Origin of the sequence: Pseudomonas sp. R2-37-08W, assembly GCF_003851705.1 — a bacterium.
In the GTDB taxonomy this organism is placed as follows: domain Bacteria; phylum Pseudomonadota; class Gammaproteobacteria; order Pseudomonadales; family Pseudomonadaceae; genus Aquipseudomonas.
Map to the genome: position 1 here is coordinate 4244478 of NZ_CP027728.1, position 113690 is coordinate 4358167.

The following is a 113690-nucleotide window of genomic DNA, read 5'->3' on the forward strand; positions in this document are numbered from 1 at the left end:
ATCACCTGCAGTTTCGCCTGCGCCGCCTCGATACCGGCGAGCAACTGCCGCGCCTGCCGCTGAATCTGAAAGTCTGCGGCCCCGCGTTCGAGATCACCCTGCTCTCCCCCCCTGGCTTGAGTGCAATGGTGCGTCACCTGTTGCAGGCCAGCCCACTGATCGTCGGAGGTTGAACATGTCCGTGCATACCATGGAAACCCTGGCGCTGTTCGACAGCGCACCTTATCAAAACGCCTTCAGCGCCCGGGTGATTGCGGTCAGCGAGCATGGCGTCGCCCTGGAGCACACGCTGTTCTACCCCACCGGCGGTGGGCAACCGGGTGACACCGGCCACCTCACCCTGGCCGATGGCACCCGCGTGGCAGTCACTGGCACGGTGCGCGACCCGGTGCTGCGTTCGATCATCTGGCACCAGGTGGAACAGTGCCCCGCGCACCTGACCGCTGGCGTCCAGGTGGACGCCGGCCTGGATTGGGAGCGGCGCTACCAGCATATGAAGATGCATACCTGCGTGCACTTGCTGTGTTCCATCATCGATGCGCCCGTAACGGGCTGCAGCATCAGCGCGGACAAGGGACGCCTGGATTTCGACCTGCCGGAAATGACCCTGGATAAAGACACCATTACCCGCGACCTTAACGCCTTGATCGAACAGGCCCACGCGGTGAAAACCCTGTCGATGCCTGCCTCCGAGTACTCGACTCTGCTGCAGATCACCCGCACCCAGGCGGTAGCACCGCCGGTGATCCAAGGCTCGGTACGCGTGATTGAAATTCCCGGCATCGACATCCAGCCGTGCGGTGGCACCCATGTGCTCAACACCGAGGAAATCGGCCGGGTGTTCTGCGAGAAAATCGAGAAGAAGAGCAAGCACAACCGTCGGGTGATCCTCAGGTTCGAGTCATAACTGAGCCTGACTCGACAGTTGCAACAATGCGAAAACAATGTGGGAGGTCCCACTAAGTCTTCGACGTAGCGCTGTCGCGCATCAAACTGGTTCATCGTAAGGTTGAAGAACGCGTGCGGGGCAAAGGCCGTAGCCAACACTGGTGTGACAGCACCCGAGTGGGAGAGTGGCCTGCACGGTATCGGCGTGGAGTCAATGTCGGCACAGCAAAGCTGTGACCACGTATAAGAGAGTGAATCCGCTCGCCACCGTGTACCCCGCCCGCGTCGTTCAATCCTGCGAGGAATTGTCATGACGCGCAAGAACCAAAAGCGTTTTGAGGTTATCCATCCGGACTGCGCTGCCGTTGATGTGGGCGGCAGTGAGCATTTGGCCGCTGTTGATCCGACCAAATGCGATGATCCGGTTAAGCGGTTTTCAACCTTCACCGATGATTTGCATGCCATGGCCGATTGGTTTGAATCCATGGGCGTCAAGGTGGTGGCGATGGAGGCGACTGGAGTTTATTGGATCCCGCTCTTTGAAATACTCGATAGACGAGGGTTTGAAGTCTATCTCGTGAATTCCCGTGCGACTCGGCAAATAACCGGTCGCAAGTCCGACGTACTGGATTGTCAGTGGATCCTTCAGCTCATGACGCACGGTCTGCTGCGAGGCGCTTTTCGACCCTCGGACGATGTGTGTTCATTGCGCTCATTGGTCCGTCAGCGTGGCAATAAGGTCCGTGACCAAGCCAAGGCCCTTAACCGGATGCAAAAGGCTTTGGTCCAGATGAACATCCAACTGGCTCAAGTCATCAGCAACATTGCCGGGGTGACAGGCATGAGTATTTTGCGGGCAATCGTTGATGGAGAACGTGACCCCGAAGTACTTGCCATGCTCAGAGACAAGCGCGTCAAAGCCGACCAGGCCACTGTCGCCCGAAGTTTGCGGGGTAACTGGCGAGCTGAGCATTTGCATGCACTGAGTCAGGAACTGGCGGCTTACGACTTCCTTGAAAAACAGATTGGTGAATGCGATCAAGCTATTGCTTTTGCGCTTGAGCGGTTGCCTGCTCTTCAAGACGATGTCGTGCTCCCAGCTAAAACGCTGCGCAACCCACACCGCTCCACTGAGCAGCAATTGACCCTGCACCGAGCGCTGAATAAGGTGATGGGGGTGGATTTAACCGCAATTCCTACCATCGGCATCGATACGGCTTTGGTTTTGGCCAGCGAATTGGGATCGGACTTGTCACGGTTTCCGACCTCACAGCACTTCTGTTCCTGGCTGGGCCTCGCGCCGCCAACGCGAATTTCGGGAGGAAAACCCTTGCCCGGGAAATCTCTAAAAGTGATTAACCGAGCTGCACAGGCTTTAAAGCAAGCCGCTTCTATCGCACGCAATGATAAAAGCTTTATCGGAGCAAGCCATCGGGCGCGCCTAACCCGAATGGATACCTGCTGCGCAATCAAGGCGACAGCGCATCAACTGGCCCGGCTGATTTACGCGATGCTGACTAAAGGTCAACCGTACGTTGAAAAAGGAATCGAGGAGTTTGAAGAAAAAAGCCGTGACCGGCAGATGCGCGCCTTGGAGCGCAAGGCGCGTAAGTTGGGAATGCAGCTGGTTAAAGCGGCTTGAAATTAAGAGCAAAAACAATGAGTTATTTTTTGTTTGATAAGAGGGGGCTTGCTCCCGATAGCAGAGTGTCAGTCAACAGGTTCATTGGCTGATCCACCGCTATCGGGAGCAAGCCCCCTCCCACATTGGGTTGTGTGGTGTTTTTCAGATCATGAACAGGTCCATGAAGCGGTTGACTGGGGTAGCCTCAAGCCGTGCCTGGTCCTTGCACAACGCAAAAATCTCGGCGCTGCGCTGCGCGGTAAACCGCGTCGCCAGGTTGGCCTTGAACTTGTCTTCCAGCAGCGGGATTCCATCCTCCCGCCGACGACGATGGCCAATCGGATATTCCACCGCCACCTGCTCGGTGCAGGTGCCATCGATGAAGAACACCTGCAGCGCATTGGCGATGGAGCGCTTGTCGGCCTGCAGATATTCGCGGCTGTAACGGGGGTCTTCGACGATCACCATTTTCCCGCGCAGCTCATCGATGATCGGGTGGGCGGCATGGAATTGATCCTCATAGTGCTCGGCCACCAAGTCGCCGAAGGCCAACGGCACGGCGCTCATGTATTGCAGGCAATGGTCGCGGTCCGCCGCGTTGGCCAAAGGGCCGACTTTGGAAATGATGCGAATCGCCGACTCGTGGGTGGTGATCACGATGCGCTCGATTGCATGCAGGCGGTTCTTCACCAATGGGTGCAAAGTCACTGCCGCTTCGCAGGCCGTCTGCGCATGGAATTCAGCGGGAAAGCTGATCTTGAACAGCACGTTTTCCATCACGTAGGTGCCGTAGGGCTGGGACAGGCTGAACCTGCGTTGCTCTTCAGGTTTGAGGGCCAGATCCTTGTTGGTATGGCTGAACAATACGTCGTAGAACCCCCACTGTGGCGCGCTCAGCACGCCGGGGATACCCATCTCGCCGCGCAGCGCGATGTCGGCCAGCCGCACCCCGCGACTCGACGCATCGCCCGCCGCCCAGGATTTGCGCGAACCGGCGTTCGGCGCATGGCGGTAAGTGCGCAACGCCTGCCCATCGACGAACGCATGGGATAACGCCGCGAGCAATTGCTCACGGTTGGCGCCCATCAGCTTGGCGGTGACCGCCGTTGAGGCGACTTTCACCAGCAGCACATGGTCGAGGCCGACGCGATTGAAGGCGTTTTCCAGGGCAATCACGCCCTGGATTTCGTGGGCCATGATCATGGCTTCCAGCACCGCGCGCACGGTCAGCGGTGCGTCGCCATGGGCCACGCGTTTTTGCGACAAATGATCGGCCACGGCGAGGATGCCACCCAGGTTGTCCGAAGGGTGGCCCCATTCAGCCGCGAGCCAGGTGTCGTTGTAGTCGAGCCAGCGCACGATGCAGCCGATGTCCCAGGCGGCCTTGACCGGGTCCAACCGCAACGAAGTGCCCGGCACTCGTGCCCCAAACGGCACCACGGTGCCCTCGACGAGCGGCCCCAGGTGCTTGGTGCACTCAGGGAAGCGCAAGGCCAGCAGGCCGCAACCGAGAGTGTCCATCAGGCAGTTGCGGGCGGTGTCCAGTGCGGCCTCGGACTCGATCCGGTAGGTGAGGACATAGTCGGCAATGTCCTGCAGGACCTGATCGTAGTCGGGGCGATTGTTCTGGTCGACGTTGGCGCTCATGGCAGTTCTCCAAAAAGGGGTTGGGGTCAGTCCTCGGCTTACGGTTATTGAAGACAGATCTTGGATGCCTGCCTTGGAATAGAGATCCCTTGTGGGAGGGGGCTTGCTCCCGATAGCGGTGTATCAGTTGATGAATATGTCGACTGGCACTCAGCCATCGGGAGCAAGCCCCCTCCCACATAAAGCTCAGTGCCGAGTTTTAGAATGAGTCACCGGGAATACGCACAACCCCCTCCATCAACACCCGCGCACTGCGGCTCATGATGGCTTTCTTCACCACCCATTCACCGTTCACTTGCGTCGCCTCGGCACCCACGCGCAAGGTGCCCGACGGATGCCCGAAGCGCACGGCATTGCGTTCCACGCCACCTGCCGCCTGGTTGACCAGGGTGCCGGAAATCGCCGCCGCCGTGCCGATCGCCACCGCCGCCGTGCCCATCATTGCGTGGTGCAATTTGCCCATGGACAAGGCCCGCACCAGCAAATCCACATCACCGGCCTTGATCGCCTTGCCACTGGACGCCACGTAATCCGCAGGCTTGGCCACAAACGCCAGCTTCGGCGTGTGCTGGCGCAGGGCTGCTTCGTCCAGGTGCTTGATCAGGCCCATGCGCAACGCGCCATAGGCACGCACGGTCTCGAACATCGCCAGCGCTTTCGGGTCGCCGTTGACCGCGCCTTGCAACTCAGTGCCGGTGTAGCCTAAATCTTGAGCATTGATAAAAATCGTCGGGATGCCGGCGTTGATCAGGGTGGCCTTGAAGGTGCCGACGCCGGGCACTTCCAGCTCATCGATCAGGTTGCCGGTGGGGAACATCGAGCCACCACCGCCCTCTTCTTCCGCCGCTGGGTCGATGAATTCCAGCTGCACTTCGGCGGCTGGAAAGGTCACGCCGTCCAGCTCGAAATCGCCGGTTTCCTGCACGGCGCCGTCAGTGATCGGCACATGGGCGATGATGGTCTTGCCGATATTGGCTTGCCATATGCGCACCACGGCCACGCCGTTGTGGGGCACGCGGCCTGGGTCGACCAGGCCGGCGCTGATCGCGAACGAACCGACCGCCGCCGATAGGTTGCCGCAGTTGCCACTCCAATCGACAAACGGCTTGTCGATGGACACCTGGCCGAACAGGTAATCCACATCGTGCCCGGCACGCGTGCTCTTGGCCAGGATCACGGTTTTGCTGGTGCTGGACGTGGCGCCGCCCATGCCATCGATTTGCTTGTCATAGGGGTCGGGGCTGCCGATCACCCGCAACAGCAAGGCGTCGCGGGCAGCGCCCGGTACTTGCGCCGAGGGCGGCAGGTCCTCGAGGCTGAAGAAAACCCCCTTGCTGGTGCCGCCACGCATATAGGTGGCGGGGATCTTGATTTGCGCTACGTGTGCCATGGTTAACCCCTCAGGCCGTCGCCGCCGATTCCAGGAAGTCCTGGGCAAAACGTTGCAACACGCCGCCCGCCTCGTAGATCGACACTTCTTCAGCGGTGTCCAGACGGCAGGTCACCGGCACTTCGACACGCTCGCCATTCCTGCGGTTGATCACCAGGGTCAATTGCGCGCGCGGCGTGCGTTCGCCGACCACATCATAGGTTTCGCTGCCGTCGATCTTGAGAGTGTGGCGATCGGTGCCCGGCAAGAATTCCAGGGGCAACACGCCCATGCCGACCAGGTTGGTGCGGTGGATGCGCTCGAAACCTTCGGCGGCGATCGCTTCCACACCGGCCAGGCGTACGCCCTTGGCGGCCCAATCGCGGGACGAACCCTGGCCGTAGTCGGCGCCCGCGATAATGATCAGCGGCTGCTTGCGTTCCATGTAGGTTTCGATGGCTTCCCACATACGCGTGACCGTGCCTTCCGGCTCGATACGCGCCAGGGAGCCCTGCTTGACCTTGCCGTTTTCCTGCACCATTTCGTTGAACAGTTTCGGGTTGGCGAAGGTGGCGCGCTGTGCGGTCAGGTGGTCGCCCCTGTGGGTCGCGTAGGAGTTGAAGTCAACTTCCGGCAAGCCCATTTTCGCCAGGTACTCGCCGGCGGCGCTGTCGAGCATGATCGCGTTGGAGGGCGACAGGTGGTCGGTGGTGATGTTGTCCGGCAGCACGGCCAGCGGGCGCATGCCCTTGAGCGGACGTGCGCCGGCCAAGGCGCCTTCCCAATACGGCGGGCGGCGAATATAGGTGCTTTGCGGGCGCCAGTCGTACAGCGGGGTGACTTTGGGGCCGGTGTCTTCGTGAATCGCGAACATCGGGATATACACGGCGCGAAACTGTTCCGGCTTGACCGAGGCCTTGACCACTGCGTCGATTTCTTCGTCGCTCGGCCAGATGTCCTGCAGGCGGATTTCCTTGCCGTCGACGTCGAGCCCGAGCACGTCTTTCTCGATATCGAAACGAATGGTGCCGGCAATCGCATAGGCCACTACCAGCGGCGGCGAAGCGAGGAAGGCCTGCTTGGCGTACGGATGAATACGCCCGTCGAAGTTGCGGTTACCTGACAGCACAGCGGTGGCGTAGAGGTCGCGGTCGATGATTTCCTGCTGGATCACCGGGTCGAGCGCGCCGGACATGCCGTTGCAGGTCGTGCACGCGAAGGCCACCACGCCGAAACCGAGTTTTTCCAGCTCATGCCCCAGGCCGGCTTCTTCCAGGTACATGGCCACGGTTTTCGAGCCCGGCGCCAGGGACGACTTGACCCACGGCTTGCGCGTCAGCCCGAGCCGGTTGGCGTTGCGCGCCAGCAGGCCGGCGGCGATCACGTTGCGCGGGTTGCTGGTGTTGGTGCAACTGGTGATGGCGGCAATGATCACGGCGCCGTCGGGCATTTGCCCCGGTACGTCGTCCCACTGGCCGCTGATGCCTTTGGCCGCCAGGTCACGGGTGGCGACACGGGCGTGAGGGTTGCTCGGGCCCGCCATGTTGCGCACCACGCTGGACAGGTCGAACCTCAGGCCGCGCTCGTATTGCGCGCCTTTCAGCTCGTCAGCCCACAGCCCGGTGTGGCGTGCGTACTGTTCCACCAGAGCGACCTGTTCCTCTTCGCGACCGGTGAGCTTCAGGTAGGCGATCGTCTGCTGGTCAATGTAGAACATCGCTGCGGTGGCGCCGTATTCCGGGGCCATGTTGGAGATGGTCGCGCGGTCGCCCAAGGTCAGGGCCGAAGCGCCTTCACCGAAGAACTCCAACCACGCACCGACGACTTTCTGTTGGCGCAGGAACTCGGTCAGCGCCAGCACCATATCGGTGGCGGTGATGCCCGGCTGCAGCTTGCCGGTCAGCTCCACCCCGACAATTTCCGGCAGACGCATCCATGAGGCACGCCCGAGCATCACGCTTTCGGCTTCAAGGCCGCCGACCCCGATGGCGATCACGCCCAGGGCATCCACATGCGGAGTGTGGCTGTCGGTGCCGACGCAGGTGTCCGGGAAGGCCACGCCGTCGCGAACCTGAATCACCGGTGACATTTTCTCCAGGTTGATCTGGTGCATGATGCCGTTGCCGGGCGGGATCACGTCGACGTTCTTGAAGGCCTTTTTGGTCCACTCGATAAAGTGGAAGCGATCTTCGTTGCGGCGGTCTTCGATGGCGCGGTTCTTTTCGAACGCCTGCGGGTCGGCACCACCGGCTTCGACGGCCAGGGAGTGGTCGACGATCAACTGGGTCGGCACCACCGGGTTGACCTGCGCCGGATCGCCGCCTTGCAGGGCGATGGCGTCGCGCAGGCCGGCGAGGTCTACCAGGGCGGTCTGGCCGAGGATGTCATGGCACACCACGCGGGCCGGGAACCATGGGAAATCGAGGTCACGCTTGCGCTCGATCAACTGGCTCAGGGAAGCATTGAGGCTGGCCGGGTCGCAACGACGCACCAGGTTTTCCGCGAGTACGCGGGAGGTATACGGCAAGGTGGCGTAGGCGCCGGGAGTGATTGCCTCGACAGCCGCGCGGGCGTCGAAGTAATCCAGGCGGCTGCCGGGAAGCGGTTTGCGAAATTCAGTGTTCATCGTCAGGACTCGGTCACGGTGATTACAAAGGAAGACCTGCGCCGATCCAGAATGGAATGCGATCAAAGTGTGGGAGGGGGCTTGCCCCCGATAGCGGTGGTTCAGTGCCGGCTGTATCAACTGACAGATTGCTATCGGGGGCAAGCCCCCTCCCATATTTGATTCGGTTACCACTGCAGGATCGTCGATCTTCAGCGACGTTCGATTGGCACGAACTTGCGCTGCTCAACGCCGGTGTACTCGGCGCTTGGACGGATGATGCGGTTATTGGCGCGTTGCTCGAACACGTGCGCCGCCCAGCCGGTGAGCCGCGAACAAACGAAGATCGGCGTGAACAGCTTGGTCGGGATGCCCATGAAGTGGTACGCCGAGGCATGGTAGAAATCGGCGTTGGGGAACAGCTTCTTCTGCTCCCACATGGTCTTGTCGATGGCTTCGGAAACCGCAAACAGCACCGTGTCGCCCACTTCGTCAGCGAGTTTTTTCGACCAACCCTTGATCACTTCATTACGCGGGTCGTTGTCTTTGTAGATGGCGTGGCCAAAGCCCATGATCTTGTCCTTGCGCGCCAGCATGCCGAGGGTGCCTTCGACGGCCTCTTCGGCCGAACCGAAACGCTCGATCATCTCCATCGCCGCTTCGTTGGCGCCGCCGTGCAGCGGGCCGCGCAGGGAACCGATGGCGGCGGTGACGCAGGAATACAGGTCGGACAAGGTCGACGCGCACACCCGGGCAGTGAAGGTCGAGGCGTTGAATTCGTGTTCGGCATAGAGGATCAGCGACACGTTCATCACTTTGACGTGCAGATCGCTCGGCTTCTTGCCATGCAGCAGGTGCAGGAAGTGCCCGCCGATGCTGGGCTCGTCGGTGACGCAGTCGATGCGCTTGCCGTCGTGGCTGAAGCGGTACCAGTAGCACATGATCGCCGGGAACGCGGCGAGCAGGCGGTCGGTGACGTCACGCTGCACGCTGAAGTCTTTTTCCGGCTCGATATTGCCCAGGAATGAGCAACCGGTGCGCATCACATCCATCGGGTGGGCGTCGGCGGGGATGCGTTCCAGCACTTCTTTCAACGCTTGCGGCAAGTCGCGCAGCTGGCTCAGCCTGGCGCTGTAGGCCGCCAGTTCGGCGCTGGTCGGCAGTTCGCCGTACAGCAGCAGGTAGGCGACTTCTTCAAATTGCGCATCAGCGGCCAGTTCACGCACGTCATAGCCGCGATAGGTCAAGCCGGCGCCGGCCTGGCCGACGGTCGACAGTGCGGTCTGCCCGGCCACCTGGCCACGCAGGCCGGCACCACTCAATACTTTTGCTTCAGCCATGGTTCTTCTCCAATTTTGTCGTTATTCAAGGAGGCGCGCTTGCTACTTCTTCGCGGCAAACAGCGCGTCGAGCTTCTGCTCGAAGGTGTGGTAGTCGATACGATCGTAAAGCTCCATGCGGGTTTGCATGGTGTCGATCACGTTCTGTTGCGTACCGTCGCGGCGGATCGCGGTGTAGACGTTTTCGGCTGCCTTGTTCATGGCGCGGAAGGCCGAGAGCGGGTACAGCACGATGGAAACATCGGCAGACTTCAACTGTTCGGTGGTGAACAGCGGGGTCGCGCCGAATTCGGTGATGTTGGCCAGGATCGGCGCTTTCACCCGCGAGGCGAACAGCTTGTACATCTCAAGTTCAGTGATGGCTTCCGGGAACACCATGTCGGCACCGGCCTCGATGCACGCGGCGGCACGCTCCAGGGCGGATTCCAAACCTTCCACGGCCAGGGCGTCGGTGCGGGCCATGATCACGAAGCTGTCATCGGTGCGTGCGTCCACGGCGGCCTTGATGCGGTCGACCATTTCCTGCAGGGACACGATCTCTTTGTTGGGCCGATGGCCGCAGCGCTTGGCGCCGACCTGGTCTTCGATGTGGATGGCCGCCGCGCCGAACTTGATCATCGACTTGACGGTGCGCGCGACGTTGAACGCCGAGGAACCGAAACCGGTGTCCACGTCCACCAGCAGCGGCAGGTCGCATACGTCAGTGATGCGGCGTACGTCGGTCAGCACGTCATCCAGGCCGGTGATGCCCAGGTCCGGAACACCCAGGGAGCCTGCAGCCACGCCGCCACCGGACAGGTAAATCGCCTTGAAGCCGGCGCGTTTGGCCAGCAAGGCGTGGTTGGCGTTGATTGCGCCGACCACCTGCAACGGCTGTTCACTGGCGACCGCGTCACGAAAACGCTGGCCTGGGGTGCTGTTGTGCGTGGAACTCATGACTCACCTCTTTTATTGGGGAGCGCCGTCCGGAAAGTGACGGGCGATGTTGCGTTTGGAAGCGCCGATATGCCGACGCATCAACAGTTCGGCCAGTTCACCATCGCGATCGGCAATCGCGTCAAGAATGCGGTGATGCTCGGCAAAGGCCTGGCGTGGACGATTGGGGGTGGCGGAAAACTGGATGCGGTACATGCGCACCAATTGGTACAGCTCGCCGCAGAGCATCTGGGTCAGGGTGCGGTTGCCGGCGCCCTGGATGATCCGGTAGTGAAAATCGAAGTCGCCTTCCTGCTGGTAATAGCCGACACCGGCCTGAAACGCGGCATCCCGTTCATGGGTGTGCAATACCTGGCGCAATTCCTCGATTTCCGCGTCGGTCATGCGCTCGGCCGCCAGCCGGCACGCCATGCCTTCCAATGACTCGCGGATTTCATAAAGCTCGATCAGCTCGGCATGACTCAACGACACCACACGGGCGCCGACGTGGGGCACCCGCACCAGCAGGCGCTGGCCTTCCAGGCGGTGAATCGCCTCGCGCAGCGGGCCACGGCTGATGCCATAGGTGCGCGCCAGCTCCGGTTCGGAAATCTTGGAGCCCGGGGCGATCTCGCCCTTGACGATGGCGGCCTGGATTCGCCGGAAGACGTTTTCCGACATAGTTTGGGATTCGTCCGACAGCGCCGGCGGAGATTCCGTTTGATCCAGCATATTGTCGACACCTTTAAAAGCAATGCTGCAAAAACTAGTCAATTACCCCCACTTAGTCAAAGAATAAATCAACATTGTCGACAATCGTCTAATAACCTCCGGCGTGGATCCAAGAGCATGGCCGCCTGCCAGCGCTGGCGCCAAAAAAGCATCATGTTAGAATGCCCGCCGCATTTGCCTGACATCGCTAGATGAAATGGCGCACGAGGGAGCTTGCGCAGTAATGCCAGTCGCCTTGAATTTCGCACTGCATCGCCTCAGGAATTATGAGACTCAAGCCCTTCCCCCTACTGTTATGCCTACTGTCCCTACCGTGCCTTGGCGTTGCCGCCGAGAAGACCGTGTATGGCCTGAATGAATATGCCAAGCTGGCGGGCCTCGACCTGGAAGTCGCGGCCAAGCTCGACACGGGCGCCAAGACCGCCTCGCTGAGTGCGCGCGATATCAAACGCTTCAAGCGCAACGGGGAGTCCTGGGTACGCTTCTACCTGGCCATCGATGCCGCCCATTCCCATCCCATCGAACGTCCACTGGCCCGCGTCAGCAAGATCAAGCGCCGCGCCGGTGATTACGATCCTGAGGAGGACAAGCAGTACACCGCTCGTCCGGTGATTGCCCTGGATATCTGCATGGGCAGCGCTTTACGCAGCATCGAAGTGAACTTGACTGACCGCAGCACCTTCCAATACCCGCTGCTGATCGGCTCCGAAGCGCTCAAGCGCTTTGATGCGCTGATCGACCCCAGCCTTAAATATGCAGCAGGCAAACCTGCCTGCGCCGCCGACGCTCATACCGCCGAGTAAACCGAATGCGCTCTCTGACCCTGCACCTGAAAATCCTGATCACCATTTTGGTGGTGCTGGGTATTTCGGTCACCGCCTACCAGATCTTCGTGCTGGGCATCCCTGTCACCGAGGACGCCACCGATGACTTGTGGAACATCGACGCGAAGGTCGAGTTCGTCGCCAACCCCAAGGACCCGGTGAAGGTTTCGATGTTCGTGCCGCCGTTGAGCCGCGACTTCGTCAGCCTCAATGAGAGCTTTATTTCGAACAACTACGGGGTGAGCGTCAATCGCGCCGATGGCAACCGCAAGGTCACCTGGTCGGCGCGCCGCGCCAAGGGCAACCAGACCCTGTATTACCGCCTGGTGCTGACCAAGCGCTACAGCGGTGAAAAGGTCAAGATCAAGGGCCCGACGTTCCGCGACAGCATCGCCGTGGAAGGCCCGGAAAAAATCGCCGCCGAAGCCTTGCTCGCACCGATTCGCCAGCACTCGGCAGACGTCGAGACCTTTATTACCGAAGCCATCAAGCGCACCAACAACCTCAACGACGACAATGTGAAACTGCTGCTGGCGGGCGACCCGTCGACGTCGCACAAGGCCAAGATCGTTGAATTGCTGCTGTCCATCGCCCACGTACCGGTGGAAAAAGTCCACACCATTCGTCTCGTCGCCGACCAGCCGCAATCTCCGGAACTGTGGCTGCGCAGCTTCAACGGGAATGACTGGCTGTACTTCAACCCGGAAACCGGTGAACAAGGCCTGCCCGCCGACCGCCTGCTGTGGTGGACCGGCGATGAAAACCTGATCACGGTCGATGGCGGCAAGAAAGCCATGGTGACCTTCAGCCTGAACAACAGCGAAATGAACGCGATTCGCCTGGCCAAGCTGACCGACGAAAATACCGACGCCAATTTCCTCGAATACTCGCTGTACGGCCTGCCGCTGCAAACCCAGCAGACGTTCATGATCATGGTGATGATCCCGATTGGCGTGCTGGTGATCCTGATCCTGCGCAACCTGATCGGCCTGCAGACCCTCGGCACCTTTACCCCGGTGCTGATTGCCCTGGCCTTCCGCGAGACGCAACTGGGTTTCGGGATTGTGCTGTTTACAATCATCACCGCGCTGGGGCTGTCGCTCAGGTCCTACCTTGAGCACTTGAAACTGCAGATGCTGCCGAGGCTGTCGGTGGTGCTGACCTTCGTGGTGGTGCTGATTGCCGCCATCAGCCTGTTCAGCCACAAGCTGGGCCTGGAGCGGGGCCTGTCGGTAGCGCTGTTCCCGATGGTGATCCTGACCATGACCATCGAACGCCTGTCGATCACCTGGGAAGAGCGCGGCGCCAACCATGCGCTGAAAGTGGCGATCGGCACGCTGTTCGCGGCATCCCTGGCGCACATCATCATGAGCGTGCCGGAGCTGATCTACTTCGTGTTCACCTTCCCGGCGATCCTGCTGATCCTGGTGGGCTTCATGCTGGCCATGGGCCGTTATCGCGGCTACCGCCTGACCGAACTGGTACGTTTCAAGGCATTCCTGAAGGCTGACTCCTAATGTTCGGCTTCTGGAAGACCTGGAAGGCCCTGGAAGCGCGCGGGATCATGGGCATCAACCGGCGTAACGCCGACTACGTGCTCAAGTACAACAAGCGCAGCCTGTACCCGATCGTGGATGACAAGATCATCACCAAGGAACGGGCCATGGCGGCCGGCATCCATGTACCTGAAATGTATGGGGTAATCTCCACCGAGAAAGAAATCGACAAGCTCGACGAAATCATCGGTGGGCGCAGCGACTTCGTGATCAAGCCCGCCCAGGGCGCCGGCGGCGACGGCATCCTGGTGGTGGCGGACCGCTTTGAGGGACGCTATCGCACAGTGTCCGGCAAGATCATCAGCCATGAAGAAATCGAGCACCAGATTTCCAGCATTCTCACGGGCCTGTACTCCCTCGGTGGCCACCGCGATCGCGCCTTGATCGAATACCGCGTGGTACCCGACCAGATCTTCAAGAGCATCAGCTACGAAGGCGTGCCGGACATCCGCATCATCGTGCTGATGGGCTATCCGGTGATGGCGATGCTGCGCTTGCCGACGCGCCAGTCCGGTGGCAAGGCCAACCTGCACCAAGGCGCGATTGGCGTGGGCGTCGACCTCGCCACCGGCCTGACCTTGCGTGGCACCTGGCTGAACAACATCATCACCAAGCACCCCGATACCACCAACGCGGTGGACGGCGTACAACTGCCCAACTGGGACGGTTTCATGAAGCTGGCGGCCGGCTGTTATGAGCTGTGCGGCCTGGGCTATATCGGTGTGGACATGGTGCTGGACCAGGAAAAAGGCCCGCTGATCCTGGAATTGAACGCGCGGCCTGGGCTGAATATCCAGATTGCCAACGACTGCGGCCTGACTCTGCGCACCCATGCGGTGGAGGCGCGGCTGGAAGAACTGAAAGCCGCTGGCGTGAGCGAAACCCCGGAAGAACGGGTGAAGTTCGTGCAAGAGATGTTTGGCCATATACCGCCCGTGGAAGGCTGATCCGGCCTTCGAACTGTCTATCCCCGACATCCCCTCTAGGAGCAAATCCTACAGGGGACTACAATCCCCTCCCCCGCGCCACTGGCTGATCCACCCCCGCATGCCGACCTGTTCCGTTTACCCGTTGCCCTATCGAGCCAACCCCGCCGAGTATTTTGCGGCGATTCGCCATGCGCCCGGTGCGGTGCTGCTCGACAGCGGCCGCCCGGCGGCCGAGCGTGGCCGTTATGACCTGCTCAGCGCCTGGCCTGAGGCGACCTTGGCGGTTGAGCCTGACGAAAGCGGCGACGATTTCCTGCAACGCTTGCGCAAAAGCCTGACGCACTTGGGCGAAGCAGCATTGCCTGCCGGCCTGGAGCTGCCGTTTGCCGGAGGCTTGATCGGCTATCTGAGTTACGATTTCGGCCGACACCTGGAACAGATGCCGCACCTGGCGGTAGATGACTTGCACCTGCCCGACGCGCGCTTCGGACTGTATGCCTGGGCGCTGATCAGCGATCACGCTGCGCAGTCCAGCCAACTGGTGTTCCACCCAAATCTTGCAGACAGCGAGCGGCAACGCCTGATCAGCCTGTTCAGCGCCGGCGTCGTCGACAGGTCTGCGGCGTTCAAGTTGCAAGGTCCCATGGCACCGGACCTGGCGGCCGAGGCCTATCGGCAGGCCATCGTGCGTATTCAGGACTATATCGAGGCCGGCGACTGCTACCAGGTCAACTTCGCCCAGCGCTTTCGCGCGCCCTGCATCGGTGATCCATGGTCCGCCTATTGCGCGCTGCGCAAGGCCTGCCCGACGCCGTTTTCCGGGTTCCAGAGCCTGCCGGAAGGTGGCGCGGTGCTGAGCCTGTCGCCGGAACGCTTCGTCAAGGTCAGCCAGCGCCAGGTTGAAACCCGCCCGATCAAAGGCACCCGCCCCCGTGGCCCCACGCCGCACGAAGATGCGGCACACGCCGCCGAACTCTTGGCCAGTCCCAAGGATCGCGCAGAAAACCTGATGATCGTCGACCTGCTGCGCAACGACCTCGGCCGCAGTTGCCGTATCGGCTCGGTAAAAGTACCCGAATTGTTCAGCCTGGAAAGCTACCCCAACGTGCACCATCTGGTGAGCAGCGTCACCGGCACATTGGCCGACGATAAAGATGCCCTCGACCTCATCGCCGGCAGCTTCCCAGGCGGTTCTATCACTGGTGCGCCGAAGATCCGCGCGATGCAGATCATCGACGAACTGGAACAGACCCGACGCGGCCTGTACTGCGGTTCGCTGATGTACCTGGACGTGCGCGGCGAAATGGACAGCTCTATCGCCATCCGCAGTTTGCTGGTCAAGGACGCGCAGGTGTGCTGCTGGGGCGGCGGCGGGATCGTAGCGGACTCGCAGTGGGAGGCGGAATATCAGGAGTCGCTGACCAAGGTACAGGTGTTGTTACACACGTTGGAAGGCCTCTAGCACCCAAGCCACTCCTGCCGCTGAGGGCAGCGAGTTCGGCACGAAAAAACCTGAATCAGAACGGTAATGGACCAACAGTGAGCGGCGCGATAGCGTCCGACTTCCGCCGCCCACCGCCGTCTGTGAAGGATCACATATGCCACTCAATCGTCAGAGCTTGTTTCTGGGATTGCACGCTCATCTACTCGGCCCTAATATCTCCCAATATGGGAGGAAAGAGCGATGCATCCGCTTCGTCGGCACCCACGCGCAGTACGACACCATCAATGCGGAGACCGTGTAATGAACATCAAACCTATTCACTCTCAGGAAGACCTGGCCGCTGCGCTCGCGCGCGTCGAGCAGATTTGGGGAGCGGCCATCGGCAGTGCCGAAGGTGACGAGCTGGAAATCCTCGCTGTTCTGATTGAGAAGTACGAGGCGGAACACTTTCCGATGCCGCCTTCGGACCCAGTGGAAGCGATCAAATTCCGCATGGAACAAATGGGCTTGACTGCCCGCGATTTGGAGCCATTCATCGGCCCCAGCGGGCGAGTTTCAGAAGTGTTGAACGGCAAGCGCAAGCTGAGCCTGGCGATGATCAAACGCCTGCATGAGGGATTGTGTATCCCATATGAACGGTTACTGGCGGGCATTTAGGCGCAGCTGGGAGGGCCATGTGGAGAGGGCTTGCTCCCGATGAGGCCATCAGCCGCGCCAGATAATTTACAGGCTCAACTGTCGGCTGGACGCCTTGATAAACTCCCGCTTCAAATCCTCAAACGTATGCACCGCCGGAAACTGCGGGAACTCGCGAATCACATTCTCCGGCGCGTGGAATAGAATCCCTCGGTCTGCCTCGCCCAGCATGGTGGTGTCGTTATAGGAATCCCCCGCCGCAATCACTCGGTAGTACAGCGTCTTGAACGCCAATACCGACTGGCGCTTGGGGTCTTTCTGACGCAGTTGGTAGCTGACCACCCGGTCGTTTTCATCCGTGATCAGGCGATGGCAAAGCAAGGTCGGAAAGCCCAGCTGACGCATCAGCGGCTGGGAGAATTCGTAGAACGTGTCGGAGAGGATCACCACCTGGAAGCGCTCGCGCAGCCAGTTGACGAACTCGATGGCGCCGTCCAGTGGCTTGAGGGTGGCGATCACTGCCTGGATATCGGCAAGCTTGAGCCCGTGCTCATCGAGGATACGCAGGCGCTGCTGCATCAACACGTCGTAGTCGGGAATGTCACGGGTGGTGGCGCGCAGGGATTGGATACCGGTTTTTTCGGCGAAGGCGATCCAGATTTCCGGAACCAGTACCCCTTCCAGGTCGAGACAGGCAATTTCCACAGGACACTCCGTTCGTATTATTCAAGTTGAGCGAGCAAAAGGACTGCCGAACTCTAGCGACTCAAGCACGCCGCCGCAACGCAGGGTAGATTTTGATACCATCGCCCCCTATAGAGCGCTCAGCGCCACTGACCTGTAGGAACCGTCCTGATGAACCAAGCCTTCGACGTCGTTGAACTCGCCACGACCTATGCCAACAAGTCCGCTCAGGACATCCTCAAGCTGGCGTTCAGCCAGTTCGGTGACGACCTGTGGATTTCCTTCAGCGGCGCCGAGGATGTGGTGCTGGTGGACATGGCCTGGAAGCTGAACAAGAACGTCAAGGTGTTCAGCCTCGACACCGGCCGCCTGCACCCGGAAACCTACCGGTTCATCGAACAGGTGCGTGAGTTCTACAAGATCGACATCGAACTGATCTCGCCGGACCAGAGCAAGCTGGAACCCTTCGTCAAAGAGAAGGGCCTGTTCAGCTTCTATAAGGACGGTCATGGCGAGTGCTGTGGCATACGCAAGATCGAACCGCTGCGCCGCAAGCTCGCAGGCGTGCGTGCCTGGGCCACCGGCCAGCGCCGCGACCAGAGCCCGGGCACCCGCAGCCAGGTGGCCGCGCTGGAAATCGATACGGCGTTTTCTACCCCGGAACGTACCTTGTACAAATTCAATCCGCTGGCGCAAATGACCAGCGAGGATATCTGGGGTTATATCCGCATGCTGGAGCTGCCCTATAACAGCCTGCATGAACGCGGTTTTATCAGCATCGGCTGCGAGCCCTGCACTCGACCGGTATTGCCGAACCAGCATGAGCGCGAAGGTCGTTGGTGGTGGGAGGAAGCCACGCAGAAGGAATGCGGGCTGCATGCCGGGAATATCATCAGCAAGACAAAAGCCTGACACCGTTAACCTGTGGGAGGGGGCTTGCCCCCGATGGCGTAGTGTCAGGCACTGTATGGGGTGACTGACCCAGCGCTATCGGGGGCAAGCCCCTCCCACATTTGTTTTGTGTTCGCGACGAAAATGTACACATAGTTGTAACCATCGGTGCCATTTATGTGTGCAATCCAATATAAATCGCACCAAAACGTAACACTTCTTTCCTCTCTATTTTTGCCCTCCTGAGTCTGCCCCCTTCCCCATAAAAATAAATAGCTGTTCGAACGGTCAATTTATATCGCTTTCAATTCAGCCAGTTATTTCAATAAGCGATAAAAACGAAATTAACCGTAGTTTTGATCGCTGCAAAACTGGCACGCATGTGGCTTAAGGTGAAATACGCTTTGTATACAATAAATACAAAACCTACATACACTTTGCCATCTGCCGCTTTGCTGCGGATGCGCTGGAGCCTGCCGGAATGCGTACAAGCCTCTCGAATGACATCGCACTGGATCTGCCCTCCTCCGCCCTGAATCCCGACGCGGCAAGCCCCGGCCCGCTGGTACTCAGCTCACGCCTGCACAACAAGGACCTCGCCCCGACCAAGATCGAAGGCCGTCGCTGGGGGCGCTACAGCATCTTTGCGCTGTGGACCAATGACGTGCACAACATCGCCAACTATTCATTTGCCATCGGTTTGTATGCATTGGGCCTGGGCGGCTGGCAGATCCTGTTGTCCCTGGGGATCGGTGCGGCACTGGTGTACTTTTTCATGAATTTGTCGGGGTACATGGGCCAGAAGACCGGCGTGCCGTTTCCCGTGATCAGCCGTATCAGCTTCGGTATTCATGGAGCACAGATTCCGGCGTTGATCCGCGCCGTGATTGCGATTGCCTGGTTCGGTATCCAGACCTACCTGGCTTCGGTGGTTTTCCGTGTGTTGTTGACGGCGGTTCATCCAGGGTTTGCCGACTATGATCACAACGCGATCCTCGGCCTGTCATCGCTCGGCTGGGCGTGTTTCGTGGCGATCTGGCTGGTGCAATTGGTGATCCTGGCCTATGGCATGGAAATGGTACGTCGCTATGAAGGGTTTGCCGGACCGGTGATTCTGCTCACCGTGGCCTCGCTGGCCGGCTGGATGTACTTCCAGGCAGGCGGCAACATTGCCTGGTCGATCCGCGAACCGCTGAGCGGCGGCGAGATGTGGCGCAATATCTTTGCCGGAGGTGCGCTGTGGTTGGCGATCTACGGCACGCTGATCCTTAACTTCTGCGACTTCGCCCGCTCCTCGCCCTGCCGCAGGACGATCCTGGTGGGTAATTTCTGGGGCCTGCCGGTGAATATCCTGGTGTTCGCCGCCATCACCGTGCTGCTGTGCGGCGGGCAGTTCCAGCTCAATGGCCGGGTGATCGAAAGCCCGACTGAAATCATCGCCGCCATTCCCAATACCTTCTTTCTCGTGCTCGGCTGCCTGGCCTTCCTGATCGTCACCGTGGCGGTGAATATCATGGCCAACTTCGTCGCACCGGCGTTTGTGCTGAGCAACCTGGCGCCCAAGTACCTGAACTTCCGGCGCGCGGGCCTGATCAGCGCCACCGTGGCGGTGCTGATCCTGCCGTGGAACCTCTACAACAGCCCGCTGGTGATCGTGTATTTCCTTTCCGGACTGGGCGCGCTGCTGGGGCCGTTGTATGGGGTGATCATGGTCGACTACTGGCTGATCCGCAAAAGCCAGGTGGATGTGCCGCAGCTGTATAGCGAAGACGCGCAGGGCGTTTATTACTACAGCCGCGGCGTGAATCTGCGCGCGGTGGCGGCGTTCGTTCCGGCAGCGGTGATCGCCATCCTGTTGGCATTGTTGCCTGGGTTTGCCAGCGTCTCGCCGTTCTCCTGGCTGTTTGGCGCCGGTATTGCAGGGTTGCTGTACCTGCTGATCGCCAAGCGCCAGCCGTTCTACGCCGATGTCAGCGGCGAAAGCATTGCAGTCGATAACGCCAGTCATTAAACAAGGAGCTTTCATGCGCATCCTCGTGGTCAACGTCAACACCACTGAATCCATCACACAAACCATCGCTCAGCAGGCGCGCAGCGTGGCCTCGCCGGGCACCGAGATTGTCGGGCTCACGCCCTACTTCGGCGCCGAGTCGGTGGAGGGCAACTTTGAAAGCTACCTGGCCGCCATCGCGGTAATGGATCGCGTAATGGCCTACGACCAGCCATTCGATGCGGTGATCCAGGCCGGCTACGGCGAGCATGGCCGCGAAGGCCTGCAGGAATTGCTCAACGTGCCGGTGGTGGATATCACCGAGGCCGCGGCCAGCATGGCGATGTTCCTGGGCCACGCCTATTCGGTGGTGACCACCCTGGACCGCACAGTGCCGTTGATCGAAGACCGGCTGAAACTCGCCGGCCTGTACCAGCGCTGCGCCTCAGTGCGCGCCAGTGGCATGGCGGTGCTGGAGCTGGAAGCAGACCCACTGGCCGCCATGCAAGCCATCGTGCGTCAGGCGGAACTGGCCATCCTTGAGGACAAGGCAGAAGTGATCTGCCTGGGATGCGGCGGCATGGCCGGGCTGGACGAGCAGATTCGCCAGCGCACCGGGGTGCCGGTGGTGGATGGGGTGACGGCGGCGGTGACCATCGCCGAGTCGCTGGTGCGGTTGGGCTTGTCGACGTCAAAGATCAGGACCTATGCAACGCCCAGGTCAAAGAAAGTCATCGGTTGGCCCGGCAAGTTCGGGCACTGAGGATCAACTGTGGGAGGGGGGCTTGCTCCCGATTGCGGTGTATCAGCCAGCTTATCTATAGCTGACCCACCGCTATCGGGAGCAAGCCCCCTCCCACATTTTGTTCACTGCACGGCAGTTAGATCGCACTGAATCGCTGCCCCAACCGTCGCTCAACAAACTGCTCGATCACAAAATCCACAAACGCCCGGGTCTTGCCCGGCAGCAGTTTGTGCTCGGCGTAGTAGATGGAAATATTGCCGTCGTCCACATACCAGTCCGGCAACACCCGCACCACCGCGCCGCTGTCAAGGAACGGCACAGCCATCGGCATGCTGACCAACGCAATGCCCAGCCCTTGGGCGCTGGCGCAGCAGGCGGCTTCAGAATCGCTCATGGTCATTGCGGGTTTGAGCACCAGCGGGCTGTGCTCGCGCTCGCGATGGGTCAGTTGCCATGAGCGCACCCGGCCGGTTTGCGGTGAGCGGATCAGGATGCCATGGCAGCGCGACAAATCCTCGGGCGCACGTACCGCAGGGCGTTGCGCCAGGTAAGCCGGTGAAGCCACCAGCACCCGGTGCGCCGGTGTCAACTTGCGCGCCACCACGCCCTGGGGCAGTTCAAAGCCGCCGCCAATCGCGGCGTCAAAGCCCTGGCCGATCAAGTCGACCTGACGGTTATCGAAATGCCAATCCGGGCTGATAGCCGGGAAGCGTCGCATGAACTCACCTAGCAACGGCACCACATACCGATTACCAAATACGGTGCCCATGCTGACCTTCAGCGTGCCCACTGGCCGCCCTTCAGCGCTGGCCAGGTTGGCCACGGCGTTTTGAATCGTGGTGAGGCTGCCGCTGACTTCGTCAAGGAACAGCTTGCCGGCTTCGGTCAAGGCCAGGCGGCGGGTGCTGCGCTGAAACAGCCTGACGCCCAGGCGCGCTTCCAGCTTGGCCACGCTTTTGCCGACCGCTGCCGGCGTCAGGCTCAGGTGCCGCGCAGCCTCCGCGAAGCTACCGCCTTCGGCGCTGCGCACAAAGCATTCGATACTGCCAAAGCTTTCCATATCGCCCACTCTAAACTTTTGGTTTACACAGACTATATCAATCATGCTCTACCGGTATCGGTGGGCGAGGTCGATACTCGGCTCATCAACTACTTGGAGATCGACATGACCCCATCTACCCTCACTGGCAAAGTCGCCTTGGTTCAAGGCGGTTCCCGCGGCATCGGCGCAGCCATCGTCAAGCGCCTCGCCGCGCAAGGCGCCGCCGTTGCCTTTACCTACATCAACTCGGCCGCCAAGGCTGAAGCCTTGCAGAACAGCGTGATCAGCGCAGGCGGCAAAGCCCTGGCGATTCAGGCCGACAGCGCCGATGCCACGGCGATTCGCAACGCAGTCAATGTCACAGTCGACGCCTTCGGGCGCCTGGATATTTTGGTGAACAATGCAGGAGTGCTGGCCATCGCGCCGCTGGAAGCGTTCAAGCTGGAAGACTTCGATCAGACCCTGGCAATCAACGTGCGCAGCGTCTTTATCGCCACTCAGGAGGCCGCCAGGCACATGGGCGAAGGCGGCCGGGTGATCAATATCGGCAGCACCAACGCCGAGCGCATGCCGTTTGGCGGTGGTGGTCCGTACGCGATGAGCAAGGCGGCGTTGGTCGGTTTGACCAAAGGCCTGGCGCGCGACCTGGGGCCACGGGGTATCACCATCAATAACGTGCAGCCAGGGCCGGTGGATACCGACATGAACCCGGCGAACAGTGATTTTGCCGAGAGCTTGATTGGGCTGATGGCGGTGGGTCGGTATGGGCATGTGGAGGAAATTGCCAGCTTCGTGGCGTACCTTGCCGGGCCGGAAGCCGGGTACATCACAGGCGCCAGCTTGACCATCGACGGCGGTTTCAGCGCCTGAGATTTAGCAACACGGCACAACCCATGTGGGAGGGGGCTTGCCCCCGATTGAGGTGGGTCAGCAAGCGATAAGTCGGCTGATTCACCGCTATCGGGGGCAAGCCCCGTCCCACATTTTTCCGGGTTGCATCAAGTCATGGGCGGCAGGCCGTAAGCAGCCAAGTCGAAATCCGCAAGTTTGCGGATGATCTGGTCGGCATGCTGATACTTGCTGTCGGCCATGGCCTCATCGGGCACGGCGATGGCGGTCATGTGCGCCGCTTTCGCCGCCGTCACGCCGAACGGCGAGTCCTCGAACACCAGGCAATCTTCCGGCGCCACACCCAGGCGGCGCGCGGCAGTGAGAAAGATGTCCGGCGCAGGCTTGGCGGCACCGACTTCCGGGTCGTCGGCGGTCACGATGGTGTCGAACAGGCCAAACCACTCGCGGTGCAAGGTGGTCTTGTGGCCGAACGAGTTGCGCGACGAACTGGTGCCCACCGCAATCGGGATGTTATGCGCCTTCAAATGCCGCACCAACGCCTCGGCGCCGGGCATGCCCAGGGCCTTGGGGAAACGCTCGCTCATCAGCGGTTCGCGAATCTCTAGAAACTCAGCCGGCGTGATCGGCAAGTCCAGCGCCTTGACCACATAGTCCGCCAAGTCCTGGGCACCGCGCCCAATGATGTGCTGCTTGATGCTCCAGTCATAGGTGCGGCCATAGCGTTCGGCGATGATCTGCGTAACTTCGGTGTAGATGCCTTCGGTGTCCAGCAACAACCCGTCCATATCGAAAATCACAGCCTTGATCGGGACAGCGGTACGCGGTGCGTTCATCACAACAGAACCCTGGAGGAAGGACTAAAAGGATTCAGCACAATAACGGCCCTGGTTGCTTGCAGGCAACCTTCCTGAAGCCAGGATCGGGTATTCATACCAGGCAACAGTTTTATCAACCGGCGCGCGCGGCGCACGTCTAGGGTTTGTGTGTGGGAGCGACCAGCCTTTGACCAGGGCCCGAAAATACACCTTGCAAACCTTATAAAAGACTTATTAACCTCCAATGAATTCGATCCACTGGACTCGTAAATCCGTCAAACAGCTACTTCGGCTGCATACCTATCATCAGCAACAGGTACGCGATGCGGTGTCGGCGCTTGAGCGCATGCCCGACGCAGTCAATGTCAAGAAGCTGGTTAATTACCCTCACGGCTATCGGCTTCGGGTAGGTCATTACCGCGTAGTGTTCGACTGGGACGGGGACATTCATGTGGTCAGCATTCAAGAGGTCAAGAAACGTGACGAGCGAACCTACTGCCGTACAGATCATCCACAATACCGAGGGCAAGCCAGCCTTCGTGGTGATTCCCTATGAACACTATGTGGCCCAGCAAAACGACCCGAATCTTATTCCTCATGCTGTCGTCAGTCGCTTGGTGGATGGAGCTACGCCTATACGTGCCTGGCGCGAGCACCTGAACCTCACCCAGGAAGAAGTCGCCAAGCGACTGGGCATTTCACAATCTGCATTCGCCCAGCAAGAAGCGGTAAACAAACCGCGTCGGACCACGCGGGAAAAGATTGCCAAGGCATTTGGTATAAACGCCTGTCAACTTGAGCTATGACCTCGTGCTGTACATGCACTTGATCCGACGTTATCGACAGGCTTGAGACAGCCGCATTGGTGAAGAATCAAGCTCCCTCTGCTCCTTCATAGACGCCGCCATGTCCGAAGCCTTCGAAGTCCCCAGCCCCCACGAAAAACACCTCGAACACACCACCGAACATGCCCACGGCCGTGGCGACACCTTCGCCAGCCGCATCGCGGTGATGACCGCGATCATGGCCACCGTTGGCGCCATGCTCAGCTACCAGGCCGGCTCCAGCGAAAGCGAGGCGGCGATGGACAAAAACAACGCCGCTATCATCAAGACCGAAGCCGCCAACCAATGGAATTACTATCAGGCCAAATCCAGTCGCCAAAACCTGGCGGAACTGGCCGCGCATATTCCCGGCGTAGATGCCGCCCACTACAACGACGAAATCCAGCGCTATAAAAGCCAGAAGGAAGATGTGCGCAAACAGGCCGAAACGCTTGAAGCCAGCTCACGGGAATGGGACCGCAAATCCGAAGAAGCGCTGCACCAGCATCATCGCTGGGCCCAGGCCATGACGGCGATTCAGATCGCGATCTCACTGGCGGCGATCACCTTGCTCACGCGCAAGGAATGGCTCAAGTGCATGGCGTATTCGGCCGGCGGTGTGGCCGTGGTGCTGGGTAGCCTGGCCTGGCTGCATCTCTGACCAAACGCGGGCAACTGTGGGAGGCGGCCTGACTGTTGCCACATTAAATGAAACCTTGGCGCGCTGATTTCAATCCGCCCTCTGAGCGATTAAAGTGTCGCGCCTCGAGAATTGAATCTCGAGATTCAGCCCATGGAGTTACGCGTGAAGTACATCAGTAAAGTAGTTGCAGCAGCCGTTCTTGGTTTCACCCTGGCAGGTTGCACCGGCACCGCCATGAAAACCCAGCAATACGACGCCAGCCAATACACCGTGCTCGGCCACAGCGAAGCCAGCGCCACCGGCATTATGCTGCTGGGCATTATCCCGATCGGCCAGAACAGCCGCTTCGTCCGCGCCCAGGATGCAGCCATCAAGGCCAAAGGCGGCGACGCCATGATCAACACCCAAGTGCAGGAAAAATGGTTCTGGGCCTGGGTACTGAACGGCTACACCACCAAGATTTCCGGTGATGTGGTCAAGTTGAAAACCGCGCAATAAGTAAGTTGCCGGGCGCAGAGCCTGGCAAGCGACGTTTCATGGGCCTGACTTCAGGGGATGGCCCATGAACCTCAGTAGTATTTACGTAATCGTGGCTGTCCTATTACTTAACAGTACTGGCCTGCCAAGTTGCGTGCTTGACCAAGTTGAAAACGCGGATACACCGATAGTCTAAGGTTCACATTCTTCCGTTATCACACGCCCCCTTATGTGCCCTTCAATTGTCAGCTTCCACTCACGATAACTGGCGGGCATGCATCGAAAGCAGGGGCGATAGCCTGCCAATCGTGCGGTCTGTTCATCGATAAAAAACACACGATCCTTCACATACCCGCCTTTGCTCAATGCCCGCAGTGCAGCCAGGCAGTCCAGGAGCCCGTAGATCTTGCTTCCTTTATGCCCGCCAAACTGACCCGGCTTGGAACTGAGGGCAGGCTTGCCGTGGGAATCCATGACTTTCCATCGCCTCATTACGCACCCTCCCCCATCCGGTGCAGTCATCCGACAACGTGTGCAGCGTGCATGCTTTTCTCGCGCTCGATCAACTTGCGCTTACGCTCCACTCCCCAACGGTAGCCAGACAAGGATCCATCACTGCGCACCACGCGATGGCATGGAATCGCCACCGCGAGTTTATTGGCCCCGCATGCGTTAGCCACTGCACGGGTGGCATTGGGCATACCTATCCGCGCGGCGACCTGGGCGTATGTCTCGGTCGTTCCTGCAGGAATATCCCTCAGCGCCTGCCAAACCCGTTCCTGAAATACGGTGCCACGGATGTCCAACGGCAGCGCAAAACCGGTGCCCGGCGATTCGACAAAGCCGACGACAGTGGCCACCAGCGCCTCGAACTCGGCGTCGCCGCCAATCAGGTTGGCGTTGGGGAACTGGTCCTGAAAGCTCTCCACCAGCACATTAGGGTCATCGCCCAATAAAATCGCGCAAATGCCGCGCGCGCTTCTGGCCACCAGGATCGAGCCCAGCGCGCTTTCACCCAGCGCGAATTTAATATCCACATTGGCCCCCCCTGCGCGGTACTCGGTGGGTTTCATGCCGAGGATATTTTGCGACGCCTCATAGAATCGGCTGTTGGAGTTATAGCCTGCCTCATAAAGAGCGTCGGTGATGGTGCCACTGAGCGAAAGCTGGTCTCTGACGCGCGAACGCAACGAAGCGACGCTGTAGGCTTTAGGCGTGAGGCCCGTGAGTTTCTTGAAGACTCGATGGAAGTGGAAGCTGCTCATGCCCACCTGTTCGGCCAGATCACCCAGGTTGGGAACCACGTCCGATGCATCGATAAGCCGGCAGGCTTCGGCAACAGCCGCCGCATGCTTCTGGGCGACGGCCGCTGAGTTGCTGCTGTCGCGCTTGGAGGGGCGAAAACCCGCCCTTTCGGCTTCAGCTGCGGTGTCAAAAAACACGATATTTTCCGGCCGAGGCAGCTTGGTCGGACTGAAGGGTTTGCAGTAAACCCCGGTGGTCAGCACACCGTAGACGAAATCGAGGTTTGCATCAGCCTGGCGGCTGACGAGAATATTCCAGCGCGGATCGTCCTCGGCCCTCAGCACGGGCTGGGTGGTGTGGTCTTTAACGCATTCCATGGCAATGCCCCCATCTTCGCAATTTGCACAAGCCTATCGCTATTGAGCCGCGTTAAAACTCCGAGTCTTGCTTTCAAATTCGAACGCTTGGCCGTTCCATCACTGCGCATCATGGAATATTACGCCAAGGGTAAACCGCTCCCCCGCTCTGACCTCGCTCACGCCGTGGCGCGTAAATACGGAGTAGAAGCCCCGCGCGCCCTTCACGGGCCTGCGGTTGACGGCAAAAATCACTGCATCGCCCCTGCGCAGCGGCACTACGTTGACCCTGGACTGCATTCTTGGCCGCTGTTCGGTAAGCACGAATTCGCCGCCGCTAAAGTCGTCATTGGGCTCAGACAGGAGGATAGCCATCTGCACGGGAAACAGAATGTCTCCATACAGGTCGCGGTGCAGGCAATTGTAGTCTCCTGCACCGTAGCGCAGCAGCAGCGGTGTGGGGCGCTCTTGCCGGGCGTCGTGGCACTGGCTTAGAAAGTCTTCGTGACGTTCGGGATAGGGAGGTTCGAGGCCAAGTTTAGTGTTCCAATAGTTGGCCAGTGGGACCATCTGCGGGTAAACACAGGATCTCAATGTGGCGATAATCGGCGGCAGCGGGTAGGCAAAATATTTATATTGGCCTGAACCGAAGCCGTGCCTGCTCATATTGATACACGACCTGAAGATGTCCGGCTCGTAGTAACTATCGATAAGACGCTGGCAGACGTCTGGGTCGAGCAGGTTCTCGATGACGGTAAAGCCGCTGGCGTTTACGCGATGTAGATGCTCACTCCAGTTTTCGCAAGCGAGCCTTGTTTCCAATGCCCTATCGACCATTGCCATTCCCTTGTGGATTGCATGATTGTCAACATACCGCAGGCAATCCACGGGAGCCTCCGGTTTGTTGCTATCAAATTAATCCAGTGAACCGGCATGGGTTTCTAGGAGGCTTCAACGTTTGAGAGAATGGAGCCAGCTATGTCAATGAGCAACGCTCTCGCAACATGGACAGTCGATTAAAGTATCAGCGTGCACTCAAGCTCTCGTCCCAATGTCTCATGTTTCCAAGACGTCCTCTGACTGGTGTTCTACCCGATTGCGCCCTCTTTTCTTCGCGCCATAAAGAAAACCATCAGCCTTTGCTAGCAAATCAGTCGCTGTATTCACACCACGCTGATGGTTGGAACTTACACCTGCGCTGATGGTGACAAAGCCAACCGGACTCCCCTGATGTGCAATTTTTTCGGCCTCTATAGCTGAACGCACTTCTTCAGCAATCTTGACTGCTCCTGAAAGCTCTGTTTCTGGAAGCAGTATTACAAACTCTTCCCCACCATATCGCGCAGCGAGGTCGGCTGGACGGTTTATGTTTGTACCTATTAGTTCTGCAATTCGCCGCAGGCATTCGTCACCGACAACGTGACCATAATAGTCGTTGTACTGCTTGAACCAATCAATATCGATAAGTATGAGCGCTACGCTATTCCCAGTGCGACATGCTCTTGACCATTCTTTTTCGAGTGTAGAGTCGAAGCACCTACGGTTAGGTAAACCGGTAAGGCTATCAGTCTTAGCAATATGTTCTAAATCGCAATGCGCAAGACGCAGTTCTTCCTCTGCCACCAACACGCGTTGAATTTGCCGGTAAAAAAGGAACCCCAGGCTAGTCAGCACAAAAATTATAAGCACCACCATAACCGATGCTTGATAGACGTACGTCCACCAGGTGGCGAATACTGAATCTAACGATAAACCGGCTGCAGTGACCAGGGGTAGGCCTTGTATACGGCTGTAGGCATAGACTCGCTCAACCCCGTCCACGACAGAGGTGAGGGTCGCTGTGCCCTCGTCGTTGTGTATCAAATACCGACTAAACAGGTCTCCCTTTGAGATATTAGTTGTCATTAACGCGTCAATCATTGGTCGGCGCGCAAGCAAGTCGCCATTACTGAGTGCGAGAAGTATTACTCCCCGTTTGTCGACATCCAACCGGTTAAAAAAACTCTGGAAATATGCAACTGGCAACGTTGCCAAAACGACGCCGCTGAAGCTGCCATCACTGTGCTCGGTGCGCCGGCTTACAGGAATGATCATATCGCCCGTGGTTCGGCTCAAAATCACCTCGCCTATACGGACGGCCGTGCCAGGATGATTCTTGTGGTAGATAAAATAAGATCGATCACTATTGTTCTTGGCGACCGGCTTTGAAGAAAAGGAATTCGCTACCCAGTCCCCATGTTCGTCGTATATGAACAACCCTTGAATTCCGTCGGTTGCTTGAACATTGCTGGCCATCACTTTGGATAAGCGGGCCATGTGTTCGGCGTCAAGCCCGTCGTTTTCAAACCGCTCAACAAGGTTATCGAGTATGTTTTCAGCCTGACGTATGGTGTCTTGAGCTTGCTGCTCGGAAGCGCGAACAATGTTATGCGCAGCAATCTTCGCATTTGCCAGTCGTTCGTCCGCCGATTGTTTTAACTGCCAAGCAATTGCGGTCACTAGCATGACACAGGCCAGGAAAATAAACGCTATCAAGCCCACAGAGAGGGCTTTAGGTGTTAATCGACCGGACACGAGCGTTATCGTTTTCATTGAGCTCATCTTAGCTTGGAGTGCTGAATCTTCCTGTGAATTTTCCATAACTCATAAATCTAGGTGGAGTCTACCCACAGCAATCAGATCCCGAGTCCATGGACTCGACAAGCGTCGGCCCTATCAGCGCCGCCGACCAGATTAGACTTCACTCCTCGTAGCAGGCCAACCAGCCACCATTTACGCACCCAAAAAGCGCACCAGTCCCATGGCGGTCCCATAGGCCCATTTTTCGGGTGCCAAAAACCACAAACCCCCGACTTTCTCTAGGAAAATCAGGGGTTTGCGATTTAAGAATATGGCGGTGAAGGAGAGATTCGAACTCTCGATACAATTTCTTGTATACACACTTTCCAGGCGTGCTCCTTAAGCCACTCGGACACTTCACCGTATCTCGTCAAACCAGTTCAGTCTGTCGAGGCGCGCTAATGTAGTCGAAAGCCTTTCTGATGGCAAAGGTTTTTTTCAGAATTTTCATGCGGTTAGACGGGTATGCCGGAACACGGCCTGTGCGCGGTGGTGATTGTGCCAATCTCGGGCATGGCTCGGGATGGTCTACGCTGGCTGTGGTGCCCTGCCCCAGGCGCTCTGCTGTCGGGTGTGGAGCGAAAGCCTGACTGGGCAGTCAGTCACGGCGCTTTACCCGCGCGGGCGTGGTGGGTAACGTCTGCTGCATCTTCTATAACAAGTCCTACAAGGAACCGCGTCATGAGTGAGTTGATTGCCTACCACCTCGAAGACGGTATCGCGACCCTGACCCTGAGCAACGGCAAGGTAAATGCCATTTCTCCCGCAGTGGTCAGTGCGTTCAATGCGGCGCTGGACCAGGCGGAGAAGGATCGGGCGGTGGTGGTGATCACGGGCACGCCGGGGATTCTGTCGGCGGGTTATGATTTGAAGGTGATGACGGCCGGCCCTAAAGAGGCCATCGGCCTGGTCACGTCGGGCTCGACGCTGGCGCGTCGGCTGTTGGCGCATCCGTTCCCGGTGATTGTGGCGTGCCCTGGGCATGCGGTGGCCAAGGGTGCGTTCCTGCTGCTGTCGGCGGATTACCGGATTGGTGTGGAAGGCCCGTTCAGCATTGGCCTGAATGAAGTGGCGATTGGCATGACCATGCACCACGCCGGTATCGAGCTGGCGCGGGATCGTCTGCGCAAGTCGGCGTTTCATCGGTCGGTGATCAACGCCGAGATGTTTGACCCGCAAGGCGCTCTGCAAGCGGGCTTCCTCGACAAGGTGGTAGCGCCGGAAGAGTTGCACGCGGCGGCACTGGAAGCGGCGCGGCAGTTGAAGAAGATCAATATGAACGCGCACAAACACACCAAGTTGAAAGTGCGCAAGGCACTGCTGGATGCGTTGGATGATGCAATCATCCAGGACCAAGGCCATAACCTGATTTAACGTCCCACACTTGCGGTACCGAAGCCCGACCTTGAGTCGGGCTTTTTCTTACAATCCAAACCGAAATAACCCGGGCCGCTCTAGACAAGCGTTATCGGCGCACGTCGAAACATGCGCTTAAACATCGCCTATCTCCTACCTCTGCTGGCGCAATTGCCGAATACAGTGCACATCCGTACACTGCGCCACCTTTTGTCCCGGTGAGCCGCGTCGATGCTTTTTCTGTTACGTATGTTGTTGATGGGCCTGCACTTTATAGTCGCCGGTGTACTGGGCGTGCTGTTGGGGATCTGCCGGCCGTTCAATCCGGACAACAGCCGCCTGTGTGCACGCCTTTACGCGCTGCCAGCGATGTGGATCCTGCGCCTGAACGTGAAAGCCGATGTCGACTCCCTGCGTAACAAGCCCGGCACTTGCGTGGTGATCGCCAACCACCAGTCCAACTACGATCTGTTTGTGCTCGGCACCGTGGTGCCCCACCGCACGGTATGCATCGCCAAGAAGAGCCTGAAATGGGTGCCGTTGTTCGGCCAGTTGTTCTGGCTGGCCGGCAATGTGTTGATCGACCGCGGCAATGCGCACAAGGCGCGCCGGGCCATGCTCACCGTTACCCGCACCTTGCAACACGAAGACACGTCTATCTGGGTGTTTCCAGAAGGCACGCGCAACCTGGGCAAAGGTTTGTTGCCGTTCAAAAAAGGCGCGTTCCATATGGCGATTGCGGCCGGTGTGCCGATCGTGCAGGTCTGTGTCAGTCATTACGTCACGCATATGCGACTTAATCGCTGGAACAGTGGGGATGTGCTCATACGCTCGTTGGCGCCGATTGCTACTACCGGAATGACTGCGGATGACGTTCCGGCGTTGATGCAAGCGTGTCAGGCGCAGATGGATGAGTGCATTGCACAGATGGATCGCGAGCTGCAAAGCGCTTGAACGCCTGCAGCGTGGTCTGAGGAGCGCGCAGGGCGACGCGGAGCGTCACGGGGGGCATTCCCACGCAGAGCGTGGGAACGATCACTCTACGGAACGCCATTCAGGCTAAGCTGCCCAACATTTGTCCTCTTGATAAGAAGTGATCAGCACCATGGGTAGAGTCGTTGCGGCCGCCGTCTACAGCGCCGGAAAGAAAGTCACTGATATCACCCTCGACGAAGGCGCGGCCTGGGCCGCCAAACCCGGCCACTTTGTGTGGATCGGCCTGGAAGAGCCCAGTGCCCAGGAGCTGAACAACCTGCAACGCCAGTTCAACCTGCACGAACTGGCGATCGAAGACGCCATGGAAAAGCACAGCCGCCCGAAGCTGGAAACCTTCGGCGACGCGCTGTTTATCGTCACCTATTCACCGGTGCGCGAGAACGGCAAGCTGGAGTTTATCGAAACCCATATCTTCGCCGGCAATGGCTACATCATCACCGCCCGTAATGGACACTCAGCTTCCTACGGTTTTGTACGCCAGCGCTGTGAGGCGCGTCCGCTGTTGCTGGAGCATGGCGAAGATTTCGTACTCTATGCCTTGCTGGATTTCGTCACCGAAAACTACCAGCCAGTCAGCGAGGCGATCCACGCCGAGATCGATGAACTGGAGCGCAACGTGCTGTGCAGCTCCCTGAGCGAGCGCGACATCCAGAACCTTCACGGCCTGCGCCGCGACGTGTTGCGGCTCAAGCGCTATGTGGCGCCGATGGTGGAGATCAGCCAGGAACTGCAGAAGTTGAGCTTCCCGTTTATCGACAAGAACATGCGCCCGTATTTCCGTGACGTGCAGATCCACGTCACGCGGCAGATGGAAGACCTGACGACCCTGCGCGATATCGCCAGCCAGACCATCGAGATCGGCGTGTTGCTGGAGGCCTCGCGCCAGAGCGTGGTGCAGCGCAAGTTCGCCGCTTGGGCGGCGATCCTCGCGTTCCCCACGGCGGTCGCGGGGATTTATGGGATGAATTTCCAGAACATGCCCGAGCTGCAATGGCACTACGGCTATTTTGCAGTGCTCGGGTTGATTGCGGTGGGCTGCACCAGCCTGTGGGCGAGCTTCAAACGGTCGGGTTGGCTTTAGCGTTGTGCGCTACAAAGCGCATCATCCATTCCGCCACGGTCGCGCCGTGGTGGTCACGCTCCAGGCTGGCCACGCCGTTGGTGTAGACCTTTTCGCCCAGGGTTGTCTGAAGAATCTCGAGCAGTTCGCGGGAATAGTCATGAACAAATTCCGGATGGCCCTGGAAGCACAGCACCTGGTCACCGATGTGATACGCCGCGATGGGGCAAAACTCGCTCGAGGCAATGACCGTGGCATTTTCCGGCAGGGTCGTGACCTGGTCCTGGTGGCTGATCAATAGCGTCAGTTCCGGCACTTGCGGGCTCATCCAGGGTGCCTTGGCATCGATGGTGTAGTCATGAATGCCCATGCCCCAGCCTTGGCTGGCGCGCTCGGTCTTGCCGCCGAGCAGCAACGCCAGCAACTGGTGGCCGAAGCAGATACCCAATAACTTGTCGCCGCGCTCGTAGCGCTGGAGCACGTAGGTCTTGAGGGTCTGGATCCACGGGTCGGTGCCGAACGAGTCGGCTTTGCTGCCGGTGATCAGGTACGCGTCAAAGGCTTCGTCATCCGGCGGGTATTCACCCTGCACCACGTTGTAAACCACAAACTCTGCGGCAATCGGCTGCTTGGCAAACAGGCGCTTGAACATCTGCCCGTAACCTTGGTACTGATCGATCAGGCCTGGACGCAGGATATCGGTTTCCAGGATGCAGACGCGTAGCGACATAAAAAATACCTGACACGGCGATGGGAATATTGAACACCCAGAGCGTGCCTTGAAACACCTGTTCAAAGCAAGCCCTCCACCACCTGATCAGCGGAACGTTTCACCCTGTACGGCTTTCTCCAGCAGCAGCGCCGGCGGCGCAAACCGCTCGCCATACGCGTCGGCCAGGTAGCGCGCCCGGGCGATGAAGTCGTTCAGGCCGTACTGGTTGATGAACTGCAACGCGCCGCCACTCCAGGCGGCAAAGCCAATGCCGAAGATCGAACCGATATTGGCGTCAGCCGTGGACATCAACACGCCCTCCTCCACGCAACGCACGGTTTCGATGGCTTGAATAAACAGCAAGCGGTCGCGCACGTCCTGGGGCGAAATCTGTTTACCGGGCTGTTCGAACCGCGCCTTGAGTTCTGGCCACAGGTGCTTCCGGGCGCCTGCTGGATAGTCATAAAAACCGCCACCGGCGGCCTTGCCCGTGCGCTTGTATTCGTTGACCAGCAGATCGATCAGCGCCGTCGCCGGGTGGGCCTTCGGCACCTCGCCTTGGGCTTGCAGGTCCTTGGCGGTTTGCTGTCGGATATGGCTCATGAGGCTCAGGGATACTTCATCCGACACCGCCAGTGGCCCGACCGGCATACCGGCCTTGCGCGCTTCGGTCTCGATCATCGGCGCGGCCACGCCTTCGCCGAGCATGGCGATGCCTTCATTGGTGAACGTGGCGAACACCCGCGAGGTGAAGAAACCGCGGCTGTCGTTGACCACAATCGGGGTTTTCTTGATTTGCAGTACGAAGTCAAAACCCCGCGCCAGGGTTTCGTCGCTGGTGTGAGCGCCCTTGATGATCTCCACCAGGGGCATCTTGTCCACCGGGCTGAAGAAATGCAGGCCGATGAATTTGCCCGGGTCCGGCACCGCAGTCGCCAAACCGCTGATGGGCAAGGTCGAGGTATTGGAAGCGATCACGGCGTCCGCCCCGACTACGCGTTGCGCGGCGGACGCTACCCTGGCCTTGAGTTCGCGGTCTTCGAACACCGCTTCGATCACCAGGTCACAGCCGGCCAGGTCGGCGTCATCCTGTGTAGGGCGAATCCGTGCCAAGGTGGCTTCGCGCTGCTCGGCGGTCAATTGCCCACGGTTGACGTTCTTTTCGAGCAACGCGGCTGAATGGGCCTTGCCCTTTTCGGCCGCCGCGAGGGTGACGTCCTTGAGCACCACGTCGATCCCTGCACAGGCGCTGGCATACGCAATGCCCGCCCCCATCATGCCGGCGCCGAGCACACCGAGCTTGCGCGTCACAAAAGGTGCAAAACCCTGTGGTCGCGAACGGCCGGCGTTGATTTCATTGAGCTGAAACCAGAATGTGCCGATCATGTTTTTCGCCACCTGCCCGGTCACCAGCTCGGTGAAATAGCGGGTTTCGATCAAGTGTGCAGTGTCGAAATCCACTTGAGCGCCTTCCACGGCAGCGCAGAGGATTTTCTCCGGCGCAGGGAAACAGCCCTGGGTCTTGCTGCGCAGAATCGACGGTGCGATGGCGAGCATCTGCGCGACTTTCGGGTTCGACGGCGTGCCCCCGGGAATCTGATAGCCCTTATGGTCCCAAGGTTGCCGGGCCTCGGGATGGGCGAGAATCCAGGCGCGGGATTTGGCCAGCAGCTCATCGCGGTCTGCCGCCACGTCGTCGATCAAGCCCGCCTGCAATGCCTGCACCGGCCGCACTTTCTTGCCTTCCAGCAGATACGGCAGGGCTTTTTCCAGGCCCAGCAGGCGCACCATGCGCACCACCCCGCCGCCGCCCGGCAACAGGCCCAGGGTGACTTCGGGCAGGCCAAGCTGCACCGACTTGTCGTCCAGCGCGATCCGGTGATGGCAGGCCAGGCAAATCTCCCAGCCACCGCCAAGGGCCGCACCGTTGATCGCGGCCACCACCGGTTTGCCGAGGGTTTCCAGGCTGCGCAGTTGCGCCTTGAGCACGCCGACGTCGTCATAGAATTGCTTGGCGTGGGCAGTGTCGACCTGGATCAGCTCATTGAGGTCACCGCCGGCAAAAAACGTGTTCTTGGCCGAGGTAATGATCACCCCGGCCAGGTCGGCTTTTTCTGCCTCCAGGCGCGCAATGGTGGCCGCCATGGCCGCACGGTACGCGGCGTTCATGGTGTTGGCGCTTTGGCCGGGCATGTCGAGGGTCAGCACCACGATCTGGTCCTGGCCTTTTTCGTAACGAATGGCGTCGGTCATGACAGTATCCCTAAGGCTCAGAGGCGTTCGATGATAGTGGCGATGCCCATGCCACCGCCGACACACAGGGTGGCCAGGCCGTAGCGCTGCTGACGCACTTCCAGCTCATCGAGCAAGGTGCCGAGGATCGCGCAGCCGGTGGCGCCCAACGGGTGGCCCAGAGCGATGGAGCCGCCATTGACATTGACCCGGGCGGCGTCGATGCCCATGTCCTTGATGAATTTGAGCACGACCGAAGCGAACGCCTCATTGACCTCGAACAGGTCGATGTCCTCGACACGCAGGCCGGCCTTGGCCAACGCCTTGCGCGTGGCCGGTGCAGGACCGGTGAGCATGATGGTGGGATCGGTGCTGGTCACCGCCGTGGCGACAATCCGCGCGCGCGGCTGCAAGCCGAGCTCGCGCCCTTTGGCCTCGGAGCCAATCAACATCAAGGCAGCGCCGTCGACAATGCCGGAGCTGTTGCCCGGTGTGTGCACATGCTGGATGCGTTCCACTTGGCTGTAGACCCGTAACGCGGTGGCATCGAAGCCCATCTGGCCGATCATTTCGAAACTCGGCTTGAGCTTGCCGAGGCCTTCGAGGGAGGAGTCGCCACGGATAAATTCGTCATGGTCGAGCAGCACAATGCCGTTCTGGTCCTGCACCGCGATCAGCGACTTGTTGAAGGATCCGTCTGCTCGTGCCCTGGCGGCTTTCTGCTGGGACTGTAGGGCAAAGGTGTCCACGTCCTGGCGAGTGAAGCCTTCCAGGGTAGCGATCAGGTCGGCCCCAATGCCCTGCGGCGTGAAGTGGCTGTGCAGGTTGGTTTGCGGGTCGAGTATCCAGGCGCCACCGTCGCTGCCCATTGGCACGCGGGACATGGACTCGACGCCGCCGACCACCAACAGGTCCTCAAAGCCGGAGCGCACTTTCATCGCCCCGAGGTTGACGGCCTCCAGGCCCGAGGCGCAGAAGCGGTTGACCTGCACGCCGGCAACGCTGATGTCCCAGTCCGCTACCAGTGCGGCGGTCTTGGCGATATCGGCGCCCTGGTCGCCCACTGGGGTGACGCACCCGAGCACGATGTCATCCACCTGCCGGGTGTCGAGGTCGCTGCGTTGCGCCAGCGCCCTGAGCAAACCGGCGACCAGGTTGACCGGCTTGACGCTGTACAGGGCACCGTCAACCTTGCCTTTGCCTCGGGGCGTGCGTATCGCATCAAAGATCAAAGCTTGGGTCATGATGGCCTCGAACCACAGTGGGTGTAGGCCCCTACCTTAAGCCCGATTGACACGGTTTCAATGACGGATGCGCTCATTGCTTTTGACCCCCTCGCTCGGACGAACGGTAGGCAACTACGAGAAACCCCGGGTTAATCGTTTTAGCTGTCTAGCCTCGGGGTTGGCGCCAAGATGGCACTACGCCTCATGCCGTTTTAAGCGGATAAAGTGCTTAGCTGATATGAAATGGATCTATGCGCCGAAGAACGACGGCTCTAAGGTTGAATCTGTAAGAAGCTGCTGCCGGGTTTTGCTGGAGCGGTTGTAAGAAAAGTTTCACGCCAGGTCGCGATACTGGATCAACCGGTACGCATTTGACGTTCAGGAATAACAACAAAAGGCAGTCAGCCATGTTCAAACATTCGAAAGTACGTCAGGCGGGACTTATTTTGTTCGCCACCACACTGATTCTGATCTTGCCCAATTTAACCAAGGTTATCGGGTGACGACTCGACCTATTTATTCCGTGCGCACACAGCATAGGGATTACAGCGTTTGGCAGCACCTGCCGGGGCATTGCGTATAGCCGTCCTGTTGCAGGGGCTGTCTTTTTGCGCGCAGATTTGCGCTATCGTAGTTCTCCCGTCACCTCGAAACGGCCTGCCCTTTGAAATCGATCCTCGCCTTGCTCGCGCTGTTGCTGACCCTGCCCGCTTCGGCGGCGCAACTGACCATCGAACTGGACCACGCCAGCAAGACTTGGCAGACGGCGGAGCTACTCAAGCACCCGGATGCGCGGATGGTGCAGATCGTCGATGACGTTTCCTACAAGCGCACCATGACCTACCGGGCCGTGCCCTTGGCGAGTCTCCTACCGGGCCTGAAACCTGCGAGCCATGTGCAAGCAGTGGCCCTCGACGGTTTTGCCGCCGAACTCGCCGTCGCGCCACTGTTGGAAAACACCGGCGCGCGCGCCTGGCTGGCGGTGGAAGACCCGGCCCATCCGTGGCCTGCGCTGGGAGATGGCAAACCAAGCGCGGGGCCGTTCTACTTGGTGTGGACCGATCCGCAGGCCGGGCATATCAGCCCGGAACAGTGGCCGTTTCAGATATCCAGCATCAAGCAGCTGCAGACGGTCGCCGAGCGTTTTCCGGCGCTGCTGCCTGATCCGCAGTTGGCGGCCAACGATCCGATCAACCAAGGCTTCGCGGTGTTCCAGAAGAATTGCCTGGCCTGCCACCGCCTCAATGGGGCGGGCGATGCGCAGATGGGGCCGGACTTGAATGTCCCCTACAACCCCACCGAGTATTTCAGCGGTGATTTTCTCAAGCGTTACATTCGTGACCCGCAGAGCCTGCGACGTTGGCCGCAGGCGAAGATGCCGGCGTTCTCGGCCAGTGTGTTGCCGGACAATGAGCTGGATTTGCTGGTGGGATATTTGCAGCATATGGCGGGGCGCAAACAGCAGCCCTGAGGCTCGCGCAGATCAGAAGTGGGAGGGGGCTTGCTCCCGATAGCAGTGTGTCAGTCAGCTTATCGGTAACTGACACACCGCCATCGGGAGCAAGCCCCCTCCCACATTTTGGATTGAGTACAGTTAGTCGGCCCGGCGCACGGCCATGCCGCATTGCAAAACCTCCTGAAACAACACAGCCTGCCTCCCACACTGGGTGTGAGTTGTAGTTAAGATTATTGCTGCTGCACGGAAACCACCGGCGTCGGTGCGACAAACACCTTGGCATGCATCTGCTCATGCCCTCCCCCACGGCGCATGCCCCGCACCGGGCAGGCGTCCAGGTAGTCCAGGCCCACGGCGAGTTTCAGGTGCCGCTCCGGCCGGGCCAATTGGTTGGTCACGTCAAAACTGTACCAGGCGTTATCCAGCCAGGCTTCGGCCCAGGCATGGCTGGCCAGGTGCGTGCTGTCTTCGGTGTACAGATACCCTGAGACGTATCGCGCCGGAATCCCCAGGCTGCGCGCACAGGCCAGGAACGCATGGGTATGGTCCTGGCACACGCCCGCGCGGCCGGCGAAGGCCTCGGCAGCGCAGGTGTCGACGTCCGTGGCGCCCGGCGTGTAGACCATCGATTGGTTCAGGGCATGCATCAGGTCGATCAGCGCGGTGCGGTCGCGACGCTGGTGGCAGTGTTGCTGGGCAAAACCGCGCAGAGCTTCGTCGGGCTCGGTCAGGCGCGTGCCGCGCAGGAACGGAAAGGCCGACTGGCTCTCGTGTTCAGCCTCACTCAATTCGTCGATATCCACCTGGCCACGGGCGCCGATGATGATGGCGTCGTGAGGTTCGTCCAGGGTCAGCACATGCAGGATGTTGCCGAATGGGTCCACTTGCGCCCGTACGGGGCGCGGCAGATCAAGCTGCCAGCTCAGCACACGCTGGCGTTCACTGTCGTGGGGCGTCAGGCGCAGATATTGGATGCTGGCGCGCACCTGGTCTTGGTAGTGGTAGGTGGTTTCGTGGCTGATGGAGAGTCTCATGCCGCCTCCAGGTAGGAGCTGTAGATGGCGTCGCCCAACTGGCGGACCAAGGGGATAAAGTCGGTCAGCCAGGCGTGCAGGCCTTCCTCGAGGATTTCATCGATGGCGGTAAAGCGCAGGCGCGCGTCCATCTCGGCAGCCAGGCGCTGGGCCGGGCGACCGTTGAGGCCCGGCAGGCTGGCAAGGATCTGGTCGATCTCTTCGCTGCAAGCCCGCAGCGAGCGCGGAACATCAGCGCGCAGGAGCAACAGTTCGGCGACTTGCCGGGCGCCCGGCGCATCCCGATAGATCTCGGTATAGGCCTCGAACGACGACAATGCCCGCAGCAACGCACTCCATTGATAGTAGGCGTGCGCCGTGCCATCGCTGACCGTTTCAGCCTGGTCGCCGGCCATTTCGTAACGCGCGTCCAGCAGGCGCAGGGTGTTGTCGGCGCGCTCGATGAAGGTGCCCAGGCGGATAAAGCGAAACGCATCGTTACGCATGATGGTGCCGTAGGTGGCGCCGCGGAACAGGTGCGAGCGCTCCTTGACCCATTCGCAAAACCGGCTCATGCCGTAACGGCTCAAGCCTTGTTGGGCTATATCGCGAATATCCAGCCAGGTAGCGTTGATGTTTTCCCACATGTCGGCGGTAATTCGCCCACGTACTGCATGGGCGCTGGCCCGGGCGGCGCCAAGGCAGCTGTAGATGCTGGCCGGGTTGGCAGCGTCCAGGGCGAAAAAGTGCAGCAGGCGTTCGGCATGCAGTTCACCGTGGCGCTCGTGGTAGTCCTCCAGGGTGCCGGTGATCAACAGCGGCATGGCCAATTCGTGCAGGCCGTCGCCGCGCCCGTCCTGAGGCATCAGCGACAGCGAATAACTGACATCGAGCATGCGCGCGAGGTTTTCCGCGCGTTCCAGGTAGCGCGACATCCAATACAAATCCGAGGCAGTTCTACTCAACATGTGTCAATCCTCGACCACCCAGGTGTCTTTGGTGCCGCCGCCCTGGGACGAGTTGACCACCAGCGAACCTTCGCGCAGCGCCACCCGGGTCAGGCCACCGGGTACCACGCGGGTTTCCTTGCCCGACAGCACGAACGGGCGCAGGTCGATATGCCGTGGGGCGATGCCGTTTTCGACGAACGTCGGGCAGGTGGACAAACACAGGGTTGGCTGGGCGATGTAGGCGTGGGGCTTGGCCTTGATGCGTGCGCGGAAGGCTTCGATTTCCGCCGCCGTGGACGCCGGACCCACCAGCATGCCGTAGCCGCCGGAGCCTTGGGTTTCCTTGACCACCAAATCGGGCAGGTTGGCCAGTACGTGGGACAATTCATCGGGCTTACGGCATTGAAACGTCGGAACGTTCTGCAGGATCGGTTCTTCATCCAGGTAAAAACGGATCATCTCGGTAACGAATGGGTACACAGACTTGTCATCCGCCACCCCGGTGCCGATGGCATTGGCCAGCACCACGTTGCCCGAGCGGTAGGCGGCAAGCAGGCCCGGTACGCCGAGCATGGACGCCGGATTGAAAGCCAGCGGGTCGAGAAACGCGTCGTCAAGACGCCGGTAAATCACGTCCACCGCTTTGGGCCCGTCGGTGGTGCGCATGAATACGCGGTCATCACGCACGAACAAATCGGCGCCTTCCACCAACTCCACGCCCATTTCCCGGGCGAGGAAGGCATGTTCAAAGAACGCACTGTTGAAACGCCCAGGGGTCAGCACTACCACGCTGGGGTTATCCAGGGGGCTGGAACTCTTCAGGGTGTCGAGCAACAGGTTGGGGTAATGGTCAATCGGCGCGATACGCTGGGCCGCGAACAGCTCGGGAAACAGGCGCATCATCATCTTGCGGTCTTCAAGCATGTAGCTGACGCCGCTCGGCGTACGCAAGTTGTCCTCCAGCACGTAGTAAGTGCCGTCGCCATCGCGTACGAGGTCTACCCCGGAAACGTGGGAATACAGGTCACGGTGCAGGTCCAGGCCCTGCATTGCCAACTGGTATTGCTCGTTGGCCAGTACCTGTTCGGCGGGGATGATCCCGGCCTTGATGATGCGTTGTTCGTGGTAAAGGTCGGCGAGGAACATGTTCAACGCCTTGACCCGCTGGGTGCAGCCGCGCTCGACCATGCGCCATTCGCTCGCCGGGATGCTGCGGGGGATGGTGTCGAAGGGGATCAAGCGCTCAGTCCCTTGCTCGTCGCCATACAGCGTGAAGGTGATCCCGGCACGGTGGAACAACAAGTCGGCCTCGCGTCGACGCTGGGCCAGCAGTTCGGCAGGGGTGTCGGCCAGCCAACGGGCGAACTCGCGGTAATGGGGACGAACCTGCCCTGCCCCATCGTACATTTCATCGTAATAAGTGCGGATCATGCCGTACTCCTTGTCACCCGGACGACAGACCCTTCGCAAGGCCCGTGCCAGCGGCATAAACACTTTCAAATCAAAGGATTGGATAAACCCCGAATTCCCCTCGCACCGTCCTGGTGCGCGAAATGACAGCAGCCCTGCCACACGCCTCATCGCAATGCGGCGTTGGACTATCAACAGCATAGTCAGCGTTGATTTCATTGCCCGCGCACTTCTGCGGATAATCGCGCTCATCAGCTGAACAGGACATGTCTTACAGCTAAACCCTTTGCACAACCAGTAACGTGCCAGCTCGTGTGATCGGCTCCTCGATCTTCCCCTTCAGCCACCCTTTCGGGTGGCTTTTTTTTGCGTGCAGGAAAGTGCACGTTCCGAACATGTTTGCCGAGCCCAAACAAAATCGGCCGACCCAAAAGGTCAGCCGATACGCTGTGTTGCTCATAAACGCTACATGGGTAACCCACGCACCTCCTGCTTGACGCCCCAGCCTTCGATAATTCCGCCCAACGGCTCTACCACCGCCTCAAAGTCCTGCTCGAAGTCTCCTATGCCGTCGTACGTTGCAGACATGATTTTGCTCAGCTCCAGGTACCAGGCTCCATCGTCGCGGGCGCTGACCTGGGCGTTCAGGGATTCTCCGCGAAATCGACCCGCAGCCCTGCGCGCCCGTTCTTCATCCGGGAAAATCGCGTAGAACTCGATGGGGTGAAAACGTGAAAAGTCAAAGCCGCCTTCTTTCATGCGGCGCAGAACGTTGGTGCTGATGTCTTCTTGATAGGCTGTGCTCATGAAACGTCCTCCTCAGACTGATGGATAGACTTTCCGTGCTTCCTGAAACCCGCGCGCTGCTGGCGCGGGCACCACGGCAATAACGACACCGCAGGAAAACAAGCATGTAGCTGACAAGACCAGACCTTAGCGATTCATTCGCTGATCTCGATTGCAGAGTAACGCGAAGCTATCACCTCTACCAGAGGTGCATGGATCGCTTACAGGGAATATTCAGGCGCAGGGTTCGACCTTGAGGTCTTTGATACCATTTTGATCGTGCAAGCTCTTGACCGTGGGATCAGGGACACGATCGGCAAGATCGTTGAGGTCCAACTTTTCCAATACCGGCGACACACGCACGCGCACCAGCTGTGCAGCTTCTTCCAGCGTCGGCTCATGATCGCAGTCAAACTGCTCGACTACCGGTTCGCCACGGTCATTGATGAAAGAAATGTTCCACTTCGGCATCGGTGCCTCCTCGATAAAACCCATGTGTGGGCTCACATCTATCTGGACCTTGAGGCTTCACCAAACGTTCCACTCAAGGCAGGAGGCACCGGATCAGGCGCGTTTACTTCTCGGCGTGTTCCTTCAGCGCTTTGAGCGTCTTGAACGGTGCTTCTACCACGAACTTGTTGGCCAACCACGACGGCACGCTGCCGCCGGGCTCGGTGTGCACCTGGTAGGTCACTTCGGTCTCGTTGGCGCCTTTGGGCACCAGCTTCCAGAAACCTTCCACCTGGGCGACCCGGACATAGCCTTTTGCTTCAGGCTTGTACGTCGGCACACCCTGCAACGTGCGGGTAACGCTGCCGTCAGCGGCCTTGGTGGTGGTGACGTGGATATACGAGTCGCGGTCCGTCACAGGGAACGGTGCCTTGAACTGGGTGTAGGTCCAGGCCTCATCGCCTTTCTTGTCGACCAGTTTCTGGGATTTGCACTCATGGATCCACGAGCAGGCGCCGGCGACATCTTCCTGCAGGGCCTGGATCTTCGCCACGGGCGCCTTGATCACCGTCACACCACGATAGGCCTTGTACTTGGAGCCGGCCACTTCGCTCAGGGACACCTTGATGCCGTCCTCGTTCTTGGCGTCTTGCCAATCCTCAGCCTGGGCAGCGCCAGCGAACATCATCGTAAAACCGCATACCACAGCCATTCGTTTCAGCGAACCCATCGTTGTATTCCTTGTTGTTGAAGTTCCGATAGTAAAGCCCATCAAGCCGCCGTCATCTGCTCCCACCAACCGATCAGACGGATCGCGTCGGCCTGGTCGTTGCCGCAGACCTCGATATCTGCCTTGAAATCACTGCACACCGCTGGCCGCTCCGGTTGGCCGAACAGTTGGCATAGCTGTTCGACCGACAAGTGCAGGCAGCGTTCGCCCGCAGGTTTGCCATGGGGCATTCCCGGTAGGGGCGAACTGATGGAGGGGGCGATGCAGCAAGCGCCACAGCCTTCACGGCATTTCATGACCAACAGGTCCTCGACGACTCAATGGGATGGCCGGGCTAGAGTACGCCCTTAAACAGCCGTTTTAAAATGGTCCAACAGGGGTTTTTCGTACAAAACTGAAGTGACCGACCAGTCTACGACCGGTGGTCAGTGGCGCGGCTCACGGATGATCGTGGGTTTATTGCTTGAATTCAAAATCCAGCGCGGCACCTTCCACGTCACGTCGTTCTTCGTTGCGCAACTGCAGCTTCATCTCGTTGCTGAGCAAGCGGCCGTTGATCTGGAACGCGCTGTTGTCGGACGGTTTTTCACTGAACATCGGCGGCAATAACGGCACGCTCTTGGGTTTGGGCATGGTGCCGATGGGTTGCAAAAGCCTGACCATGTCCGAGGGCAGGGACAGGTCCAACTGTGCCGGTGGCAGCTTGGTCTGGGCGACTTCGTGGGCAGACTTGGACTTGCTCGCAATCGGTGCGCGCTTCTTTACCTTGGCGGCTTTTTTCTTCGCCTGCGCTGCCGGCTTTTTCGCAGCGGTCTTTTGTTCGGTGCTTGCAGCAGGCTTGGTGTCTGTCACAGGCGCAGCCGCCAGCGCAGTGCCGACGTTGCAAAGACTTAACCAGCCAACCATCCACACAGCGCAAAAAATAGAGGTCATATCGCCAACAGCATTAACGGCAGAAGGCCATATGCTCGCTTGTTGTGCGTGGCATGACAAGCACGGAGATCAATCTTGTCCCCCTTTATGCCCCTCAAAGGCCCGCCGCCGTCTCCTGGCATAACTGACTGGCAAGCATCCCCAGGGTCATCAGCGCACGCTCTGCCTCGCGGTTCCACGGGGTGCCGCAATTGAGACGGATACAGTGGTTGAACTGTTCCGTATTACTGAAGATCAGCCCCGGCGCGATACTGATGCCCTGTTGCAGGGCACGCACATGCAGTTCCTGGGTATTGACCCGTCCCGGCAAACTGACCCACAAAATGAAGCCGCCGGTCGGACGGGTCATCTGGGTGCCTTCGGGGAAATATTGCTGCACCGCCAGCTGGAAAGCGCTGAGGTTCTTGCGGTATTCCTGGCGAATGTAACGCAGGTGCCGGTCGTAACCGCCGTTCTCCAGGTACGCCGCAACGCCCATCTGTGTGACGCTGCACGCGGAGTGGGTGCTGAACATCTGCAAACGCTGGATTTCCTGCTGGTACTTACCGGCGATCATCCAGCCGATGCGCACGCCGGGGGATAAGGTCTTGGAAAAACTCGAGCAATAGATGACCCGGTCAAGACGGTCATAGGCTTTCAAAGCCTTGGTGCGACCCAGTTCGAACATCAGCTCGCCGTAGATATCATCCTCGACAATTTGAATATCGAAATCCGAGGCCAGGCGCAGCAACTGTTTCTGCCGCTCTTCGGGCATCGTGCCGCCCAAGGGGTTGCTCAGGCGCGTGGTCAATACCAGCGCCTTGATCGACCACTGGTTGGCGGCCAGTTGCAGGGCCTCCAGGCTCATGCCGGTGGCCGGGTCGCTGGGAATCTCGATGACCTTGAGGCCGAGCAGGTCAGCCAGTTGCAGCAAGCCGTAGTAGGTCGGTGACTCAGCGGCGATCAGGTCGCCGGGGCGCGTCAGCACGCGCAGCGACATCTGCAACGCATCGACGCAGCCGTGGGTAATCACCACTTCGGACGGGTCCACCACCACGCCGGCATCGCGCATGCGAATTGCCACCTGGCGGCGCAGCGGTTCGAAACCGGGGCTGAACATGTAACTGAATGCACGCGGGCTCTGGAAGCGCGTGACCTTGGCCAACTGCTGGTGCAACGCCCGTACCGGCAGATAATCCACGCTCGGCACCGCCGCGCCCAACGGGAATACGCCTTCACGGCGCGACTCGACCAGCACTTGCTGGATGATGCTGCTGCGAGTGACCAACCCTGGGCGCTCAACCCGCGCAATGTCTGGGGTTGGCGCCGTGAGTGCCGGCGTCTGGTGCACGTAATAGCCCGACTGCGGCCGCGCCCGGATCAGCCCCTGGTCTTCCAGATTGGCGTAGGCCTGCAGCACCGTGGCATGGCTCACGTTGAGCTGAGAGCTCATCTTGCGCACCGAAGGCACACGCTCCCCCGGCTGATAAACACCACGCCGGATGTCCTCAGCCAGTTGCTGGGCGATACGTTGGTAGAGCAACAGATTGGTCATGACGCAGCACTCGATTTCACGGGTATTTTATTTTTGTGTGAAACATACCGGCACAGTTTAGAAGTGTACGGGGACAGTTGCCACAATAGTCGAGCGCGGGAAGGAGTGACAGAAAAAACTGTAGGGGTCGTGAATAGAATTTTCAGGTGTATACAGAAAAATGTGGGAGGGGGCTTGCTCCCGATAGCGGTGGTTCAGTCAACACTTCAGTGACTGACACTCTGCCATCGGGAGCAAGCCCCCTCCCACATTTTGAGTTGCGCCAGACTTCAGCGAGCGGCGCCGAGTTGGCCTTTTTCGTCGGAGAACACAATTTCCACGCGACGGTTCTGCGCGCGGCCACGTTCGGACGCATTGGCCTCCACGGGGTATTTGTCGCCATACCCTTCAACCTGAATGCGTTTTTCGTCGATGCCCAGGTCAATCAGCACATCCGCCACCGATTGCGCGCGGTCATGGGACAGGTTCAGGTTGTCGTGCTCGCCCCCGGTGTTGTCGGTGTAGCCCTCGATGCGCACCGTGCGCCTGGGGTTCAGTTGCAGGAACTGCACGATCTTCAACACCGTGCGGTTGGCCGAGTTCTGCAGCTCGGCTTCGCCGGTATCGAAGAGTACGTCGCCCAGGGTCATCACCAGGCCACGGTCGGTCTGGGTGGTCAGGCTGGCGATTTGCTGTTCGACCCACTTGCCCTGCTGCTGCACGCTGGCCAGCTTGCTCTCACGCAAGGCCAGTTGCAGGCGTTGGCGCTCCAACTCGAGTTTGGCCAGGCGCTCGGCGTTAAGTCCCTGCTCGGTGTGTTCATGGGCAATGGCACTGTAGCGTTGGCTCAGGTAGGCGTAATGCACCACGTCGGCGCCGCTGCCCCAGTAGCTGGACAGGCGATCGGCACGCGCCAGGGACTCACCGGCGCGGATTACATCCTTGGGCGCGAAACGCAATACATTGGCGTCTTCCTTGACCCGCTGAAAGTCACTGCTGGCCTGTTGCAGTGCCTGCTCGCCAGTGGGCTGGCTGGCGCAACCGCCCAACGCTACGCTGCTCAGCAGCAATACAGCGCTCAAACCACGCATCGTCGGGCTCATTGGGCTTCTCCCAGCTGCAACTGCTTGCGCAGGCGGGCGATGCGGGTGTTGACCACGTTCAATTGCTCCTGGCTCTTGCCGGTCAGCACCTTGGCCTCGGCCAGGCGCGCATCCAGCTCAGCCTGCTCGGCCCGCATGCGCGCGTGTTTGTAGGACTGGTCGGCCATGTCGGCCCTGGCTCTGGCAAATTTGTCTTCGGCTTGTTTCAGCTCGGTCGATTCATCGGCATTGGCGCCGACTGCGCTGGCTTGCTCCAGGGCTTGCTGGGTCAGGCGCATTTGTTCGGTCGGCGCAGGATCGGTGGCGCATCCCGCCAGAGCGACAACGGCAAAGGCCGCGAAAAGAGGTCGAAGAGTCACTGAAAATCCCTACTTTGTTGGGGTGCCGACGGCTTGTTGCAATTGCGCCTTCCAGCGCTCGAGATTGCGCTGCAACGCGGTTTCCGCCACACCGGACGCGGGCAATTCTGTCATCTTTTTGGCCAGCTGTCCGCGCAGCCACGGATCATTGCAGGCGGAATTGTGGGAAATCGCCAGGTACAGGCCGGGCTGGTCGATCGGTATGTCGCGCGCCACCAGGTCATCGTTCATACCCAGGCTCTGGGCCATGGCCATGCCGGAGTAGCGGCTGGCGAGCACATAGTCCACCTCCCCCAGCAACAGTTTCTGGAACGCCGGCGTCAGGCCTGGCAGACGCTGCAGGGTCAATTGCTGGCTGGCAACGGTTTCGAACCCGGCACTCAAGCGTGCGCGCTCCGATACGGCCCCTTTGTGGCCCTGCAAGTCGGCAGCGGTGCTATAGACCAAAGACGAGTCCTTGCGCGTCCAGACCAGGTAATCGATCTGCATCAAGGCCGGGTGTATGTAGTCGAGGGTTTGCAACTCGCCGAGGTTCAACGGCGCATCGGCGAGCATATCCATGCGTCCGCTGCGCACTTCATCCAGAGCCAGGGAGCGCTTGCCGCCGTAAAGCAGGTCGATTTTCAGGCCGAGGTCCGTGGCCACCTGTTGCAACACATCGGCGGTGGCGCCGATCAGGTGGGTCGGGTCCTGCGGGTCGCGCCACAGCAAGGGCGGTGCATCCGGGCTGCCGGTGATCACCAGGCGCTCGCATTTGCCGGCCGCCAGCGACAACGTCGGCAGCAGCGTAAGGCCCAGCAGGATCAAAGGACGCAATTGCATGGCGAGGTGCTCCCACACGTCAAAAAAAAACCCGGTCACAAGACCGGGCTCTTTATAAGTGAAGCGACTGGATTAGACCAGCTTCTCCAACTCGGGGATGGCTTCGAACAAGTCCGCCACCAGGCCGTAATCAGCCACCTGGAAGATCGGTGCTTCTTCGTCCTTGTTGATCGCAACGATCACCTTGGAGTCTTTCATACCGGCCAAATGCTGGATCGCGCCGGAGATACCGACAGCGATGTACAGCTGGGGTGCCACGATCTTGCCGGTCTGGCCGACCTGCATGTCGTTGGGTACGAAACCTGCGTCGACGGCCGCGCGCGAGGCGCCGACCGCTGCGCCCAGCTTGTCGGCCAGGGCATACAGGTGCTTGAAGTTGTCACCGTTCTGCATGCCACGACCGCCGGAAACGACGATCTTGGCAGCCGTCAGCTCTGGGCGATCCGACTTGGCCAGCTCTTCGCCGACAAAGCTGGAAGTGCCAGCGTCGTGGGCGGCGGCAACCGCTTCAACCGATGCCGAACCACCTTCAGCGGCAACCGGATCGAAACCGGTAGCACGTACGGTGATGACTTTGATCGCAGCGTTGGACTGTACGGTAGCGATGGCGTTACCGGCGTAGATCGGGCGCTTGAAAGTGTCGGCGCTTTCGACCGAGATGATCTCGGAGATCTGGTCAACGTCCAGCTGCGCGGCAACGCGTGGCAGGATATTTTTGCCGTTGGACGTGGCGGCGGCCAGGATGTGGCTGTAGCCAGCGCCCAGCTCTGCAACCAGAGGGGCAACGTTTTCCGGTAGCTGATGCGCGTAGGCGGCGTTGTCAGCGTTCAGGACTTTGCTCACACCGGCGATTTTCGCAGCGGCTTCAGCCACGGCGCCAGCGCCCTGACCTGCTACCAGTACGTGGATGTCGCCACCGATTTTAACGGCTGCGGCCACGGTGTTCAGGGTGGCCGGAGCCAGCACTTTGTTGTCGTGTTCTGCGATTACCAAGATAGTCATGGTTAGATTACCTTCGCTTCGTTTTTCAGTTTCTCGACCAGTTCAGCCACCGACTTGACCTTGATGCCCGCGCTGCGTGCAGCCGGTGCTTCAACCTTGATGGTCTTGTTGGTAGAGGCGGTGGAAACGCCCAAAGCGTCTGGAGTCAGCACTTCAAGAGGCTTCTTCTTGGCTTTCATGATGTTTGGCAGGGACGCATAGCGCGGCTCGTTCAAACGCAGGTCGGTGGTGACGATGGCCGGCAGGTTCAGGGAAACCGTCTGCGCGCCGCCGTCGATTTCACGGGTCACAGCAACCTTGTCGCCGCTCACTTCCACTTTGGAAGCGAAGGTGCCCTGGCCGTAACCGGTCAGTGCAGCCAGCATCTGGCCGGTCTGATTGTTGTCGCTGTCGATCGCTTGTTTGCCAAGGATCACCAGCTGAGGCTGTTCCTTGTCGACAACGGCCTTGAGCAACTTGGCCACGGCCAGGGAGGTCAGCTCTTCAGCGGACTCGACCAGGATGGCGCGGTCGGCGCCCAGTGCCAGGGCGGTACGCAACTGTTCCTGGGCAGTGGTCGGGCCGATGGAAACCACGACGATCTCGGTCGCCACGCCTTTCTCTTTCAGGCGTACGGCTTCTTCCACGGCGATTTCACAGAATGGGTTCATCGACATCTTGACGTTAGCCAGGTCGACGCCGGAATTGTCCGCCTTGACGCGAACTTTCACGTTGTAATCGACAACGCGTTTGACAGCTACAAGAACCTTCATGGATTCCTCGTTACTCTCCGGTGAAAAGAAAGTCGCCTAGGCAAGCCTGGCGGTTGATGCTCATCGGCACACAAGGGCACCTCCAAAAACGTCAGCGGATGACTCGGCGATGGGAAAAATGATGACCGTTCGTCAGGGGTGACTGAGAAGTCATTCTTTATCGCAGTGTGTAAACTGCGCGCCAGCATATGGCGCGCGTCACCTGTCTTGCTTTTGGACGTGCTCTTGAAACCTGCAGTCTGCCTACGGTAAGCGCAAAACCGACCGTATATTGACCGGAACGCCTATTCTGGTCAATACGGCAAAATGGTCAGTCATAAGCCGCGTTGCTTTGATTTACCTAGGCTGCGGGCAATTCAAACAAACGTTTGTATTGGACGCTGACAGTGGTGTAGATATAATGCGCCACCTAGAGAGAAAGGTGGGTCTTGCCGTTGCTGCAGGGCCGTACCGAACCTCCACCCATTAGAAAAAAGCCTGTTGAGCCTTGAGTAGGAGATAGCCTGTGGAACGCGAATACATGGAATTCGACGTGGTCATCGTCGGCGCTGGCCCGGCTGGCCTGTCCGCCGCCTGCCGACTGAAGCAGAAGGCCGCCGAAGCCGGTAAGGAAATCAGCGTCTGCGTGGTCGAGAAAGGCTCCGAAGTGGGTGCACACATCCTCTCTGGCGCGGTCTTCGAACCGCGCGCGCTGAACGAACTCTTCCCGGACTGGAAAGCCCTCGGCGCGCCGCTCAACACCCCCGTGGTGCGTGACGACATCTATGTACTGCGCAGCAACGAGACCTCCACCAAGGTTCCGGACTTCTTTGTGCCCAAGACCATGCACAACGAAGGCAACTACATCATCTCCCTGGGCAACCTGTGCCGCTGGCTCGCCCAGCAGGCCGAGAACCTGGGCGTGGAAATCTACCCGGGCTTTGCCGCCCAGGAAGCGCTGTTCGATGAAAACGGCGTGGTGCGTGGCATCATCACCGGCGACCTCGGCGTCGACCGCGAAGGCAAGCCCAAGGAAGGCCTGTACACGCCGGGCATGGAATTGCGCGGCAAGTACACGCTGTTCGCCGAAGGCTGCCGTGGGCATATCGGCAAGCAACTGATCCAGCGTTTCAACCTGGACAGCGACGCCAACGCCCAGCATTACGGCATCGGTCTCAAGGAAATCTGGGACATCGACCCGGCCAAACATCAGCCAGGCCTGGTGGTGCACACCGCCGGTTGGCCGCTGGATATCATGGGTAACGAGAACACCGGTGGCTCGTTCCTTTATCACCTGGAAAACAACCAGGTGGTGGTCGGCCTGATCGTCGACCTGTCCTACAGCAACACCTTCCTGTCGCCGTTCGATGAATTCCAGCGCCTCAAGCATCATCCGGTGCTGGCCCAATACCTGGAAGGCGGCAAGCGCGTCAGCTACGGCGCCCGCGCTATCGCCAAAGGCGGCCTGAATTCGCTGCCGAAGATGATCTTCAAAGGCGGCGCGCTGATCGGCTGCGACCTCGGCACCCTGAACTTCGCCAAGATCAAAGGCAGCCACACTGCGATGAAGTCCGGCATGCTCGCCGCCGACGCCGTGGCCGACCGCCTGTTTGCCGAATCCGAAGGCGGTGATGAACTGACCGCGTATGTCGACAGCTTCAAAGCCAGCTGGCTGTACGAAGAATTGTTCGCCAGCCGCAACTTCGGCCCGGCCGTGCACAAGTTCGGCGCCATCGTCGGCGGCGGGTTCAACTGGCTCGACCAGAATATTTTTGGCGGCAAGCTCCCTTTCACGCTGCACGATACCAAGCCGGACTACGCCTGCCTCAAGCTGGCCAAAGACAGCCAGAAGATCGACTACCCCAAACCCGACGGCAAGCTGAGCTTCGACAAGCTGAGCTCGGTATTCATCTCCGGTACCAACCATGAAGAAGAACAGCCGTGCCACCTGAAACTCAAGGACCCGAGCATCCCGATCGGCACCAACCTGCCGCTCTACGATGAACCGGCGCAGCGCTACTGCCCGGCCGGCGTGTATGAAGTCGTGACTAAAGAAGACGGCGAGAAACGCTTCCAGATCAACGCCCAGAACTGCGTGCACTGCAAGACCTGTGACATCAAGGACCCTTCGCAGAACATCACCTGGGTGACACCGGAAGGTGCGGGCGGGCCGACTTACCCGAATATGTAAGCCAAAACGAGGCTCCCCCAAGTGGGAGCCTTTTTTATGGCCGACATCAATTAAAAATGTGGGAGGGGGCTTGCTCCCGATGGCGGTGGGTCAGTCACAAATTGGCTGACTGATGCACCGCTATCGGGGGCAAGCCCCCTCCCACATTTGGATCCCGTTGAGCCAGGGAGAATCAGGCAGCGCGCTCTTCGCCGGGGTTGCGCAGGAAGTAGCGTTTGTACTCGCGACTGAACTGCGAGGTGCTCTGATAACCCACGCTGTGCGCCGCCTGCGCCACACCCATGCCGTCGACCAGCAACAACTGCTGTGCCTTCAGCAGCCGCAGGCGCTTGAGATACTGCACCGGCGACAACAGCGTGCAGCGCTTGAAGTGTTCGTGAAAGGTCGATGCGCTCATGTGCGCATAACCGGCCAGCGTCTCGATGTTCAGCGGCTCGGCGTAATGGGCATGCAGGTGATTCAATGACGTGGCGATGCGCGAAAACTGCCCCTGTTGTTCCACCAGCGCACGCAACACATCGGCCTGGGGCCCGCGCAAGGCGGTGAACAATAATTCGCGTACCCGCGCCGGGCCCATGATCCGGCTTTCCAGCGGATCGTGCAGGCACTGCAACAGCCGTTCGACGCACCCGCGCATGGCGTCATCGAGCACCACCGAACTCATCGACTCCAACGTCTGTGCCGCCGGCGGTGGCCCGGCCTGCATGCCCATGGCCATCACCAACTCACCCAACACCACCCGATCGATACCCACTGTGACGCCCAACAGCGGCGCGCCGGACGCCATGGCGAAGGTCTCGCATTCGAACGGCACGGGCATCGCCTGGATCAGGTAATGCCCGGCGCCATATTCCAGGGTACGCGGGCCCAGGTAGGCGACCTTGCTGCCTTGGGCCACGAACATCAGGCTCGGCTCGTAGATCTGCGGCCCGCGCGCCACATCGCAACTGGCGCGCAGCACTTGCACGCCAGGCAGATGGGTTGGGGAAAAACCGTCGCGGGACGCGAGCCCCTCAATCAAGGAAACCAGCGTGGCGTTGGCGTCGACGTGGCGGGTCAGCAGCATGGCAAAAAACTTCGCGAAAAAGGGATGAGAACATCATCGCAGGTCTGGCTGCGGATGCATCCAAACACTGGGCACTCCCGGACGAATAGGCATGAGACTCGGAGCAATCGCCATGGCCGCTGATTCGGTCGGCAGGGAGAATGGCCCGCCTCACTGTTCATTGCTTTTTGCGAGGTTTCTCCATGTACACCGCCATCGGTTACGCCGCCCAGTCGGCCACTACTCCCCTCGCCCCCATGTCGTTCGAGCGCCGCAGCCCGCGTGCCGATGACGTGGCTATCGAGATTCTCTACTGCGGCGTGTGCCACTCCGATATCCACCAGGCGCGCAACGAATGGGGCATTGCCGTTTACCCATTGATGCCCGGCCACGAGATCGTCGGCAAAGTCACCGCCGTCGGCGCCAGTGTTACCGCGCACAAGGTCGGTGATCTGGTCGGCGTGGGTTGCATGGTCGACTCATGCCGCCACTGCGAAGCCTGCCAATCGGACCTCGAGCAATACTGCCTCGAAGGCCCGACCATGACCTACGCCACCCCGGACCGCGTGGACGGCAGCAACACCATGGGCGGTTACTCCGACAGCATCGTGGTCAGCGAGCACTTCGTGGTGAAGATCCCGGCCAAGCTCGACCTGGCCAGCGCTGCGCCGATTCTCTGCGCGGGCATCACCACGTACTCGCCGCTCAAGCACTACGGCGTCAAAGCCGGCGATAAGGTCGGGATCCTCGGCATGGGCGGCCTGGGCCATATGGGCATCAAGTTCGCCAAGGCCATGGGCGCCGAAGTGACACTGTTCACACGCTCGGCGAGCAAAGCCGAAGAAGGCCGTCGCCAAGGCGCCGACCATGTGATCGTGTCCACCGATGCCGAGCAGATGAAAGCCGCCGCCGGGCATTTCGACTTCCTGCTCGACACCATCCCGGTGCAGCATGACCTGAACCCCTACCTCGATGTACTGCGCTTTGACGGCGTGCATATCCTGGTCGGCTTGATCGAGCCGGTAGACCCGCCCATCAATGCCGCCAAACTGGTATTGGGCCGCAAAGTGCTGGCCGGCTCGCTGATCGGCGGCATTGCCGAAACCCAGGAAGTCCTGGATTTCTGCGCCGAGCATGGGATCACCTGCGACATCGAGATGCTCGACATCCGCCAGATCAACGAGGCTTACACGCGGATGATCGCCGGTGATGTGAAGTATCGCTTCGTCATTGACATGGCGACCCTGAAGGCCTGATCAGGCCTTCGCGCCCAGTTCCGCCGAGAGCCGAGCCGCGACCTGTTTGATCACAGGGATCAGCTCGGCCATTTTCTCCAGCGGCATGTAGGGCACGGTACTGGCGATGCTGATGCCGGCGACGATTCGCCGGCTGGCATCGCGCACCGGTGCCGCGACGCAACGAATCGACGGTTCGTTGTCTTCCAGATCGAACGCATAACCGCCCACCACGTATTCATGCATGCGCTGCTCGAACTGCGCCCAGGATTGCTCGGGGTGCTGCGGCCACTGCAGGTTCTTGCCCCCCGCCGGCAAGCTGACGTGGTACAGGCGCTGCCACTCTTCCACGCCGTCATCCAACATCAACGCTTTGCCGATGCCGGTGCGTGCCAGTGGCATGCGATGGCCCACCCGCGAGCGCATTTCCGGTCCGTTACGGCCGGGGTTCTTGTGCAGGTAGAGCACCTCGTCGTATTCGCGAATCGCCAGGTGGATGGTGTCGCCGGTGAGGGCTGACAACTCGTCGAGGTAAGGCACCGCTAGGTTGACCAAGGGCAGTTCTTCGCGGGCCTGAAAGCCCAACTCGATCAGCTTCGGCCCCAGCAGGTAACCGACCTGCGGCACCACGCGCAAGTAACGCTCCTCCACCAGGCAACTGGCCAGGCGGTGCGTGGTACTGCGGGTGGTGCCGATGCGCCGGGCGATCTCCTTGAGATCCCGCGCGCCCGCCGCCACCGCTTGCACCACGCCCAGTCCGCGCAGCAGGGTCTGGGTGCCGGTGGGGGCGGTGTCTTTGACGGGGGTGTGGGGGTTTCCAGCATATCGGGCCTTTTGGGAAGTACGAAAACGGCGTCATTATGGCAAAAGCTGCCTCTGGATACAGAGGAGATCAAATGTGGGAGGGGGCTTGCCCCCGATGGCGGTCTGTCAGTAACAGATGGGCAAACTGGCACACCGCTATCGGGGGCAAGCCCCCTCCCACATTTAGTCCTCATCCGACTTTTAATCAGCGTTGCTTCATGCGGTCGATGATCACCGCCAGCAACAGGATCGAACCCCGAATCACGTACTGGTAAAACGTGTCGATGTTTTTCAGGTTCATCGCGTTCTCGATGATCGCCAGAATCAACACCCCGGCAATCACATGGCGGATCATGCCAATACCGCCGCTCAGCGACACCCCGCCCAGCACGCACGCCGATATCACCGTCAGCTCAAAGCCCTGCCCGATCATCGGCTGGCCCGAGGTCATGCGCGAGGCCAGGATCACCCCGGCCAGGGCGCCGATCAGACCGTGCACGGCAAAAATGATGATCTTGGTACGGTCAACGTTGACCCCGGCCAGCAGCGCCGCTTCCTGGTTGCCGCCAATCGCCATGGTGTTGCGCCCATAGGTGGTGTAGTTGAGCAGCCAGCCAAAGAACACGAAGCACAACACGGTAATGATGATCGGCACCGGCACGCCCATCAGTTGGCCGTTGCCGAACACGAAAAAGCGCTCGTCCATCACCCCCACCGCCTTGCCGTTGGAGAAGATGTAGGCCAGGCCGCGCACAATCTGCATGGTCGCCAGGGTGGTGATCAGCGCGTTGATGCGCAGCTTGGCGATGACAATGCCGTTGATCAGCCCCACCAGCAGGCCCATGGCCAAAGCCGCTGACACGCCGAGTACTACGCTGTCGGTATCTCGGATCACAATCCCCGCCACCACGCCGGCGCAGGCGATCACCGAGCCCACCGACAAGTCGAAGTGCCCCGACGCCAGGCAGAACAGCATGGTGCACGCGGCGATGCCCACGGTCGAAATCGCCAGGCCCAGCCCGCGCATGTTCAGCGGCGACAGGAAGTTGTCGATAAACAGCGCGCTGAGCACGAAAATGCCCAGCGCCGCCAATAGCATCACCCAGTCATCCAGGAATTTGCGCTGGTTGAAACCCGGCCAGAAGCCCTTTGCAGTTTTTACCTCAGACATACCCGTACCCTCGTATTCTTCAAGCCCGCGTACGCGGGAGTGCCAGTTGCAACAGCCGTGCTTCATCCGCTTGTTCGCGGGGTAGCTCGCCGGTGAGGGTGCCTTCGCTCATCACCAGGATGCGGTCGGAAATGCCCATTACTTCCATCAGGTCGCTGGACACCACGATCACCGCAATGCCCTGCGCCGCGAGGTTGTGAATGATCTGATAGATCTCCGACTTGGCGCCGATGTCGATACCGCGCGTGGGCTCGTCCAGCAGCAGCACTTTCATCGGCATCGACAACCAGCGGCCAAGAATGGCCTTTTGTTGGTTGCCGCCGGACAGGTACATGACTTTCTGCTCGGCGTTAGGCGTTTTCACCTTGAGCGCCTTGATCTGCGTATCGGCGTTGCCCTTCTCCCAGTGATCGCGCAACAGCCAGCCAAATGCCGCGTGGGCGCCACGGGCACTGATGTTGATATTTTCCGCGACACTAGCGAGGGGAATGATGCCCTCCTTTTTGCGGTCCTCGGGGCACAACAGCACACCACCAGCGATGGCATCGCCCGGGGAGCGCAGGTGCAGGTTTTCTCCGCAGAGTTCCAGCTGCCCCGCCGTCTTGCGTTCAAGGCCGCTGAGCAGGCGCAGCAGCTCGGTACGCCCTGCGCCGACCAAGCCAAACAGGCCGAGAATCTCGCCCTTGTGCACCTGGAAACTCACCGGTTCACGCAAGCCCAGCCCGAGCAGGCCGTCGACCTTGAGCGCGACGTCGCCCTGCTGCCGCGGCCGGTAGTCGTAGATGTCCTGGATATCGCGGCCGACCATGCAGGTCACCAACTGGTCGTGGGTCAATGTGCCCATGTCGTCGAAGGTGCGCACAAAGCGGCCATCCTTGAATACCGTCACCGCGTCGCAGATGCGGAACACTTCTTCCATGCGGTGCGATACGTAGAGCACCACTTTGCCTTCATCGCGCAAGCGCGTGATGATCGCCATCAACCGATCGATTTCGCGGGCAGACAAACTGCTGGTCGGCTCGTCGAAGGCGATCACATGGGCGCCACGGGACAGCGCTTTGGCGATTTCCACCAGCTGGCGCTGGCCCAGGGACAGGCGACCCAGCTTCTCCTGGGGGTCGATTTCATCGGCCAGGCCCTTGAGGCACGCCAGCGCCTGCTGGCGCAGCAAACCACCGTTGACCACACCAAAGCGCGACGGCATATGCCCGAGGAAGAGGTTTTCGGCCACGGTCATTTCCGGCACCAGGTGCAGCTCTTGGTGGATCACCGCGACGCCGCTGGCAATGCTGTCGGCGGCGCTCCTGAACGCCATGGTCTGCTCGCCGATCTGCAGCGTGCCACTGCTGGGGATATAGGCGCCGCCGAGGATCTTCAGCAGCGTCGACTTGCCCGCGCCGTTCTCGCCCATCAGCGCATGCACCGAGTGCGGCCGCGCTTCAAAGCTGATCTGCGCCAGGGCTTTCACACCGGGAAACTCCTTGCCGATGCTGTTGAAACGCAAGGCCGCGCCGGTCATTTCCATAGGCCGATTTTGGTCAGTTCTTCCTGGAAGTTGGCGCGGGTGATCAAGGTCACTTCGTCCATGGCGGTGTATTTAGCCGGTTCCTTGCCGGTGGTGACCCACTCGTACATCGCCAACGCGGTGTTGTAGCCCTCGATATGCGGGCTGGGCAGCATCGAACCGAAGAAGCCGCTGTCGGCTTTCTTCAATTCGCCGATGGCGTCGGTGCCATTGATGCCGATGCCGATCACATTAGCCGCCGCGAAGCCGGCGCTTTCGGTAGCACGTACGCCGCCCAGCACGGTGTTGTCGTTCATGCCGCCGATGATCAGGTTTTTCGCGCCGCTGGGCAGCTTGACCAGCGCCGAGTTGGTGGCGTCCATGCTGCCTGGCACGTCGAGGGTTTTCAGCGCGGCGGTGAGGATATGGTCCTTGGGAATGCCGGCTTCTTCCAGGGATTTGATCGAGCCGTCGGTGCGTTTCTTGCCGGTGTCGAGTTCGTTATAGGTGTTGATCACCGCGTAGGTGTCCTTCCAGTCCCAACCGCGTTTTTTCGCTTCGGCAGCCATGGCGGCGCCCTGCTTCTGGCCCACTTCAAACGCGGCCATGCCCAGGTACGGCACGTCCTCCATGAAGTTGCCCTTGGCATCGACGAAGCGGTCGTCCACGGCCATTACTTTCAAGCCGTTGACCTTGGCCTTGGCGACAATCGCCGGGCCCAGGGACACATCCGGCGGGCAGATCACGAAGCCCTTGGCGCCGTTGGCGGCCAGGCTGTCGATGGCCGAAAGGGTTTTCTCACCGTCGGGCACGGCGATCTTGATCACAGTGAAACCGTGCTCCTTGCCGGCTTTTTCGGCGAAGGCCCATTCAGTCTGGAACCAGGGTTCTTCGGCCTGTTTGACCAAAAAACCGATCTTCACTTCCTCAGCGGATACGAACCCACTGAACGCCATCGCAAGCGCCACAGCGCCGAGTGTTTTCTTGAACATGGACCACCTCATTGTTGTTATTGGAAAACGCTTTAGTCGTGGTACATCACCGACCGCCCGCCATCGATCATCAGGCAGGTGGCATTGATAAAGGGCGCCTCGTCGGTCGCCAGAAACAGCGCGGTCATCGCCACCTCGATGGGCTGGCCGATGCGCTTGGGCGGGTGCAGGTCGAACGCACGCTGACGCTCCGCAGAGGGGTCAGGGAACCCGTTCCAGTAGTCGACGTTGAGCTGGGTTTCGATATAGCCCGGCGCAATGGCATTCACGCGAATACCCTTGGGCGCGTATTCGATGCCAAGGGCGCGGGTAAGGCCGAGCAGGCCGTGCTTGGCGACAGGGTAGGGAAAGCAGCCGGGAATGATGTGGCTGGAATGGGTGGAAGCAATATTGATGATGTTGCCGATGCCCTGCTCGATCATGTGCGGCAGCACCGAGCGGCAACCGTACCAGGCGCCGTCAAGGTCAATGGCGAAGCAGCGGCGCCAGTCCTCGTCGGTCATTTCCAGCGGGTCGCGAAACACATTGACCCCGGCGCAGTTGACCAGCACGTCCACGCGGCCGAAGCGCTCGATGGCCACATTGACCAGCGTCTGCCATTGCTCTTTGGAGGTGATATCGACGGCCTGCGCGACAATCTCGGCGCCACGCTCGCGCCAATGGGCCGCGACTTTTTCGACTTTGTCCGCCTGGATATCCGCGATCACCAACCGCGCCTGCTGCGCCTGGAAGCAGGCGACGATTGCCTCGCCAATGCCTTGTGCGGCGCCGGTGATGATCACCACCTTGTGCTTGAGGCGCTCGCCGTAAGTCGGCTCGGGCACGGCGGGTAAGGACAACGGTTGTGCCTGCATCGCTTCACCTGTTTTATTTTTGGCAGTGAGTGCTGATGCAGGCGACTATAAACCCAGACCTTAAATTATCTCAATATATAAATTTACGTCCCACAATGTGAGTAAACGCATTAAAAAACCGGCCATGAACGGCCGGCTCCGGGGCACCTGTCAGCCTTGGGCGAAATCCCTCAGCGCATCGCCTTCCATGCGATAGCGCACCCATTCTTCCTGGGGCTGCGCGCCAATGGATTTGTAGAAGGCAATCGCCGGCTCGTTCCAGTCCAGCACGCTCCATTCGAAGCGGCCACAGCCGTTGTCGCAGGCGATCTTGGCGAGGTGGCGCAGCAACTTCTTGCCCGCCCCGCCGCCACGTTGTTCGGGGTTGATATAAAGGTCTTCCAGGTACAGACAGTTGCTGCCCAGCCAAGTGGAATAACTGAAAAAGAACACCGCAAAGCCAATCGGCAAGCCGTCGCGCAAGCAGATCAGGCCGTGGGCGGTGGCGCCCTCGCTGAACAGGCTGCGCTCTATATCCACCACGCTGGCGATCACTTCGTGCCGGGCTTTTTCATACTCGGCCAGTTCCGTGATGAAGGTCAGGATCTGCGCAGCATCGCTGGGTACGGCGGGGCGAATCTCGATGGTCATGGGTGCGCCTTGGGCAAGTTCAAAGCCCACATACTAAGACGCTTTGATGACCGATTGCAGCGCATTTTCCATGTGGTGGGCACACAAAATCTTACAGGTCACGCAAGACCGTTCGTCGCCATCAAGGCACGAACCGCAAATAGGGGCTGACCAATACAGGGTAAGGACATCAATCATATGGAGACACCCTCATGAAAAATTCCAAATTGGCTGCCCTCGCTCTCACCGGCCTGTTGTCTGCAGCGTCGCTGAGCGCCATTGCCGCGACTTCGTCCACCGGTACGACGGACCCGGTCGGCTCCCCACCAAGCCCTGCCACCCAGGAATCCCAGGATTCCATGGGCACAGGCCTGGACACCAATGGCGGCGCGATCATCGACAACACCAACGGCGCCGACCCTCGCACCCAGGGTCACGATACCCAGCGTCAGGCACCTGCCGCCGTCGGCAACGGCAAAATGGGCCCCTCGGTCAATGAGCCGAAGATCAATAAAGGCGACGACTCGAATCTGCCGGGCGCACCGAAGCAACCAGCGCCTTGATAGATCCACGGCAAGACGGACACCCGATCATTTCCCAGTGAAGAGGTACACATGAACGTCGATACAAACCTTGAAAAAGAAGTCCTCACCCGCCTGCTGCATGCCCATCCGCAAGGCTTGGGCAAGGAGGTGCTGGACAACTACCGCGGCGAAAAAGAAGTCGCCAGTGTCTTGGCGCACTTGCAGGACCGCGGGCTGATCAGGGATGGGCATGTGACCACCGACGACGCCGGTGAATATTCGTTGAACCTGCCGATCAAGTTGACCGCGTCGGGTGTAGAAGAAGCGCGCAAGCTCGAAGAACCATCCGTTCAGTGATTCATTTCTGGTCTGGCCCCGCGGTTGGGGCCAGAAGGAGTTTCAGCGATGCCTCGTGGAAGCAAAGCCAAATACACCACCGAACAGAAACGCAAGGCCGCTCATATCGAAGACAGTTATGAGCACAAGGGACTGTCCAAGGAAGAAGCCGAAGCCCGTGCCTGGGCCACCGTCAACAAGCAGTCTGGCGGCGGTGAAAAGGCTGGATCCGGCAAGCGCAAGGCACCGGCGAAGAAGGCCCAGGATCGCCAGGATTCGGCGAAGCGCGCGGCATCCAGCCGTGAGGGGCAGCCTCGCAGCAGCCGAGCGTCGCTGGGCACGCAAACCAAGGAAAGCCTGATGAAAGAAGCGCGGGCCAAGGATATTCCTGGGCGTTCTACCATGCGTAAGGATGAGTTGATCGAAGCGCTGAAAAAAGCCGGTTGAACGCAGATTCAAATGTGAGAGGGGGCTTGCCCCCGATAGCGGTGTATCAGTCAGTTCATCTATAACTGACCCACTGCCATCGGGAGCAAGCCCCCTCCCACATTTTGATGTGTGTTTATTCAGAAACTAATGCGTCGACTTCGGCGGTGCCTGGGGAAGTCGCCGGCCCCCAGCGCATCACCGCCAACGCCGCTGCCGCATTCGCTCGACGGGCCGCCTCAACCGGTTTCAAGCCCTTAGCCAACCCCGCAATAAAGACCCCCGCATGCGCATCCCCTGCACCATTGCTATCCACTGCCTGCACCCTGAAACCCGGCACATGCTTGATATCGCCCACCTGCCCCACCCAGCAACCATTCGGCCCATCGCGCACCACCAACAGCGCCTCGACCGGCAGGTGTCGACTCAACTCGGGCAATGCGGCGGCGATATCCCTGGCCCCGGTGAATGCCAGGGCTTCAGGGCCGTTGCTGGTCCAGATATCGATACGCGGCAACAACGCGCGCATCAAGGCCGAGTCCGGCGCCTTGACCAGCGGGCCCGGATCGAACACCACCATCACCTTGCGCGGCAGCGCCAGCAACCAGTCGACCAGCGGCTGCGCCTTGCCTTCAAGCAGCAGGCTGTAACCACTGACATACACGTAATCGTCGGCACGCGGGACGATGCCGGCGAGGTCTTCGGCACTGAGTTCACCCTCGGCACCGAGATGGGAAATGAACGTGCGCTCGGTGGTGGCCTCGGTCAGGGCCACGCACAAACCCGTGTCCTTGCCGCTGCTCGCCGGCAGTGCCATCTCGATCCCTTCGGCCTGCATCGCAGCGCGGGCCAGGTCACCAAACCGACCGCTGCCGTGCCGCCCCAGGTAAACCACCGGCAGGCCATTGCGCCGCGCCGCAGCCATGACGTTAAAGCCGCCACCGGCTTCGAAACTGGCAGAACTGGCCAGCACGTCGCCACCGCTCGCCGGTAACCTATCCAGGGCCATGACCAGGTCGACGATGACCTGCCCGGTGTGCAGCAATCTAGACATTAGGGCTCTCAACTAACGCCGCACGCCGATCGGCCGCGCCGCCCAATACTGCGTACACCCCGCCGGCTACCAGAAAGGTGACGACCCAGCCGAGGCCGTTATGGCCGAGCCAGGAGTCGGACAGCGGCCCGGCAAACCAGATGTTGTCGGCGGTGGTGCCGATGGTGGTGAAGCTGAACCCGAGCACGATGGCCAACGCCCACGCGCCAAACGCGCGCCACTCCACACCGCCGCGATACCAGTAGGCGCTGCTCGGGCTGACATCCAGCAAATCCGTGGGGCTGTAGTAGTGACGGTGAATCAGGTCGACCACGAAAATCCCCACCCAGGCGGTGATCGGCACTGCCAGCAACGAGATGAAGGTAATGAACGGGCCGTAGAAGCTGTCGGCGATCAGCATGAAATAAATGGAGCCGGCAAAAATCGCCACGATGTCGACGATCACCGCATGCACACGCTTGACCTTCAAGCCCAGGGTCAGGGTGGTAAGGCCGGCGGAATACACCGACAGGTTATTCGACAACAGCAGCCCGCCGAACGCGGTGATCAAGTAAGGCACCGCCATCCAGGTCGGCAGCATGTCGCGGATCGCAATGATCGGGTCCGTGGCCGACGCCAGGTCGGTGTTACCCACCGACAGCAGGCCACCAAGGGTGATCAGTAACACCAGCGGAATGCCCGCGCCGAACGCGGCGGAGGCCACCAGGCGCACCGCCTTTACGCTGCGATGCTGGTAACGCGACATGTCGGCACCGGCGTTGGCCCAGCCGATACCGGTGCCGGCCGCCATGGTGCCGACGCCGATGATCATGGCGCTCAGCGGCGCCGGGGTGGCGTTGAACACCGCGCTCCAATCGATGGTGGCGCAGAGGAAGCCGCCCACCAGGATATTCAAGGCGCCGAACACGTAGGTCGCCCATTTCTGGATCACCAGCAAGGTGGCATGGCCCAGGCCGGAAACGGCCAGGGTCAGCAGCACGAAGAGGCCGATGAAGATCAGGGTAAGCAACGGCGCGCTTTTCGCTTCCACCGGGGAACCGAACAGGATCGAGCACAGCGACAGCAACACAAAGGCGGCCGTGGTGGTGTTGACCGTTTCCCAGCCCAGGCGCGACATCAGCGACACCAGGGTCGGCCCGATATTGCCGCGTACGCCGAAGATGGCGCGGGACAAGGTCAGGCTGGGCGCACGGCCACGACGACCGGCGATGGAAATGATGCCCACCACTGCAAAAGAACCGGCAGCGCCGAGGACCGCGACGATGATCGCCTGCCAGATGGCCAGGCCACGAAACGCCACCAGCGTGGCGCCGAGCGGCAAGCCGAGGATGCTGATATTGGCCGCGAACCATACCCAGAACAGCTGCAGCGGATGCCCGTTGCACTCGCCTTCCGGGACCGGTTCGATGCCGCGCGTTTCCAATTGCCCGGCGCCTTGACCGGAAGAAGGGCTGCTCATGTGGGGGCTCCTGATGCTTTATTGTTGTGGTTGTGGCAACGCGTCAATGACTCAACGCAACGCGAGCAGACTTTGCACCAGCGGTTGCAGGTCCAGGCCATTCACGCGTTTGACCTGCTCGACCATCGCGTGCGGCCAGCACTGCATGCCCAGACAGGCACCGAGCATGGCGCCGAGGATTGCGGCGATGGTGTCGGTGTCGCCCCCCAGGCTCGCGGCCAGGCACAGCGCCTCGAAGGCGTTCATGTCACCCGACGCCACTTGCTGCGCGAGGGCGAATGACACCACCACCGATTCCTGGGAGGCGACGGAGGTGCCGATCAATTCATAGAGCAAGTCGGCGAACAGCGCGTTGTCGCCGCTGCCGACGCTCAGGGTGCGCGCCCAGCTGATGCGGGTGGAGATGCGCCCGCCGGCCATCCAGTGGCCGTGGTGTTCGGCCTGCTGCGCAACCTGAGTGCCGATGTTGAGCGCTTCGCCCAGGTCGACGCCGTTGATGCCGGCCGAGACCACCGCCGCGACCGCTGCCGCGCTGGCAATGCCCAGGCTGGTGTTATGGGTGACCTGGCAGGCCTGGATCACCGCCTGGATGAACCGCGCCGGGTCACTGACATCGGCGGCGATGCCGACCGGCGTGATGCGCATGGCCGCGCCATTGGTGGTGCCGTAGCGCCCGGATTCTTCCGGAGTGTGCCCGGCGAGAATCATGTCGATCGCACGCTTGGTGGACGGCCCGAGCAAATCCTGGGAGCCCTTGGCGCGCATGGCCGCTTCCCAGTCGATCAGGCGTCGGGCGAGCACGCTGGGTTCGATGGTGCCGTGGCCTTCCACCAACAACTCACCGACCAGGATCGCCTGTTCGGTGTCATCGGTGATGGAACCGGCGGGCATGTTCGGCGCGATGGGTTGATCGGGGCCAGCGTCTTGCAGGGCGGTGATCGCACCGAAACGCTGCCGGACCTGCTCACGGCTCAAGGATTGGGTGGGCATGCCCAGCGCATCGCCCAGGGCCAGGCCATAGAAAGCGCCAAGCGCGCGAATTTCAGCAGTCATTTGGAAGCCCCGAATTGCAGGTGCAAACGAAAGTGCAGCGGGTCGAGCAAGCTTTCAACATGCTCCATGAAACGCTCGCGACGGTCATAGGTTGTGCGCGAGGCCTTGAGAAATACCGTGCCGGCCGGGCGCCCGAGCAACAGCGCGTCGTCATCGCTCAGGGCCTCGGCGCCAAGCCATTGGTCGCCTGCAGCGCCTACATAGCCATAGGCTGCCAGGGTGATGGTCAGGGAATTGTCGATCAGGCCGATGCGGGGCAGGCTTTCCAGGTCACCGGTGGCAGGCATCAGCGAGCGTTCCAGGGACACCGCCGTACCGTCGGCCGTGCGTCGCAGGCGGTCGAGGGCAATGAAGTGTTCGCCGCCGAAACGGCTGGCCAAGTCAGGGCGCGTCACCGCTTCGAAGCGCAACACCTCAGTGCTCACCTGCGCGCCGGTATCCGCCAGGGCCTGGGCCCATCCGTGGCGTTGGTCGAGCCCCATGCCGTCAAACGTGACGATGGAGCCGACACCGCTTTGGGTGGCGATGTAGTTGCGACGCTTGAGCTCAGCCAGTGCTTCGCGCAGCGTGCCACGACTGACCGCAAACTCTTCGGCCAATTGATGCTCACCGGGCAACAGGAAACCGTCAGCGATCACCCCACCCTCGATACGGCGGATGAGTTCGTCAACGACGCGTTTTTTCTTATCGAATCGAACATGTCTAATCATGTACAAATTGATACCCGAAAGCCGACCTTCCCAGCAAGCGAATTATTGCAGGACAGTCAGAAAACCGGCCTCAGGGCTCCAGGCCAATCGGGTAAAACTCCCCGTTGCTCCAGACGCCAAGCCAGTTTTGACCATTGATCGGACGGCTCACGGCCAGCTCGACCAATTGGTAGAACGCGTTGCGGTGCACCAGGGCCTCGAGGTTGCTGCGCACCCGCAGGTAAGGCGCCGGTTCCTCGGTGAGCGGATCGATCACCACACGCAGCGGGTGTTCAGGGCCGGCGTCGATCTGTTCGTCGACATTGGTGGTAAACGTAAGCACCTGGCTCTCGCCCTGCCCTTGCACCTCGAGCGTGACGGCGACGAAGGGCGCGTCATCGACGCGGATGCCGACCTTCTCCACGGGCGTCACCAGGAAATAATCATCGCCATCGCGGCGGATGATGTTGGAGAACAACTTGACCATGGGTTTGCGCCCGATAGGCGTGCCCTGATAGAACCAGGTGCCATCACGGGCGATGCGCATGTCGATATGGCCGCAGAAATCCGGGTTCCACAGATGCACCGGCGCCGGCCCTTTACCTTTGGGCAGTTGCGCCAACAGGTCGTTGGCCTTGGCGGTATCGGTCATGGGGGTCTCCTCAGGCTTACTGATCACTCATGCCCAGCAAGTTCCGGGCGTACTGGGCCAGGGGTCGGGCGATCAGATCTTGTGGCGAGTTGTCGTGGAACGTCAGTAAACCGCCACGACTGCGAATACGTGCAGTATCAATCAAATACTGGGTACTGGTCTCGATCAACATGATCTGGATCACGCCGCTGTCCAGGCCAAGGCGGTCCAGCGCTTGCTGGTCGGTCCACTCATCGGCGTTGCCGATACGGTCGTCGGCTGCCGCAAAACGGCAATACAGCAAGTAGTGAGCCCCCGCCCCGCGCGCTTCGGCCATGGCCTGCTCAAGGCCTTCAGGCTGACGGGCGCGACGCACCATGGGGAAATATTCGACGAAGCCGTTGAAGGCTTCTTCGGCTACCACGTTCGGTCGCGGATACGCGCTACCGGGCGGGACGAAAGCGCCCTGGGCGATAAAGATAAAGGAGTCCGGCTGCACACGGACCGAGGCGGTGCGGCGCGTATCGCTGTGGTCGAGCAAGCCGGCGTCGCTCATCTGATAGCGGGTGCCTTCGGCCATATCGCTGACGGTCATGCAACCACTCAGCGCCAACGACGCCAGCAACAAAACCAGACTACGCATCCTATTCCTCCAGAAGCCGGTGACGGAAAACCGGCGAATGGGCGTGAGATGCAGAATCTGCGCCAGCTTGAATCAAATGTGGGAGGGGGATGTGCGCTGACTGACTGGCATTCGAGCAAATCAGCCGCCAATGATCTTCATCACCGTCGCGCCGCCCGAGAACGCTACTTCCTGCTTGTCGCCCAGGGCCTTCATCAACAGCCCCTGCAACGCCGGCAATGCCTGGTGGCGCGGCTTGTCCAGCAGGTCGCCGACGTAGTGACGGTTGCTCGACGACAGGCAGCCGTGCAACCAGCCCGTGGAGGACAGACGCAAGCGCGAGCAGGTACGGCAGAACGGCACGCTTTCATTGGCGATCACGCCAAAGAAGCCCTTGCCCGGCACTTCATAGCGCACGGCCGTGGCGTCGACGGGCGCATTGGCTTGCAGGTATTCGTGGTGTTCGCCGATCAGGCTGAGCAATTGTTGCAGGCTGACGAATTGCTGCAGGAACGCGTTGGAGTCCTTCGCCAAGTGCCCCATGCGCATCAACTCGATAAAGCGCAGCTCGTAGCCCCGCTCCAGGCAGTAATCGAGCAAGGGCATTACCTGGTCCAGGTTCTGGCCACGCAAGGGCACCATATTGACCTTGATCTTGATCCCGGCCGCGCGGGCCTGGTCCATACCGTCGAGCACCGTGGCCAGGTCGCCACCGCGGGCGATACTGCGGAAAGCGTCGGCGTCCAGAGTGTCGAGGGAAACGTTGATGCGCCGGATGCCCGCGTCCACCAGCAGCGGCAGCTTGCGCGCCAGCAACTGGCCGTTGGTGGTCAGGCTGATATCGCTGAGCCCCATCTGCCCCACGGCGCCCATGAAGGCTTCCAGCTTGGGGCTCACCAGCGGCTCACCACCGGTAATGCGCAGGCGATCAATGCCGGCCGCTTCGATCAGGTAAGCCACGCCTCGCGCCATCGCCTGGGCCGAGAGTTCGTCCTGCGCAGCCACCAGCCGCTTGCCGTTGGGCACGCAGTAGGTACATGCGTAATTGCAGGCTGAGGTCAGGCTGATCCGCAAATTGCGAAACCGCCTGCCTTGACGATCAACGATCATGAACCACTCCGGCAGAGGATATTTCGGGCGTGCTAAAAGCTGACTTATAAATCAGCTTTTAGCAAGATCCTTGCCTGAGTATATTCCTAGGGTACTGCGCCTGGCAGTAAATCATTGAGCCATCAGCGTGATGAATGACTCAGGCAGTGGGTGCTTCGCCAGCTTTTTCAGGGCCCGGTAACTCGGCGCTGTGCTTGCGCTTGTTGCCCATGCGCACGCCGATATCCATCAGGAACTGAAAGAAGCCTTCCTGGTCTTCCAGCACATTGCTCCAGAACGGCGAGTGGTACAGCGCGACGGCGCCATGCACCAGGGCCCAGGCGGCGCAGTAGTGGAAGTACGGCGGCACGTCTTCGAGCTTGCCTTCACTGATACGACCCTTGATCAGCAAGGTCAGGCGTTCAAAGTTCGAGGCGCGGATCTTGTGCAGCTCCTCGACCATTTCCGGCACTTGATGGCCCTTGACGACCTTTTCTTCCAGGCGGTCAAACAGGCGGTAGCGCTGCGGGTCGCGCATGCGGAACTCGAAATAGGCTCGGGACAAAGCTTCTTTGTCCTTGTCGACATCGGCCGAATGCAGCAGCTCGTTCAAGTCGCGCTCGTAGTCGAGCATCAGGCGCAGGTAAATCTCGGCCTTGGACTTGAAGTGCTTATAGATCGTGCCTTTGCCGATACCCACGGCATCCGCGATCATCTCGACGGTGACGCTGTCTTCGCCTTGTTCGAGGAACAATTTGAGTGCGGTGTCGAGAATTTCCTGCTCACGGCGGCGAAACTCACGGACCTTACGGGGTTCTTTATGCATGAGGAAGAGGTCTGCAAAGGTCGGAATAGGAAGGGTTTCGTGCGCCATGGATACGTGGCGATACGATTTACCCGATGCGAGGGATTATCCCGACTGAACGGTCGTTGGGCAACGCCTATGTGAACCCGTTATGCACTTAACTTTCAATACGCCAACGATTTTGGCGATATCAGTCAGAAACAATACGCACCACTCGACCCGAGCATCCTGTGCAATGAGAACTCAAGCGAAGAGCGCGTATTCCAAATCTGTTTAAAAAACGACCAATCGACACTGGACTGAATCGGATAGTGATCAATACTTCAAGTGTCGGCGCGACATCTCCCCCAAGTGACGCGTCGACCTGGGTACCGACGGACTGTGTGCCCTTGTTTTACTCCTAATGGTCTTAGCCCGGATTCACCCCCCAGAACCCGGGTTTTTTTTGCCCGCGATTTGAGCGCGATCAGCAAGCCACATGGGCCAGTGGAAACAAACGCCTGAAGTTCTCAGTGGTCTGCTCGGCGAAGCGCTCGTAGGACTCACCGCGCAGCATTGCCAGATAATCCGCCACGTCACGCACATACTCGGGCAGGTTCGGCTTGCCGCGATGGGGGATCGGCGCCAGGTACGGCGAGTCGGTTTCCACCAGCAGCCGGTCGGCAGGCACCTGGCGGGCGACATCACGCAGCGCGTCAGCATTGCGAAAGGTAACGATGCCCGACAGGGAAATATAGAAGCCCAGGTCCAGAGCGGCCTTGGCCATCTCCCAATCCTCGGTAAAGCAATGCAATACACCCGCCTGGGGCAGCGCGGCTTCACGCAACAGCGCCAGGGTATCGGCGCGAGCCCCACGGGTGTGGACGATCACCGGTTTGCCGGTCTGTTGCGCAGCCTGCAGGTGCAGGCGGAACGAGGCCTGCTGCAGGTCGGCGGCTTCGGGTTCGTAGTGGTAATCCAGACCGGTTTCGCCAATGGCGACGACGCGCGGGTGATTGAGCTCGCCCAACAGCCAGTCCAGGGCCGGTGCTTCGCCGGGTTTGAGATCCAGCGGGTGGATACCCACCGAACAATCCACGTCAGCGTAGCGATCGGCGAGGGCTTTGACGTCGGCGGCGTTTTCGGCACTGACGCCGATGCACAGGAAGTGCCCTACCCCGCGCTGGCGCGCAGCTTCAAGGGCGGCGTCAAGGGAGCCGCCGTGCTGAGCGAGGTCGAGTCGATCAAGGTGACAGTGGGAATCTACGAGCATGGGTCTCTACAACTTGAGTTACGGAACGTATCTGGCCAACGATACACCCGCTGGCCACGGAAATTAACGCCGGCCGAGCAGACCGACCCACTGCACCAGCAGCGCTTCGAGCAAGAGCACGCGGTTGAGGTTGGCCTTGCCGAGCACCTTCTGGCGCTGGGCGAGGATCCAGTCCTGAATGCTCAACACCTTGTCCTGGGCACTTTTCTGCGCCAGGTATTGCACCACCTTGCGCATGTCCGGCAGGCCCAGGCCGTTCTCGTCCTGGGTCAGCTGGTAGCGCAGGATCAGGCTGGACCAGTCGCAGAACCAGTCGAACAGCAGCAACAGGGGAATGTCCTTCCACGCAGTTTCGGCCAATTGCGTGGCGGACAGTTCCTGTTTGATCAGCTTCTTCACCCCGTCCACGACCAGTGCACGTTGCTCGCGCACGCCCTGGGCTTGCAGCTTCACCGCAGCCAAAGGGGAACCGGCGGCCAGGGTCAGCAATTCGACGCGTTCTTCCGCCGAGCAGTCCGGCAGCGCCTGCGCCAGCCATTGCAGGCTCATGGCCTCGCTCGGCAACGGGCACGCCTGCTGCACGCAACGGCTGCGGATAGTCGGCAACAAGCGGCTGGACTGATGGCTCACCAGCAATAGCACGGTGTCGCCGGACGGTTCTTCAAGGCTTTTGAGCAAGGCGTTGGCGGCGTTGATGTTCATCGCCTCCACCGGCTCGATCAGCACCACCTTGCGCCCGCCCATCTGCGCGGTTTGCACCACGAAACTGACGAGGTCACGGACCTGGTCGACCTTGATCGCTTTGTCCGCTTCCTCAGGTTCCAGCACATAGTTGTCGGGGTGGCTACCCGCCTTCAGCAGCAGGCAGGATTTGCATGCGCCGCAGGCTTCCAGGCCGACCGGGCGCTGGCACAACAAGCTGGCCATCAAGCGTTCGGCAAGGGCGCGCTTGCCGATGCCTGTCGGGCCGTGCAGCAAATAGGAGTGGGCGTGCTGGGCACGGCCGGCCAATTGTTGCCACAGGCCGTCCTGCCACGGATAGGCATCAGCCACGGGCGCGCTCCAGCAGGGTGGGCACCAGCGCATCGATGGCGTGCTGCACATGCGCCAGCGGCTGAGCCGCATCGAGCAGGTGATAACGCGCAGGCTCCGCCTTGGCACGCGCGAGGAACGCAGCGCGCACAGCGTCGAAAAACCCCTGGCCTTCCAGCTCGAAACGATCCAGGCGGCCGCGTGCACTGGCGCGGGCCATCCCCACTTCCACCGGCAGGTCGAACAGCAGGGTCAGGTCTGGACGCAGAGCACCCTGCACGAAGGTTTCCAGGGTAGCGATACGCTCCAGGCACAACCCACGACCACCGCCCTGGTAGGCGAAGGTGGAGTCAGTGAAACGGTCGCAGATCACCACGGCGCCGCGTGCCAGCGCCGGTCGGATGACCTCGGCCAAATGCTGGGCACGGGCGGCGAACACCAGCAGCAGCTCGGTGTCCGGGTTCATTGGCTCATCACCCGGCGCCAGCAATACTTCACGGATGCGCTCGGCCAGCGGCGTACCGCCGGGCTCACGGGTCAACACCACTTCGATGCCGGCAGCACGCAGGCGCTCGGCCAGGTAGTCGCGGTTGGTGCTTTTGCCGGCGCCTTCCGGGCCTTCGAGGGTTATAAACAAGCCAGTCACAGGCAGTCCTTAGTCAGAGTCATTGCGGGCTTTGCGGGGCGCTGGTGTCCGGCGCAGGCTCTGCCGGTACGTCAACCGGTGGCACCGCGTCGTCCAGCGGCTTGACCGCCGGTGCCGGGCTGGAACGGTAATCGGCGCGGCGCTTGAGTTGAAATTCACGCACGGCGGCATTATGCGCATCCAGGTCATCCGAGAATATATGGCTGCCATCACCACGGGCGACGAAATACAGGCTGCTGCCCGGCACCGGGTTCAGTGCGGCATGAATCGCCTCGCGGCCGACCATGGCGATGGGTGTCGGCGGCAGGCCGGCGATCATGTAGGTGTTGTAGGGGTTGGCTTCCTTGAGATGGGCGCGGGTCAACTTGCCGTTGTAGCGCTCACCCAGGCCGTAGATCACCGTGGGATCGGTCTGCAACATCATGCCCATCTTCAGGCGACGCACGAACACACCGGCAATTTGCCCGCGCTCTTCGGGCACACCGGTTTCCTTTTCTACAAGAGAGGCCATGATCAGCGCTTGATAAGGCTCAGTATAAGGCGCATCAGGCGCGCGCCTGCTCCACTCCTGGGCCAGTACATCATCGAGGCGGTTGTAGGCTTTCTTCAGGAATTCGACATCGGTCATGCCGCGCACGAAGCGGTAGGTGTCGGGAAAGAAGCGGCCTTCAGGGAATACGCCAGGATGGCCGAGCTTGTCCATCACTTCGCTGTCACTGAGGCCCGAGAGGCTCTGCACGATCTTGTCATGCTTGGCCAGGGCCGAGCGTACCTGGCGAAAGTTCCACCCCTCCACCAGGGTCAGGCTGTATTGCACCACTTCCCCACGCTGCCACAGGCCGATCAGGCCTTCGGCGGTCATGCCTGGGGTCATCCGGTATTCGCCGCTGTGCAGCGGCTGGCCCTCGAGGTTGAAACGCCAATAAAGACGCAGCCAGAAGGCACCGTCGAGCACGCCATCGGCTTCCAGACGATTGAAGGTGCCAGTGGGCGTCGCCCCTGCCGGCACATCGAGCAATTGCTCCTGGGTCAAATGCAACGGCTGTTTCAAGGCAGCGTTGTATTTCCAGGCGCAAAAGCCCGCCAGCAAAGCCGCCGAGCACACACCGATCAGCAGCAGTACAACCAGTTTTCGTATCACTCAAATATCCAATAGCGCGCGAACAATGCCTTGCAGTTTACGGGTGAGCGGGCCAACCGACCAGCTCATCCCAGCGCACTCGCGTACCGGCCAGATGCCATAAACGCTGTTGCACACAAAGACTTCGTCGGCCTGCTGCAACTGTTCGAGGCTGATGTCGGCCACAGCCACCGGGACGCCCAGCACTTGCGCCTGGGCCAGGATCTCGGCGCGCATAACGCCGGCAACGCCGCAACGCTTCAGATCAGCGGTTAGTAACAAGCCATTGCGCACCAGGAACAGGTTGCTGAACACGCCTTCAATGACACGACCGGACGTATCCAGCATCAAGCCTTCGGCATGCTCGGCATCCCGCCATTCGGCGCGGGCGATCACCTGCTCAAGGCGGTTGAGGTGTTTGAGCCCGGCCAGCAGCGGTTGTTCGGCCAAGCGGGTGACACACGCAAACAGGCGGATGCCGTCGGTTCCATGGGTTTCGGGATAAGCGGCAGGCGGACTGCCCTGCAGGATACGGCGCGCAGCGGCCTCGGGGTCGATGCCATAACCGCGCTGGCTGTCGCCACGGGTCAGGATCAACTTGAGCACGCCATCGCCAAGGGCTGTGGCATAGGCCAGCACCTCGCTACGGACCAGCCCGTGATCTGCGGCTAACCCAAGGCGCCTGCAGCCCTCATGGAGGCGCTGCAGATGACGGTCAAGCAGCACCGGCTGCCCGGCCTTGACCGCGATGGTTTCAAACACCCCATCGCCATACGCCAGGCCGCGATCTTTCAGGGGCACGCTGTCCGCTGGCTGACCGTCGACCCAGCTGTGCATCACTCGGCGAACCGGCGGAACACCAGCGAGCCGTTAGTGCCACCAAAACCAAACGAGTTGGAGATCACCACGTCGATCGGCATCGGTTGCGCTTCGTGAGGCACGAAGTTCAGGTCGCAACCTTCGTCCGGCTCATCGAGGTTGATGGTCGGCGGAGCGACCTGGTCCTTGATGGCCATGACACTGAAGATCGCCTCGACCGCGCCCGCCGCGCCCAGCAGATGGCCGGTCATGGACTTGGTGGAGCTGACGGCCAGCTTATAGGCATGCTCGCCGAACACCGACTTGATGGCCTCGGCTTCCGCCAGATCGCCGGTTGGCGTCGAAGTGCCATGGGCATTGATGTACTGCACCTGGTCGGCGTTGACCTTCGCATCGCGCAAGGCGTTGGTGATGCAACGCGCGGCACCGGCACCGTCGGCCGGTGGCGAGGTCATGTGGTAGGCGTCGCCGCTCATGCCAAAGCCGATCAGCTCGGCATAGATGGTGGCACCGCGCGCCTTGGCATGCTCCAACTCTTCCAGCACCAGGGCGCCGGCACCGTCGGACAGTACGAAACCGTCGCGGCCTTTGTCCCACGGACGGCTGGCACGGGTCGGTTCGTCGTTGCGGGTCGACAGCGCACGGGACGCGCCGAAGCCGCCCATGCCCAGGCCGCAGGCGGCCATCTCGGCGCCGCCGGCGATCATCACGTCGGCTTCATCGTAGGCGATATTGCGCGCCGCCATGCCGATGCAGTGAGTGCCCGTGGTGCACGCCGTTGCGATGGCGTAGTTAGGCCCCTGTGCGCCCAGGTGGATCGACAGGAAACCGGAAATCATATTGATGATCGAGCCCGGCACGAAGAACGGTGAAATTCGACGGGGGCCGGAATCGTGCAGCGTGCGGCTGGTTTCTTCGATATTGGTCAGGCCACCAATACCCGAACCCATGGCCACGCCGATGCGCTCACGGTTGGCGTCGGTGACCTCCAGGCCGGCATTGCGCACCGCCTGAAAACCGGCTGCCAGGCCGTACTGAATGAACAGGTCGAGCTTGCGGGATTCCTTGATCGAGAGGTATTCCTCGACATTGAAACCCTTTACCGAGCCGCCAAAACGGGTGGAATAGGCAGAAAGGTCCGTGTGTTCGATCAGACCGATACCACTGTGGCCAGCCAGAATGCCCTGCCAACTGCTTGGCACATCCGTGCCCAGTGGCGACAACATACCCATACCGGTGACTACGACGCGTCTACGCGACACAGCACTCTCCTTTTTCTAATGACGACACTTTGCTTCGCAGCGTACTTTTCGTCACCGCTTAAAGAAAAAACCGCACGCCGTTACAGCAGTGCGGTTTTTCCCTGACAGCAAGCGACGACTACAAACTATTACGCCTGGTGGGCAGTAACGTAGTCGATAGCAGCTTGAACAGTAGTGATTTTTTCAGCTTCTTCGTCCGGGATTTCGGTCTCGAATTCCTCTTCCAGAGCCATCACCAGCTCAACGGTGTCAAGGGAATCGGCACCCAGGTCTTCTACGAAGGAAGCAGTGTTGGTCACTTCTTCTTCTTTGACGCCCAGTTGCTCGGCAACGATTTTCTTGACGCGCTCTTCGATGGTGCTCATACCTTGTTTAACTCCTAATGGACAAATTCAGGCAGCTGGCCAGTGGGTAAGTGTATAGAAAGCCATTTCAGCTTTTCAACTGAAAGCTTCACCCTGTACCCGCTCTGCCACCTGCCTATAAATTAAGTTGCAGCTTTATAACGGATTTTAGACAGCTCGTATGACATATTTTTGAAGCGATCCGTCACAATTTAACTCATGTACATCCCGCCGTTCACTGGAATTGTAGCCCCAGTCACGTATGCCGCACCGTCGGATGCCAGGAAAGTGACCACATTCGCGATCTCTTGAGCCTGGCCCAGACGGCCCAGCGGAATCTGCGTCAGCAAGGCTTCACGCTGTGCTTCCGGCAGTTCGCGGGTCATATCGGTGTCGATGAACCCTGGGGCCACCGAGTTTACCGTAATCGACCGCGAACCGACTTCACGCGCCAGTGCACGGCTGAAACCTTCCAGACCGGCCTTGGCGGAGGCGTAGTTTACTTGGCCGGCGTTGCCCATGGCACCCACTACGGAGCCAATATTGATAATTCGGCCCCAACGCGCCTTGGTCATGCCGCGCAAAACGCCCTTGGACAGGCGGAACAGACTGTTCAGGTTGGTATCGACCACGTCGTACCATTCGTCGTCTTTCATGCGCATCATCAGGTTATCGCGGGTGATACCGGCATTGTTCACCAGAATCGCCGGCGCACCGAACTGAGCGGTGATCTCAGCCAGCACGGCCGCCACGGACGCATCACTGGTCACATTCAGCTCGAGGCCCGTGCCCTGCACGCCGTTTTCCTTGAGGGTCGCGGCGATACGCTCGGCGCCCGAAGCGGAAGTGGCGGTGCCGATCACAACGGCGCCCTGACGGCCCAGCTCCAGGGCGATGGCCTGGCCGATGCCACGGCTTGCGCCGGTAACCAGTGCAACTTTACCTTGCAGACTCATGCAGGCTTCTCCTAAGTACAAAATCGGGATTAAGCGTTCAGGCCAGTGCCGCGAGCGGCAGCGAAGGCTTCAGGGGTATTGAGGTTGGCAGTCGACACACCGTCGGCGCAGCGCTTGTTCAGGCCGGCCAGGACTTTGCCCGGACCGCACTCGACCAGCTCGGTGGCGCCGTTGGCGGCCAGGGTCTGCACCGATTCCACCCAGCGTACTGGCTTGTAGAGCTGCTCCAGCAGGTCGCGCTTGAGGGTGTCGAGGTCAGGGGCAACCGCCGCGCTGACGTTCTGCACCAGCGGGATCTGCGGCGCCTGCCAGTTGATGGCAGCGATAGACTCGGCAAAACGCTCGGCGGCCGGGCGCATCAGTTCGCAGTGCGACGGCACGCTGACCGGCAACGGCAGCGCACGCTTGGCGCCACGCGCCTTGCAGCCTTCGATGGCGCGTTCGACCGCCGCCTTTGCACCGGCGATAACCACTTGACCAGGGGAGTTGAAGTTGACCGCGCTGACCACTTCGCCCTGGGCCGCTTCGGCACAGGCTTCGATCACCACGGCGTCGTCCAGGCCCAGGATAGCGGCCATGCCGCCCTGCCCGGCCGGAACGGCTTCCTGCATCAATTGACCACGACGCTCGACCAGTTTGACCGCTTCAGCGAGGGTCAGGCTGCCCGCCGCGACCAGCGCGCTGTATTCGCCCAGGCTGTGGCCGGCAACGAACGCCGGGCGCGCGCCGCCTTCGGCCAGCCACAAGCGCCACAGGGCGATCGAAGCGGTCAGGATGGCCGGCTGGGTCTTATCGGTTTGATTGAGTTGCTCTTCCGGCCCCTGCTGGGTCAACGCCCACAGGTCGTAACCCAGTGCGTCGGAAGCTTCCTTGAAGGTGTCCAGGATCAGCGGGTATTGCGCGCCCAGCTCGGCCAACATGCCGAGGGACTGCGAACCCTGCCCTGGAAAGACGAATGCGAGGGATGTAGACATGTAACAAGCCCCTAATGATCTTGTCGTCGGAAAGAGGCGCCCCTACGGTGGGAGCGCACGAAACTGACAGATTGGATGGTCAATTGAACTGGCCGGTCACATTTAAGCACTCCCGGGCCAATTCGCCTAAGGCAACAGATCCTCGAGACGGCCGTGCAAACGTTGCGGCAGGTTTTCCTGAATCTCGATCACGGCCCGCGCAATGGCACTTTGAAAACCTTCCACACCAGCCGAACCGTGGCTTTTCACCACAATGCCCTGCAAACCCAGAAAACTCGCGCCATTGTGCCTGGCCGGGGCCAGGTCGGCCTGCAGACGGCGCATCAATGGCAGCGCCAGGGCGCCGACAGCACGCGACAGCAGGTTCTGTTTGAACAGTGCTTCAATGCGCGTGGCGATCATGGTCGCCAGGCCTTCGCTGGATTTGAGCAGGATATTGCCGACGAACCCATCGCACACCACCACATCCGCTTCGCCCCGGTACAAACCGTCACCTTCGACAAAGCCGATGTAGTTCAAGCCTCGCGCGCCCTGCAGCAACGCAGCGGCGAGCTTGACCTGCTGGTTGCCCTTGATGTCTTCGGTGCCGATGTTCAGCAAGGCTACGCGTGGCCGTACCACGCCCAGCGCTTCGGCCGCCACCGAGCCCATCACGGCGAACTGGAACAGGTGCTCGGCACTGCAGTCGACGTTCGCCCCCAGGTCCAGCAACTGGCAATAACCTTTCTGCGTCGGAATCGCCGCCACCATCGCCGGCCGGTCGATGCCCGGCAGCGTCTTGAGCACATGCCGCGACAGAGCCATCAGCGCGCCCGTATTGCCGGCACTGACACAGGCTTGCACCTTGCCGTCGCGCAGCAATTGCAACGCCACGCGCATGGACGAGTCGGGCTTGCCGCGCAGGGCCGCTGCCGGTTTTTCGTCCATGGTGATGGCTTCGCTGGCCGCTGTAACCGTCAGGCGCGCACGATCCACCGCCGGATGGCTGGCAATCAGTTCTTCAAGAAGGGAGGGTTGACCGACGAGGGTCAGGTGCAGCGAGGGCGTTGCAGACAGGCTGGCAATGCAGGCCTGAACAATGCTGCGGGGACCGAAGTCCCCGCCCATTGCGTCAATCGCGATGACTTGAGCAGACAAGTGATTACTCGTCAGCGCCCTTGTCGATCACTTTACGGCCACGGTAAACGCCTTCTGGCGATACGTGGTGACGCAGGTGAATTTCACCGGTGGTTTTTTCTACAGACAGAGTGCTTGCCGTCAGGGCATCGTGCGAACGACGCATGTCACGGGCAGAGCGGGATTTTTTGTTCTGCTGAACAGCCATAATTGATTAACTCCTAAACGTTTGGGTCACGCTTTAACTGCGCCAATACACTGAACGGGTTGGACCGCGTTACCTCGTCCTCGCTCGGTTCGGGCTCGTCATCGAGACCCGCCGGCTGCTGGCATTCTTCCGGATGATGAGCAGGCACAATGGGCAAGGCGAGCAAAAGCTCCTCCTCGATCAGTGCATGCAGATCCAAAGGATCTTCGCCCAGTTCCAGCACGTCATAACCTTTCGGCAACGACTGGGTATTCGCACCCTCCTTCACCACGGCATAACTGCATTCGCTGTGGATCGGCAGGGTGACCAGCTCAAGACAACGCTGGCAAACCATCTTGACTTCGGTGTCGATAAAACTGTGGATTACCACAGACTTACGTTCATCTCGTTCAAAAACGAATTTGGCCTGGACCGCACCGACAGTGTCGGAAAGCGAGTCGCAGAGTCTCTCCAAATCGGCCAGCGGCAATTCACCTTGAAGGGAAGTGCCACGATCAGCCAATTTGCGCGGGTCAACGTGAGGTGGAATCGGGTCATTCAACATAGGCGCAGCATTATAGGGATGCCCCCAGCCATGTCAAAGGAAATTCAGCCCTGTGCGTCAGCCGGTCACGCCGCTAGAATCTGCGGCTGCCTTGAGGAGACGTCCATGCTGCCTTTATTACTTGCGTCCAGCTCGGTTTATCGCCGGGAATTACTGAGCCGCCTGCACTTGCCGTTCACCTGCGGCGCACCGGATATCGATGAAAGCCATCGCCCGGATGAATCCGCCATTGCGCTGGTCAAGCGCCTGGCCGAAGAGAAAGCGCGCGCCCTCGCCGCCAGCCATCCCGGACACCTGATCATCGGTTCGGATCAGGTGGCTGCGCTTGAAGGACGGATTATCGGCAAGCCGCACACCTTCGAAAACGCCCGCGAGCAATTGCTGGCAGCCAGCGGCAAGCGTGTGAGCTTCCTCACCGGACTGGCGCTGCTCAATAGCGATACCGGGCACTGCCAGGTCGACTGCATCCCTTTTACGGTGCACATGCGCGAACTGAGCGTTGAACGCATCGAACGCTACCTGCGGGTCGAGCAGCCGTATGACTGCGCGGGCAGCTTCAAGGCCGAAGGCCTGGGCGTGAGCCTGTTCCAGAGCACCGAAGGGCCGGATGCGACCAGCCTTGTGGGCCTGCCGCTGATTCGCCTGGTAGATATGCTGCTGGCGGAAGGTGTGCAAGTCCCCTAAAAGCACCACAAAACCAATGTGGGAGGGGGCTTGCTCCCGATAGCAGTGGATCAGTCAGCTTATCTGTAGCTGGCCCACCGCAATCGGGAGCAAGCCCCCTCCCACATTTTGTCCTGCATTTACTTTGAGAGATCAGCGCAGGGTCGGGCCCTGGAAGCCCATATACAAGGCCAGCTTCTCAGCCACACTGGCGCCGAGCTTTTTGGAGAAGCGGTCAAACGGCGATTCCTCAACCGTAAAATCCACCAGTTCCTTCTCGCCAATCACATCCCGTGCTACCGAACTGGCACTGCCCAGACCGTCGATCAAGCCCAGCGGCAGCGCTTGCTCACCCGACCACACGAGGCCGGAGAACAGCTCTGGATGGTCCTTGTCCTTCAGCCGATCGCCACGCCCTTGCTTGACGCTGGCAATGAACTGACGATGGGTGGTATCGAGCACGCCCTGCCAGAACTGCGTTTCATCAGCCTTTTGCGGCTGGAACGGGTCGAGGAACGCCTTGTGCTCCCCCGACGTGTAGGTGCGACGCTCCACGCCCAGCTTTTCCATGGTGCCGACAAAACCGTAGCCGGCCGCCGTCACGCCAATAGAGCCGACCAGGCTGGCCTTGTCCGCATAGATCTGGTCGGCAGCGCTGGCGATGTAATAGGCACCCGAGGCCCCCAGGTCCGAGATCACCGCATACAGCTTGGTATCTGGATGCAGAGCGCGCAGACGGCGAATCTCGTCATACACATAACCCGACTGCACCGGGCTGCCACCGGGGCTATTGATGCGCAGGACCACGCCTTTGACCTTGGGGTCTTCAAACGCAGCGCGCAAGCTGCTGACGATATTGTCGGCGCTGGCGGGCTCCTTGTCGGCAATCACCCCGCGCACTTCGATCAAGGCGGTGTAGTGGCTGCCACGGGTGGCGCTTTTTTCCATGTCCATCAGCGGGCTGAACAACGCCAGCATGCCCAACAGATACACGAAGGTCAGCAGCTTGAAGAAAATCCCCCAACGCCGTGAACGACGCTGCTCCTGCACGCTGGCCAACAAGGTCTTTTCCAGCAACTTCCAGCTTTTGTCGTCGCTGCTATCGGCCTTTTCAGGCGCTTTCCACTCGTCACTCATGCCATTAACCCCAGCAAAGACTTATTGAGCCCGACCGAGCCAGGCCTGCAGTTCAGAAAAATGATCGATCGTCAGCCTGGGCTCATATTGCTGCAAGGCTTCGGCCGCCTGGGCGCCGTAGCTGACCGCCACGCTGTCCATGCCCGCATTGCGCGCCATCATCAGGTCGAAGGACGCGTCCCCCACCATCAGTGCCTGGCGCGGCGCTACCCCGCAGTGAGCCAGGATCTGCTCCAGCATCAGAGGGTGGGGTTTGCTGGCGGTTTCATCCGCGGCACGGGTGATGTCGAAATAATCGTCCCAGCCATGTGCCTTGAGCACGCGGTCAAGCCCGCGCCGGGCCTTGCCGGTGGCCACGGCGAGGTAGTAGCCCTGAGCACGGAACGCCTCCAGGGATTGCCTCACACCGTCGAACAGCGGGGAAGGCTCTGCTTCCAGGGCGATATAGTGATCCGCGTAGTGCTGTCGAAACGCGATCAGCTGCGAGTCGTCGATCAGTGGGTACAGGGTGCGGATGGCCTCGGGCAAGCCCAGGCCGATGATGCCCTTGACCGCCAGGTCGCTGCACGGCTCGAAGCCGGAACGGGTCGAGGCCATGTGCATCGACTCGACAATCCGCCCTATGGAGTTGGCCAGCGTTCCATCCCAGTCGAAGATCAGCAGCTTGTAATCAAGGCGCGACACTCAAACGCTCCACGGTCTTGGCCCACATCTCGTCGACTGGCGCCTGCAACTTCAACTCACCGCCATCGGGCAGCGGCACGGTCAGCATGTAGGCGTGCAGGAACAGGCGCTTGCCGCCCAGGTCGCGAATTTCTTTGGAGAAATCCTCGTCGCCGTATTTGGTATCACCGGCAATGCAATGGCCAGCGTGCAGGGTGTGCACGCGAATCTGGTGAGTACGCCCGGTGACCGGCTTGGCCTCGACCAGGGTGGCGAAGTCGCCGAAGCGGCGCAGCACCTTGAACAGGGTCAGGGCCTCTTTGCCCTCCTCGTCCACTTCCACCATACGTTCACCGGAGCGCAGGTTGCTTTTCTGCAACGGCGCTCGCACGCTCTTGATCGAACTGGCCCAGTTACCACGCACCAGCGCCATGTAGCGTTTGTCTACGCCATCGCCACGCAGGGCGGTGTGCAGGTGGCGCAACATGCTGCGCTTCTTGGCGATCATCAACAGGCCAGAGGTGTCGCGGTCCAGTCGGTGGACCAGCTCCAGCTCCTTGGCATCCGGGCGCAGCTGACGAAAGGCTTCGATCACGCCGAACGTCAGGCCGCTGCCGCCGTGAACGGCAATGCCGCAGGGTTTGTTGATCACGATGAGTTTGTTATCTTCGAACACGATCGAGGCTTCCAGGCGCTGCAGCAGGCCCTGGGCCAACGGCACCGGCTCGTCGCGCTCGGGCACACGCACTGGCGGCACCCGGACGATATCGCCCGCCTGCAACTTGTACTCGGGCTTGATCCGGCCTTTGTTCACGCGCACCTCGCCTTTGCGCAAGATGCGGTAAATCAAGGTCTTGGGCACGCCTTTGAGCCTGGCCAGGAGAAAATTATCGATGCGTTGGCCGGCATATTCCGGCGAGACCTCGAGCAGCTGGACGCTGGGGGTCTGGGGGGCGGTAGTCGTCATGGCGGCGATGATAACAATTTTTTATGGAATTGAAGCACTTAATCATTGCTGCTATAGTCGCGAACGCCGCCAAAAGCGGCCTGGACAGAGGACTTGCGGCAAACTGCCGGCCCTGACCATCGCAATTCATCAGGACGCGAGGCCGTCCTACGGGGCGTTCGCCACCTTGGAAGGCTTGAGATTGTAACAAGCGCAGGTGACATGAGGCCTGAAGCGAGTGCGCAAAGCAGAGTGAATACTCGCCTTGCGCGCCGATATTTACGGCCAGTTCACAAAGTGCAGTCAGTCTCGGGCCAGACCATGGCGAATGCTTCGGAAACAACGCCTGTTAAGAGCTGAGTGCGAGCGCAATCGCCCACACCTAGTCTTGTTTAGCCATGAGCGTGGACTCCCCATTGGAGAACACGGTAAATGCCAACCCGCTGCGGATTCTGCGCGCGGCAGCACCCGAATTATCAGGGATACGTGTAGGGTGGAGATGCACAACCGTCGGACCGTGTAGCACTAGGCTTATATTTAGACGCTTCATCTCGTCCACAGTCGCCGGTTGATTCCTCCTCCTGACCTTAGCTTTTGTTGAAGTGGTGCCTTTGTCACCACCGCTAACAAGCAGGACGCGTCCGTCGCGATACCCGCCCAATTGGCAGGTTTTGCTGGACACTGGAGTGGCCAACCACTCTTGACGCACCTGACACCGACCGTGAGAAGTCGTGTGTGCCGAACGCCGTTTCCGGCAGCCCGGAAACCGACGGTACAACATGAAAAGAATGCTGATTAACGCAACCCAACCCGAAGAGTTGCGTGTTGCACTGGTAGATGGCCAACGCCTCTACGACCTGGATATCGAATCCGGTGCCCGCGAGCAAAAGAAGGCCAACATCTATAAAGGCCGTATTACTCGCATCGAACCTAGCCTTGAGGCTGCCTTTGTCGATTTCGGCTCCGAGCGCCACGGCTTCCTGCCCCTCAAAGAAATCTCCCGCGAATACTTCAAGAAGGCCCCGAAGGCCGGGTGAACATCAAGGACGTCCTGAGCGAAGGCCAGGAAGTCATCGTTCAGGTCGAGAAAGAAGAACGTGGCAACAAGGGCGCCGCCCTGACCACCTTCATCAGCCTGGCTGGCCGTTACCTGGTGCTGATGCCGAACAACCCGCGTGCCGGCGGTATTTCCCGTCGCATCGAAGGCGAAGAGCGCAACGAACTGCGTGAAGCGCTCAACGGCTTGATCGCTCCGGCCGACATGGGCCTGATCGTGCGCACCGCAGGCCTGGGCCGCAGCAGCGAAGAAATGCAGTGGGACCTCGACTACCTGCTGCAGCTGTGGACCGCCATCAAAGAAGCGTCCCTGGATCGCTCCGCGCCCTTCCTGATCTACCAGGAAAGCAACGTGATCATCCGCGCCATCCGCGATTACCTGCGCCAGGACATCGGCGAAGTGCTGATCGACAGCGTTGAAGCCCAGGACGAAGCCCTGACCTTCATCCGCCAGGTGATGCCGCAGTACGCCAGCAAGATCAAGCTGTACGAAGACAGCGTTCCGCTGTTCAACCGTTTCCAGATCGAAAGCCAGATCGAGACCGCTTTCCAGCGCGTAGTCGAACTGCCTTCCGGCGGCTCCATCGTGATCGACCCGACCGAAGCCCTGGTGTCCATCGACATCAACTCGGCGCGCGCCACGAAGGGTAGCGACATCGAAGAAACCGCCCTGCAGACCAACCTGGAAGCGGCTGAAGAAATCGCCCGCCAGCTGCGCCTGCGTGATATCGGCGGCCTGATCGTGATCGACTTCATCGACATGACCCCGGCCAAGAACCAGCGCGCCGTGGAAGAGAAAGTCCGCGAATGCCTGGAAGCTGACCGTGCCCGCGTGCAGGTCGGCCGCATCTCGCGCTTCGGCCTGCTGGAAATGTCCCGTCAGCGCCTGCGCCCGTCTCTGGGTGAAAGCAGCGGCATCGTTTGCCCGCGTTGCAACGGCACCGGCATCATCCGTGACGTTGAATCGCTGTCGCTCGCGATCCTGCGACTGATTGAAGAAGAAGCCCTGAAAGACCGCACCGCCGAAGTTCGCGCACAAGTGCCGATTCCGGTTGCGGCCTTCCTGCTCAACGAAAAACGCAACTCGATCACCAAGATCGAACTGCGTACTCGCGCCCGTATCGTCATCCTGCCGAACGATCACCTCGAGACGCCGCACTTCGAAGTGCAGCGCCTGCGCGATGACAGCCCGGAAGCCCACAGCGGCCAGTCCAGCTACGAAATCGCTGCTGCCGCTGCCGAAGTGGAAGAAGTCCAGCCAGCCGCTGCGACCCGCACCCTGGTCCGCCAGGAAGCCGCTGTGAAGACCGCGCCGGCCCGTGCCAACGCACCGGTTCCGGTTGAAGCCGCCGCTCCGGTTGCCGCACCGGCCGCCTTGCCTGAGCCAAGCCTGTTCAAAGGCCTGGTGAAATCCCTGGTCAGCCTGTTCGCCACCAAGGAAGAGCCCGCCGCGCCGGTTGTGGTTGAAAAAACCGCCGCCGAACGCCCTGCGCGCAACGAAGAGCGTCGCAACGGTCGTCAGCAGAGCCGTAACCGCAACGGTCGCCGCGACGAAGAGCGCAAGCCGCGCGAAGAACGTGCTCCGCGTGAAGAACGCGCGCCACGTGAAGAGCGTGCACCTCGCGAAGCCCGTGAAGAAACCCCGACCGTAGCCCGTGAAGAACGCGCACCTCGCGAGGAGCGTGCACCGCGTACCCCACGTGCCCCGCGTGAAGATCGCAAGCCGCGCGGCGAGCGTGAAGAACGTGTGCGCGAACTGCGCGAGCCTCTGGACGCGGCACCTGCCGTTGCCGCAGCCGCCGCCGCAACCACCGAAGAACGCCCGGCTCGCCAGCCGCGTGAAGAACGCGCGCCACGTGAGGAACGTCAACCACGTGCTCCGCGTGAAGAGCGTCAACCGCGCGCCGAACAAGCCGCTGCCGCCAGCGAAGAAGAAGTGCTGACCGGCGAAGAGCAACTGCAGGAAGATGGCCAGGACAACGCCGAAGGCGATCGTCCACGCCGCCGTTCCCGTGGTCAGCGTCGTCGCAGCAACCGTCGTGAGCGTCAACGTGATGCCAACGGCAACGTGATCGAAGGTTCGGAAGAAGCCGGCGAGCACGCAGAAGCTGGCAATCACGAACCGACCGGTGACGAACTGGCTGCCGGCCTGGCCGTGACTGCCGCCGTGGCCAGCTCGGTCATCAGCGCACCGGCTGAAGCCCAGGCTCATGAGCAGGCTGAACGCGCTACCGCCGCTGTCGAAGAGACTGCTGCTTTCGAAGAGACCGCTGCAGTAGAAGCACCCGTTGCCGAGACTCCAGTGGTTGAAGCACCGGTGGTGGAAGCCACTACCCCAATCGAAACCCCAGTGGTTCCGGAAGTGGAAGTGGCACCGGTTCGCGACGCTCAACCCGTGACCGAAGTGGTTGCCGTTGAAGTCGCCCCGGTCGTCGAGCCTGAGCCAGTGGTTGAAGCTGCAGCTGAAGAAACTGTGGTTGAAACACCGGCTGCCGAAGAAGCCGCCCCGGCCGTGCGTGAAGTTCGCGAAGAACAGACCGCCTTCCAATGGTCCGCCGAACCTGCCGCCCCGGTTGAAGCGCCTGCGCCCGCGCCGGTGGTAGAGGAAGCGCCAACTCCGGTTGCCGAAGTCGTGGTTGCCGAGCCTTCCCCAGTGGTTGAGCCGGCCCCTGTGTTCGAGCCAACGGCGGTCGTAGAGCCTGCGCCAGTCGTGGAAGCCCCGGTGGTAGCCGAAGTCGCTGCTCCGGTGGTTGAAGCTGCACCGGCAAGCGCCCTGACTGAAAACGGCCGTGCGCCGAACGACCCACGTGAAGTGCGTCGTCGCCGCAAGGAAGCCGAGGCTGCCGCCGCTGCTGCAGCGTTAGAGCAAAAGGCCCAGGAAGAAGAGCACGAGCCTAAACCCCTCGTCTGATTCCATCGGCTATTAAAAAGCCCCGCCTGAGCAATCAGGTGGGGCTTTTTTTTGCAAAAAAATCGAACACACGGCTGTTCAAAGGTGGGAGGGGCTTGCTCCCGATAGCGGTGGATCAGCCAACACCTCCATGAGCTGACATACCGCTATCGGGAGCAAGCCCCCTTCCACATTCAGTCGGCGCTGAAACTCAACTGTTGCGGCACATCCACATCCCATAGCACGCCAGGATCATCCACCGGCACGCCTCGCACCTGTGCCAGTGCAAACAAAGCCTTCGCGCCACGGTCGCCGGCCAATGCCATCAATGCAGGCCCAAATACACGGCCGAAAGCGACTGGATGCCCATACTGTCCGGCATGCACCGGCACAGTGATGCTTCCCGGATCTGCCAGCACACGCTCGATCGTCGCGGAACGAATAAACGGCATATCCCCCAGTACCACTAGCCAGCCCTCTGCCGAAGCACTGGCCGTGACAGCGGCGGCAATGCTATCGCCCATACCGGCCGATTCCAGCAGCAGGACCTTAGAACCATGTGCCTCTGCCAACTGAATCACCTCAAGGCGTTCCGGTGAAGTCACCACCCAACGCTCAACAAGCGTCGCCGGAAGGTTCACCAACACCTGCTCGATAACCGCTCGTGTCACGCCGTCCAGGCCGACGCAATCGGCCAGCAATTTATCCCGGTCGGCGCCGGCCTCAGCACGGAAGCGACTGCCCTGCCCCGCCGCCAGCACTATTGCCGTCACTGTCACTGGGCAGCCACCGGCAGCGGCTTTTTCTGCAGGGGCGCCACGCCGTTCTTGATCGCGACGATTTCCGCCATGAGCGACAGTGCGATTTCCGCCGGCGTATGGCTGCCGATGTGCAAACCGATGGGGCCATGCAAACGCGCAATCGCCTCCGCCGACAAGCCCAGCGCCGCCAGGTTTTCCCGACGTTTCAGCGTATTGACCCGCGAGCCCAGGGCGCCAATGTAGAACGCGCTGGAATTCAACGCCGTGAGCAACGCCATGTCGTCCAGGCGCGGGTCGTGGGTCAGGCAGACAATCGCCGTGCGTTCGTCGGTCTGGATATTCAGCACCGCTTCATCGGGCATGCCCGGCACGAAGCGGCCGTGTTGTTCTTCCCAACCGTAGACAAACTCTTCGCGCGGGTCACAGATCAGCACTTCGAAGTCGAGCAGGCGCGCCATTTCCGCGACGTAGCGCGACAGTTGCCCAGCGCCGATCAGCAGCAGACGCCAGCGCGGCCCATAGATGGCGCGCAGGCGCTGCTCGTCAAAGGTCACCAGATCGGTCTTGCTCGCAGGGCTGAGGGTCACTTTGCCGGTGGCCAGGTTCAGCTCCCGCGCGACAATCTGATGATCCTCGCAGCGCGCCAGCAATTGCTCCACCCAGGCCCACTCGTCCACCCGTTCTTCGGTCAGGCGCAACGTGCCGCCGCAAGGCAGGCCGAAACGCGCCGCCTCATCGCGAGTAACGCCGTAGGTCACCAGCTGCACGGGCGGGCCGTCGGCGGGTAAACGGCCATCCTGCAGGCGTGCGATCAAGTCGTCCTCGATGCAGCCGCCGGACACCGAGCCAATCACCACCCCGTCGCCGCGCAAGGCCAACATCGCCCCCGGTGGGCGCGGCGCGCTGCCCCACGTCTGCACCACGCTGTACAACATCACGCGGTGCCCGGCGCGGCGCCATTGCAGCACGCTGCGCAACACATTCAGATCCACACTGTCCATCAGGCCTTCGCCTCCTGCCAACCCTGCAATTGATAGCGTACCGGCAGGTTACGGATGCGCTGGCCGGTCGCCGCGAAGATCGCGTTGCACAACGCCGGCGCAATCGGCGGTACGCCGGGCTCGCCGACACCGCCCAACGGCACCTCGCCGGTCGGAGTCACCAGGTGCACGGCGATCTGCCTGGGCGCCAGGGACATGCGCGCCACTTCGTACATATGAAAATTGTCCTGCTGGACCTTACCGTCCTTGAAGCTGATCTCGCCCAGCACCGCGTTGCCCAGGCCCATCACACACGCGCCCTCGAACTGCGAGCGGATGCGTTCCGGGTTGATCTGCGGGCCGCAGTCCACGGCGATATCGGCCTTGTGCACAATCAGCGTACCGTCGTCTTTGACTTCCACCTCGATCACCGCTGCCACATAGGTGACGAAACTGTAGTGCACCGCCAGCCCCAGCCCACGCCCCTTGGGTAGCTTGCGCCCCCAGCCGGCGGCTTTGGCGGCAGTTTCCAGTACGCCACGCAGGCGCGCGGTGTCGATCGGGTAACGCTCGGGGGATTCGCCGTAGTTCCACTCGTCGCTCAAGGTTTTCGGATCGATCTGACGGTCCGGGCCGAGCAACTTGAGCTGGTACTGCAACGGGTCCTGGCCGGCCTTGTGCGCCAGCTCATCGACAAAACTCTGGATGGCAAAACCGTGGGGAATGTTTGACACCGAACGGTACCAACCCACACGGGTATGCGCCGCCGCTTCAGGGTTTTCCAGGCGCACGTTGGGGATGGCGTAGGCCATATTGGTAAAGCCCATGCCCAGTTCGAATGCCGCTTCGTGGTTCATGCCCGGCGCGAACAGCGCGGTAATGCTCGGCGCTACCGTGCGGTGCAGCCAGGCGGCAGGCAGGCCGTCTTTATTCAGGCCGGCTTTGAGGTATTCGGCGGACACGGTATGAAAGTAGGAATTGTGGATATCGTCTTCACGGGTCCACTGTACGCGCACGGCTTTGCCCGGAAATTGTTTGGCCAGCACGGCGGCTTCGATGATGAAGTCCGGCTTGGATTTGCGCCCGAAGCCACCGCCCAGCAAGGTCACGTGCACCGTGACGTTATCGAAGGGCACGCCCAGGCGCTCAGCGATACGCTCGCGAGTGACTTGCGGTGCCTGGCTCGGCGCCCAGGCTTCGCACTGGCCCTTGTCGAAACGGGCGACGGCGACCATCGGCTCCATCGGCGACTGCGCCAGGTGCGGCAGGTAGTAGGCGGCCTCCAAGGTGCTGTCGGCATCGCCCATGGCCTGGTCGAGGGTGCCGGTGTTGCGCACCACTTTGCCGGGCTGGCGGGCGGCGGCCTCCAGCTCCTTGCGGTAATCGACGGAGTTGTAGCCGGCGTTGACGCCGTCGTCCCACACGATGTTCAGCGCGTCACGACCCTTGATCGCCGCCCAGGTATTGCTGGCCACCACGGCCACGCCACCGAGGGGCTGGAATTCGGAGGGGATCGGCCGGCTTTCGATTTCCAGCACCTTGATCACGCCAGGGACTTTCATCGCGGCACTGGCATCGAAGGATTTGACCTTGCCGCCATATACCTTCGGCCGTGCGATGGTGGCGTAGAGCATGCCGTCGAAATGCACGTCGGCACCGTAGACGGCGCTGCCGTTGACGATGTCGACGCCATCGATGGCCTTGACGCCTTCTTTGCCGATATAGCGAAATTCCGTCGGCTGCTTGAGCCGCAGGCTGTCGCGTGCGGGAACGGCCAGCGCACCGGCCGCAGTGGCCAACTCGCCATAGCCCAGTTCACGACCGCTCGGTTGGTGGATCACCTTGTGCAATTGCGCACGGCACTCGCTGACCGGGACCTTCCACTGCTCGGCAGCGGCCTGCTCCAGCATCGCCCGCACACTGGCGCCGCAACGCCGCATCGGCTCGTACCAATGGCGCATGCTGCGCGAGCCGTCGGTGTCCTGGTTGCCATAACGCACCTCATCACCCGGCGCTTGCTGGACCTTCACCTTGGCCCAATCGGCCTCCAGCTCATCGGCCACCACCAGGCTGAGACTGGTGCGCACGCCCTGGCCCATCTCCGAACGGTTGCAGACCACGGTCACCGTGCCGTCGGTGGCGATGCTGACGTAGACCTTGGGGTCGTCGATCAGCCCATGGGGCATTGCATCGCCGCCATATTGCTTGACCGCATCAGCCGCGAAGGCGTCAGGCAAACCCCAGCTGGCGGCGATCACCAGCACACCGGTGGCGCCCGCGCCTTTGAGAAAGCCGCGACGACTAAGGTTATTCAGGACGAAATCAGCGGGTAACCGGCTCATGCCTTGGCCCCCAGGTGCGTGGCCGCCTGACGGATCGCGGTCTTGATGCGGTTGTAGGTGCCGCAGCGGCAGATGTTGCCGACCATGGCCTCTTCGATCTGTTCATCGCTGGGGTTGGGGTGGGTTTTCAGCAACGCGGTGGCCGACATGATCTGCCCGCCCTGGCAATAGCCACATTGGGCGACGGCGGTGTCGAGCCAGGCTTGCTGCACCACCTGGCCGACAGGATCGGTGTGCAGGTTGTCGATGGTGCTGATGGCTTGGCCTTTGACCGCACCGATCGGGGTGATGCAACTGCGTGCGGGCGCACCGTCGATATGAATGGTGCAGGCACCGCACAGGCCCATGCCGCAACCGAACTTGGTGCCGTTGTAGCCCGCTGCATCGCGAATCGCCCACAACAGCGGCATATCTTCGGTGACGTCCAGTTGATGGTCTTGGCCGTTGAGTTTCAGGGTAATCATGGGCACGCCCGCCTGTTCATTGCATGGTTAGGGGCGAGCAATCTGTTGCAAGAGGTCACGCGGTTCGGTGCGCACAGATTGGCTCAGGCTGAGGAGGCTCTCTTGTGAAGACAGGTCTTCACCGGGCCTTTGGTGGAGCATCCACGTAATGTAAACCAAAAAGCTCGAAAGTCAGCGGGCGCAAACGCAAACGCCCCGAACGGGTCGGGGCGTTTGCGGATAACCGAGCGGCGCAGGTTCACGCCATCAGCGGCTTACTTGATGACAGGCGCAGGGCCTTCGGCCACGCCCAGGTCGTCTTCCTGGCGGGTGTCGGAGATACCGGTACCGCCGGACGCCAGTTCGCTTTGCAGCTTGTCGGTGTCCAGTTCCTTGACCCACTTGGCCACAACAAGGGTGGCCACTGCGTTACCCACCAGGTTGGTCAGCGCACGGGCTTCGGACATGAAGCGGTCGATACCCAGGATCAGCGCCAGGCCGGCAACCGGCAAGTGGCCTACGGCCGACAGGGTGGCCGCCAGTACGATGAAACCACTGCCCGTCACACCCGCAGCGCCCTTGGAGGACAGCAGCAGCACCAGCAGCAGGGTGATCTGGTGGGTGATGTCCATGTGCGTGTCGGTCGCCTGGGCGATGAACACGGCGGCCATGGTCAGGTAGATCGAGGTACCGTCAAGGTTGAACGAGTAACCGGTTGGGATCACCAGGCCGACCACGGATTTCTTCGCGCCCAGACGCTCCATCTTGATCAGCATGCGTGGCAGTGCGGATTCGGAAGACGACGTGCCCAGCACGATCAGCAGCTCTTCACGAATGTAGCGGATCAGCTTGATCACGCTGAAACCGTGGGCGCGGCAGATAGCGCCGAGCACCACCAGCACGAACAGCAGGCAGGTGATATAGAAGCAGATCATCAACTGGCCCAACTGCACCAGGGAACCCACACCGTAGGCGCCGATGGTGAATGCCATCGCGCCCAGGGCACCGATTGGCGCGAGCTTCATGATCATGTTGATGATGTTGAACATCACGTGGGCGAAGCGATCGATGAAGTCCAGTACCGGCTTGCCGTAGGCACCCAGGCGGTGCAGGGCGAAACCGAAGATCACCGAGAACATCAGCACTTGCAGGATGTCGCCGTTGGCGAAGGCGCCGACGATGGTGTTAGGGATCACATTGAGGATAAAGCCGACGATGCTCTGGTCTTTACCGGCCGTCACGTAGGCGGCGACTTTGGAAGCGTCCAGGGTTGCCACGTCGATGTGCATGCCGGCGCCCGGTTGCACGACGTTGACCACGATCAGGCCGATCAGCAACGCGATGGTGGAAACCACTTCGAAGTACAGCAACGCATAGCCGCCGGTCTTGCCGACCGATTTCATGCTTTGCATGCCAGCGATGCCGCTGACCACGGTGCAGAAAATGATCGGGGCGATGACCATTTTGATCAGCTTGATAAAGCCGTCACCCAGTGGCTTGAGGGCCACGCCGGTCTCCGGGTAGAAGTGACCAAGCAAAATACCGATAACGATTGCAACGATCACCTGGAAATACAGGGATTTGTAGATTGGCTGACGAGTCGTCATTGCAAAGTTCCTCAATCGTCCCGTGTGGCAAATATCCGCCATTGCCCACGACACTTGAATTGCGAACCCTCCTGCACTGGAGGGATTTGTTGTTTGCGAGGTTTGTAGGAACAAGCCTGCGCTGTCATCCTTACTGCAAACGGCGCGCCACTTTACGCTAAACACCCTGAAGGCCTTTAGGCATCAGGCCCGAAGGTTTACCGGGGCCTGCTCTGGACACGAACCAGGTGGCGGATTTCCGCCTAGCTGCCCAATCGCGTCCTGCAATTTGGCGGATATCCGCCTTGTTGCCTCGGCGGGTGATGACTACCATCGCCACTCCCATGGACGAGGCCCTGTCATGCGTGAACGCACCATCGCCAGTCACTTCGCCCGCGCCGCCCTGGAGGGCGCGCGTCGGGGCGGTTACGACTACTCGGGCCTGTTGCAGCAGGCGGGCATCACCCCCGAACTGCTGAGCGAACCCCGTGCGCGTATCGCTCCGGAGCAATTTACCCGGTTGCTGCAAATGCTCTGGCTGGCGCTGGATGACGAATACCTGGGTTTCGCCGACGGGCCAAGCAAGCGCGGCACCTTTGCCATGATGTGCCATGCGCTGATTCATTGCCGCACGCTGGAGAAGGCGCTGGAACGCGGCTTATTGTTTTATAGCCTATTCCCACACGGCCCGCGCTGGCAGCTGACACGGGAAGGCGACATGGCACGCTTGAGCCTGGACGACTCGCAACTCTGGGACCCGCACCACTTTCTCAGCGAATGCCTGCTGGTGATCTGGCATCGCCTGGGCAGTTGGCTGATCGGCCAGCGCATCCGGTTGCACCAGACCACGTTCAGCTACCCGATGCCGCCACACGCCAATGAATATGACCTGTTGTTCCCCTGCCCTCTGGTATTCGGTGCACCGAACAGCAGCCTGGTGTTCCCCGCCCGCTACTTGAGCCTGCCGCTGTTGCAGGACGAACGCACCCTCAAGCACTTTCTCGAGCGCTCGCCCGCAGACCTGTTGTCACGCCCGGATGAAGGCGACAGCTTGAGCAGCCAGTTACGCCGCCTGTTGAGCCGCGACCGCACGCCCTGGCCAGACCTGGAGGCCGTTGCCCAGCACTTGCATATCAGCCCACAGACCCTGCGTCGGCATTTGCGCGAAGAAGGCAGCAGTTTTCAGGCACTCAAGGATGAGCTGCGGCGGGACATCGCCATCTACCATTTGGGGCGAGCGGATTTGTCATTACAAGAGATCGCCGAACAACTGGGCTTCTCCGAGCCGTCGGCGTTTCATCGGGCATTCAAGAAGTGGACGGGGCTGACGCCGGGGGCCTATCGGGCGCAGGAGAGTTAGAAGAGTGTTGTGGCAGAGGGCCTCATCGGGGGCAAGCCCCCTCCCACATTTAACTGGGTTCACACAGTTTGATTTGTGAATACATTCAAACTGTGGGAGGGGGCTTGCCCCCGATAGCGCCAGCCCAGTCACTACTGATCACACGGCCGGAAAATGAATCCTGAACGCCGCGCCACCCAGCGCCGAATCACCCAGGGTCAGTCGTGCGTGATAGCTTTCAATGATGTCCTTGACCACCGCCAGTCCGATCCCCTGCCCTGGATGCTGACGGTCGAGCCGCTCGCCCCGCTGCAGAATCCGCGCGCGCTGATCCGGTGGTACGCCGGGGCCGTCGTCTTCGATGCACAACTCAATGCCTTCAAGGTTTTCCACCAGGCTGATGCGCACTTCGCTCAGGCATAGGCGATAGGCGTTTTCCAGCAGGTTGCCGAGCATTTCGAGCAGGGCGCCTTTCTCGATGGGCACGTCGCACTCGTCGGGCAGCTCGAGGGAGACGGTGACGCGTTTGTCCCGGTAAACCTTGTCCAACGTGTCGCACAGGCTTTGCAGCACCGGTTCCAGGCGGACCTGGTGGCGTACCAGGCCGCTCTTGCGCAGGCTGGCGCGCTGTAATTGATAGCCGATCTGCTGGCTCATGCGCTCGATCTGCGATTGCAGCACCCAGGCCTGGCTGCGTTCTTCGGGGCGCTGGGCCATGTCTTCGCTGACCCCCTGCAGTACCGCCAGCGGAGTTTTCAGGCTATGGGCCAGGTCATCCAGGGAGTCGCGATAGCGCGCACGCTGCTCGCGTTCGCTGTGCAGCAAACGGTTGAGGGAACCGGTGAGGCGCAGCAGTTCCCGGGGATGTTCTTCGCTGAGGCTTTCGCGGGTGCCGCCTTCGATCTGGTCCAGTTCCTGGCTCAGCCGCCGCAAGGCTTGCAGGCCCCAGGTCAGGCCAAGCCACAGCAACGTCAGCAGCACCAGCAACGCCGCGCCGAACCCCAGGTAGAGATTCTCGCGCAGGCCTTCGAGGGTCAATTGGTACTCGCGCACCGGTTGCAGGGCGACAATGCTGAAGGCCGCACTTTTGCCGCCCAGCAACCGGACCTCGACGTCGTAGACAAAAAATTCCTGGCCGTTGGCCTCGCGAATGCGCGCAAATTCGTTGCCGCGCCCATCGTAGCGCGGCTTGTAGTTGATGTTTTCTTCCTGGGTCGCCCGCGAACGCCATACGAGGTGGCCTTCACGGTCGTAGATATAGCCGAGCAGGCGGCTGTCGGTCAGGTTGAAGCGTTCATCGGGCAGCTGCGCCGGCATCAGCAGCCGGTTATTTTCCACGCGTGCCGCAGAGATCAGGGTGGTCACATCCGACGCCAGGCGCTGCTCGATGGAATCCTGCAATGCCAGGCTGAACGCGCCTTGCATGGCGGGCAGCAAGCCCAGCATGAACAGCACCGCCAGGGTGGCGGCGGCCAGCATCAGGCGCACGCGTAGCGAGCGAATCAACGGCAGCGCTCATTGAACAGGTAGCCCAGGCCCCGCACGGTGTCGATCGGCTTGAACCCGGCCGGCCCTTCCAGCTTGCGGCGCAGGCGACCGACCAGTACTTCGATGACGTTCGGGTCGCGCTCGTCGTCATCGGGATACAGCTGCTCCATCAAGCGGTCCTTGGCCACCACTTGTTGATGATGGCGCATCAGGTACTCGAGGATCCGGTACTCATAGGCGGTCAGCGCCAGCGGCTGCTCATCCAGCGAGGCTTGCTTGCGATTGAGGTCCAGCAGCAGCGGGCCGGCGACGATGGTGGATTGGGTAAAGCCGCTGGAGCGGCGCAGCAAGGCGTTCATCCGCGCCTCCAGCTCTTCGAACTGGAACGGTTTGACCACGTAGTCGTCGGCACCGGCAGCCAGGCCTTCGACTTTGTCCTGCCAGTTGCCACGGGCGGTAAGAATGAGGATCGGAAAGGTCTTGGCCTGGGTACGCAGTTGCCGGATCAGGTCCAGGCCGCCCATGCCGGGCAGGCCCAGGTCGATGATCGCCAGGTCATGGTTGAATTGGCCGGTCTGGTACAGGGCTTCCTCGGCATTGGCCACAGCCTCGACGACGTGGCCGCTGTCGGTCAGGCGGGTAAACAGGTGATGACGCAACAGCGCCTCATCTTCCACCACCAGCAATTTCATAAGGCTCTCCAAGGCAATTCAACAGTCCGAGCGAGGGATATCATAGCGGCCCTGCACGTCTTGCGGGCGCAGTTTAATGCCATTGTAGTGGCCCGACTCAAGCGCGTAGCCGGTGCGGTAGCCCGGTTTTGGGGCGCCAGCGCTCAGCGACTGGCCCCACGGGGCGGCCTGAATGCTCACCTCTTCGAAGCTGACACGCTGGATCAGGTTGCTGGATTTCCTGCTCTTCTCGCGGCCAAAGCCGGCAAAGCTGCTATCGCTGGCTTGCACGCCGGCGGTGGCACTGAGCATGGTCAACGCCAACATCAGCTTCTTGATCGCAGTCATGGTCGTTACCTCTTACGCGTTTAGGCTGTGACGTCCAGACTACGCAAGCGCCCCTGAACTCCCCCTGAACAGGCTCTGAACCTGGCCTTGACCGCAACGGGCTATGCACTGGCGCGCCAACTCGGCAAAATGTCGCGCATGATGCCCCTACCCGCCTGTTGTACCCCACTCGATGCCCATTGGCCGCTGCCTGCGCCTTTGCCCGGCACCGTATTCTTGAGCACGCGTTTCGACCCGGCCTTATTGAACCCTGAGGATTTTCAGCGCAGCGCCGTGCCGCCACCGGCGAGCATCCAGCGCTCGGTGGCCAAGCGCCAGGCGGAATTCCTCGCCGGACGCCTGTGCGCCCGTGAAGCGTTGCAACGACTGGATAATCTCGATTGCATCCCGGCCATCGGTGACGACCGCGCGCCGATCTGGCCAGGTCATATCAGCGGCTCCATTACCCACAGCACCGGGCACGCCGCAGCAATTGTCGGGCATAAGGCGCAGTGGCGCGGGCTGGGGATGGACCTGGAGAACATGCTGGCGCTGGAACGGGCGGAACGCCTGGCGGGCGAAATTCTCACCGTGGATGAACTGCAGCGCATGGCGGCCCTGCCCCGTGAGCAAATTGCCTTGCTGGTGACACTTACGTTTTCGGCCAAGGAGAGTCTGTTCAAGGCGCTCTACCCGATCGTGCAGCAGCGCTTCTATTTTGAGCATGCCGAGGTGGTGGAGTGGTCACTGGCGGGGCAGATGCGGCTGCGGTTGCTGACGGACCTGTCCAGTGAGTGGTGTCATGGCAAGGAGCTGGTTGGGCAGTTTGCGGTGAAGGGGGAGCAGTTGTTGAGCGTGGTGGCTGTCGGCGCTTGATAGACCGCCATCGGGGGCAAGCCCCCTCCCACAGGGGAATGCATTCCAAATGTGGGAGGGGGCTTGCTCCCGATGGCGATATCAGGGTTTCTCCTGATCCCTGGGCCAGCTCAGACTGAAACACGCGCCGCCCAGGTTGTTGCTCTTGCTGATCAGCGCCCGCCCGCCATGCCAATGGATAATCCGCCGCACAATCGACAGGCCCAGGCCATGCCCGCCCGAGGCGCGGGTGCGGCTGTCGTCCAGGCGCAGGAAGGGTGTGAAGATGCGTTCCCAGGCGCTTTCCGGCACGCCGGGGCCATCGTCTTCCACGTCGATACGGCAACGCACCTGCCCTACCTGATAACTGATCAGCACCTGGCCCTTGGCGTGGCGCATGGCGTTACTCACCAGGTTCTGCAGCGCGCGATGCAGGTAGCGGGGTTCGGCATCGACCCAGGCATCCTGCCAATGCGCCGATGACAGGCAGGTACCCCGGCTGACGCTGACCTGCGGGCGCAGTGGCGACAATTCGCCGATCACCTGATCGAGCAACGCATCGAGGTCGACGCGCTGGAAGTTCAACGCCGGCGCGCCCTGCTCCAGGCGCGCGTACGTGAGCATTTCATCCACCAGGCCATCGAGGTCCTGGATATCCCCGTCCATGCCCTCCAGGTATTTGCGCCGCGCCTCGGCCGTGGTGGCATCGCCCAGCATCTCCAAGCCGAAGCGCAGGCGCGCTACCGGCGTGCGCAGTTCGTGGGACACCGCACGCACCAGTTCACGCTGAATCGCCAGCAATTGTTGCAGGTGCTCGGCCATGCCATTGAACGCGGCCGCGAGCCGCCCTACCGAATCGGCGCCACGGGCCGGTACGCGAACTTCCAGATTGCCCTTGGCGATCCGCGTGGCCGCCGCCTCCAGCCCCTTGAGCCGGCGCTCGAGCTGACGCACCAACAGGTAGACGATCAAACCGATCAGGGTCAGGCCGATCAGGGCGATCAGGACCAGCCATTGCGCGGGGTACGGGTTCATTTGATACAGCGGGCCGATCTCCAGCACCCACGGCGTGCCGACCATGCCGGCGAACACGCGGATCGAATCACCGCCCTTGCCCAGGGCCATCACCGTATCGCCCTCCGCCACGCGACGGCGCTGGTCGTCGTCCATATCGGCCTGGTCGAGGGCCATCAGGTGCATCTCGAAACCAAAACCCTTGGCCTGCTTGAGATCAGCCAAACGTTGCGGCTGCTCGGCCACCGGGAACCGCACCAGTTCGTCGGCCAGCAGGTAGATCGTGGCGCGGGCCAGTTGCTCGCTGATCTGCTGCACTTCGCCGGTGAGCACCAATTGCTCCGGTTCGCTGACCAGGCGCACTACACGCGCGGCATGGGGCCCGGTCTGTTCCACCAGAACCTGGCCACGTTGCAGACGCTTGCGCTGGCTCAGGTCCAGCTGTGCATCGGTGAAAGTGCGCAACTGCAGCGGGATGCCCAGCAATCGTTCCCACACCGCCAATGCACGCTGGCGCTCGAGGGCGCTCATGGGCTGCAGGTTGTCGCCCATCAGCGCAAAGGTGCCGTGGGCCAGGCGCTCGCGGTATTGGTCGCTGCGCACATCGTTGAGCAAGTGCAGCGCCAGCACGCCCAGCAGCGCGACCAGGATCAGCGCGGCGCACATGCCGCCGTAGATGCGCAGGAAGATCGAGTTCACAGGGGCATATCGGCGGCGGCTTCAGGCACGAACAGGTAGCCTTTGCTGCGGATGGTCTTGATCAGGCGCGGGTGGATCGGGTCATCGCCGATCTTCGGTCGAATACGTGAGATGCGCACATCAATCGAGCGATCCTGGCCGTCGTAGCCAACGCCACGCAGGGCAATGAAGATTTCTTCGCGCGAGAGAATGCGCCCGGCATTCGCCACCAACAGCCACAGCAGGTCGAACTCGGCACTGGTCAGTTCGATACCCTTTTGGTGCAACCAGGCCTCGCGCAAGGCGTTGTCCACCACCAGCGGGCCGAATTGCAGGCGGCGCTGGTTTTCCACCACAACCGGTAACGCCGGCTCGCTGCGCCGCAGCAGGGCCTGGATGCGTGCCAGCAACAGGCGCGGGCGCACGGGTTTGCACACGTAGTCGTCGGCGCCCAGGTCCAGGCCGAGCACCTGGTCCATCTCATCGGTACGCGCCGTCAGCATCAGGATCACGCCCTCATAGCGCTCGCGCACCTTGCGGCAGATGCTCAGGCCGTCTTCGCCCGGCAGCATCAGGTCGAGGATCACCAGGTCCGGTTGTTCGGCGATGATGCGCGCTGCGGCCTGGGCGCCGTCGTTCTCCACCGACACCCGCAGGCCGTTGCTCTCCAGGTATTCGCGGGTCAGCTCGGCCAGTCGCTCGTCGTCCTCGACAATCAATATCTGCCAGGGTTCTTGCTCCACGCGGTGTCCTCATTGTTATAAGAAATGCTGATGGTCGACACGGTCGAGGCATACCCTGATTGTCATGTATTGAGGGCATAACAAGGGTCGATTGTAGCCACGGGCCAACCCCTGAACACAAGCCTGGAAATCCATTCGGTCATGGCGTTTTTTTGTGATAGGGTTCGCGCCCTCAAAAATCCAACCGACAGTTTTTGCCTGGAAATATTCGGTGACAGGCGGCGTAATCCAGCAGTACTGCGGCCTACACGGGCGTTCCATGATTCATACACATTTTACCCACAGCGTTATCCACAGGTAGTACGTTGCTAAGCCCCCAAAAACGCATTATCTTGTACCTCGGCACTTCCAGAGACCCTACATGTAGGGTTTTGGCAATAAGCGCCCAACCACATAAGCGGCTCGAAATTCAAGCGTTTTATTGCTGGCACAGCGTGGAACCAACCGATTTTCAGTAGACCAAACCGCTCACGCGGATGGCAGCTGTTTTTCATCCGAGACATGGAAAACGGTACGGGTGTTGCAGGAAAGCCTGGCACTCGCAATCAAATATAGAACGTGGAGACAACCCCCCATGCAAACCGACACAACTCGCGAGAACCCGCAGGGCTCCGTGCCGCAGGCCGCTGATTCGAACCTGGATCTGGCCGCCACTGCACCTGGCCAATTGCGCGTGATCAAGCGTAACGGCACTGTCGTTCCTTACACCGATGACAAAATCACCGTCGCCATCACCAAAGCGTTTCTTGCAGTTGAAGGCGGCACCGCTGCCGCCTCGTCGCGCATCCACGACACTGTTGCACGCCTGACCGAACAAGTGACCGCGACCTTCAAGCGTCGCATGCCATCGGGCGGCACTATCCACATCGAAGAAATCCAGGACCAGGTCGAACTGGCCCTGATGCGTGCCGGCGAGCAGAAAGTTGCCCGTGACTACGTGATCTACCGTGATTCCCGGGCCAAGGAACGTGCCGTGCACGCGCCGGCCGCCGAATCCGTCCAGGCGCATCCTTCGATTCGCATCACCCTGGCCGATGGCAGCTTTGCGCCGCTGGACCTGGGCCGCCTCAACACCATCATCACCGAGGCCTGCGAAGGCCTGGAAGAAGTCGATGGTGACCTGATCCAGCGCGAAACCCTGAAGAACCTGTACGACGGCGTGGCCCTGACCGACGTCAACACCGCCCTGGTGATGACTGCCCGTACCCTGGTCGAGCGTGAGCCGAACTACTCGTTCGTCACCGCGCGCCTGCTGATGGACACCCTGCGCGCCGAAGGCCTGGGTTTCCTGGGCGTGGCCGACAGCGCCACCCACCACGAGATGGCTGACCTGTACGCCAAGGCGCTGCCCGCCTACATCGCCAAGGGTATCGAATTCGAATTGCTGAACCCGATCCTGGCCACCTTCGACCTGGAAAAACTCGGCAAGGCGATCAACCACGAGCGCGACCAGCAGTTCACCTACCTGGGCCTGCAAACCCTGTACGACCGTTACTTCATCCACAAGGACGGTATCCGTTTCGAACTGCCGCAAGTGTTCTTCATGCGCGTGGCCATGGGCCTGGCGATCGAAGAGAAGCACAAAGAAGACCGTGCGATCGAGTTCTACAACCTGTTGTCGTCCTTCGACTACATGTCGTCCACGCCGACCCTGTTCAACGCCGGTACCCTGCGTCCACAGCTGTCGAGCTGCTACCTGACCACCGTGCCGGACGACCTGTCGGGCATCTACCACGCGATCCACGACAACGCCATGCTGTCCAAATTCGCCGGTGGCCTGGGTAACGACTGGACGCCGGTTCGTGCACTGGGTTCGTACATCAAGGGCACCAATGGTAAATCCCAGGGCGTCGTGCCGTTCCTGAAAGTGGTGAACGATACCGCCGTTGCCGTGAACCAGGGTGGCAAGCGCAAAGGCGCTGTGTGTGCCTACCTGGAAACCTGGCACATGGACATTGAAGAGTTCATCGAGCTGCGCAAGAACACCGGTGATGATCGTCGTCGTACCCACGACATGAACACCGCCAACTGGATCCCTGACCTGTTCATGAAGCGTGTCTTCGATGACGGCAAGTGGACCCTGTTCTCGCCATCCGAAGTGCCGGACCTGCACGACCTGACCGGCAAGGCCTTCGAAGAGCGCTACGAGTACTACGAAGCCCTCACCGAGTACCCAGGCAAGGTCAAGCTGTTCAAGACCATCCAGGCCAAAGACCTGTGGCGCAAAATGCTGTCCATGCTGTTCGAAACCGGCCACCCATGGCTGACCTTCAAAGACCCGTGCAACCTGCGCAGCCCGCAGCAGCACGTCGGCGTGGTGCATAGCTCGAACCTGTGCACCGAGATCACCTTGAACACCAACAAGGACGAGATCGCCGTTTGCAACCTGGGCTCGATCAACCTGCCGAACCACATCGTCAACGGCAAGCTGGACACCGTAAAGCTTGCGCGCACCGTCAACACCGCCGTACGCATGCTCGATAACGTGATCGACATCAACTACTACTCGGTGCCACAGGCGCAGAACTCCAACTTCAAGCACCGTCCGGTCGGCCTCGGCATCATGGGCTTCCAGGACGCTTTGTATCTGCAGCACATTCCTTACGGTTCCGATGCTGCCGTCGAGTTCGCCGACAAGTCCATGGAAGCGGTCAGCTACTACGCAATCCAGGCGTCCTGCGACCTGGCCGACGAGCGCGGCGCCTACGAGACGTTCCAGGGTTCGCTGTGGTCCAAGGGCATCCTGCCGCTGGATTCGCAACAGATCCTGATCGAGCAACGTGGCCAGAAGTACATTGACGTTGACCTGGAAGAATCCTTGGACTGGGCGCCAGTACGTGCCCGTGTGCAGAAAGGTATTCGTAACTCCAACATCATGGCCATTGCACCGACCGCGACCATCGCCAACATCACTGGCGTTTCGCAGTCGATCGAACCGACCTACCAGAACCTGTATGTGAAATCGAACCTGTCGGGCGAATTCACCGTGATCAACCCGTATCTGGTTCGCGACCTGAAAGCCCGCGGTCTGTGGGACTCGGTGATGATCAACGACCTGAAGTACTACGACGGTTCGGTGCAACAGATCGAGCGCATCCCGCAGGAACTCAAAGAGCTCTACGCCACTGCGTTCGAAGTGGACACCAAGTGGATCGTTGACGCCGCCAGCCGTCGTCAGAAGTGGATCGACCAGGCGCAGTCCCTGAACCTCTACATTGCCGGTGCTTCGGGCAAGAAGCTCGACGTGACCTACCGCATGGCTTGGTACCGTGGCTTGAAAACCACTTACTACCTCCGTGCCCTGGCCGCGACCAGCACCGAGAAGTCGACTATCAACACCGGTAAGCTCAACGCGGTTTCCAGCGGCAACCACGGTGACGATTCGGTACTCGCTGCGCCAGCCGGCCCGGCACCGGTGCCGAAGGCTTGTGCGATTGACGAGCCGGATTGTGAGGCTTGCCAATAAGCTGAGCACGCCCTGGGTTTGACCCCAAGGCTGAAAAGCCCCCGATAGGCCTCTGGTGTATCGGGGGCTTTCTTTTGCCTGGTGAAACGTTCGTGCGCGGCTAAAACAATACGGTTGCGATACCCGCCTGAGGCACACCGCCTCGACGGCCCCACAACTCAACCCGCCCGTTGATCACCGCCATGGAATGCCCCCCGTACGCGACTGTACCCACCTTGCTGCTTCGCAAGTCGGCATCCGTAGCCTGCCTGTAATGATTCCTGAGCCCCAAACGGTCTAACCCTTCACGAGAGTACTCACCATCGTTCACACTTTTCATCGCTTCAATAAAACCCTTCCCAGCCGTGCCATCGTTGTTCTCCATTTGTGCCCGCTTGGCACTCATCGCAAACATGAAGTTGGCATCAGTCATCATTTGTGGATCATCACCCTTAAATCGTGCATAGGTTGCCGCTTGTTGCAATTCGTCCTTGGTTAACTTGTAGACCTTGTCGCTGTCCCTCATGACCACCTCGTAACCATTGGCGGTCTCTTTCACACTTTTGTAGATGTCTGTCGGTTTCTGGCCGAAATGCATCATGGCGGCCTTTATTGCAGAAACGGTAACGCAATTGCCATCAGGCCCCTGGCTGAACCCACTCCAGATATTGTCCGGCTTTTTCCCCGGATTACTGTTATCAGGCTTGTAATTGAAATGCTTTGAGCCTTCGGTAATCGGCTTGTTGCTCATGGACTCGACAGGACCAAATCCCTCCGGGCTCACTCTACCGCCGCCACCTCCTCCACCACCGCGACCTCCCGGCGGCGGCGGGGCAGGCGGTGCTACATCATCATTGGGAAACCATTCCTCCAGCATCCGTTTGAGGAACTCAAGGAATTTGTCATCCGCTTCCTGGATCAGCTTGTTAAGCACTTCCTTGAATTTCTCATCACCCAGTTTCTGGCGCAGCTCATTCAACTTGTCGCGCAAATCCTGAGCCGTCTGGGTCTTGGAGCCTTGTTCGGCATCGAACAACTGGTTGAGTAATGTCTTGACCGCGGACACTTCACCAGCAGGTTCGGGGGGAGCTGACTCCCTACGCGCAATGACCGGTACATGATTTATGCGCCCAGCACCTGGCGCAGATATTCCTGAGCTCCACATTCCAAGCCCTCCTCACTGATTCTTGAGCCCCCCAGGGCCGTTGCCCGATCAGTGGTGCGCCAGGATTGAAGCGTTCCTTCTCAAGCATTTCCGGGCGTTACCCGATGTGCCGCAGGCTATTTTCTTACGCCCACAAAAAAGCCCCTCCTAAGAGGGGCTTCTTGTCGAGCGCTACCGCATCACGTCATCTGAATGATGGTCTGCATGATGGTGCTCTGGGTGGAAATGGTCTTGGCGTTCGCCTGGTAGTTGCTCTGGGCCTTGATCAGGTCCACCAGTTCGTTGGTCAGGTTGACGTTGGAGTTCTCCAGGGAGTTGGCCACGATCGAACCCAGTGTGCCGGCTTGCGGAGTGTCGTACCCAGGCTGGCCCGAAGCGAAGGTCTCTTTCCAGGTGGTGCTGCCGCCGGGTTGCAGGCCTTGTTCGTTGTTGAAGCTGGCCAGCGAGATCTGGCCGATGGCCTTGCTCTGCTGATTGCTGAAGGTGGCGAACATTACGCCGTTGCCGTCGATCTTCAGGCCGGTGATCTGGCCGGTGGCATAGCCATCGGTGACCGGAGGGTTACGGTAGGTGGCCGAATTGTATTGGGTAATGTTGGCCATGTTGACGGCAATCCCGCCCGGGTTGGCGTTCGCGCCGTTAGCCTTCCACACACCATTAGTCACTGTGCCCGGCACCCAGCCTGCAACGGTGAGCGTCTTATCGGACACACCACCGGTCACCACGCTGGTGAGTTTGCCCGCGCCATCGAAGGTCAATGTCGACGCCACAGGCGGGGTCGACGGGGTGCCCGTCGGTGCCGAACCATCAGGATTGCGACCGTCGATCAGGGTATAGGCATTCCACTTGTTGCCGTCGGTTTTCACCAGGTACTGCACCATTGGGTGCGCGTTGCCCTGGGAGTCGTACAAAGTGGTGCTGTATTGAGTGGTGAAGGTATCGGTCTTGGTCGGGTCGAACGGCTTGGCCGTTTGGTCGATCACAGGCTCCGAGGAATTCAGGTTACTGGTGGAGTCCACCTTGGTGGACGCCTTGGGCGGCAGGTTAGTCAGGTTCAGTTGCAGGTCGGTGAGCCCGCCCTTGATGATTTTGCCGTCATCATCCGCCGCGTAACCCTGCAGGCGCGAGGTACCCGTGTTGTTGGTGATGAAGCCGTCTTTGTCGGCACGGAAGGCACCGCTGCGGGTGTACTCCAGCGAACCGTCGCTGCCCTTCTGTACAAAGAAGCCACCGCCCTGGATCGCCATGTCCAGGATACCGCCGCTGCCGTTAACGTCACCCTGGGTGAATTGCTGGGATACCGCCGCCAGGTTCACACCATTGCCGATGCTGTTCTGGCCGGTGCCCAGTTTGGACGCCGCGTAGATATCCGCGAACTCTGCACGAGACGACTTGAAGCCCGTGGTCGCGACGTTGGCGATGTTGTTGCCGGTCACGTCCAGTTGTTTGTTGGCCGCATAGAGGCCGCTAAGGCCGATATTAAAAGACATGTTTCTCTCCCTCTGCCGTATTTAGCCGGCTCTATGTACCGATAGTCTGAATTTGCGACAGCTTGACGCTGCCCATGCCGCCTGCCAGGTTCAGCAGCATCTCGCCGCCGGTCTTGCTCAGCGTCACGCTGGTGACGGTTGCCGGCAGCGAAGTGGCCAGGGCAACCGCGTCGCCTTTGTCATTCTTGGTGGAGGCCGCGAATGTGTAGGTACCGGCTGGGGCCACCTCACCCGCGTCGTTCTTGCCGTCCCAGATAAAGTCCGAAGTCCCTGCGCTCTGGGCGCCCAGATCGAGGGTGCGCACCACGTTGCCGTCTTTATCGGTGATCTTGACCGAGACGTTGCCCGTCGCCGCTGTCACCGCCACCGAACCGGTCATGCTCTTGCTGGTATCGACCAGCGCCTTGTCGGTCTGGGTGATGATCGAACGTCCGACCAGCGACGAAGCCTGCAGCGCCTGGGATGAGCTGAAGTTGCTCGAGATGTTATTCACCGAGTCATTCAGGGTGTTGATGCCTTCCAGGCTGCTGAACTGCGCCAGCTGGGCCACGAACGCACCGTTATCCTGTGGCGACAAGGGGTTCTGGTTTTTCAGCTGGGTCACCAGCAATTGCAGGAATGCATCTTTGCCGAGGGCCTGGTCGCCGGTGGCGGCCTTGGAAACATTCGCTACATTGTTTGAAGCGTCCTTGACCTTGGAATTGAAGAGGTCCTGGACTGCCGTATTGTTCGACGTATCAACGATGGCCATTATTTGGCGCCCCTTATCACTGACCCAGGGTCAGGACCTTCTGCATCATGGTTTTGGCGGTGTTCATCATTTCCGCGTTGGTCTGGAACGAGCGACTGGCGGAAATCATGTCGGCCATTTCCTCGACCACGTTGACGTTGGGGTAATAGACGTAACCCTTTTCGTTCGCCGCCGGATGGTTGGGCTCGTAACGCGCTTCGAGGTTGCTCTGGTCTTCGACCACACCCAGTACCTGCACGCCTTGGCCGGCAGCATCCTGGTTCTGGAACAACGAATCACTGCCGCCGCTCTGGCCGCCCTGGAACATGGTGGCGAACACTGGATGCCGGGCACGGTAAGTCTGGTCGATGCTCGAAGACACGGTCTCGGCGTTGGCGATGTTACTGGCGACGGTGTTCAAACGCGTGGTCTGCGCGCTCATGCCACTGCCGGCAATATTGAAAACACTGGACAGGGACATGGCTTATTCTCCACGCAGGGCTGACATCAGCCCTTTGAATTTGCTGTTGAGCAGGGTAAAGCTGGCCTGGAAACTCACCGAGTTTTCGGCGTAGTTCGATTGTTCCAGTTGAGCATCGACGGTGTTCTGGTCGATTGATGGCTGCATTGGCGTGCGATACAGCAGCGACTCGTCACCACTGCTCAGGCCTTGCGCTTCGATATGACGGCTGTTGGTCATGTTCAAGGCGAAGGTGCCGTTCTTGGTCTTGTCCTGCTGCGCGGCGAGCACGGCGGAGAAGTCCAGATCCCGAGCCTTGTAGTTCGGGGTATCGGCGTTGGCAATGTTGTTGGCCAGGACTTCGGCACGCTGGGCGCGGAAGCCCAGGGCTTGTTCGTGGATACCGAGCGCTTTATCGAAGCTGATGCTCATGGCGGAAACCTTTAGGCTGACCTGCTATTCGTTAACAGGGCTATAGCAAGGTGCATGCCAATCTGCGGGGGGCCCATATATCAAGGGCTGGCGGGGAGGTTGCCGGTGGCAATGCCAGAAAAGCGGCAAGTACCTTCCGCGTGGCGTCAGTAAAGCGGCAATACGATTTGCCGCTTCCGGTGGGATGGTGGCAAAACAAATGTGGGAGGGGGCTTGCTCCCGATGGCGGTGTATCAGTGATAAAGATATCAACTGAACCACCGCTATCGGGGGCAAGCCCCCTCCCACATTTTGACTGCGTACTGCCTATTTGGCCTGGTAGATGATTCCCGGGCTGCACTGCACCATCTGGTAGTGATCCGGCAATCCGTTCAAGGCTTCCGAAGCGCCGAGGAACAGATACCCGCCACGCTTGAGCGTGCCATGGATGCGCAACAGGATGTCTTTCTTCACTTCGGCCGAGAAATAAATCAGCACGTTGCGGCAGAACACCATGTCGAACTTGCCCAGGCTGGCGTAGCTGTCGAGCAGGTTGAACGAGCGGAACTCCACGCGATTCTTGATCGGCGCCTTGATCGCCCAGCGCCCTGCCCCTTTCGGATCAAAGTAGCGCTGCAGACGCTCCGGGGACAAACCCCGGCCCAGGGCCAGGCTGTCGTATTCACCCGTCTTGCAGTTGGTGAGCATGGTGCCGGACAAGTCAGTCGCGACGATTTGCGCGCCGGCCTTCAACTGTCCCATGTTGGTCCGTTCGAACTCGTCGATGGACATCGAGATCGAATACGGTTCCTGTCCGGAAGAGCACGCCGCCGACCAGATACGCAGGCGCTGGCCCGGGCTGGCCTTGATGGCCGCCGGCAGCACTTTGTTCTTGAGCACCTCAAACGGGTAGGTATCGCGAAACCACAGGGTTTCGTTAGTGGTCATGGCATCGACCACCATCTCCTTGAGCCCGCTGCGCGGCTGCCCCTGGATCCGCTGGACCAACTCACCCAGGGACTTGATGCCCTGCTGTTCCATCAGTTTGTTGAGACGGCTGGATACCAGGTATTGCTTGTTTTCACCGAGCAATATGCCACAGGCTTTTTCCAGGAAGACCCGGAACTGTTCGAAATCCAAATTACCCGTAGACAATGATACCGCCTCTTAAATCGTGTGACCGCCAGGGGAAATCCCCTAGCCGTGATCTGCTGCCTTGATCCGGTCGACTACCCGGGATGCGAGGTCATCAGGCCGGAATTTAGCCAGGAAGTCATCTGCGCCGACCTTCTTGACCATTGCCTGATTGAATACCCCCGACAACGAAGTATGCAGGATGATATGTAATTTTTGCATGCGTGGATCGCTGCGTATTTCAGCTGTAAGGGTATAGCCGTCCATTTCCGGCATTTCAATGTCGGAGATCATCATCAGAAATTCTTCTTCCGGCTTCTTGCCCTCATCGACCAGCTTGCGCAGGTAATCCAAGGCTTGGCGTCCGTCATTGAGGGCCACCACATCGACGCCGATGGTTTGCAGGCAGCGCGTGACCTGCTTGCGGGCGACAGAGGAGTCGTCCACGGTCAACACGCGCAGGGACACCGCCTTGTGCGCTGTCTCGGCATCCACCACACCGACCGAGATGGTCTCCGACGTGGGCGCCACTTCGGCGAGAATTTTCTCTACGTCGATGATTTCCACCAACTGGTTATCAACCCGCGTCACGGCCGTCAGGTAATGATCGCGCCCGGTGCCCTTGGGCGGCGGATGGATCTCTTCCCAGTTCATATTGACGATACGTTCCACCGAGCGCACCAGGAACCCCTGGGTCTTGGTGTTGTATTCGGTAATGATGACGAACGGGCTCTGACGGTCCTGCAAACCAGCGGAGCCGGTAGCCATTGCCAAATCAAGAATCGGAATGGTTGCGCCACGGATATTGGCTACGCCGCATACCACCGGACTGGATTTAGGCATGATCGTCAGCTTGGGACACTGCAACACTTCCCGCACTTTGAACACGTTAATGCCGTACAGCTGCTTGCCGTCCAGGCGAAATAGCAACAACTCCAGGCGATTCTGCCCTACCAGCTGTGTGCGCTGGTTTACTGAATCCATTACTCCTGCCATGCCCAGACTCCTAAATCCCAGAGGTACGATGCGTACCCAACACTAAACGGCACGAGCTTTGCAATTTGCTTGGCTATGGATATTAAAATGACAGTTTCCCGACGTCCAAGCCGCCCAAAGTACCGCAGACTGCTCTGCGCCGCGATGGCGCTGCTTGTCTGGGGCGTGGGCGTTACGGCTCGTGCCGACAACGTCACCCTGCCTGATCTACTTATCGGCGTCACCCAGGGCTTTCTTGAATTCACTGTAGAAGATTATCTGGCGGCCACCCAGACTCCGGGGCGCTATGAAATCCAGGTCAACCCATTGGACCCGCGTCTGCGCCTGCCAATGTGTGACAAGGAATTGACAGCCACCCTGGAAAGCCCCGCCCAGCCCATCGGTCGGGTAACCGTTAAAGTCCGCTGTGAGAGCGCCTCCCCCTGGACGGTGTTTGTTCCGGCCCAGGTCAAATTGTTCCGCGACGTGGTCGTGGTGGCGCGCCCTTTGAAGCGCACCGGCATTATTGGCTATGACGATGTTGTGCTGCGTGAGCGGGATATCAGCCTGATCAACCAGGGTTACCTGACATCCCTGGACCAGGCTATCGGGCAGCGACTCACCCGACCAATGGTCACCGATCAGGTGATCACGCTGGTGCATCTGGAGCAGGCGGAAGTGATTCGCAAGGGTGACCAAGTGGTGATTTCCGCCAGCAGCGGCGGGTTGAACGTAAGAATGCCGGGGGAAGCGCTGTCCAATGGTGGTATGAGCGAACAGATCCGGGTCAAGAACCTCAACTCCAACCGTGTGATCAAGGCACGGGTGACGGCCCCCGGCCAAGTCGAGGTGGCGCTATAGAGACTGGAATCAATTGCCCGCTTTTCCTACACTGTGGGTTGGATGCCGCGCCGTACAGGTTTATTGTCACTAAAGCCTAAAGTTTGTTTGGGTATGGCCGAAAACATGGCAAGCGTCCACTACCCAGAGGTTTTTTTATCATGGTCATTGATTTCAATCGTTTGAACAGCACTCAGCCCTTACCAGGCAACACGCGCACCAACGGTACCAAGGACAGCGTAGAAGCCAAGTCCCAGCCCTTGCCCGCCAAGGCAGAGCAAGCAAGCGCGAGCCAGAGTGGGGAATCGGTACACCTGAGCAATGAGGCTCAACAGTTGCAGAAGGTCACTGACTCGCTGCGCGATCAACCGATTGTCAATAAAGCCCGTGTGGCCGAGTTGAAACAGGCAATCGCCGATGGCACTTATACGGTCGACAGCAACCGTGTAGCCAGCAAGCTGCTTAACTTCGAAGCCGAGCGCTAGGCAAAGGCCTGCGCTGGGCTTCTGGACGCTTAAAACCCAAGGCCAGCCATGCACCACGACGAACATTTGCTTCAACTGATCATTGATGATCTGGCGCCGACGCAGCAATTGCTCGAGCTGCTCAAAGAGGAATCCCTGGCCCTGTATGGCCGGGATATGCCTTTGCTCGAAGAAATACTGGCGCGCAAACAGTCGCTGATTGTGCTGCTCGAACAGCACGGCAAGAAGCGCAGCGAAATCCTCACCAGCCTGGGCCTGCCCGCCGATCACGACGGCCTGGCACAGCTGGCGAGTCATTCTTCGGTCGGCGATCAATTGCTGGCGCAAAGCAAAGAACTCAATCAGTTGCTCGCCCAGTGCCAGGAAGCCAATCTGCTCAACGGCCAGTCGATCCAGCTTCAGCAAGCCACCACCGCCAACCAGTTACGCATCCTTCACGGCGGCGAGCCACCGGCCCTGTATAACGCCCAAGGTTCCACTTCACGCCTGGTCAAGCCAAGCACCCGCAGCCAAGCCTGACGCCGGTTTACAGCGCGAGCTATCCAAGGTGCGCTACATACTGGCAAAATGCCGGTTCTTGCGTGTAGTCGTATTTTGCCTGGAGATGGAACAACTGTGTTCAACGCCCTTAATGCGGAAGATGCACCGCAGCCACCGAAGGTCCTCACCACGCCTCTGGAAATCGCCAGCACTTTGCGAATGCTCCAGGAAAGCCATGATCCATTGATCATCACTTTCCACGAACGCAGCCAACGCTTCCAAAGCTATCTGGTGGATATCGATCGGGATAACAAGACGCTGGCACTGGACGAAATGATCCCGCGCGATGGTGAACGTTACCTGGAAAATGGCGAGCCCTTCCGCATCGAGGGTTTCCATGATGGCGTGCGGGTCGCCTGGGAAAGTAACGGCACGCTGAGCATCAGCGAAAAAGATGGCCACCGTATCTACACTGGCAGCATGCCCGGCGAGGTGGTCTACCATCAACGTCGTAACGCGTTCCGCGCTGCATTGAAGCTGGCGCAATTGGTGAACATCGAACTGGGCGGCGAGAAGCTCAAGGCACCGTTCAATGGCAAGCTGCTGGATATCTCGGCCACCGGATGCAAATTGCGCTTTGAAGGCGACATTTCCGACCGCTTACAGCTGGGCCAAGTCTATGACCGCTTTGTCGCCGCGCTGCCGTTCGGCAACATGACCACCGCTGTCGAGCTGCGTTACCTGCATTTCGAAGACAAGATCAACACCACCTTCGCGGGTGTGCGCTTCCATAACATGAGCGGCCTGGTGCAGCGCCAGGTGGAGCGTTTTGTGTATCAACTGCAGCGCGAAGCTCGACGCTTCGACAAGGATGACGATTTTTAAGCCTTGGACGCAGCTGTAAAAAAACGGGCAGATCCTGATGGGATCTGCCCGTTTTTTCGTTCAGGGGCGTGCCCTGCTCAAATCATGGGGATGATCGTCCGGGTCCGTTGGCTCCGGTGGCGTCTGCGCAGCCGGCTCGTCCACCGTGGGTTCGGGCTCTGGCTCAGGAACAGTGGCCTGCATCTGCTCCTGTACCACCTGCTCATCTACCCGTGGGTCAAGGGCGGCCACCAACGGCGAACTGGACATGCTGTCAGGCATTGCCACGTGATGCAGCGGCGCATCGTCTACCTGGTGCAGGTTAGTCACCGCCTTCGGCCGAATACGCCATACCAGGATCAACGCACACAAACTGAAGAAGGCGTACAGCATCTGGCTGCCAAACAGCTTCATCAGCACGCCCGCCAGAAGCGGACCGATACTGGCCCCAATGCCGTAAGTCACCAGCAACATAGCGGTCAGCGACACCCTGCGATCCCCTTCCACATGATCGTTGGAAAACGCCACTGCCAACGGGTAAAGACAAAACTGCACGAGTGAACATAGGAAGCCCGCCACAAACAGCATTTCCAGAGGGACCTGGGTCATGATCGCCAGAGGCAACGCCGCCACCGCCAAACACAAGGCAAAGCAGCGAATCAACAGTGCGCGGTCATAGCGGTCCGACAACCAGCCCAGCGGCCACTGCACGAGCAGTCCCGCAAAAATAC

At 60.3% G+C, this 113690-nt stretch carries 109 protein-coding genes, 1 tRNA gene and 2 pseudogenes (2 of these 112 cut by a window edge); 34 read left to right on the forward strand and 78 right to left on the reverse strand.

Annotated elements, in window-relative coordinates; genetic code table 11:
- From C4J93_RS19490 to C4J93_RS19500, 3 genes are all read left to right on the forward strand, one after another.
- A protein-coding gene (locus C4J93_RS19490) for a serine O-acetyltransferase (RefSeq protein WP_124363941.1) crosses the window boundary here: on the forward strand, nucleotides 1–173 show its 3' end. The gene continues 820 nt to the left of window position 1, outside the view; only the last 173 of its 993 coding nucleotides appear in the window; its start codon lies off the left edge, out of view; the stop codon is at nucleotides 171–173.
- 2 nt (nucleotides 174–175) lie between these two features.
- Nucleotides 176–907, forward strand: coding sequence for an alanyl-tRNA editing protein (locus C4J93_RS19495; RefSeq protein ID WP_124430250.1), 732 nt, complete (start codon nucleotides 176–178; stop codon nucleotides 905–907).
- 291 nt (nucleotides 908–1198) lie between these two features.
- Nucleotides 1199–2530, forward strand: a complete 1332-nt coding sequence (locus C4J93_RS19500; protein ID WP_124430251.1) for an IS110 family transposase — start codon at nucleotides 1199–1201, stop codon at nucleotides 2528–2530.
- Nucleotides 2531–2674: 144 nt separating this feature from the next.
- Here C4J93_RS19500 and prpD read toward each other — a convergent pair whose 3' ends face one another.
- The 6 genes from prpD to C4J93_RS19530 all read right to left on the reverse strand — a co-directional run bounded on the left by prpD (nucleotide 2675) and on the right by C4J93_RS19530 (nucleotide 11120).
- Entirely contained in the window at nucleotides 2675–4159 is a 1485-nt protein-coding gene (gene prpD / locus C4J93_RS19505) for a 2-methylcitrate dehydratase (RefSeq protein ID WP_124430252.1), read from the reverse strand.
- A 199-nt stretch (nucleotides 4160–4358) separates the two neighbouring features.
- Nucleotides 4359–5549 (reverse strand): 2-methylaconitate cis-trans isomerase PrpF, encoded by a 1191-nt coding sequence (gene prpF, locus C4J93_RS19510; RefSeq protein WP_124430253.1) that lies wholly within the window; start codon nucleotides 5547–5549, stop codon nucleotides 4359–4361.
- 10 nt (nucleotides 5550–5559) lie between these two features.
- Entirely contained in the window at nucleotides 5560–8154 is a 2595-nt protein-coding gene (gene acnD, locus C4J93_RS19515) for a Fe/S-dependent 2-methylisocitrate dehydratase AcnD (protein ID WP_124430254.1), read from the reverse strand.
- Between the two features lie 191 nt (nucleotides 8155–8345).
- Nucleotides 8346–9473: a 2-methylcitrate synthase gene (gene prpC, locus C4J93_RS19520; protein ID WP_124363945.1), complete on the reverse strand. Its 1128-nt coding sequence runs from the start codon at nucleotides 9471–9473 to the stop codon at nucleotides 8346–8348.
- A 42-nt stretch (nucleotides 9474–9515) separates the two neighbouring features.
- On the reverse strand, nucleotides 9516–10409 hold the full coding sequence (prpB, locus tag C4J93_RS19525; RefSeq protein ID WP_124430255.1) for a methylisocitrate lyase: 894 nt from the start codon (nucleotides 10407–10409) through the stop codon (nucleotides 9516–9518).
- Between the two features lie 12 nt (nucleotides 10410–10421).
- Entirely contained in the window at nucleotides 10422–11120 is a 699-nt protein-coding gene (locus tag C4J93_RS19530; RefSeq protein WP_124407918.1) for a GntR family transcriptional regulator, read from the reverse strand.
- Between the two features lie 266 nt (nucleotides 11121–11386).
- On the opposite strand from C4J93_RS19530, the gene C4J93_RS19535 reads away from it, so the two are divergent.
- From C4J93_RS19535 to C4J93_RS19555, 5 genes are all read left to right on the forward strand, one after another.
- Nucleotides 11387–11923: an ATP-dependent zinc protease gene (locus tag C4J93_RS19535; protein WP_124430256.1), complete on the forward strand. Its 537-nt coding sequence runs from the start codon at nucleotides 11387–11389 to the stop codon at nucleotides 11921–11923.
- Between the two features lie 5 nt (nucleotides 11924–11928).
- Nucleotides 11929–13461 carry an inactive transglutaminase family protein gene (locus C4J93_RS19540; protein WP_124363949.1) on the forward strand — a complete coding sequence of 511 codons (1533 nt, stop codon included), beginning with the start codon at nucleotides 11929–11931 and terminating at the stop codon, nucleotides 13459–13461.
- The gene (locus tag C4J93_RS19545; RefSeq protein ID WP_124363950.1) at nucleotides 13461–14447 is read left to right on the forward strand and encodes an alpha-L-glutamate ligase-like protein; all 987 of its coding nucleotides are present in this window, start codon (nucleotides 13461–13463) and stop codon (nucleotides 14445–14447) included. The genes C4J93_RS19540 and C4J93_RS19545 overlap by 1 nt, the downstream gene beginning before the upstream one ends.
- Nucleotides 14448–14547: 100 nt before the next feature.
- Complete coding sequence (gene pabB / locus C4J93_RS19550) at nucleotides 14548–15891, forward strand: aminodeoxychorismate synthase component I (RefSeq protein ID WP_124430257.1); 1344 nt, start codon at nucleotides 14548–14550, stop codon at nucleotides 15889–15891.
- A 282-nt stretch (nucleotides 15892–16173) separates the two neighbouring features.
- Entirely contained in the window at nucleotides 16174–16530 is a 357-nt protein-coding gene (locus tag C4J93_RS19555; RefSeq protein WP_124363953.1) for a type II toxin-antitoxin system HigA family antitoxin, read from the forward strand.
- 66 nt (nucleotides 16531–16596) lie between these two features.
- Here C4J93_RS19555 and thrH read toward each other — a convergent pair whose 3' ends face one another.
- Nucleotides 16597–17214, reverse strand: coding sequence for a bifunctional phosphoserine phosphatase/homoserine phosphotransferase ThrH (gene thrH, locus C4J93_RS19560; RefSeq protein WP_124404975.1), 618 nt, complete (start codon nucleotides 17212–17214; stop codon nucleotides 16597–16599).
- 150 nt (nucleotides 17215–17364) lie between these two features.
- On the opposite strand from thrH, the gene C4J93_RS19565 reads away from it, so the two are divergent.
- The 3 genes from C4J93_RS19565 (at nucleotide 17365) to C4J93_RS19575 (ending at nucleotide 20837) form a co-directional block, all read left to right on the forward strand.
- Nucleotides 17365–18105 carry a phosphoadenylyl-sulfate reductase gene (locus C4J93_RS19565; protein WP_124430258.1) on the forward strand — a complete coding sequence of 247 codons (741 nt, stop codon included), beginning with the start codon at nucleotides 17365–17367 and terminating at the stop codon, nucleotides 18103–18105.
- A gap of 460 nt (nucleotides 18106–18565) precedes the next feature.
- Nucleotides 18566–20095, forward strand: coding sequence for an NCS1 family nucleobase:cation symporter-1 (locus C4J93_RS19570; RefSeq protein WP_124430259.1), 1530 nt, complete (start codon nucleotides 18566–18568; stop codon nucleotides 20093–20095).
- Nucleotides 20096–20108: 13 nt separating this feature from the next.
- On the forward strand, nucleotides 20109–20837 hold the full coding sequence (locus C4J93_RS19575) for an aspartate/glutamate racemase family protein (RefSeq protein WP_124367977.1): 729 nt from the start codon (nucleotides 20109–20111) through the stop codon (nucleotides 20835–20837).
- Nucleotides 20838–20955: 118 nt separating this feature from the next.
- Here C4J93_RS19575 and C4J93_RS19580 read toward each other — a convergent pair whose 3' ends face one another.
- Nucleotides 20956–21879, reverse strand: coding sequence for a LysR family transcriptional regulator (locus C4J93_RS19580; RefSeq protein ID WP_124430260.1), 924 nt, complete (start codon nucleotides 21877–21879; stop codon nucleotides 20956–20958).
- A 105-nt stretch (nucleotides 21880–21984) separates the two neighbouring features.
- Here C4J93_RS19580 and C4J93_RS19585 point away from each other — a divergent pair, with 105 nt between their 5' ends.
- A complete protein-coding gene (locus tag C4J93_RS19585; protein WP_124430261.1) occupies nucleotides 21985–22731 on the forward strand; it encodes a 3-oxoacyl-ACP reductase family protein in 747 nt (248 codons plus the stop codon).
- A 128-nt stretch (nucleotides 22732–22859) separates the two neighbouring features.
- On the opposite strand, the gene C4J93_RS19590 is transcribed toward C4J93_RS19585, so the two are convergent.
- Nucleotides 22860–23546, reverse strand: a complete 687-nt coding sequence (locus tag C4J93_RS19590) for an HAD-IA family hydrolase (RefSeq protein WP_124430262.1) — start codon at nucleotides 23544–23546, stop codon at nucleotides 22860–22862.
- 226 nt (nucleotides 23547–23772) lie between these two features.
- Between C4J93_RS19590 and C4J93_RS19595 the strand changes: the two are divergent.
- From C4J93_RS19595 to C4J93_RS19610, 4 genes and pseudogenes are all read left to right on the forward strand, one after another.
- Nucleotides 23773–24024: pseudogene (locus C4J93_RS19595) on the forward strand (type II toxin-antitoxin system RelE/ParE family toxin); the annotation flags it as partial.
- Nucleotides 23978–24334: a helix-turn-helix domain-containing protein gene (locus tag C4J93_RS19600; protein WP_164485268.1), complete on the forward strand. Its 357-nt coding sequence runs from the start codon at nucleotides 23978–23980 to the stop codon at nucleotides 24332–24334. The pseudogene C4J93_RS19595 and the gene C4J93_RS19600, both read left to right, overlap by 47 nt.
- Before the next feature lie 100 nt (nucleotides 24335–24434).
- The gene (locus C4J93_RS19605) at nucleotides 24435–25013 is read left to right on the forward strand and encodes a DUF4337 domain-containing protein (RefSeq protein WP_124430263.1); all 579 of its coding nucleotides are present in this window, start codon (nucleotides 24435–24437) and stop codon (nucleotides 25011–25013) included.
- Between the two features lie 144 nt (nucleotides 25014–25157).
- Nucleotides 25158–25493 (forward strand): hypothetical protein, encoded by a 336-nt coding sequence (locus tag C4J93_RS19610; protein WP_124367983.1) that lies wholly within the window; start codon nucleotides 25158–25160, stop codon nucleotides 25491–25493.
- A gap of 497 nt (nucleotides 25494–25990) precedes the next feature.
- Here C4J93_RS19610 and ada read toward each other — a convergent pair whose 3' ends face one another.
- The 4 genes from ada to C4J93_RS19635 all read right to left on the reverse strand — a co-directional run bounded on the left by ada (nucleotide 25991) and on the right by C4J93_RS19635 (nucleotide 30054).
- Nucleotides 25991–27094 (reverse strand): bifunctional DNA-binding transcriptional regulator/O6-methylguanine-DNA methyltransferase Ada, encoded by a 1104-nt coding sequence (ada, locus tag C4J93_RS19620; protein WP_124430265.1) that lies wholly within the window; start codon nucleotides 27092–27094, stop codon nucleotides 25991–25993.
- A gap of 99 nt (nucleotides 27095–27193) precedes the next feature.
- Nucleotides 27194–27910: a 2OG-Fe(II) oxygenase gene (locus tag C4J93_RS19625; RefSeq protein ID WP_124430909.1), complete on the reverse strand. Its 717-nt coding sequence runs from the start codon at nucleotides 27908–27910 to the stop codon at nucleotides 27194–27196.
- 219 nt (nucleotides 27911–28129) lie between these two features.
- Entirely contained in the window at nucleotides 28130–29713 is a 1584-nt protein-coding gene (locus C4J93_RS19630) for a GGDEF domain-containing protein (protein ID WP_164485269.1), read from the reverse strand.
- A 251-nt stretch (nucleotides 29714–29964) separates the two neighbouring features.
- A tRNA-Ser gene (locus tag C4J93_RS19635) sits at nucleotides 29965–30054 on the reverse strand.
- Between the two features lie 319 nt (nucleotides 30055–30373).
- On the opposite strand from C4J93_RS19635, the gene C4J93_RS19640 reads away from it, so the two are divergent.
- The 3 genes from C4J93_RS19640 to C4J93_RS19650 all read left to right on the forward strand — a co-directional run bounded on the left by C4J93_RS19640 (nucleotide 30374) and on the right by C4J93_RS19650 (nucleotide 33125).
- A complete protein-coding gene (locus tag C4J93_RS19640) occupies nucleotides 30374–31066 on the forward strand; it encodes a crotonase/enoyl-CoA hydratase family protein (RefSeq protein ID WP_124371544.1) in 693 nt (230 codons plus the stop codon).
- A 213-nt stretch (nucleotides 31067–31279) separates the two neighbouring features.
- The gene (locus C4J93_RS19645; protein WP_124371545.1) at nucleotides 31280–32002 is read left to right on the forward strand and encodes a 1-acyl-sn-glycerol-3-phosphate acyltransferase; all 723 of its coding nucleotides are present in this window, start codon (nucleotides 31280–31282) and stop codon (nucleotides 32000–32002) included.
- Between the two features lie 151 nt (nucleotides 32003–32153).
- Nucleotides 32154–33125: a magnesium and cobalt transport protein CorA gene (locus C4J93_RS19650; RefSeq protein ID WP_124363969.1), complete on the forward strand. Its 972-nt coding sequence runs from the start codon at nucleotides 32154–32156 to the stop codon at nucleotides 33123–33125.
- On the opposite strand, the gene C4J93_RS19655 is transcribed toward C4J93_RS19650, so the two are convergent.
- From C4J93_RS19655 to C4J93_RS19665, 3 genes are all read right to left on the reverse strand, one after another.
- Nucleotides 33103–33834, reverse strand: a complete 732-nt coding sequence (locus C4J93_RS19655) for an amidotransferase (protein ID WP_124371546.1) — start codon at nucleotides 33832–33834, stop codon at nucleotides 33103–33105. The genes C4J93_RS19650 and C4J93_RS19655 overlap by 23 nt on opposite strands.
- Nucleotides 33835–33921: 87 nt before the next feature.
- The gene (locus C4J93_RS19660; RefSeq protein ID WP_124430266.1) at nucleotides 33922–36069 is read right to left on the reverse strand and encodes a 3-hydroxyacyl-CoA dehydrogenase NAD-binding domain-containing protein; all 2148 of its coding nucleotides are present in this window, start codon (nucleotides 36067–36069) and stop codon (nucleotides 33922–33924) included.
- 17 nt (nucleotides 36070–36086) lie between these two features.
- Complete coding sequence (locus C4J93_RS19665) at nucleotides 36087–37292, reverse strand: acetyl-CoA C-acetyltransferase (RefSeq protein ID WP_124430267.1); 1206 nt, start codon at nucleotides 37290–37292, stop codon at nucleotides 36087–36089.
- Nucleotides 37293–37938: 646 nt separating this feature from the next.
- On the opposite strand from C4J93_RS19665, the gene C4J93_RS19670 reads away from it, so the two are divergent.
- Nucleotides 37939–38745 carry a cytochrome c gene (locus C4J93_RS19670; RefSeq protein ID WP_124430268.1) on the forward strand — a complete coding sequence of 269 codons (807 nt, stop codon included), beginning with the start codon at nucleotides 37939–37941 and terminating at the stop codon, nucleotides 38743–38745.
- Nucleotides 38746–38960: 215 nt separating this feature from the next.
- Here C4J93_RS19670 and C4J93_RS19675 read toward each other — a convergent pair whose 3' ends face one another.
- From C4J93_RS19675 to C4J93_RS19740, 14 genes are all read right to left on the reverse strand, one after another.
- Nucleotides 38961–39764: a transglutaminase family protein gene (locus tag C4J93_RS19675; RefSeq protein WP_124430269.1), complete on the reverse strand. Its 804-nt coding sequence runs from the start codon at nucleotides 39762–39764 to the stop codon at nucleotides 38961–38963.
- Nucleotides 39761–40711: an alpha-E domain-containing protein gene (locus tag C4J93_RS19680; protein WP_124430270.1), complete on the reverse strand. Its 951-nt coding sequence runs from the start codon at nucleotides 40709–40711 to the stop codon at nucleotides 39761–39763. Before C4J93_RS19680 ends, C4J93_RS19675 begins: the two co-directional genes overlap by 4 nt.
- Nucleotides 40712–40714: 3 nt before the next feature.
- The gene (locus tag C4J93_RS19685; RefSeq protein WP_124430271.1) at nucleotides 40715–42124 is read right to left on the reverse strand and encodes a circularly permuted type 2 ATP-grasp protein; all 1410 of its coding nucleotides are present in this window, start codon (nucleotides 42122–42124) and stop codon (nucleotides 40715–40717) included.
- A gap of 444 nt (nucleotides 42125–42568) precedes the next feature.
- On the reverse strand, nucleotides 42569–42910 hold the full coding sequence (locus tag C4J93_RS19690) for a ribonuclease E inhibitor RraB (RefSeq protein ID WP_057721151.1): 342 nt from the start codon (nucleotides 42908–42910) through the stop codon (nucleotides 42569–42571).
- A 213-nt stretch (nucleotides 42911–43123) separates the two neighbouring features.
- Nucleotides 43124–43384 (reverse strand): hypothetical protein, encoded by a 261-nt coding sequence (locus C4J93_RS19695; protein WP_124363977.1) that lies wholly within the window; start codon nucleotides 43382–43384, stop codon nucleotides 43124–43126.
- A 79-nt stretch (nucleotides 43385–43463) separates the two neighbouring features.
- Nucleotides 43464–44069: an START domain-containing protein gene (locus C4J93_RS19700; protein ID WP_124430272.1), complete on the reverse strand. Its 606-nt coding sequence runs from the start codon at nucleotides 44067–44069 to the stop codon at nucleotides 43464–43466.
- 41 nt (nucleotides 44070–44110) lie between these two features.
- Complete coding sequence (locus C4J93_RS19705; protein ID WP_124410570.1) at nucleotides 44111–44365, reverse strand: YkgJ family cysteine cluster protein; 255 nt, start codon at nucleotides 44363–44365, stop codon at nucleotides 44111–44113.
- Between the two features lie 160 nt (nucleotides 44366–44525).
- Complete coding sequence (locus C4J93_RS19710) at nucleotides 44526–45002, reverse strand: translation initiation factor 2 (RefSeq protein ID WP_124430273.1); 477 nt, start codon at nucleotides 45000–45002, stop codon at nucleotides 44526–44528.
- Between the two features lie 94 nt (nucleotides 45003–45096).
- Nucleotides 45097–46536 (reverse strand): PLP-dependent aminotransferase family protein, encoded by a 1440-nt coding sequence (locus tag C4J93_RS19715; protein ID WP_124363981.1) that lies wholly within the window; start codon nucleotides 46534–46536, stop codon nucleotides 45097–45099.
- A gap of 269 nt (nucleotides 46537–46805) precedes the next feature.
- Nucleotides 46806–47618, reverse strand: coding sequence for an OmpA family protein (locus C4J93_RS19720; protein ID WP_124430274.1), 813 nt, complete (start codon nucleotides 47616–47618; stop codon nucleotides 46806–46808).
- Nucleotides 47615–47977: a DUF4398 domain-containing protein gene (locus C4J93_RS19725; RefSeq protein ID WP_124368000.1), complete on the reverse strand. Its 363-nt coding sequence runs from the start codon at nucleotides 47975–47977 to the stop codon at nucleotides 47615–47617. Before C4J93_RS19725 ends, C4J93_RS19720 begins: the two co-directional genes overlap by 4 nt.
- A gap of 9 nt (nucleotides 47978–47986) precedes the next feature.
- On the reverse strand, nucleotides 47987–48799 hold the full coding sequence (locus C4J93_RS19730; RefSeq protein ID WP_124430275.1) for an ABC transporter substrate-binding protein: 813 nt from the start codon (nucleotides 48797–48799) through the stop codon (nucleotides 47987–47989).
- A gap of 72 nt (nucleotides 48800–48871) precedes the next feature.
- A complete protein-coding gene (locus tag C4J93_RS19735) occupies nucleotides 48872–49801 on the reverse strand; it encodes an electron transfer flavoprotein subunit alpha/FixB family protein (protein WP_124371556.1) in 930 nt (309 codons plus the stop codon).
- A gap of 2 nt (nucleotides 49802–49803) precedes the next feature.
- Nucleotides 49804–50553 (reverse strand): electron transfer flavoprotein subunit beta/FixA family protein, encoded by a 750-nt coding sequence (locus C4J93_RS19740; protein WP_124368003.1) that lies wholly within the window; start codon nucleotides 50551–50553, stop codon nucleotides 49804–49806.
- A 505-nt stretch (nucleotides 50554–51058) separates the two neighbouring features.
- Here C4J93_RS19740 and C4J93_RS19745 point away from each other — a divergent pair.
- The gene (locus C4J93_RS19745; protein WP_124430276.1) at nucleotides 51059–52723 is read left to right on the forward strand and encodes an electron transfer flavoprotein-ubiquinone oxidoreductase; all 1665 of its coding nucleotides are present in this window, start codon (nucleotides 51059–51061) and stop codon (nucleotides 52721–52723) included.
- Between the two features lie 172 nt (nucleotides 52724–52895).
- On the opposite strand, the gene C4J93_RS19750 is transcribed toward C4J93_RS19745, so the two are convergent.
- Nucleotides 52896–53789 (reverse strand): AraC family transcriptional regulator, encoded by an 894-nt coding sequence (locus C4J93_RS19750; protein ID WP_124430277.1) that lies wholly within the window; start codon nucleotides 53787–53789, stop codon nucleotides 52896–52898.
- A 182-nt stretch (nucleotides 53790–53971) separates the two neighbouring features.
- Between C4J93_RS19750 and C4J93_RS19755 the strand changes: the two genes are divergently transcribed.
- Nucleotides 53972–55024, forward strand: a complete 1053-nt coding sequence (locus C4J93_RS19755; protein ID WP_124430278.1) for an NAD(P)-dependent alcohol dehydrogenase — start codon at nucleotides 53972–53974, stop codon at nucleotides 55022–55024.
- Here the strand turns inward: C4J93_RS19755 and C4J93_RS19760 are convergent, their stop codons facing one another.
- The 6 genes from C4J93_RS19760 to C4J93_RS19785 all read right to left on the reverse strand — a co-directional run bounded on the left by C4J93_RS19760 (nucleotide 55025) and on the right by C4J93_RS19785 (nucleotide 60958).
- Nucleotides 55025–55771: an IclR family transcriptional regulator gene (locus C4J93_RS19760; RefSeq protein WP_124430279.1), complete on the reverse strand. Its 747-nt coding sequence runs from the start codon at nucleotides 55769–55771 to the stop codon at nucleotides 55025–55027.
- A 241-nt stretch (nucleotides 55772–56012) separates the two neighbouring features.
- Nucleotides 56013–56978 carry an L-arabinose ABC transporter permease AraH gene (gene araH, locus C4J93_RS19765; protein ID WP_124363990.1) on the reverse strand — a complete coding sequence of 322 codons (966 nt, stop codon included), beginning with the start codon at nucleotides 56976–56978 and terminating at the stop codon, nucleotides 56013–56015.
- A gap of 19 nt (nucleotides 56979–56997) precedes the next feature.
- The gene (gene araG, locus C4J93_RS19770; protein ID WP_124430280.1) at nucleotides 56998–58503 is read right to left on the reverse strand and encodes an L-arabinose ABC transporter ATP-binding protein AraG; all 1506 of its coding nucleotides are present in this window, start codon (nucleotides 58501–58503) and stop codon (nucleotides 56998–57000) included.
- Complete coding sequence (locus tag C4J93_RS19775; RefSeq protein ID WP_124405006.1) at nucleotides 58494–59474, reverse strand: substrate-binding domain-containing protein; 981 nt, start codon at nucleotides 59472–59474, stop codon at nucleotides 58494–58496. Before C4J93_RS19775 ends, araG begins: the two co-directional genes overlap by 10 nt.
- A 32-nt stretch (nucleotides 59475–59506) precedes the next feature.
- Nucleotides 59507–60328, reverse strand: coding sequence for an SDR family oxidoreductase (locus C4J93_RS19780; RefSeq protein WP_124407938.1), 822 nt, complete (start codon nucleotides 60326–60328; stop codon nucleotides 59507–59509).
- 150 nt (nucleotides 60329–60478) lie between these two features.
- Nucleotides 60479–60958 carry a GNAT family N-acetyltransferase gene (locus C4J93_RS19785; protein WP_034128422.1) on the reverse strand — a complete coding sequence of 160 codons (480 nt, stop codon included), beginning with the start codon at nucleotides 60956–60958 and terminating at the stop codon, nucleotides 60479–60481.
- 191 nt (nucleotides 60959–61149) lie between these two features.
- Here C4J93_RS19785 and C4J93_RS19790 point away from each other — a divergent pair, with 191 nt between their 5' ends.
- From C4J93_RS19790 to C4J93_RS19800, 3 genes are read left to right on the forward strand one after another with little or no spacing between them, the layout of a single operon-like run.
- On the forward strand, nucleotides 61150–61500 hold the full coding sequence (locus C4J93_RS19790) for a hypothetical protein (protein ID WP_124363994.1): 351 nt from the start codon (nucleotides 61150–61152) through the stop codon (nucleotides 61498–61500).
- Nucleotides 61501–61551: 51 nt separating this feature from the next.
- A complete protein-coding gene (locus C4J93_RS19795; protein ID WP_124368013.1) occupies nucleotides 61552–61818 on the forward strand; it encodes a hypothetical protein in 267 nt (88 codons plus the stop codon).
- Nucleotides 61819–61866: 48 nt separating this feature from the next.
- Nucleotides 61867–62244, forward strand: coding sequence for a Rho termination factor N-terminal domain-containing protein (locus C4J93_RS19800; protein WP_124430281.1), 378 nt, complete (start codon nucleotides 61867–61869; stop codon nucleotides 62242–62244).
- A gap of 115 nt (nucleotides 62245–62359) precedes the next feature.
- Here C4J93_RS19800 and C4J93_RS19805 read toward each other — a convergent pair whose 3' ends face one another.
- The 20 genes from C4J93_RS19805 to C4J93_RS19900 all read right to left on the reverse strand — a co-directional run bounded on the left by C4J93_RS19805 (nucleotide 62360) and on the right by C4J93_RS19900 (nucleotide 79898).
- On the reverse strand, nucleotides 62360–63277 hold the full coding sequence (locus C4J93_RS19805; RefSeq protein ID WP_124430282.1) for a PfkB family carbohydrate kinase: 918 nt from the start codon (nucleotides 63275–63277) through the stop codon (nucleotides 62360–62362).
- Nucleotides 63270–64736: a cytosine permease gene (locus C4J93_RS19810; RefSeq protein WP_124430283.1), complete on the reverse strand. Its 1467-nt coding sequence runs from the start codon at nucleotides 64734–64736 to the stop codon at nucleotides 63270–63272. Before C4J93_RS19810 ends, C4J93_RS19805 begins: the two co-directional genes overlap by 8 nt.
- 51 nt (nucleotides 64737–64787) lie before the next feature.
- The gene (locus C4J93_RS19815; protein WP_124430284.1) at nucleotides 64788–65789 is read right to left on the reverse strand and encodes an ADP-ribosylglycohydrolase family protein; all 1002 of its coding nucleotides are present in this window, start codon (nucleotides 65787–65789) and stop codon (nucleotides 64788–64790) included.
- Nucleotides 65786–66499 carry a GntR family transcriptional regulator gene (locus C4J93_RS19820; RefSeq protein WP_124430285.1) on the reverse strand — a complete coding sequence of 238 codons (714 nt, stop codon included), beginning with the start codon at nucleotides 66497–66499 and terminating at the stop codon, nucleotides 65786–65788. The genes C4J93_RS19815 and C4J93_RS19820 overlap by 4 nt, the downstream gene beginning before the upstream one ends.
- A 70-nt stretch (nucleotides 66500–66569) precedes the next feature.
- Nucleotides 66570–67130 carry a DUF1285 domain-containing protein gene (locus C4J93_RS19825; RefSeq protein ID WP_124407943.1) on the reverse strand — a complete coding sequence of 187 codons (561 nt, stop codon included), beginning with the start codon at nucleotides 67128–67130 and terminating at the stop codon, nucleotides 66570–66572.
- 16 nt (nucleotides 67131–67146) lie between these two features.
- On the reverse strand, nucleotides 67147–67752 hold the full coding sequence (locus C4J93_RS19830; protein ID WP_124430286.1) for a DUF4823 domain-containing protein: 606 nt from the start codon (nucleotides 67750–67752) through the stop codon (nucleotides 67147–67149).
- A 120-nt stretch (nucleotides 67753–67872) separates the two neighbouring features.
- Nucleotides 67873–68841, reverse strand: coding sequence for a GTP 3',8-cyclase MoaA (locus C4J93_RS19835; RefSeq protein ID WP_124387802.1), 969 nt, complete (start codon nucleotides 68839–68841; stop codon nucleotides 67873–67875).
- Between the two features lie 139 nt (nucleotides 68842–68980).
- The gene (locus C4J93_RS19840) at nucleotides 68981–69646 is read right to left on the reverse strand and encodes a TetR/AcrR family transcriptional regulator (RefSeq protein ID WP_124430287.1); all 666 of its coding nucleotides are present in this window, start codon (nucleotides 69644–69646) and stop codon (nucleotides 68981–68983) included.
- A gap of 445 nt (nucleotides 69647–70091) precedes the next feature.
- Nucleotides 70092–70877 carry a TatD family hydrolase gene (locus tag C4J93_RS19845; protein WP_124364005.1) on the reverse strand — a complete coding sequence of 262 codons (786 nt, stop codon included), beginning with the start codon at nucleotides 70875–70877 and terminating at the stop codon, nucleotides 70092–70094.
- A 63-nt stretch (nucleotides 70878–70940) separates the two neighbouring features.
- Entirely contained in the window at nucleotides 70941–71930 is a 990-nt protein-coding gene (locus C4J93_RS19850; RefSeq protein WP_124430288.1) for a DNA polymerase III subunit delta', read from the reverse strand.
- Nucleotides 71923–72555: a dTMP kinase gene (tmk, locus tag C4J93_RS19855; protein ID WP_124430289.1), complete on the reverse strand. Its 633-nt coding sequence runs from the start codon at nucleotides 72553–72555 to the stop codon at nucleotides 71923–71925. Before tmk ends, C4J93_RS19850 begins: the two co-directional genes overlap by 8 nt.
- Nucleotides 72556–72574: 19 nt before the next feature.
- Nucleotides 72575–73696, reverse strand: coding sequence for an endolytic transglycosylase MltG (mltG, locus tag C4J93_RS19860; protein ID WP_124430290.1), 1122 nt, complete (start codon nucleotides 73694–73696; stop codon nucleotides 72575–72577).
- Nucleotides 73697–74512 (reverse strand): aminodeoxychorismate lyase, encoded by an 816-nt coding sequence (gene pabC / locus C4J93_RS19865; protein ID WP_124368025.1) that lies wholly within the window; start codon nucleotides 74510–74512, stop codon nucleotides 73697–73699. It abuts the gene before it with no gap.
- Nucleotides 74512–75756 (reverse strand): beta-ketoacyl-ACP synthase II, encoded by a 1245-nt coding sequence (gene fabF / locus C4J93_RS19870; protein WP_124364010.1) that lies wholly within the window; start codon nucleotides 75754–75756, stop codon nucleotides 74512–74514. Before fabF ends, pabC begins: the two co-directional genes overlap by 1 nt.
- Nucleotides 75757–75884: 128 nt before the next feature.
- Complete coding sequence (gene acpP, locus C4J93_RS19875; protein ID WP_010566559.1) at nucleotides 75885–76121, reverse strand: acyl carrier protein; 237 nt, start codon at nucleotides 76119–76121, stop codon at nucleotides 75885–75887.
- Between the two features lie 191 nt (nucleotides 76122–76312).
- Nucleotides 76313–77056: a 3-oxoacyl-ACP reductase FabG gene (gene fabG / locus C4J93_RS19880; protein ID WP_124368026.1), complete on the reverse strand. Its 744-nt coding sequence runs from the start codon at nucleotides 77054–77056 to the stop codon at nucleotides 76313–76315.
- 29 nt (nucleotides 77057–77085) lie between these two features.
- Nucleotides 77086–78030: an ACP S-malonyltransferase gene (gene fabD, locus C4J93_RS19885; RefSeq protein ID WP_124368027.1), complete on the reverse strand. Its 945-nt coding sequence runs from the start codon at nucleotides 78028–78030 to the stop codon at nucleotides 77086–77088.
- 126 nt (nucleotides 78031–78156) lie between these two features.
- Nucleotides 78157–79167 carry a phosphate acyltransferase PlsX gene (gene plsX, locus C4J93_RS19890; RefSeq protein WP_124430291.1) on the reverse strand — a complete coding sequence of 337 codons (1011 nt, stop codon included), beginning with the start codon at nucleotides 79165–79167 and terminating at the stop codon, nucleotides 78157–78159.
- Between the two features lie 4 nt (nucleotides 79168–79171).
- Nucleotides 79172–79354 (reverse strand): 50S ribosomal protein L32, encoded by a 183-nt coding sequence (gene rpmF / locus C4J93_RS19895; RefSeq protein ID WP_008152339.1) that lies wholly within the window; start codon nucleotides 79352–79354, stop codon nucleotides 79172–79174.
- 13 nt (nucleotides 79355–79367) lie between these two features.
- Nucleotides 79368–79898: a YceD family protein gene (locus C4J93_RS19900; protein WP_124364014.1), complete on the reverse strand. Its 531-nt coding sequence runs from the start codon at nucleotides 79896–79898 to the stop codon at nucleotides 79368–79370.
- Between the two features lie 105 nt (nucleotides 79899–80003).
- On the opposite strand from C4J93_RS19900, the gene C4J93_RS19905 reads away from it, so the two are divergent.
- A complete protein-coding gene (locus C4J93_RS19905) occupies nucleotides 80004–80582 on the forward strand; it encodes a nucleoside triphosphate pyrophosphatase (protein ID WP_124430292.1) in 579 nt (192 codons plus the stop codon).
- Between the two features lie 132 nt (nucleotides 80583–80714).
- On the opposite strand, the gene C4J93_RS19910 is transcribed toward C4J93_RS19905, so the two are convergent.
- From C4J93_RS19910 to rluC, 3 genes are read right to left on the reverse strand one after another with little or no spacing between them, the layout of a single operon-like run.
- Nucleotides 80715–81698 carry a S49 family peptidase gene (locus tag C4J93_RS19910; protein ID WP_124407950.1) on the reverse strand — a complete coding sequence of 328 codons (984 nt, stop codon included), beginning with the start codon at nucleotides 81696–81698 and terminating at the stop codon, nucleotides 80715–80717.
- A 21-nt stretch (nucleotides 81699–81719) separates the two neighbouring features.
- Nucleotides 81720–82382 carry an HAD-IA family hydrolase gene (locus tag C4J93_RS19915; RefSeq protein WP_124430293.1) on the reverse strand — a complete coding sequence of 221 codons (663 nt, stop codon included), beginning with the start codon at nucleotides 82380–82382 and terminating at the stop codon, nucleotides 81720–81722.
- Nucleotides 82369–83328 (reverse strand): 23S rRNA pseudouridine(955/2504/2580) synthase RluC, encoded by a 960-nt coding sequence (gene rluC / locus C4J93_RS19920; RefSeq protein ID WP_032886795.1) that lies wholly within the window; start codon nucleotides 83326–83328, stop codon nucleotides 82369–82371. Before rluC ends, C4J93_RS19915 begins: the two co-directional genes overlap by 14 nt.
- A 758-nt stretch (nucleotides 83329–84086) precedes the next feature.
- On the opposite strand from rluC, the pseudogene rne reads away from it, so the two are divergent.
- Nucleotides 84087–87274, forward strand: a pseudogene (gene rne, locus C4J93_RS19925) (ribonuclease E).
- Nucleotides 87275–87447: 173 nt separating this feature from the next.
- Here the strand turns inward: rne and C4J93_RS19930 are convergent.
- The 5 genes from C4J93_RS19930 to C4J93_RS19950 form a co-directional block, all read right to left on the reverse strand.
- Nucleotides 87448–88032: an NTP transferase domain-containing protein gene (locus C4J93_RS19930; RefSeq protein WP_124430294.1), complete on the reverse strand. Its 585-nt coding sequence runs from the start codon at nucleotides 88030–88032 to the stop codon at nucleotides 87448–87450.
- A complete protein-coding gene (locus C4J93_RS19935) occupies nucleotides 88029–89015 on the reverse strand; it encodes an XdhC family protein (RefSeq protein ID WP_124430295.1) in 987 nt (328 codons plus the stop codon). The genes C4J93_RS19930 and C4J93_RS19935 overlap by 4 nt, the downstream gene beginning before the upstream one ends.
- Nucleotides 89015–91336 (reverse strand): xanthine dehydrogenase family protein molybdopterin-binding subunit, encoded by a 2322-nt coding sequence (locus C4J93_RS19940; protein ID WP_124430296.1) that lies wholly within the window; start codon nucleotides 91334–91336, stop codon nucleotides 89015–89017. The genes C4J93_RS19935 and C4J93_RS19940 overlap by 1 nt, the downstream gene beginning before the upstream one ends.
- The gene (locus tag C4J93_RS19945) at nucleotides 91333–91800 is read right to left on the reverse strand and encodes a (2Fe-2S)-binding protein (RefSeq protein WP_124364022.1); all 468 of its coding nucleotides are present in this window, start codon (nucleotides 91798–91800) and stop codon (nucleotides 91333–91335) included. Before C4J93_RS19945 ends, C4J93_RS19940 begins: the two co-directional genes overlap by 4 nt.
- Before the next feature lie 254 nt (nucleotides 91801–92054).
- Nucleotides 92055–93386 (reverse strand): dicarboxylate/amino acid:cation symporter, encoded by a 1332-nt coding sequence (locus C4J93_RS19950; protein ID WP_124407955.1) that lies wholly within the window; start codon nucleotides 93384–93386, stop codon nucleotides 92055–92057.
- Between the two features lie 340 nt (nucleotides 93387–93726).
- On the opposite strand from C4J93_RS19950, the gene C4J93_RS19955 reads away from it, so the two are divergent.
- The gene (locus C4J93_RS19955; protein ID WP_124430297.1) at nucleotides 93727–94725 is read left to right on the forward strand and encodes an AraC family transcriptional regulator; all 999 of its coding nucleotides are present in this window, start codon (nucleotides 93727–93729) and stop codon (nucleotides 94723–94725) included.
- A gap of 138 nt (nucleotides 94726–94863) precedes the next feature.
- On the opposite strand, the gene C4J93_RS19960 is transcribed toward C4J93_RS19955, so the two are convergent.
- Genes C4J93_RS19960 through C4J93_RS19970 form a run of 3 tightly spaced genes read right to left on the reverse strand, consistent with a single transcriptional unit; the run spans nucleotide 94864 to nucleotide 97211 of the window.
- Nucleotides 94864–96210 (reverse strand): ATP-binding protein, encoded by a 1347-nt coding sequence (locus C4J93_RS19960; protein WP_124368038.1) that lies wholly within the window; start codon nucleotides 96208–96210, stop codon nucleotides 94864–94866.
- Nucleotides 96207–96884 (reverse strand): response regulator, encoded by a 678-nt coding sequence (locus C4J93_RS19965; protein WP_010208358.1) that lies wholly within the window; start codon nucleotides 96882–96884, stop codon nucleotides 96207–96209. Before C4J93_RS19965 ends, C4J93_RS19960 begins: the two co-directional genes overlap by 4 nt.
- Nucleotides 96885–96902: 18 nt before the next feature.
- Nucleotides 96903–97211: a hypothetical protein gene (locus C4J93_RS19970; RefSeq protein ID WP_124371583.1), complete on the reverse strand. Its 309-nt coding sequence runs from the start codon at nucleotides 97209–97211 to the stop codon at nucleotides 96903–96905.
- 138 nt (nucleotides 97212–97349) lie between these two features.
- Between C4J93_RS19970 and C4J93_RS19975 the strand changes: the two genes are divergently transcribed.
- Nucleotides 97350–98066 (forward strand): 4'-phosphopantetheinyl transferase, encoded by a 717-nt coding sequence (locus C4J93_RS19975; RefSeq protein ID WP_124430910.1) that lies wholly within the window; start codon nucleotides 97350–97352, stop codon nucleotides 98064–98066.
- Between the two features lie 81 nt (nucleotides 98067–98147).
- Here the strand turns inward: C4J93_RS19975 and C4J93_RS19980 are convergent, their stop codons facing one another.
- Nucleotides 98148–99758, reverse strand: coding sequence for an ATP-binding protein (locus tag C4J93_RS19980; protein ID WP_124405031.1), 1611 nt, complete (start codon nucleotides 99756–99758; stop codon nucleotides 98148–98150).
- The gene (locus C4J93_RS19985; protein ID WP_124405032.1) at nucleotides 99755–100480 is read right to left on the reverse strand and encodes a response regulator; all 726 of its coding nucleotides are present in this window, start codon (nucleotides 100478–100480) and stop codon (nucleotides 99755–99757) included. Before C4J93_RS19985 ends, C4J93_RS19980 begins: the two co-directional genes overlap by 4 nt.
- 574 nt (nucleotides 100481–101054) lie before the next feature.
- Here C4J93_RS19985 and C4J93_RS19990 point away from each other — a divergent pair.
- Nucleotides 101055–103946, forward strand: a complete 2892-nt coding sequence (locus C4J93_RS19990; RefSeq protein ID WP_124410597.1) for a ribonucleoside-diphosphate reductase subunit alpha — start codon at nucleotides 101055–101057, stop codon at nucleotides 103944–103946.
- A 100-nt stretch (nucleotides 103947–104046) separates the two neighbouring features.
- Here the strand turns inward: C4J93_RS19990 and C4J93_RS19995 are convergent, their stop codons facing one another.
- From C4J93_RS19995 to C4J93_RS20025, 7 genes are all read right to left on the reverse strand, one after another.
- Nucleotides 104047–105090 (reverse strand): hypothetical protein, encoded by a 1044-nt coding sequence (locus C4J93_RS19995; protein WP_124368043.1) that lies wholly within the window; start codon nucleotides 105088–105090, stop codon nucleotides 104047–104049.
- Between the two features lie 179 nt (nucleotides 105091–105269).
- On the reverse strand, nucleotides 105270–106580 hold the full coding sequence (flgE, locus tag C4J93_RS20000; protein ID WP_124364032.1) for a flagellar hook protein FlgE: 1311 nt from the start codon (nucleotides 106578–106580) through the stop codon (nucleotides 105270–105272).
- A gap of 31 nt (nucleotides 106581–106611) precedes the next feature.
- Nucleotides 106612–107331 (reverse strand): flagellar hook assembly protein FlgD, encoded by a 720-nt coding sequence (gene flgD / locus C4J93_RS20005; RefSeq protein WP_124430298.1) that lies wholly within the window; start codon nucleotides 107329–107331, stop codon nucleotides 106612–106614.
- Nucleotides 107332–107347: 16 nt separating this feature from the next.
- A complete protein-coding gene (flgC, locus tag C4J93_RS20010; protein ID WP_024076985.1) occupies nucleotides 107348–107791 on the reverse strand; it encodes a flagellar basal body rod protein FlgC in 444 nt (147 codons plus the stop codon).
- 3 nt (nucleotides 107792–107794) lie between these two features.
- Nucleotides 107795–108202, reverse strand: a complete 408-nt coding sequence (gene flgB / locus C4J93_RS20015) for a flagellar basal body rod protein FlgB (protein WP_124430299.1) — start codon at nucleotides 108200–108202, stop codon at nucleotides 107795–107797.
- 306 nt (nucleotides 108203–108508) lie between these two features.
- On the reverse strand, nucleotides 108509–109336 hold the full coding sequence (gene cheR, locus C4J93_RS20020; RefSeq protein WP_124364034.1) for a protein-glutamate O-methyltransferase CheR: 828 nt from the start codon (nucleotides 109334–109336) through the stop codon (nucleotides 108509–108511).
- 42 nt (nucleotides 109337–109378) lie between these two features.
- Nucleotides 109379–110311, reverse strand: a complete 933-nt coding sequence (locus C4J93_RS20025) for a chemotaxis protein CheV (protein WP_124430300.1) — start codon at nucleotides 110309–110311, stop codon at nucleotides 109379–109381.
- 75 nt (nucleotides 110312–110386) lie between these two features.
- Between C4J93_RS20025 and flgA the strand changes: the two genes are divergently transcribed.
- From flgA to C4J93_RS20045, 4 genes are all read left to right on the forward strand, one after another.
- Nucleotides 110387–111151 carry a flagellar basal body P-ring formation chaperone FlgA gene (gene flgA, locus C4J93_RS20030; RefSeq protein ID WP_124430301.1) on the forward strand — a complete coding sequence of 255 codons (765 nt, stop codon included), beginning with the start codon at nucleotides 110387–110389 and terminating at the stop codon, nucleotides 111149–111151.
- 140 nt (nucleotides 111152–111291) lie between these two features.
- Nucleotides 111292–111615 (forward strand): flagellar biosynthesis anti-sigma factor FlgM, encoded by a 324-nt coding sequence (gene flgM, locus C4J93_RS20035; protein ID WP_124368048.1) that lies wholly within the window; start codon nucleotides 111292–111294, stop codon nucleotides 111613–111615.
- 48 nt (nucleotides 111616–111663) lie between these two features.
- Nucleotides 111664–112134 carry a flagella synthesis protein FlgN gene (locus C4J93_RS20040; protein ID WP_124368049.1) on the forward strand — a complete coding sequence of 157 codons (471 nt, stop codon included), beginning with the start codon at nucleotides 111664–111666 and terminating at the stop codon, nucleotides 112132–112134.
- A 96-nt stretch (nucleotides 112135–112230) separates the two neighbouring features.
- On the forward strand, nucleotides 112231–112980 hold the full coding sequence (locus C4J93_RS20045; protein WP_124368050.1) for a flagellar brake protein: 750 nt from the start codon (nucleotides 112231–112233) through the stop codon (nucleotides 112978–112980).
- Between the two features lie 60 nt (nucleotides 112981–113040).
- Here the strand turns inward: C4J93_RS20045 and C4J93_RS20050 are convergent, their stop codons facing one another.
- Nucleotides 113041–113690, reverse strand: the final stretch of a protein-coding gene (locus C4J93_RS20050; protein WP_124368051.1) for an MFS transporter. Its footprint extends 724 nt past the window's final position; the window shows 650 of its 1374 coding nt (coding positions 725–1374); the start codon falls outside the window, past its right edge; its stop codon occupies nucleotides 113041–113043.

Coding starts and splice junctions, on each gene's coding strand:
- C4J93_RS19835 (WP_124387802.1), bottom strand. CDS start 68,841: ATGATCGTTGATCGTCAAGGCAGGCGGTTTCGCAATTTGCGGATCAGC.
- C4J93_RS19540 (WP_124363949.1), top strand. CDS start 11,929: ATGCGCTCTCTGACCCTGCACCTGAAAATCCTGATCACCATTTTGGTG.
- C4J93_RS19650 (WP_124363969.1), top strand. CDS start 32,154: ATGGGTAGAGTCGTTGCGGCCGCCGTCTACAGCGCCGGAAAGAAAGTC.
- C4J93_RS19630 (WP_164485269.1), bottom strand. CDS start 29,713: ATGGAAAATTCACAGGAAGATTCAGCACTCCAAGCTAAGATGAGCTCA.
- acnD (WP_124430254.1), bottom strand. CDS start 8,154: ATGAACACTGAATTTCGCAAACCGCTTCCCGGCAGCCGCCTGGATTAC.
- C4J93_RS20025 (WP_124430300.1), bottom strand. CDS start 110,311: ATGGCAGGAGTAATGGATTCAGTAAACCAGCGCACACAGCTGGTAGGG.
- prpC (WP_124363945.1), bottom strand. CDS start 9,473: ATGGCTGAAGCAAAAGTATTGAGTGGTGCCGGCCTGCGTGGCCAGGTG.
- prpF (WP_124430253.1), bottom strand. CDS start 5,549: ATGGCACACGTAGCGCAAATCAAGATCCCCGCCACCTATATGCGTGGC.
- C4J93_RS19685 (WP_124430271.1), bottom strand. CDS start 42,124: ATGATCCGCACTTATTACGATGAAATGTACGATGGGGCAGGGCAGGTT.
- fabD (WP_124368027.1), bottom strand. CDS start 78,030: ATGTCTACATCCCTCGCATTCGTCTTTCCAGGGCAGGGTTCGCAGTCC.
- pabC (WP_124368025.1), bottom strand. CDS start 74,512: ATGCACAGCTGGGTCGACGGTCAGCCAGCGGACAGCGTGCCCCTGAAA.
- C4J93_RS19655 (WP_124371546.1), bottom strand. CDS start 33,834: ATGTCGCTACGCGTCTGCATCCTGGAAACCGATATCCTGCGTCCAGGC.
- C4J93_RS19545 (WP_124363950.1), top strand. CDS start 13,461: ATGTTCGGCTTCTGGAAGACCTGGAAGGCCCTGGAAGCGCGCGGGATC.
- C4J93_RS19935 (WP_124430295.1), bottom strand. CDS start 89,015: ATGGACAGTGTGGATCTGAATGTGTTGCGCAGCGTGCTGCAATGGCGC.
- C4J93_RS19905 (WP_124430292.1), top strand. CDS start 80,004: ATGCTGCCTTTATTACTTGCGTCCAGCTCGGTTTATCGCCGGGAATTA.
- C4J93_RS19675 (WP_124430269.1), bottom strand. CDS start 39,764: ATGAGACTCTCCATCAGCCACGAAACCACCTACCACTACCAAGACCAG.
- C4J93_RS19955 (WP_124430297.1), top strand. CDS start 93,727: ATGCGTGAACGCACCATCGCCAGTCACTTCGCCCGCGCCGCCCTGGAG.
- C4J93_RS19695 (WP_124363977.1), bottom strand. CDS start 43,384: ATGGGTTTTATCGAGGAGGCACCGATGCCGAAGTGGAACATTTCTTTC.
- C4J93_RS19715 (WP_124363981.1), bottom strand. CDS start 46,536: ATGACCAATCTGTTGCTCTACCAACGTATCGCCCAGCAACTGGCTGAG.
- C4J93_RS19555 (WP_124363953.1), top strand. CDS start 16,174: ATGAACATCAAACCTATTCACTCTCAGGAAGACCTGGCCGCTGCGCTC.
- C4J93_RS19500 (WP_124430251.1), top strand. CDS start 1,199: ATGACGCGCAAGAACCAAAAGCGTTTTGAGGTTATCCATCCGGACTGC.
- C4J93_RS19910 (WP_124407950.1), bottom strand. CDS start 81,698: ATGAGTGACGAGTGGAAAGCGCCTGAAAAGGCCGATAGCAGCGACGAC.
- C4J93_RS19805 (WP_124430282.1), bottom strand. CDS start 63,277: ATGTCTAGATTGCTGCACACCGGGCAGGTCATCGTCGACCTGGTCATG.
- C4J93_RS19830 (WP_124430286.1), bottom strand. CDS start 67,752: ATGCGTAGTCTGGTTTTGTTGCTGGCGTCGTTGGCGCTGAGTGGTTGC.
- C4J93_RS19665 (WP_124430267.1), bottom strand. CDS start 37,292: ATGACCCAAGCTTTGATCTTTGATGCGATACGCACGCCCCGAGGCAAA.
- araG (WP_124430280.1), bottom strand. CDS start 58,503: ATGGAAATGACCGGCGCGGCCTTGCGTTTCAACAGCATCGGCAAGGAG.
- C4J93_RS19845 (WP_124364005.1), bottom strand. CDS start 70,877: ATGCTCGTAGATTCCCACTGTCACCTTGATCGACTCGACCTCGCTCAG.
- C4J93_RS19940 (WP_124430296.1), bottom strand. CDS start 91,336: ATGAGCCGGTTACCCGCTGATTTCGTCCTGAATAACCTTAGTCGTCGC.
- C4J93_RS19710 (WP_124430273.1), bottom strand. CDS start 45,002: ATGACCTCTATTTTTTGCGCTGTGTGGATGGTTGGCTGGTTAAGTCTT.
- flgC (WP_024076985.1), bottom strand. CDS start 107,791: ATGTCCCTGTCCAGTGTTTTCAATATTGCCGGCAGTGGCATGAGCGCG.
- C4J93_RS20040 (WP_124368049.1), top strand. CDS start 111,664: ATGCACCACGACGAACATTTGCTTCAACTGATCATTGATGATCTGGCG.
- C4J93_RS19660 (WP_124430266.1), bottom strand. CDS start 36,069: ATGACCGACGCCATTCGTTACGAAAAAGGCCAGGACCAGATCGTGGTG.
- flgD (WP_124430298.1), bottom strand. CDS start 107,331: ATGGCCATCGTTGATACGTCGAACAATACGGCAGTCCAGGACCTCTTC.
- C4J93_RS19680 (WP_124430270.1), bottom strand. CDS start 40,711: ATGTTGAGTAGAACTGCCTCGGATTTGTATTGGATGTCGCGCTACCTG.
- C4J93_RS19575 (WP_124367977.1), top strand. CDS start 20,109: ATGCGCATCCTCGTGGTCAACGTCAACACCACTGAATCCATCACACAA.
- C4J93_RS19735 (WP_124371556.1), bottom strand. CDS start 49,801: ATGACTATCTTGGTAATCGCAGAACACGACAACAAAGTGCTGGCTCCG.
- C4J93_RS19950 (WP_124407955.1), bottom strand. CDS start 93,386: ATGACGACTCGTCAGCCAATCTACAAATCCCTGTATTTCCAGGTGATC.
- C4J93_RS19605 (WP_124430263.1), top strand. CDS start 24,435: ATGTCCGAAGCCTTCGAAGTCCCCAGCCCCCACGAAAAACACCTCGAA.
- C4J93_RS19530 (WP_124407918.1), bottom strand. CDS start 11,120: ATGCTGGATCAAACGGAATCTCCGCCGGCGCTGTCGGACGAATCCCAA.
- C4J93_RS19965 (WP_010208358.1), bottom strand. CDS start 96,884: ATGAAATTGCTGGTGGTGGAAGATGAGGCGCTGTTGCGTCATCACCTG.
- C4J93_RS19840 (WP_124430287.1), bottom strand. CDS start 69,646: ATGCATAAAGAACCCCGTAAGGTCCGTGAGTTTCGCCGCCGTGAGCAG.
- rpmF (WP_008152339.1), bottom strand. CDS start 79,354: ATGGCTGTTCAGCAGAACAAAAAATCCCGCTCTGCCCGTGACATGCGT.
- ada (WP_124430265.1), bottom strand. CDS start 27,094: ATGGAATGCGTTAAAGACCACACCACCCAGCCCGTGCTGAGGGCCGAG.
- C4J93_RS19810 (WP_124430283.1), bottom strand. CDS start 64,736: ATGAGCAGCCCTTCTTCCGGTCAAGGCGCCGGGCAATTGGAAACGCGC.
- C4J93_RS19900 (WP_124364014.1), bottom strand. CDS start 79,898: ATGTTGAATGACCCGATTCCACCTCACGTTGACCCGCGCAAATTGGCT.
- C4J93_RS19755 (WP_124430278.1), top strand. CDS start 53,972: ATGTACACCGCCATCGGTTACGCCGCCCAGTCGGCCACTACTCCCCTC.
- C4J93_RS19565 (WP_124430258.1), top strand. CDS start 17,365: ATGAACCAAGCCTTCGACGTCGTTGAACTCGCCACGACCTATGCCAAC.
- flgA (WP_124430301.1), top strand. CDS start 110,387: ATGGATATTAAAATGACAGTTTCCCGACGTCCAAGCCGCCCAAAGTAC.
- C4J93_RS19690 (WP_057721151.1), bottom strand. CDS start 42,910: ATGAGCACAGCCTATCAAGAAGACATCAGCACCAACGTTCTGCGCCGC.
- flgM (WP_124368048.1), top strand. CDS start 111,292: ATGGTCATTGATTTCAATCGTTTGAACAGCACTCAGCCCTTACCAGGC.
- C4J93_RS19600 (WP_164485268.1), top strand. CDS start 23,978: ATGTGGTCAGCATTCAAGAGGTCAAGAAACGTGACGAGCGAACCTACT.
- C4J93_RS19780 (WP_124407938.1), bottom strand. CDS start 60,328: ATGCAGGCACAACCGTTGTCCTTACCCGCCGTGCCCGAGCCGACTTAC.
- C4J93_RS19785 (WP_034128422.1), bottom strand. CDS start 60,958: ATGACCATCGAGATTCGCCCCGCCGTACCCAGCGATGCTGCGCAGATC.
- C4J93_RS19580 (WP_124430260.1), bottom strand. CDS start 21,879: ATGGAAAGCTTTGGCAGTATCGAATGCTTTGTGCGCAGCGCCGAAGGC.
- C4J93_RS19645 (WP_124371545.1), top strand. CDS start 31,280: ATGCTTTTTCTGTTACGTATGTTGTTGATGGGCCTGCACTTTATAGTC.
- C4J93_RS19700 (WP_124430272.1), bottom strand. CDS start 44,069: ATGGGTTCGCTGAAACGAATGGCTGTGGTATGCGGTTTTACGATGATG.
- pabB (WP_124430257.1), top strand. CDS start 14,548: ATGCCGACCTGTTCCGTTTACCCGTTGCCCTATCGAGCCAACCCCGCC.
- C4J93_RS19825 (WP_124407943.1), bottom strand. CDS start 67,130: ATGACCGATACCGCCAAGGCCAACGACCTGTTGGCGCAACTGCCCAAA.
- C4J93_RS19730 (WP_124430275.1), bottom strand. CDS start 48,799: ATGCAATTGCGTCCTTTGATCCTGCTGGGCCTTACGCTGCTGCCGACG.
- rluC (WP_032886795.1), bottom strand. CDS start 83,328: ATGACGACTACCGCCCCCCAGACCCCCAGCGTCCAGCTGCTCGAGGTC.
- C4J93_RS19720 (WP_124430274.1), bottom strand. CDS start 47,618: ATGAGCCCGACGATGCGTGGTTTGAGCGCTGTATTGCTGCTGAGCAGC.
- C4J93_RS19815 (WP_124430284.1), bottom strand. CDS start 65,789: ATGACTGCTGAAATTCGCGCGCTTGGCGCTTTCTATGGCCTGGCCCTG.
- C4J93_RS19585 (WP_124430261.1), top strand. CDS start 21,985: ATGACCCCATCTACCCTCACTGGCAAAGTCGCCTTGGTTCAAGGCGGT.
- prpD (WP_124430252.1), bottom strand. CDS start 4,159: ATGAGCGCCAACGTCGACCAGAACAATCGCCCCGACTACGATCAGGTC.
- flgE (WP_124364032.1), bottom strand. CDS start 106,580: ATGTCTTTTAATATCGGCCTTAGCGGCCTCTATGCGGCCAACAAACAA.
- C4J93_RS19975 (WP_124430910.1), top strand. CDS start 97,350: ATGATGCCCCTACCCGCCTGTTGTACCCCACTCGATGCCCATTGGCCG.
- araH (WP_124363990.1), bottom strand. CDS start 56,978: ATGTCTGAGGTAAAAACTGCAAAGGGCTTCTGGCCGGGTTTCAACCAG.
- C4J93_RS19570 (WP_124430259.1), top strand. CDS start 18,566: ATGCGTACAAGCCTCTCGAATGACATCGCACTGGATCTGCCCTCCTCC.
- C4J93_RS19640 (WP_124371544.1), top strand. CDS start 30,374: ATGAGTGAGTTGATTGCCTACCACCTCGAAGACGGTATCGCGACCCTG.
- C4J93_RS19750 (WP_124430277.1), bottom strand. CDS start 53,789: ATGCTGCTGACCCGCCACGTCGACGCCAACGCCACGCTGGTTTCCTTG.
- C4J93_RS19995 (WP_124368043.1), bottom strand. CDS start 105,090: ATGTGGAGCTCAGGAATATCTGCGCCAGGTGCTGGGCGCATAAATCAT.
- fabG (WP_124368026.1), bottom strand. CDS start 77,056: ATGAGTCTGCAAGGTAAAGTTGCACTGGTTACCGGCGCAAGCCGTGGC.
- prpB (WP_124430255.1), bottom strand. CDS start 10,409: ATGAGTTCCACGCACAACAGCACCCCAGGCCAGCGTTTTCGTGACGCG.
- C4J93_RS19970 (WP_124371583.1), bottom strand. CDS start 97,211: ATGACTGCGATCAAGAAGCTGATGTTGGCGTTGACCATGCTCAGTGCC.
- acpP (WP_010566559.1), bottom strand. CDS start 76,121: ATGAGCACCATCGAAGAGCGCGTCAAGAAAATCGTTGCCGAGCAACTG.
- C4J93_RS19740 (WP_124368003.1), bottom strand. CDS start 50,553: ATGAAGGTTCTTGTAGCTGTCAAACGCGTTGTCGATTACAACGTGAAA.
- C4J93_RS19820 (WP_124430285.1), bottom strand. CDS start 66,499: ATGATTAGACATGTTCGATTCGATAAGAAAAAACGCGTCGTTGACGAA.
- C4J93_RS19800 (WP_124430281.1), top strand. CDS start 61,867: ATGCCTCGTGGAAGCAAAGCCAAATACACCACCGAACAGAAACGCAAG.
- flgB (WP_124430299.1), bottom strand. CDS start 108,202: ATGAGCATCAGCTTCGATAAAGCGCTCGGTATCCACGAACAAGCCCTG.
- C4J93_RS19535 (WP_124430256.1), top strand. CDS start 11,387: ATGAGACTCAAGCCCTTCCCCCTACTGTTATGCCTACTGTCCCTACCG.
- C4J93_RS19775 (WP_124405006.1), bottom strand. CDS start 59,474: ATGTTCAAGAAAACACTCGGCGCTGTGGCGCTTGCGATGGCGTTCAGT.
- C4J93_RS19495 (WP_124430250.1), top strand. CDS start 176: ATGTCCGTGCATACCATGGAAACCCTGGCGCTGTTCGACAGCGCACCT.
- C4J93_RS19990 (WP_124410597.1), top strand. CDS start 101,055: ATGCAAACCGACACAACTCGCGAGAACCCGCAGGGCTCCGTGCCGCAG.
- C4J93_RS19795 (WP_124368013.1), top strand. CDS start 61,552: ATGAACGTCGATACAAACCTTGAAAAAGAAGTCCTCACCCGCCTGCTG.
- C4J93_RS19705 (WP_124410570.1), bottom strand. CDS start 44,365: ATGAAATGCCGTGAAGGCTGTGGCGCTTGCTGCATCGCCCCCTCCATC.
- C4J93_RS19945 (WP_124364022.1), bottom strand. CDS start 91,800: ATGATTACCCTGAAACTCAACGGCCAAGACCATCAACTGGACGTCACC.
- C4J93_RS19790 (WP_124363994.1), top strand. CDS start 61,150: ATGAAAAATTCCAAATTGGCTGCCCTCGCTCTCACCGGCCTGTTGTCT.
- C4J93_RS19590 (WP_124430262.1), bottom strand. CDS start 23,546: ATGAACGCACCGCGTACCGCTGTCCCGATCAAGGCTGTGATTTTCGAT.
- C4J93_RS19625 (WP_124430909.1), bottom strand. CDS start 27,910: ATGGTCGATAGGGCATTGGAAACAAGGCTCGCTTGCGAAAACTGGAGT.